Source organism: Pseudomonas citrullilanati, assembly GCF_030580855.1.
Lineage (GTDB): Bacteria > Pseudomonadota > Gammaproteobacteria > Pseudomonadales > Pseudomonadaceae > Aquipseudomonas > Aquipseudomonas citrulli.
Map to the genome: position 1 here is coordinate 1 of NZ_JAUQOP010000004.1, position 115343 is coordinate 115343.

Below are 115343 nucleotides of genomic sequence, written 5' to 3' on the forward strand. Positions count from 1 at the left end.
TGGTGCGCGACGGCACGCCGTGGCGGGATCAAACCGCTTGAGGCCCCGGAGGGGGCCATTTGAGCCCGCAATAGCACCCAAAAGACGACCGCGGGTCGGGTGGGGGTGAAAGACAGTTGGCTCCCACGGTTGATTTGAGGGTGCTTGAGAATTGTGTTTGATCCGCATGGCCGTTCTGGGGTTTGATTGGGCCTTTCCCATGGATGAAAGGATCTTGTCATGAGCTACCGCACGCTAGGCCAATCCGGGTTGCAGGTCTCCACGCTGACCCTGGGCACCATGATGTTCGGCGAACAGACCAGCACCGAGGACTCGCTGCGGATCATCGACAAGGCCTGGGACCAGGGCATCAACTTCATCGACACCGCGGACGTCTACACCAACGGCCGCTCGGAAGAGATCGTCGGCGAAGCGATCGCCCGCCACCGCCACGAATGGGTGCTCGCCACCAAGGTCGGCTTCGGCCCGGCGGACGGCGTGCCCAACCGCAGCGGCCTGAGCCGCAAGCACCTGTTCAACGGCATCGAGGCCAGCCTGACCCGCCTGGGCACCGATTACCTGGACATCTATTACCTGCACCGCGAGGACCACAACACCCCGCTGCACATCACCGTGTCGGCCATCGGCGACCTGATCCGCCAAGGCAAGATTCGTTACTGGGGCCTGTCGAACTACCGTGGCTGGCGCATCGCCGAGGTGATCCGGATTGCCGACAGCCTGGGCATCGACCGGCCGGTGATCAGCCAGCCGCTGTACAACATCGTCAACCGCCAGGCGGAAACCGAGCAGATTACCGCCGCGCAGAACTATGGCCTCGGCGTGGTGCCCTTCAGCCCCCTCGCCCGGGGGGTGCTCAGCGGCAAGTACGCGCCGGATGCCGCCCCGGACGCCAACAGCCGCGCCGGTCGCCAGGACAAGCGCATCCTGGAGACCGAATGGCGGGTCGAATCCTTGCGCATCGCCCAGCAGATCCAGCAGTACACCCAGGGCCGGGGCATGGGCATCGTCGAGTTCGCCATCGCCTGGGTGCTGAACAACCGCGCGGTCACCTCGGCGATCGTCGGGCCGCGTACCGAGGAACAATGGGATGGATACACCAAGGCGCAAGCGGTGACGATCACCGCCGAAGATGAAGCCTTCATCGACTCGCTGGTGACCCCGGGCCATGCGTCGACGCCGGGATTCAACGACGTGGGCCATTTCGTGCCGGGGCGCGTGCCGCGTACGTCATGACTTTCTAGACTCTACCTTTCCCCTGTGGCGAGGGGATTTATCCCCGTGGGCTGCGAAGCTGCCCTCTGAGTCCGGCGCCATAGTGTGCCAAGCCAGGGGCTGCGCCCCGACGGGGATAAATCCCCTCGCCACAGGTTGCATGTCGACTGATCGCCCTCAAGAGAATCACTGTGTCCAAAGGCATCACCCTATCGGTCTCGGCCTCCGCGCTGTTCGCCGTCATGTATTACTACACCTCGCTGCTCACGCCGCTGACCGGCGTGGAGATCTTTGGCTGGCGCATGTTGCTGACGATGCCCTGCATGACCGTGTTCATGCTGGTGGCGCGGGAGTGGAAACTGGTCACGGCGCTGCTGCGGCGCCTGGTGGCCAACCCACGGTTGTTGATCGGGGCGATCGCGTCGTCGGCGCTGATGGGGGCGCAGCTGTGGCTGTTCATGTGGGCGCCGCTCAACGGCTACAGCCTGGATGTGTCGCTGGGGTATTTCCTGTTGCCGCTGTCGATGGTCCTGACCGGACGTATCGTCTATGGCGAACGGCTGTCGTATCTTCAGAAAATCGCCGTGTTCTTCGCCACCCTCGGGGTGTTCAACGAGTTGTACCAGGCCGGGGGTTTTTCCTGGGCAACCTTGCTGGTGGTGATCGGCTATCCGATCTATTTCATCCTGCGCAAGCGCATCCAGACCGACAACCTGGGCGGCCTCTGGCTGGACATGACGCTGATGCTGCCCGTGGCACTCTGGTTCGTGCAAAGCGGCGAGCAAGGCTTCAACGTGTTCGACCAGCACCCGTGGTTGTCCCTGCTGATCCCGGTGCTGGGGGTGATCAGCGCCTCGGCGCTGGTGTCCTACATCGTGGCCAGCCGATTGCTGCCGTTCAGCCTGTTCGGCTTGTTGAGCTACGTCGAGCCGGTGCTGTTGCTGGGCGTCGCGCTGTTGCTGGGCGAAAGCATCAAGGCCGGCGAGTGGCTGACCTACCTGTCGATCTGGCTGGCGGTGGCGGTGCTGGTGTTCGAAGGGTTCAAGCACCTGATGCGGCAGCGACGCCGAACGTAAGGTCGCCGCCTACCCCCTGTGGGAGCGAGCTTGCTCGCGATGACGGCGGCACATTCAACATGGATGCAAGCCGAACCACCGCTATCGCGAGCAAGCTCGCTCCCACAGGGGTTGTCTGTTGGCAATAAAAAGCCCGCCCGGCATCACTGCCGGGCGGGCTTTTTCATGGGGCAGGCCTTATTCGGTGGTCAACACCCCACGCCGCACCTGGTCACGCTCGATGGACTCGAACAGCGCCTTGAAGTTGCCTTCGCCGAAGCCATCGTCGCCCTTGCGCTGGATGAATTCGAAGAACACCGGCCCCATCAGGGTTTCCGAGAAAATCTGCAGCAACAGGCGCTTGTCGCCCTGCTCGGACGCACCGTCCAGCAGGATGCCCCGCGATTGCAGCGCCTCGACCGGTTCGCCATGGTTGGGCAGGCGCCCTTCGAGCATCTCGTAATAGGTGTCCGGCGGCGCGGTCATGAAGCGCATGCCGATGCTCTTGAGCCGGTCCCAGGTCTTGACCAGGTCGTCGGTCAGGAACGCCACGTGCTGGATGCCTTCGCCGTTGAATTGCATCAGGAACTCTTCGATCTGCCCGGCGCCCTTGGACGATTCTTCGTTCAGCGGGATGCGGATCATGCCATCCGGGGCCGTCATCGCCTTGGAGGTCAGGCCGGTGTACTCGCCCTTGATGTCGAAGTAGCGAATCTCGCGGAAGTTGAACAACTTCTCGTAGAAGCCGGCCCAGTAAGCCATGCGCCCGCGGTACACGTTATGGGTCAGGTGGTCGATGATCTTCAGGCCGGCGCCCACCGGGTTGCGGTCGACGCCCTCGAGGAACACGAAGTCGATGTCATAGATCGAGCTGCCTTCGCCAAAACGGTCGATCAGGTACAGCGGCGCCCCGCCAATGCCCTTGATCGCCGGCAGGTTCAGCTCCATCGGGCCGGTCTCGATGTGGATCGGCTGGGCGCCGAGTTCCAGGGCGCGCTTGTAGGCCTTTTGCGAGTCCTTGACCCGGAACGCCATGCCGCACACCGACGGGCCGTGCTCGGCGGCGAAATACGACGCCACGCTGTGGGGTTCGTTGTTGAGGATCAGGTTGATCGCACCCTGGCGATACAGGTGCACGTCCTTGGAACGGTGGGTCGCCACCTTGGTGAAACCCATGATCTCGAAGATCGGCTCCAGGGTGTTGGGGGTCGGGGCTGCGAACTCGATGAATTCAAAGCCCATCAGGCCCATCGGGTTTTCGTATAGATCTGCCATGTCGGCGCCTCATCATGCTTATCAATTAACAAACGTCAGTTGCCAGTGATGCTGAGGGCACGGGGCGGCGCGCAGGAAATACCGCGAACGCTGCGGGCGAGGAAATCGCCGTAGATCAGTTGAAACCCAAGTATCTTCATGGTCGACCCAAGGCTTTTGCGGGCGAGGCTTCTGCTGCCAGAAGACGTTATTCTTATATGCGTAAATCGATTCTACACAGCGTAACCAGATTTGTCCGCCTTCCGTATCAAATCGCCTTTTTCCTCGACCACGCAAGGGGTTTGTTGCACAGGAAGATGCCAGCCAGGATCAACCCGCCGCCCAGGCCCATCAAGGCGGTGAACCGTTCGTCCAGCAGCAGCGCGCCAAGCAGCACCGCCGTCAGCGGATTGAGGGCGATGAACACCCCGGAACGGGTCGCCCCTATCCGCCGGATACCGTCGTACCAGGCGATGTAGGCCAGGGCCGAGCCCAACACACCGAGGTACAGCAGGCTCAGCCATTGTTTCACGTCCAGCCCGCGCAGGGCTTCGGGGCGAACCTCACCGCCGATGGCGCAGGCCAGCCACAACATCAGCGTGCCCAGCAGGATCGACCAGGTGACGGTTTGCAACGGACCCAGGCGCTCATTCAGGCCCCTGGAAAACAGCGAATAGACCCCCCACCCCAGCACGCAACCGAAGATCAGCCCGTCGCCGAGCCAGCTTTGCCTCGCCCCGTGCAGTAACGAGGGGTCACGGCTGACGATCACCAACCCCGCCCCACCGATGCACAGCACGATGCCCGCGACTTTCAGCGCGCCCAGGCGCTCCTTGAACAAGCCCCAGGACGCCAGCCCGATCACCGCCGGGTTGAGGGCCACGATCAACGAGGCTCGCGATGCGCTGATGGACTGCAAGCCATAGAAGAAGCACAGGTTGTAGAAAAAGATGCCGAAGAAGCCCAGCGCGGCCAGTTGCAGCCCTTGCCTGACGCTGGGCCTGACCAGGGGAATGCGCGCCAGGGCGAGGAACGACAGCAGTGCGAGACTGGCGAGCAGGAAGCGCAGGCTGGCGGCGAACAGCGGCACCAGGGCATCGGCAAGGATCCGGCCAGCGACGAACGTGCCGCCCCAGATCATGGTGACCAGGCCAAGCTTGAGGTACACCGGCAGGTCGGAGGGCGTGGCGAGGGCGTGTTCGAAGGTTTTCATAGGGTGCCGCGATCGGTTGGGATGCCGTATTGTTGGCCTCATACCCTATCATCGTAAAATGAGCATTCACTCATGACCCTCACCCAGTTGGAAATCTTCTCCGTGGTCGCCGAACTGAGGGGCTTCACCGCAGCGGCGACGCGCCTGGGCATCAGCCAGTCGGCAGTGTCCCATGCCATCAAGGCGCTGGAGCAGGAATTGGGGGTGGAGTTGTTCAGGCGTCACCAGGCCCAGGTGGAGCTCAGCGACATCGGTCAGCAATTGCTGGGGCGGGCCCGGGCCATGCTCGGGTTGGCCAACACGTTGCGCCAGGAAGCCGCCGATGCCCGGGGAATGCGCCGTGGCACGTTGCGCATCGGCTCGTTCGGGCCGACCGCGTCGATGAAACTGCTGCCTGCGCTTGTGCAGCGCTACCGCGCCCTGCACCCGGGGATCGAAGTGCACATCGACGAAGGGCCGGACAGGCAGGTCATCCAATGGCTGGATGAACGGCGGATCGACGTCGGCTTCGTGGTGCTGCCCGAGGACCGTTTCGATACCTTCGCGTTGATGGAAGACCAGATGGTCGCGCTGCTGCCCATGCACCATCCCCTCGCCGCCCAGGCCAGCCTGAACCTCAAGGATTTGTGCGACGATCCGTTCGTGCTCACCGAGGCCGGATCATCGGAACTGGTCACGCGCCTGTTCAACGCCGCCCGGCTCACGCCGAACGTGCGCTTCCGTTGCTCGCAGCTGCTCAGCACCCTGGATGTCGTGCGCCGGGGCGAGGCGGTGAGCGTGGTGTCCGAAGGCTCGTTGCCGGCCAGCGAAAACCCGGGCTTCGTCAGCCGGCCCCCTGGCACCGCCGATACCCCGCCAGGTGGGCCTGGCGGTGCTGGACAGTCGCCAGGCATCGCCCGCCACCCTGGCGTTCATCGAACTGGCAAGGCAGTCGATCCGCGGTCCACGGGGCTAACTTCCACAACCTGGTTACTTGCAACTGATTAACCTGCAAGACGTTAGATGCACCCGGTATAAAGCCAACTGCCGCCACCGCCGAGACATTGACGCCAGCGTTCCATTCATAAAAGAACCGGCACTGTTGTTACATGGCGAAAAAGTTACGATTTACACTTTGCGGTTTAACTACTACAATTTTTTTACCTGTGCTAGATAGCAGGAGAGTCGTTTATCACCCCGTCGCTTCATGGCGCTAGGCGTGTGGCTTTGTTTGCGGTTGATATCAGCCAAACATTTTGATTGGAGTAATGATTTTGTCCAGACTCGCTGAATTTCGTGCAGCCGAAAAGGCCCTTCAAGAACAGCTCAAGCAGCTGGAATCCCTGAAGAACGACGCCGGGCTCAAGAAAGAAATCGAATTCGAAGAAAAGCTCCAGGGACTGATGCAGACCTACGGCAAGAGCCTGCGCGACATCGTCGCGATCCTCGACCCGAACCCGTCCAAGGCCAGCCTGCAATCGAACAAACCCACCAAGACTCGCCGTGCGCGCGTGGTGAAGGTCTACCAGAACCCGCACACCGGTGAGCTGATCGAGACCAAGGGTGGCAACCACCGCGGCCTGAAGGCCTGGAAAGAACAGTATGGCGCGGCCACTGTGGATTCCTGGCTGCGCGGCTGACAGCCCATTACCCGCATGAAAAAGCCCCGAGCCTACTCACTCGGGGCTTTTTTTATGCGCTGAACTTTGGGATTAATCCTGAAGTACTAGGCTCTGTATGAAAAGTTTTGAGACGAAGGTCAGGGCTTGTCAGAAGGCGCCATGACGAGAGGGCCAAGCCCTACAGTTTCAGGCTGTTGCGCACCGATTGTATTTCGTCCTGACTATCAATAAATACCTGCGCCTGGCCTGCATAGGACAACACATAAGCCCTGCCCGCGTTTAGTGCCGCAACGAGAGTCTGGGACAATACGTGCCGCCCGTTTTGCGTGATGGTGCAAGTGGTTTCCAGTGCTGTTACGCCACCCAACATGGCGGCATGGATCTTATTGCAGACACTTTGGTAGCCGCCCTGGAAAAAATCCTTCTGGATAGACTTGCGCATCTCCAGCAACACGCCTTGCAAGTTGACCTGATGATCAGGCTCGATGGGGGTCGTGGTCAGTTCCATGACCATCAGTGCATTGCCGGCCGAATCACTTTTCGATGCCCGCTGGCGCACGGTGCCCTCCGCCGTCGGCGCAGCCGTCGTCGTGGCGGGCAGCGGCTCGACGACCCAGCCCTGGGGCCAGGCTACTTGCGGCTCATCCGCCTGGACGCCGGCGCTCGCAACGGCGACAAAGAACAGGACAAACAGCGAAAGGCACGGTCGAATCATTGCGTTGGCATCCAGGGACGAAGCCTGAAGTCTGAAGCCCACCGCAGGAGCAGGCAATAGCCACGCGCGGTTTGGCGATGCCGCGGCCCTTGCGTATCATGGGCGCACCTGCAAGGAAGCTGTTTCACGCAAGCCCAGGAACCGTCGCGACAAGCCGCGACGGCGTTTGCCCCACTTATTTTCCGGAGGGCCCATGAGCCTGCACGAACTCGATACTTTCCCTGGCGTCACCGCACAACCGGACGCCGCCACGGCCCGATTCGTCTTCAACCACACCATGTTGCGGGTCAAGGACATCACCAAGTCCCTGGACTTCTACACCCGCGTGCTGGGTTTTTCCCTGGTGGAAAAACGCGACTTCCCGGAAGCCGAATTCAGCCTGTACTTCCTCGCCCTGGTGGACAAGCGGCAGATCCCGGCGGACGCCGCGGCGCGCACCGAATGGATGAAGTCGATCCCCGGCATCCTTGAACTGACCCACAACCATGGCACCGAAAACGACCCGGCGTTCGCCTACCACAATGGCAACACCGACCCTCGCGGGTTTGGCCACATCTGCATCTCGGTACCGGACGTCGTCGCCGCGTGCGAGCGTTTCGAAGCGCTGGGCTGTGACTTCCAGAAGCGCCTGAGCGACGGCCGCATGAAAAGCCTCGCGTTCATCAAGGACCCGGATGGCTACTGGGTCGAGATCATCCAGCCGGCGCCGCTCTAACACTCACCACGGCCTTCTGTGGGAGCGAGCTTGCTCGCGATGACGGTCTGTCTGGCACATCAATATTGAATGTGCTGCAGCGATCGCGAGCAAGCTCGCTCCCACAGGGTGATGCGTGACCCAAAACAAAACCCCATGAGCCATTGGCCCATGGGGTTTTGTTTTTGCTGCTATCGGTCAATCAAGCCGGCGCGGAGGCACGGATCAAGTGGTCGAAGGCGCTCAGCGAAGCCTTGGCCCCCTCGCCCACGGCGATCACGATCTGCTTGTACGGCACGGTGGTCACGTCTCCGGCGGCGAACACGCCCGGGATCGAGGTTTCCCCCCGGGCATCGACAATGATCTCGCCGCGCGCAGACAGCTCGACGGTGCCTTTGAGCCAGTCGGTATTGGGCAACAGGCCGATCTGCACGAAGATCCCTTCCAGCGCCACATCCCGCACTTCACCGCTCGGACGGTCCTTGTAGCGCAGGCCATTGACCTTCTGGCCATCGCCCGTCACTTCAGTGGTCTGGGCGTTGGTGATCACGGTCACGTTGGGCAGGCTGTGGAGCTTGCGCTGCAATACGGCGTCGGCACGCAATTGCACATCGAACTCCAGCAAGGTGACGTGGGAGACGATACCGGCCAGGTCAATGGCCGCCTCGACACCGGAGTTGCCGCCACCGATCACCGCCACGCGCTTGCCCTTGAACAGCGGGCCGTCGCAGTGCGGGCAGTACGCCACGCCCTTGTTGCGGTATTGCTGTTCGCCCGGCACGTTCATTTCGCGCCAGCGGGCCCCGGTCGCCAGGATCACGGTCTTGGCCTTGAGGCTCGCACCGCTGGCGAACCTGATTTCATGCAGGTTGCCGTCCTTGCCAGGCAGCAAGGCGTCGGCACGTTGCAGGTTCATGATGTCCACGTCGTACTGCTTGACGTGTTCTTCCAGGGTGACGGCCAGTTTCGGCCCTTCGGTTTCCTGGACCGAGATGAAGTTCTCGATCGCCATGGTGTCGAGCACCTGGCCGCCGAAACGCTCGGCCGCCACACCCGTGCGGATGCCTTTGCGGGCCGCGTAGATCGCCGCCGAAGCGCCAGCCGGGCCACCGCCGACCACCAGCACATCGAAAGCTTCCTTGGCGCTGATTTTCTCGGCCTGGCGCTCGATGCCGCTGGTGTCGATCTTGGCCAGGATTTCTTCCAGGCCCATGCGGCCCTGGCCGAAGTTCACGCCGTTGAGGTACACGCTCGGCACGGCCATGATCTGGCGTTCATCGACCTCGGCCTGGAACAGCGCACCGTCGATGGCCACGTGGCGGACGTTGGGGTTGAGCACCGCCATCAGGTTCAGCGCCTGGACCACGTCCGGGCAGTTCTGGCACGACAGCGAGAAATACGTCTCGAAGTTGAATTCGCCCTTGAGTGCGCGAATCTGCTCGATGACTTCGACGCTGGCCTTGGACGGGTGACCGCCGACTTGCAGCAAGGCCAGCACCAGCGAAGTGAATTCGTGGCCCATGGGGATGCCGGCGAAGCGCAGGCTGATCTCGGCTCCCGGGCGGTTCAACGAAAACGATGGCTTGCGCGCATCGGTGCCGTTGTCGAGCAGGGTGATCTTGTCGGAAAGACTGGTAACGTCTTTGAGTAACGCAAGCATTTCCTGGGATTTCGCACCGTCGTCGAGGGATGCGACGATCTCGATCGGCTGGGTGACCCGTTCCAGGTATGACTTCAACTGAGCTTTAAGATTGGCGTCCAACATACGGGCGATTTCCATGTTTTGAATTCAGAAAAAACAACGCCCGAGCGAATCTCGCCCGGGCGTTTTGTGGGGGCGAAGCGGCTTACTTAGATCAAGAGCTGGTTCGCCCTCGGATGACGCATGGACTTAGATCTTGCCGACCAGGTCCAGGGACGGAGCCAGGGTGGCCTCGCCTTCTTTCCACTTGGCTGGGCAGACTTCGCCCGGGTGAGCGGCAACGTACTGGGCAGCCTTGATCTTGCGCAGCAGCTCGGAAGCGTCACGGCCTACACCGCCATCGTTGATTTCAACGATCTTGATCTGGCCTTCCGGGTTGATCACGAAGGTACCGCGGTCAGCCAGGCCGGCCTCTTCGATGAGCACGTCGAAGTTGCGGGAGATGGCCAGGGTCGGGTCGCCGATCATGGTGTACTGGATCTTGCCGATGGCTGGCGAAGTGTTGTGCCAGGCCGCGTGGGCGAAGTGAGTGTCGGTGGACACGCTGTAGATCTCGACGCCCAGTTTCTGGAACTCGGCGTAGTTGTCGGCCAGGTCTTCCAATTCGGTTGGGCAGACGAAGGTGAAGTCGGCTGGGTAGAAGAATACGACAGACCACTTGCCTTTCAGGTCGGCGTCCGATACTTCGACGAAGGCGCCGTTTTTGAAGGCGGTTGCTTTGAACGGTTTGACTTGGCTGTTGATGATAGGCATCGATGTTTCTCCGTCAGGGTTGAAAAGTTGATGGAGAGAATCTTAACCACTCATGCCCGGCCTGGCTCATTGGCAAAGCTCATGCGAATGATTGGTTTTGGCTATCAGGGAACTCTATAGATAGAAGAAATCTGTCGCCGCTGCGAAGCCCGCGATTCTTCGATGTCTTCGAAAATCGCGGGCTAGGCCCTGCCTGAAATGTGTCTGCGCGAAGGCCAGACAAGGCGAAACGGGGCGAGGAAGCGCAGTGTACTGGAGTACATGAGCATTCCGAGCCCCGTTTCAACGCAGTATGGGCGAGTGCAGACCATTTCAGGCAGAGCTAGCGGGCTCGTGGATCAGGCCGTGGGGGTACGCATGGTAACGAACTCTTCGGCGGCCGTCGGGTGCACGCCGATGGTTTCGTCGAAATCACGCTTGGTGGCGCCGGCCTTGAGGGCGATGGCCAGGCCCTGGACGATCTCACCGGCATCCGGGCCGACCATATGGCAACCCAGCACCTTGTCGGTCTGCCCATCGACCACCAGTTTCATCAGGGTACGCTCCTGGCAATCGGTCAGGGTCAGCTTCATCGGCCGGAAACGGCTTTCGAAGATCTGCACCTGGTAACCCTCCTCCCGGGCCTGTTCCTCGGTCAGGCCCACCGTGCCAATATTCGGCAAGCTGAACACGGCCGTGGGGATCATCCGGTAATCCACCAGGCGATACTGCTCCGGCTTGAACAGGCGTCGCGCCACAGCCATGCCCTCGGCCAGGGCGACCGGCGTGAGCTGGACGCGGCCGATCACATCGCCAATGGCCAGGATCGACGGCTCGGCGGTTTCGTACTGCTCGTTGACCTGGACAAAGCCCTTGTCGTCCAGGGTCACCCGGGTGTTCTCCAGGCCGAGGTTGTCGAGCATCGGGCGGCGACCGGTGGCGTAGAATACGCAGTCGGTAAGCACGCTGCGACCGTCCTTGAGCGTGACCTTGAGGCTGCCGTCGTCCAACTTGTCGATGCGTTCGATGTCGGCGTTGAATTGCAGGTCCAGGCCACGGCGCGCCAGCTCTTCGGCCAGGTGCTTGCGCACCGCGCCGTCAAAACCACGCAGGAACAGGTCGCCTCGATAGAGCAAGGATGCCTGGGCGCCCATGCCATGGAAGATCCCGGCGAATTCCACCGCAATGTAGCCACCGCCGACCACGATGACCCGCTTGGGCAGTTCCTTGAGGAAGAACGCCTCGTTGGAACTGATGGCGTGCTCGCGTCCCGGAATGTCCGGGATCATCGGCCAGCCGCCGGTGGCGACCAGGATGTGCCGGGCGGTGTAGCGCTGGCCATTGATCTCGACTTCGTTGGGCCCGGTCAGACGCGCATGGCCTTCGTGCAACACCACGCCGCTGTTGACCAGCAGGTTGCGGTAGATCCCGTTGAGGCGATTGATTTCCCGGTCCTTGTTGGCGATCAGCGTGGCCCAGTCGAAGCTTGCTTCGCCGGCCGTCCAGCCGTAGGCCGGCGCCTGTTCGAAGTCTTCGGCGAAGTGCGCGCCATAGACCAGCAACTTCTTCGGCACACACCCGACGTTCACGCAGGTCCCGCCCAGGTAGCGGCTTTCCGCCACGGCCACTTTCGCCCCGAAGCCGGCGGCGAAGCGCGCCGCCCGTACCCCACCGGAACCGGCGCCAATCACATACAAGTCAAAATCGTAGGCCATTTTCTATCTCCTTCGGCAGGCCATCAGCATACCTGCTGTTTTCACCTGAGGCAGCGTTGCAATGGTTATGGGGGCGGAAAATGGAAAAGCCAGAGGCAGGATATAAAGTTGCAGAACACACCCTTGTGGCGAGGGGATTTATCCCCGCTGGGCTTCGAAGCGGCCCCAATACTCCTCCTTGAATAACGAGGTAACCAACTTGGGGTCGCTTCGCGACCCAGCGGGGATAAATCCCCTCGCCACAGGATCATCATGGCCTTGGTAAACAATTCCCGACAGGCATAAAAAATCCCCGAACCAGTCGGGGATTTTTTCAAGGCGCAGTGCCGGCTATCAGTAAGCCTTGCCCGTCTTGTAGAAGTTCTCGAAGCAGAAGTTGGTCGCGTCGATGTAGCCTTCGGCACCACCGCAGTCGAAACGCTTGCCCTTGAACTTGTAGGCCATGACGCAGCCGTTCTGGGCCTGCTTCATCAAAGCGTCGGTGATCTGGATTTCGCCGCCCTTGCCTGGCTCGGTCTGTTCGATCAGGTCGAAGATGTCCGGGGTCAGGATGTAGCGGCCGATGATCGCCAGGTTCGACGGCGCGTCTTCAGGCTTTGGTTTTTCAACCATGCTGTGGACGCGGTAGATGTCGTCGCGGATCATTTCGCCGGCGATGACGCCGTACTTGTTGGTTTCCTGCGGGTCGACTTCCTGGATCGCGACGATGGAGCAGCGGAACTGCTTGTACAGCTTGACCATCTGGGTCAGCACGCCGTCGCCTTCGAGGTTGACGCACAGGTCGTCCGCCAGGACCACGGCGAACGGTTCGTCACCGATCAGCGGGCGGCCGGTCAGGATCGCGTGGCCCAGGCCTTTCATTTCGGTCTGGCGGGTGTAGGAGAACGAGCACTCGTCCAGCAGTTTGCGGATGCCGACCAGGTACTTTTCCTTGTCGGTGCCCTTGATCTGGTTTTCCAACTCGTAGCTGATGTCGAAATGGTCTTCCAGTGCGCGCTTGCCACGGCCAGTCACGATGGAGATTTCCGTCAGGCCCGCATCGAGGGCCTCTTCGACGCCGTACTGGATCAGTGGCTTGTTCACCACCGGCAGCATTTCTTTGGGCATGGCTTTAGTCGCTGGCAGGAAGCGAGTACCGTAACCGGCTGCTGGGAACAAGCATTTCTTGATCATATAAGTCCTTGAAAAGGCGGTGTGTACGAGTTTCGGCGCAGTCTAATCAGGCAACGGGAACCTTACAATGCCCACGCTGGCCAACCGATGCCATCATAGAGAAATAAAAAACGGCGGATAGTTCAATCGTCTTTCGTTTCGAGAATTGCGGGCTCTCACTCTACGCCCATGGGCGCTGTTTGCGAGCATTTGGCGTATCATGGCGGCCTTGATCCCGCCAATGAGGCAGCTAGATGTCGGCAACAAGAAACGCAAACGGTTATTCGGTCAGCCAGGGCAAGGACGGCCAATGGTGGATTATCAACTACCACGGCGAACAGGTCGCCGGCCCCTTGCCGACCAAGACCATGGCCGTGGAAGTGGCCGCGGTGTTCCAGGACGACCGCTCGGCGCCCGCCAAGGAGCGCGACACGCCCCCGCCGCGCAGCCCGCGCCGCAAGAAATAGCCAGCCCTGCCTCCAGTAGATGCCCGCCGGGCATCGAACGAGGCGGTTTAGCTGTACCGGAATGGCCATTCGCTATAACCTCGCGGTTGCCCTTCCCTTCTCGATGACGATCCCGATGAAAACACTTCTGGCGCTGTTTACAGTCCTGGCCCTGGCGGGCTGTGCCTCAGCAGAAAAAACCTACCTGACCAACGGCGAACAAGGCCTCGCCATCGACTGCTCGGGCGAAGCCAATTCCTGGGCCACCTGCTATGAAAAAGCCGATGCCTCGTGCGCCGGCACCGGTTACCGCATCGTCGGCACCGACGGCACGCCACAGGCGAAGGAAAGCGAAAAGACCCTGGGGGTCGACGTCGGCAACTACACCAGCCGCAGCGTCGTGGTGGTCTGCAAGTAACTCAGCCGGAAATACAGGCGTTGGCCGCGTCCTGCACATCGCCGGGACGCACCGGCACGTTGGACATGCTCTCGTGCAACTTGATGCTGCTGCCGCTGGAACGCTCGTCAATGTCGAACACCGCGGCCGGCAGGGACGACAGCTTGCCCGGGACGATCAGGCGCATGCCGTTCTTGTGCGGCTCCATCTGCAGCGGGCCACGGCTGCTGGCCAGGTGGTCGGCCACGCACTTGGCATACTCGTGGGGTTTCTTGCCGGAGATGACGCTCATGGTGGGCGGCGTCTGGTTGATGTCCGATACGGACGCACATCCACCCAAGGCCAATGCCAACACCCACACGCTGCGCTTCATATGATTCCTCCGATAAAGACCCTCGGACAGTGCGAACGCTGTTTTTCTCCAGCGCCCACCGTCTTTTTTTTGCGCTTGCGGCGATAAATGACCAAAGCCCCGGACGCCGGCCGGATATTACCCCCTGGGGCTGATAAACTGCACACCATTGTCCTTGCTATCGTTTGATTTTGTAGAAAAAGCCCTTCTGGAGGCGCCCATGAAATTCATCCACCAGCGCGAGCACCTGAACGAAGATGACATCGTCGTCATCGAATGCTCGCAAATGTGCAACATCCGCCTGATGAACGACGCCAACTTCCGCAGCTTCAAGAACGGCGGCCGGCACACCTATCATGGCGGCGCGTTCGACACGTTCCCGGCCCGGATCACCGCCCCGAGCACCGGCTTCTGGAACATCACCATCGACACCGTCAGCCGCCGGGCCATCAGCGTCACGCGCAAGCCGACCCTGACCCACAAGATCAAGATCATCCGGCGCTCCAGCTCCAAGCTGAGCTGAAGCATCACTCCCTTTTCATGACAGGCAAAACCGTGGCCCAGACGACCAAATACGTCATCAAGTACAAGCTCAACGACGAACGCCGTTTCGAATTCGCGCAGCTGGAAACCGGCACCGAAGAAGAAGCCCTGGCCGCCCTGCAGGCACTGCATGGGCAGACCGACGACGTGATCACCGACGTCAAGGTCAGCAAGGCGTTGTAGCGCTCGCCCCCCGGTTCGGCGGCGCGAGACCGCAAGATCCGGGGTGTTCGCCCGCGGACCCTTCGCCAGACTGGCCAATCCGACGTATCCAGGATTGTGATCATGCCGCCGACCCCGCCTTCGTTGTCCCACCGCCTCGACACCCTCGACTGGCCCGCCATGGAACAGGCGCTCGACCAGGACGGCTGCGCCGTGCTGCGCAACCTGTTATCGACGCCGCAATGCCAGCGGCTCGGCGCCTTGTACGCCGAGCCCGGGCTGTTCCGCTCCCGGGTCATCATGGCCCGCCATGGGTTCGGCCGCGGCGAATACCAGTATTTCCGCTACCCGCTGCCCGACCTCGTCCAGTCACTGCGGGAAGCCTTGTATCCGCGGCTGGTGCCCCTGGCGAATCGCTGGAGTGAACGCATGGACCTCAACGTGCGCTACCCCGGCGCCCACCTGGATTTCATCCAGCGTTGCCATGCCGCCGGGCAACAACGTCCCACGCCCCTGTTGTTGCAATACGGCCCGCAGGACTACAACTGCCTGCACCAGGACCTGTACGGCGAACAGGTGTTTCCGTTGCAGGTGGCGATCCTGCTGTCGGAGCCTTGTCGCGACTTCACCGGCGGCGAGTTCGTCCTGACCGAACAGCGCCCGCGCATGCAGTCGCGGCCCCAGGTCATCGATCTGAAACAGGGCGATGCACTGGTGTTTGCCGTGCACCAGCGACCGGTCAAGGGCGTTCGCGGTTATTATCGGGTGAACATGCGCCATGGCGTCAGCCGCGTGCACAGCGGTCGCCGGCACACCTTGGGAATCATCTTTCATGATGCGCAGTAATGACACGCCGCTCACCCCGGACCTGTTCGCCGACCAGGCCCCCACCCCGCCCGGCCAGACCGAGCGCATCGGCCAGCAGGCGTTCGTCTTGCGCGGGTTCGCCCTGGCGTGGCTGGAGCGCCTGCTGCCCGCGCTGGACACGGTCTTGCAGGCCGCGCCGTTCCGGCAAATGGTCACCCCTGGCGGCTTCACCATGTCGGTCGCCTTGACCAGTTGCGGCGCCTTGGGCTGGACCACCGACCGCCGCGGCTACCGCTATACCACCAACGATCCACAGACCGGCCAGCCCTGGCCCGGGATGCCGGCCGTGTTCCGCGAACTGGCCCAGGCTGCCGCCCGGCAGGCCGGTTTCGACGGCTTCGAGCCGGACGCCTGCCTGATCAACCGCTACGTGCCCGGCGCGCGGATGTCGCTGCACCAGGACAAGGACGAACGGGCCCTCGACGCGCCCATCGTCTCGATATCCCTGGGCTTGCCGGCCGTGTTCCAGTTCGGCGGGTTCGAGCGCAGCGACAAGAGCCAGCGCATCCCGCTGTTCCATGGCGACGCCGTGGTCTGGGGCGGCGTCGACCGGTTGCGCTATCACGGCGTGCTGCCGCTCAAGGACGGCCAGCACCCGCGCCTGGGGAGCCAGCGGATCAACCTGACGTTCCGCACCGCCGGTTGAGGCTCCGCGATTCGACCGCAAGACCCGGAGTGTCGTCGCCTTGCAGGCTCGCTACGGTAGGCAAAACGGGCCAATGGACATAACGACCATGAACAGCACTTCGAAACACCTCGCCGCCGACCAGGACCCACGCTGGGCCGCCGTGCTCGCCCGCGACCCGCGCGCCGACGGGCAATTCGTCTACGGCGTGAAGACCACCGGCATCTATTGCCACCCCAGCAGCCTCTCGCGCCTGCCCAACCCGCGCAACGTCGAGTTCTTCGACACCGCGCAACAGGCCGAGGCCGCGGGCTATCGTCCGAGCAAGCGCGCCGCCCGCGACCAGACCCAGATCGCCGCCCAGCAAGCCGCGCGGATCGCCAGTGCATGCCGGCAGATCGAGGCGGCCGACACCCTGCCCGGCCTGACCGAGCTGGCGCAGCACGCAGGCCTAAGCCCGTTTCATTTTCATCGGGTGTTCAAGGCGGTCACGGGACTGACGCCCAAGGGCTACGCCGCTGCCCACCGCTCACGCAAGGTGCGCGAACGCCTGGCCGATGGCGGCAGCATCACCGACGCGCTGTACGATGCCGGGTTCAATTCCAACAGCCGTTTCTATGCAGCCGCCGACCAGGTGCTGGGCATGAAACCCACCGACTACCGCGCCGCCGGGCAGAACACCGACATTCGCTTTGCCGTCGGCCAATGCTCCCTCGGGGCGATCCTGGTGGCCCAGAGCGAGCGTGGCGTGTGCGCGATCCTGCTGGGCGACGACCCGGACGCCCTGGTGCGGGACCTGCAGGACAAGTTCCGCCGCGCCAACCTCATCGGCGCCGACCGGGAGTTCGAGCAATTGATCGCCCAGGTGGTGGGCTTCGTCGAAGCGCCGGCACTGGGCCTGGACCTGCCTCTGGACGTGCGCGGCACGGCGTTCCAGGAACGAGTCTGGCAAGCCCTGCGGGACATTCCCGCCGGCAGCACCGCCAGCTACGCCGAGATCGCCCAGCGCATCGGCCTGCCCAAGGCCGTGCGCGCGGTGGCCCAGGCCTGCGGTGCCAACAGCCTGGCGGTGGCGATCCCTTGCCACCGGGTGGTGCGCAGCGACGGCAACCTGTCGGGCTACCGCTGGGGCGTGGAGCGCAAGCGTCAGTTGCTGGCGCTGGAGCGCTCGTCGGGGGACTGAACGCCGATGTAGATCGCCACCGATTCAGGGCCGCTGTAGACCTCGAAATCGGTGGTGAAACGGCGCACGGCTTGCGGGTTGTCGGCGAAGTACGCCCAGATCAGGCCCCAGGCCTGGATCACGCAGTCGGGCATCGGCCCCTTGGCCGAGAACACCAGGTAATCCCCGCCCTCGATGTCCACGGCGGGGTAGCCCGGGCTCGTCGCATCGACCTGCACGCCCGCCGTCACATCGAAGTGGCCGGTGGCATCGGACTCGTAATTGGAATACACCCCGTAGACGAACGATTCCGACTGCCTGGCAGGGATGGTATCGAACAGGCCCTCGGTGAAGAATCGCTGCCACATCGGGCCGATCCTGGCCGTGTCCGGCTGCTGCTCGTCGACGTTGCGGGTGCGCACTTGCAAACCGGCAACGCGGAAAGGTTCGACGGTCTTGAGTTTTACGTCCATGCGTCAGGCTCCTTGTGAGTGAACCGGCATGGTAACCCGCTCGCTGTCGGGATCAAGCACCCCGGCGGATCGAAAAACTCGACTGGCCCTGGCCCTGTCACACCTGTTAAAAACACTGTTTCCTTCTGCCGTCGGAGACCCGCACATGAGCCAGTGGCCAGACACCCGCATCCTTGACCTGCTCGGTATCGAGTTGCCCATCATCCAGGGGCCGCTGGCCGGGGTCACCGGGCCGTCCATGGTGGTCGCCACCTGCAATGCCGGTGGCCTGGGCTCGATGCCCGCGGCGATGCTGGACGTCGAACAACTGCGCCAGGCCCTGACGACCATCAACGAACAGACCGACAAGCCGTTCAACGTGAATTTCTTCTGCCACCAGCCACCGGCGTTCGATGCCCAACGCGCCGACGCCTGGAAGCAACGGCTCAAACCCTACTACCAGGAACTGGGCGCCGATTTCGACGCGCCGACACCCGTGTCCAATCGCACGCCATTCGACGATGCGGCCTGCCGCGTGCTGGAGCAGATGCGGCCCAAGGTGGTCAGCTTCCACTTCGGCTTGCCGGAAAAAGCCTTGCTGGAGCGGGTCAAGGCCACCGGCGCGAAGATCCTCTCGTCGGCCACCACCGTCGAAGAGGCGGTCTGGCTGGAACAGCAAGGTTGCGACGCGATCATCGCCATGGGCTATGAGGCCGGCGGCCATCGCGGGATGTTCCTCAGCGATGACCTCAATACCCAGGTGGGCCTGTTCGCCTTGCTGCCGCAGGTGGTGGACGCGGTCAAGGTGCCGGTGATCGCCACCGGCGGCATCGGCGATGCGCGAGGCATCGTCGCGGCGTTTGCCCTGGGCGCATCGGCGGTGCAATTGGGCAGCGCCTACCTGTTCACCCCCGAGGCCAGGGTCAGCGCCTCCCATCACCGCGCACTGCGCACGGCCAAGGAAAGCCAGACCGCCGTGACCAACCTGTTCACCGGCCGCCCGGCGCGGGGCATCGTCAACCGGGTCATGCGCGAAGTGGGCCCGATGAGCCCCCTGGCGCCGGCCTTTCCTCTGGCCGGCGGCGCGCTGATGCCGCTGCGCGCCAAGGACGAGGCCGATTTCAGCAACCTCTGGGCCGGCCAGGCGTTTCCCATGGGCCGCGAGTTGCCGGCGGGCGAGCTGACCCGCCGGTTGGCTGATGAGACGTTGGCGCGGCTCAGCGGGTTTGGCCGGGGCTGAAGGCAAGCGCCCACAAGGTCTCGCTTCCACCGGATGATGGCACGCGGTCCAATGTGGGCGAGCCCGCTCGCGATGGCGGTGGGTCAGCTTGCCTGGATGTCGCCTGGGCCGACGCCTTCGCGGGCAAGCCCGCTCCCACAGGGGATTGGCGGTGGGCCGCAGGTTTGTGAGCAACCGGGAATCACTGTGGGAGCGGGTTTGCTCGCGAAAGCGGTGGGTCAGCTTGCCTGGATGTCGCCTGGGCCGACGCCTTCGCGGGCAAGCCCGCTCCCACAGGGGATTTGTGCTGGGCCGCGGGTTTGTGAGCCACCGAGAACCAGTGTGGGAGCGGGCTTGCTCGCGATGGCGGTGGGTCAGTTTGCATGGATATCGCCTGTGCCGGCGCCTTCGCGGGCAGGCCCGCTCCCACAGGGATTTTGGCTGGACCGCAGGTTTGTGAGCAACCGGGAACCACTGTGGGAGCGAGCTTGCTCGCGATGGCGGTGGGTCAGCTTGCCTCGATATCGTCTGTGCCGACGCCTTCGCGGGCAGGCCCGCTCCCACAGGGATTTGTGCTGGGCTGCGGGTTTGTGAGCAACCGAGATCCAGTGTGGGAGCGAGCCTGCTCGCGAAAGCAGTGCATCAGCTTGCCTCGATGTCGCCTGTGCAGACGCCTTCGCGGGCAAGCCCGCTCCCACAGGGGATTTGTGCTGGGCCGGGGTTTGCAGGACAACCGACATCCAATGTGGGAGCGAGCTTGCTCGCGATAGCGGTGGGTCAGCTTGCATGGATGTCGTCTGTGCCGGCGCCTTCGCGGGCAGGCCCGCTCCCACAGGGGATTTGTGCTGGGCCGCGGGTTTGTGAGCAACCGAGATCCAGTGTGGGAGCGAGCTTGCTCGCGATGGCGGTGGATCAGCTTGCATCGATGTCGCCTGTGCCGACGCCTTCGCGGGCAAGCCCGCTCCCACAGGGGATTTGTGCTGGGCCGCGGGTTTGTGAGCAACCGAGATCCAGTGTGGGAGCGAGCTTGCTCGCGATGGCGGTGGGTCAGCTTGCATCGATATCGTCTGTGCCGACGCCTTCGCGGGCAGGCCCGCTCCCACAGGGGATTTGTGTTGGGCCGCGGGTTTGTGAGCAACCGAGGTCCCCTGTGGGAGCGAGCTTGCTCGCGATGGCGGTGGGTCAGCTTGCCTCGATATCGTCTGTGTCGGCGCCTTCGCGGGCAGGCCCGCTCCCACGGGGGATTTGTGCTGGGCCGCGGGTTTGTGAGCCACCGAGAACCACTGTGGGAGCGGGCTTGCTCGCGAAAGCGGTGGGTCAGCTTACATTGATATCGCCTGTGCCGACGCCTTCGCGGGCAGGCCCGCTCCCACGGGGGATTTGTGCTGGGCCGCGGGTTTGTGAGCCACCGAGAACCACTGTGGGAGCGGGCTTGCTCGCGAAAGCGGTGGGTCAGCTTGCCTCGATATCGTCTGTGCCGACGCCTTCGCGGGCAGGCCCGCTCCCACAGGGGATTTATGCTGGGCCGCGGGTTTGTGAGCAACCGAGATCCCGTGTGGGAGCGAGCTTGCTCGCGATGGCGGTGGGTCAGCTTGCCTTGATGTCGCCTGTGCCGCCGCCTTCGCGGGCAGGCCCGCTCCCACAGGGATTTGGGCTGGACCGCCGATTTGTGAGCAGCCGAGATCCAGTGTGGGAGCGAGCCTGCTCGCGATGGCGGTGGGTCAGCTTGCATGGATGTCGCTAGTGCCGGCGCCTTCGCGGGCAAGCCCGCTCCCACAGGGATTTGGGCTGGGCCGCGGGTTTGTGAGCAACCGAGATCCCGTGTGGGAGCGAGCCTGCTCGCGAAGAAGCCGGCACTGTCTCTTCTCGCGGCGCCTGACGCAAAAAGTCGCATTCCGTTTGTCGGGCATTCGCTATATATTTCCGTATACAGCGAGCCCATCCACGCCGGAGTCTTCCAATGCGCCCCACCCGTTTCCTGCCGTTGTTGCTGACCACCTTCCTGGCCGTCGGCACGGTCCAGGCCGATGAAGTACAAGTGGCGGTCGCCGCCAATTTCACCGCGCCGATCCAGGCCATTGCCGCCGACTTCGAAAAAGACACCGGCCACAAGCTGGTGGCGGCCTATGGCGCCACCGGGCAGTTCTACACGCAGATCAAGAACGGCGCGCCCTTCGAAGTCTTCCTCGCTGCCGATGACACCACCCCGGCCAAGCTCGACAGCGAAGGCGACACCATCAAGGGCTCGCGCTTCACCTACGCCATCGGCACGCTGGCGCTGTGGTCGGCCAAGGACGGCTACGTCGATGCCAAGGGCCAGGTGCTCAAGGACAACACGTTCCAACACCTGTCGATCGCCAATCCGAAAGCCGCGCCCTATGGCCTGGCCGCTACCCAGGTGCTGGACAAGCTGGGGCTGGCCGCCCAGGTCAAGGGCAAGCTCGTCGAAGGCCAGAACATCACCCAGGCCTATCAGTTCGTCTCTACCGGCAACGCCGAACTCGGCTTCGTGGCCTTGTCGCAGATCTACAAGGATGGCAAGGTGACCAGCGGCTCGGCGTGGATCGTCCCGGCCAACCTGCACGACCCGATCAAACAGGACGCGGTGATCCTCAGCAAGGGCCGGGACAACCCCGCCGCCGCCGCGCTGGTGGAGTACCTCAAGGGCCCGAAAGCCGCCGCCATTATCCAAGCCTACGGTTACCAACGCTAAATGCCCCTGACCACCGCCGACTTCGCCGCCATCTGGTTGACCCTGAAACTGGCGTCGTTGACCACGGTGATCCTGCTGCTCGTCGGCACCCCCATCGCCCTGTGGCTGTCACGGACTCGGTCCTGGCTGCGCGGGCCGGTGGGCGCGGTGGTGGCACTGCCATTGGTGCTGCCCCCCACGGTCATCGGTTTCTACCTGCTGCTGGCGTTGGGGCCGCACGGCTGGATCGGCCAGTTCACCCAGGCCCTCGGGCTGGGCACCCTCACCTTCAGCTTCACCGGGCTGGTCATCGGCTCGGTGATCTATTCCATGCCATTCGTGGTGCAGCCGTTGCAAAACGCCTTCGCCGCCATCGGCAGCCGTCCGCTGGAAGTCGCCGCCACGTTGCGGGCCGGCCCTTGGGACACGTTTTTCAGCGTCATCCTGCCCCTGGCCCGGCCGGGGTTCGTGACCGCCGCGATCCTCGGTTTCGCCCATACCGTCGGCGAGTTCGGCGTGGTGCTGATGATTGGCGGCAACATCCCTGAAAAGACCCGGGTGGTCTCGGTGCAGATCTACGACCATGTCGAAGCCCTGGAATATGCCCAGGCCCACTGGCTGGCCGCGGCCATGCTGGTGTTCTCTTTCGTGGTGCTGCTGGCGCTGTACTCCAGTCGCCGCAGCCGCGCCGGTTGGAGCTGATCGATGATTCAGGCGCGTTTCCAGCTCGACCGCGGAGCGTTTTCCCTCGACCTCGATGTGCAACTGCCGGGCCGTGGCGTGACGGCGCTGTACGGCCAGTCCGGCTCCGGCAAGACCACGTGCCTGCGTTGCATCGCCGGCCTGGAGCGACCGGCGCAAGGCTTCATCGAGGTCAACGGCCAGGTCTGGCAGGACAGCGAACGTGGCGTGTTCGTACCGCCCCATCGACGGCCCCTGGGTTATGTGTTCCAGGAAGCGAGCCTGTTCACCCACCTGTCGGTGCGGCACAACCTGGCGTTCGGCCTCAAGCGCATCGCCCCCGGCCTGCGGCGTGTGGGAATGGACCAGGCGACCGAGCTACTGGGCATCGGCCACCTGCTCGATCGCCAGCCGCACAACCTGTCCGGCGGCGAACGCCAGCGTGTGGGGATCGCCCGCGCCTTGCTGACCAGCCCGCAACTGCTGCTGATGGACGAGCCGCTGGCATCCCTCGACACCCGGCGCAAGAACGAGATCCTGCCTTACCTGCAACGGCTACACGATGAACTGGACATCCCGGTGCTGTATGTCAGTCACTCCCAGGACGAAGTGGCGCGCCTGGCCGACCACATCGTCCTGCTCGAGGACGGTCGCGCCCTGGCGAGCGGCCCGATCGGCGAAACCCTGGCCCGGCTCGACCTGCCGCTGGCCCTGGGGGATGACGCGGGTGTGATGATCCAGGGCAAGGTCAGCGGCTATGACCCGACCTATCAGCTGCTGACGCTGAACCTGCCCGGCAGTCAGTTGAACATCCGTGTGACCCACACGCCGCTGGGCCTTGGGCAGCCGCTGCGCTTCAAGGTCCAGGCGCGGGATGTCAGCCTCAGTCTGGCGAGCGATGCCCAGACCAGCATTCTCAATCGCTTGCCGGTCACGGTGGTCAGCGAGTTGGCCGCTGACAATACCGCCCATGTGTTGATCCGCCTGGATGCGGGGGGGACGCCGTTGTTGGCGCGTATCACGCGGTATTCCCGGGATCAGTTGGGGTTGCATTCGGGGCAGGTGCTTTGGGCGCAGATCAAGGCGGTGGCGGTGTTGGCTTAGGGCATATCCGTTGCTGCGCGGGTGCTGCTTGAGATTGGGGGGATATCCGTTGCTGCGCAGGTGTTGCTTGAGATTGGGGGGATATCCGTTGCTGCGGTGACGGCTGATGGCGGTTCCGCCCTTACGGCGGGTCACTTTTGGAGGAGCGCCAAAAGTAACCAAAAGCGCTTTGCCCCACCACTCGGCACCTCGCCTACGGCTCGGTGTGCCCGAACGCAGGCCTTGCTCCGCGGGCCGCCGCGAAGGGCCATCCATGGCCCAGCGCGGCTAACCCGGCATCCATGCCGGGTTACCCACTGCGCAAGACCTGCGTTCGGCCAGCGTGGTTAATGGGGCGTCAAGATCAAGATCAAGATCAAGATCAAGATCAAGGTCAAGGTCAAAAGCGAGGCGGTCCTATAGCTGACTTGGCTCTTGCGGTGTGCCCCAATTCCTTTGTGGGAGCGAGCTTGCTCGCGAAGGCGGCCCATCAGCCAACATAGCGCTTGCGGCCGCCCCCCCTGTGGGAGCGAGCCTGCTCGCGATAGCGGCCTGCCGGCCATCCAAGAAACTTGGCACGCCCCCTTCAGCCCGTGGTCAATCAGTCCATAGGCCACCGGATTCGCTGCCAAGGATTTTTTTCATGCCCGACACTTTCTCACCGGATGCCCTGCCGCCCGATCTGCATTATGTGGACGATACGGCGCCTGGTATCACCCGCAAGAAGTTGCGGGGCAAGTTCTGTTATTTCGATCCCCAGGGCCAGCGCATTACCGATGCGCAGGAGGTTCAGCGGATCAATGCCCTGGCGGTGCCGCCGGCTTACACCGATGTGTGGATCTGCGCCGACCCGCGCGGTCATCTCCAGGCCACCGGCCTGGACGCCCGTGGTCGCAAGCAGTACCGCTACCATCCGCGCTGGCGCGAGGTGCGGGATGCGGACAAGTATTCGCGGATGCTGGAGTTCGGCCGGGCCCTGCCCCGTTTGCGCAAGCGCCTGGAGCAGGTCCTGGCCCAGCCCGGTTTCAGCCGCGACAAGGTCCTGGCGACCGTGATCACCCTGCTGGACGTGACCCTGATCCGGGTTGGTAATCCGCAATACGCCCGTGAAAACCACTCCTACGGTCTGACCACCCTGCGCAACAAGCATGTCGAGATCAACGGCAGCGCCATCGCCTTCCAGTTCCGGGGCAAGAGCGGGGTCGAGCACCAGATCACCGTGAAAGACCGGCGCCTGGCGCGGATCATCAAGCGCTGCCAGGAAATCCCCGGGCAGAACCTCTTCCAATACCTGGACGAGGACGGCGAACGTCATACCGTCAGTTCGTCAGACATCAACGCCTACCTCAAGTCCCTCACCGGCGCCGACTTCACCGCCAAGGACTACCGGACGTGGGCCGGCAGCGCGGCGGCCCTGGCCGGGCTGCGGGCGTTGCGCTGGGAAACCGAGACCGAAGCGAAGAAACACGTCGCCGAGATGGTCAAGCAGGTCGCCCGGCAATTGGGCAACACGCCAAGTGTCTGTCGTAAATGCTACATTCACCCTGCGGTGCTGGAAGGCTTCCTGCTCGGCACGTTGAAGGAATTGCCCAAGCCCCGGGTGCGCAAGGGCCTCAGCGAGGAGGAAGCCGGGCTGACGATGTTCCTGCAGCGGGTGGCGCAAGCCACACAGGCCTGCGAGTCGAAGTTCGGGTACTGACGGTCACCCGCGACGGTTCGCTCTCCGGAACATCCCGCCCGCGCTGAAATCCCAACTGTACGATCCCGCAACACTCACGCGTGAAATCGACAGGAGTCCCCGATGTCCGAACACATTGTCCATTTTCATTGCCAGATCGATCAGGGAACCACCGAGCGCTTTCGCGACAATTGCCTGGAAGCCATCGAGAAAGGCGCGGACTCGCTGATGCTCAACCTGTCCACGGTGGGCGGCAGCACCAACTTCGGCTTTACCCTCTACACCTTCATCAAGTCCCTCCCGGTGCCGGTACGTGCGGTGAATGCCGGTAATATCGAGTCGATGGGCATCGTCATGTACCTGGCGGCCAGCGACCGTACCACCACGCCTCATTCACGCTTCCTGATCCATCCCATGAATTGGTATTTCGGCCAGAAATCGGTGGACCACTCGCGCCTGCGCGAGTATCTGTCCAGCCTGGACAACGACGTGGCGCGCTACGTGGAGATCTACGTCAAGGAAACCGCCGGGGCCGCCACCCAACTGGATATCTTCAAGTGCCTGTGCAACGAGGAGCGGGTCATCCCGGCGGAAAACTCCCTGGCCTTCGGCATCGCCCACCGGGTCGAGCAGGTGGTGTTCCCCGCCGATGCCAGGCACTGGAAAGTCAGTGGCGGCGAAGATTAGATGAACAGCATCGCTAAACAATGTTGAGCCCAGTGTTTATAAAAACTCCGACTTTGTCTGCAACTACGAAGCGAAGCGGCAAACACTTTCTTAGTTATGAACGAATGACCATTCGTCGCCAGTACAACGCATTTTTTAAACTTACCTCGCCGCTTGCCTTTCACAGTTAATGCGAGGCACGTTGCTCGCTTTAAACCACCATGAGGATTCTCGAAATGGCTAACAGCGGAAACAAAAACCCAGGCAACTTCGCAAACGATCGTGAGAAAGCATCTGAAGCCGGTAAGAAAGGCGGACAGGCGTCGGGCGGCAACAACACCAACGACCGTCAGAAAGGCTCTGGCGCCGGCAGCAAAGGCAGCGAACGCGGCCAAGGCGGCGGTGGCAGAAAGTCGTAATCCCTGAAGACCCGCTGGGGCGCAGCCTGGCTGCGCCCTGGTGCCGGGATTGTTTCAATTAAACATCACGCCGCACATCTGAATAGCCAACTTAGTTTAATCAAACCAAATAACCGGCTCTTATGACCTTCCGTCATGTTGCCGTTGTTATTCATGCCCGTGTACCCCCGCCGGTTCTTTCACCTGCCATACCTGCCCCTTCTGCCAGGCATCCGCCCCGCTATCGATCGCCGGGGACTTGATAGAGGCGCGAGCACGTTTCCTGGCTTCACTGTCCACGTTCATCCGGCTGTCGCGCTCACGCACAAGCTGGGGGTCGATCTGGCCATCGGCGGTAAAACCCATCATCAACTGCGGCACGCCATACGGCAGGGCCTGGCCCGATTCGGTGTGCCAGGTGTGCCAGGTCTTTCCGTAGGTGCCGATCAGGTTTTCCATCAAACGGGTTTCCGCGACCTCGGGGATGCCGGGGGCAATCAACTGCCCGGACTTCACCTCGTGCACATGACTGTGCCAGAGCTGCTTTTCACCGGCCGGCAAACCTTCGAACAAGCGCTTGCTGATGATGTACTCCACCCCCATCAATTTGGCGGCGGACGTATTGCCATCGAAAATGGCGCACTGGAACACTTCTTCGTTCAAGGCCGAGCAATAGTGATGCGCTTCCATTTGCCCGGACATCCGGCCGTTATAGAAGTGGAAGCCATCGAGGTAGGTATCGAGCGCCCGCAGCGGCGGTTTGTCCTGCATCAGCCCCGCACCCGCTTCCAGGGTCGCGGTGGTCGGCGTTTTCGTCGCCCCCGGCGCGCTCACCGGCGAATCGGAGTTGCCACCGGCGCAACCGGTCAAGCCGAAAGCCGCCGCGCAAAGCACGGCCCACGTTCCATAAACGCTTTTACCTGGCATGTCGTTTCTCCTGTCCATGACAGGACATGAGAAAGACGCTCGGTCACGCGGGTTTGATTTTTCCTGACCGCCAACCGACGAGCGGAGCCCCTCGGCACGGTAGCTGCCGCCGGGTCGATCAGGGTGCGACCTGCCGGCGTTTCACCGCCTCGATCCAGGCCGGGTCCAGGCGCGACTGTTCGCCGGCCAGCCCTAGCGCCTGCATCCTCGCCAGATGCTCATCGGCTTCACGCGCCAGCGAGCCCTGGTCGCTGGAGTTGGCGTCCAGCTCATGCATCTGGACCAGGCCCAAGTGGTAGAACCGCAACAGTTTCATGGCCGCCGGTTCACCGGCCTGCACGCCAGCCTTCACCTGGTGCATGACGTTGGTGACGCTCATCAGGCTGCGCTTGAGCTGCCAGCCGTACACCGCCGCGGCCATCCACGGCTGGGACCAGAAATACCCGCGCATCAGCGCGGCCATCGCCAATACCGCGACGATCACGCCACCGAGATTGAAGCGAAAGTTATCGCCGCCGGGCGTGCCGAACAGCAGCACGGCCAGGCTGGAGAGCAGCATCGCCAGTGCCAGGAACGTCACGGCGAGGATGAACGTACTGCGGCGGGTCTGTTGCCGGTAGGACCCGGCGTCCCACGGTTTGATCTCGAACATCGCGGCGCAATTTCCTTGTACGGCATGAAAAGAGTCGCGCATTATCGCCTGCCCGGTCGATTTAGCTATGCTGGGGCGCATTTTGTGTTGCAACCGACCCGAGGGATCCGGATCAAAGTCCATGGCGATACCGCAAGGATCGTGCGATCTTTCTGTGTGGACGTATTTTTCAAGATGCCGTCGCCGTGTGTACGGCATCGTTTTCAAGGAAAGCTGAATGACTCAAAGACATGTAATCAATGCCTCGGTGAGCCCGAAGGGCAGCCTGGAGACCTTGTCCCAGCGCGAAGTCCAGCAACTGAGCGAAGCCGGTTCCGGCAGCATCTACACCCTCTTCCGCCAGTGCGCCCTGGCTATCCTCAATACCGGCGCCCATGTCGACAACGCCAAGACCATCCTCGAAGCCTACAAGGACTTCGAGATCCGCATTCACCAGCAGGACCGCGGCGTGCGCCTGGAACTGCTGAACGCACCGGCCGATGCCTTCGTCGACGGTGAGATGATCGCCAGCACCCGGGAAATGCTCTTCAGCGCCCTGCGCGACATCGTCTACACCGAAAACGAACTGGACAGCCAGCGCATCGACCTCAGCTCGTCCCAGGGCATCAGCGACTACGTCTTCCACCTGCTGCGCAACGCCCGCACCCTGCGTCCGGGCGTGGAGCCGAAGATCGTCGTGTGCTGGGGCGGACATTCGATCAACACCGAGGAATACAAGTACACCAAGAAAGTCGGCCACGAACTGGGCCTGCGCAGCCTGGACATCTGCACCGGCTGCGGTCCGGGGGTGATGAAGGGGCCGATGAAGGGCGCCACCATTGCCCACGCCAAGCAGCGCATCCACGGTGGGCGCTACCTGGGCCTGACCGAGCCGGGCATTATCGCCGCCGAAGCGCCGAACCCGATCGTCAACGAGCTGGTGATCCTGCCGGACATCGAGAAGCGCCTGGAGGCCTTCGTCCGCGTCGGCCACGGCATCATCATCTTCCCGGGCGGTGCCGGCACGGCGGAAGAGTTCCTCTACCTGCTGGGCATCCTGATGCACCCGTCCAACCAGGACCTGCCCTTCCCGGTGGTCCTCACCGGGCCGAAAAGCGCGGCGCCGTACCTCGACCAGTTGCACGCGTTTGTCGGCGCGACCCTGGGCGAGGCGGCACAGAAGCATTACCAGATCATCATCGACGATCCGGCCGAAGTGGCCCGGCAGATGACCCAGGGCCTCAAGGAGGTCAAGCAGTTCCGCCGCGAGCGCAACGACGCGTTCCACTTCAACTGGCTGCTGAAGATCGACGAAGGCTTCCAGCGCCCCTTCGACCCGACCCACGCCAACATGGCCAGCCTGGGCCTGAGCCGCGACCTGCCTCCCCACGAACTGGCCGCCAACTTGCGCCGGGCGTTCTCGGGCATCGTGGCGGGCAACGTCAAGGACAAGGGCATCCGCCTGATCGAGGAGCACGGGCCGTACGAGATCCACGGCGACCCCGCCATCATGGAACCTCTGGACCGCCTGCTCCAGGCCTTCGTCGCCCAGCACCGCATGAAACTGCCCGGCGGCGCGGCGTATGTCCCGTGCTATCGCGTGGTGACCTGACGGGTTTTTCCTGGCCGGCGAAGGCGTCGGGCCAGCGGCGTCATTGTCGCTGGTCCTCCGCTATCGCGAGCAGGCTCGCTCCCACAGTGGGTTCGAGTGTTGTCGAAGCATCACACCCACCCCCCATCCCATGTGGGAGCGAGCCTGCTCGCGATGGCGTCGGTCCTGCCAACCTCTTCCTTGAGCGGGCGTCAGCGGCCTCGCCCATCGGTGACGAACCGTTGGACAATCCGTGCCACACCGTGAGGGTCTTCGGCAAGCAGCAAGTGCCCGCATGGCAATGAAAACAGCTGGCCGCGGGGCAGTTGGCGATACACGGAAACGCTCACCGAGGGCGGGATCAACCGGTCGTCCAGGCCAACGATGACGGCCGTCGGGCATTCGAGCCGCGCCAATCGCGGCGAGACGTCCAACGCCAGGTTGAGCACCATCTGGGCGGCAACGGCCGGCCAATGGACCCGTTGATGGAAATCCTCGATGCGGGTGGCGACCTGGGCGGCCGACATCGCCCTCAGGCACGGGACGGAAAAACCGCGGGTCACGAGCTCGGCCGCCAGTTTCCTCGGATGGTCCTCCAACAGCCGTTGCCAATAGCCAAAGTTGCGCCGCACCTGCGGATCACGGGCGTTGTCGAAGGGCGCGAGCAGGCTCAGCGACAGCACCTGCGGCCCAAGCACGCTCGCCACTTCGATCGCCACCGCAGCCCCCAGCGAATAGCCCACCAGGTGGACCCCTGCGCTGACACGGTCGCGAACCCCTGCGGCAATCAACTGGCCGAGCCCATCGAGGGTCTGTTCCGCGCCACGCCCTTGCTCCAGCCGCGACAAGTCGACGGCCAGGACCCGATGACCGTCCAGGTGACTGGCGAATGACGCCCAGGTGGAGCGCGGATTTCCTGCCGTGCCGTGTATCAGTACCAGGCAGGCCTGCCCTTCTGCCTCCAGCTCAATCAACTCCACCATCGGCGCACCTTCCAAGGATCGATCCCGACCCGAGCTTAAGCGCTGCGCCGGCATCCTCAGGTCATTTTTTCTAAATCCTGGGTTCAGCTTTTGTGCGTTGTATCTGCTTTGTGATCGCCCTAAAAAGACCCAAAAGGAGGGACACATGCAGACAGACAACCCGCTATTCAATACCCAATCGTTCCATGTCGACTGGAGCTACCCCACGCCGATCTGGTTCGGTGTCGAACGGATCGATGACCTGGTCAACGGCTGCGCACTCCTCGGCCGGCACCGGCCGCTGGTGGTCATTGACGCGATGCTGGTGGAACACCCATCGATCGTGCGAGCCCTGGAACGCTGCACGCAATCGGGCATCGACCTGAAGATTTTCTCCAGTTTCCGCCCCGACCCGGACACCGACATGCTCGCCCAGGGCGTCGGCACCTTCAATGAATATGCCCGGGACATGGTGGTCGGGATCGGCGGCGGGAGCGCCCTGGACCTGGCCAAGGCGATCGCCTTCATGGCCGTGCAGACCCAGCCGATCTGGACCTTCGAAAGCCTGCCCAACCGGTGGCAGGCGGCCAATGCCGACGTGCCGCCGATCATCAGCGTGCCGACCACCGCAGGCACCGGCGCCGAAGTGGGCCGGGCCGCCGTGTTGCTGGACAGCCAGGAAAACCGCAAGCGGCTGATCTTCCACCCCAAGATGCTGTCCTCCCTGGTGATCGTCGATCCGGCCCTGACCCTGACGGTACCGGCGGCGGTCACCGCCGCGGTGGGGATCGACGCCTTTTCCCATGCCTTCGAAGCGTACTGCGCCAACAGTTTCCATCCCATGGGCGACGGCATCGCGCTCCAGGCCATGCACCTGATCAAGCAGTGGTTGCCCATCGCGGTCCAGGACGGCAGCCATCTCCAGGCCCGCTGCCACCTGAGCGCCGCGGCCCTGATGGGGGCCGTGGCCTTTCACAAGGGGCTGGGGGCCGTGCATGCCATCAGCCACTCCATCGGCGGCGCGTATGGCACCCACCATGGACTGACCAATGGCGTGCTGTTGCCCTATGTGGTCGCCCACAACCGGCCGGTGATCGAAGCCAAGCTGGAGCGACTCTGCCAGAGCCTGGGCCTGGCACAGCCAGGCTACGCATCCTTTGTCGCCTGGCTCGAGGATTTCCTGGCCAGCGTGGGCATTCCCCGGCGGCTGCGCGACATCATCCAAGGCCCTTTCGATGCCGACCTCATGGCGCGCCTGGCCGTCGCGGACCCGACCGCCCGGACGAACCCGCAACCCCTGTCGGTACACGACTACAAAACCATCATCGACAACGCCTGGTCCGGACATTGACCGGGCACTTTCAAGGAGGCCCCATGTACAAGGACATCGGTTTGTTCATCAATGGCCAGTGGCGCTACCCCGAAGGGGACCGCCCCGGCATCGACATCATCAACCCCAGCGACCACCAGCGGATCGGACGCGTGGCCTGCGCCGACCACGACGACCTGGACCACGCCCTGCAAGCCGCGCAGCAGGCGTTCACGCACTGGAAGGTCAGCAGCGCCGAAACGCGGAGCAAAGTGCTCTATGAGGCCTACCGGATCATCCTGGACGAAGCCGAATCGATCGCGGCGCTGATCACCCTGGACCAGGGCAAGCCCCTGGCCGAAGCCCTGGCGGAGGTGCGTTTCTGCGCCGAACATGCCAAATGGCACGCCGAAGAATGCAAGCGACTGTATGGACGACTGGTTCCCGCCCGCAATCCCAAGGTACGGCAATCGGTGGTCAAGCGGCCGGTGGGCGTGTGTTGTGCGTTCACGCCCTGGAACTTCCCTTTCAACCAGGCGATTCGCAAGATCTGCGCCGCCCTGGGCGCCGGTTGCACGTTGATCCTCAAGGGCCCGGAGGAAGCGCCGTCGGCCGTCGCGGCACTCGCCGATATCTTCCAGCGGGCCGGGTTGCCTGACGGTTGCCTGAACCTGGTCTGGGGCGACCCCGAACGGATTTCCAGCTACCTGATCGACTCCGACGTGATCGCCAAGGTGTCCTTCACCGGCTCCATCGCCGTGGGCAAGAAACTCGCGGCCCAGGCCGGGGCGAAGATGAAAAGGGTCAGCATGGAGCTGGGCGGCCACGCTGCGGTGATCGTCTGCCCCAGCAGCAACATCGACAAAGTGAGCAGCGTGCTGGTGGATGCGAAATTCCGTAACGCCGGGCAGATCTGCATCTCGCCTTCACGCTTCTTCGTCCACGCATCCGTGATCGATGACTTCATGACGGCGCTGGTCGAGAAAACCCGACGGGTCCAGGTGGGTGACGGCATGGCCCCCGAGACCCGGATGGGGCCCTTGTGCAACGCTCGCCAGATTCCACGCCTGCAAGCCCTCGTCGACGACAGCCTGGCCCAAGGCGCAAGCCTGGTGATGGGCGGCCGCCGGCTCGACCGGCCCGGAAACTACTTCCCGCCGACGATCCTCGCCAACGTGCCCCTGACCGCCCGGCTGATGCAGGAAGAACCCTTCGGCCCGGTCGTGCCCGTGGTTGCCTTCAGCGACCTGGACAGCGTGATCGACGTGGCCAACGGGCTGCCCTATGGCTTGGCCGCGTACGGCTTCAGCGAGGACCGCACGGAATGCGCCCAGCTCGCCGACGGCCTGGAAGCCGGCATGATCTCGATCAACCACTATGGCCTGGGCATGCCGGAGACGCCGTTCGGCGGCATCAAGGACAGTGGCTACGGCAGCGAGGGCGGCAGCGAGACCTACGACAGCTACCTGTCGACCGTCCTGATCAGCGAACTGACCCGGCCCTGACGCGTGCTGCAATGGAGGCATCACCATGAACTTTACCCTCAGACCCTTCCAGGCAAGCGACTTCGACACGCTCATGTCCTGGATCGATGGACCGCAGACCTTGTCGCTCTGGGCCGGCGCGACCTTCACCTACCCGTTGGACAAGGAACAGCTGCAGCGCTACCTGGACAAAGCCGGCGAGCGCTACCCGTGGCGCAGCCTGTACGGGGTGCTCGACCAGACTGGAAAGCTGATCGGCCATATCGAGTTCTCGGACATCTGGCCGCACTTGTCCCTGCGCTTTGCGCGAATCCTCATCGGCGACCCCGACGCGCGCGGCAAGGGTCATGGCCAGGCCATCCTGCGCCAGGCCCTGACCCTGGCCTACGACCGCTTCAACGTCGCCCGGGTCGACCTCGGCGTGAAGAAGGAAAACCTGCTGGCGATCAATTGCTATCGCAAAGCCGGCTTCAAGGACATCGGGCTCTGGCCCCAGGCGATCGATACGCCGATCGGCTGGATCGACGTCCACTGGATGACCCATACCCGCGAGGAGCAGACACCATGACGGCGATTACCCTGTACGGCCACCCGGAGTCCGGACACAGCTACAAGGTCAAGTTGATGCTGGATGTGGCCAAGGTGGCCTACACCTATCGGCAAGTGGATATTCTCGTCGAGCGAGATGCCCGGCCCGAGCCTTTCAGGACGTTGAGCCTGGCGCGTTTCGGCGAGGTGCCGCTGGTGACCATCGGCGATGCGCACTACGTGCAGTCCAACGCCATCCTGATCGAGCTCGCCGATACCCTGGGGCTGTTCGGTGGCAGCGGGCGCCGGGGCACCGTCACCTGCAAGGAATGGCTGATGTGGGAGGCCAACAAGATCGGGCTGTCGTTGCCCCATCTGCGCCTGGCCCGCAACTACTTCCCGGATGACTACCCGCCAGGCGCGGTGCAATGGCTGGCCAGTCGTTTCAAGGAAGACGTCGGCCGGCTCGACAGGGAACTGCGCGACGGTCGTCGCTACATCCTCGATGATGAACTGTCGATCGCCGACTTCTCCCTGGCGGGCTACCTGTTCTGGAGCAACCAGGCCCAGGTCGAGTTGCCCGAGACCGTCGTCGCCTGGCTGGGCCGGATCGCCCGCCTGCCAGGGTGGCAAAGCCCCTATGCGTGCCTGTCGGAGCACCCGGGGTATGAAACCTTCGGCCTGATCAAGGACGAGTTCGATCCCCGCATCGCTCCCTGAACCCAGGGAATCCAGGTCAAGTCCCCTCGGCGAGAAGCCCTCCTTCTCGCCTTTTTTTGTCTGCGTACAAGCCATTAGCTCACTGACTGATCCATCTCCTGGGCCGGCCGCTCATGCCGGGGCTGCCCGACCCCGGCGGCTGGCACGCCCACCACCGTGGTCCTGGGCGGCACCGCCTTGACCACTACGCTGTTGGCGCCCACCTTGGAGCCGGCGCCTATCTCGATATTGCCGAGGATCTTCGCGCCGGCCCCGATCATCACGCCGGTCCTGACCTTGGGGTGACGATCGCCGCTGTCCTTGCCGGTGCCCCCCAGGGTGACGCCCTGCAGGATGGACACGTGGTCCTCCACGACCGCGGTTTCGCCAATGACGATGCCGGTACCGTGGTCCAGCAGCACCCCACGGCCAATCCGGCAGGCCGGGTTGATGTCGATCCCCAGCACCACGTTGCAGCGCGCTTGCAGGTACAAGGCTTCCATCCGGCGGCCCTGTCGCAGCAACAGGTGCGCAAAACGGTAGGCCTGCAACGCCGCGTAGCCCTTGGCGAACAGAAAGACTTCGAGCTCGTTCTGAAACGCCGGGTCGCGCTGGACCACGGCCTCGAGATCGGCCGCCATGCAGTCCTCCAGGTCCCGCTGGGTGCTGAGCTCAAGGAGCATCGCGAGCATCGACCCGCGCTCCCGGGCATCGTGCGGCACCAACAGGTGCGCGATGCGCGTGGCCATGCCCGGGCCCAGGCCCGAGCACTCCAGCACCGGCTCGCCAACCAGGCAGCCAAGCCCTGGACGCTGCAGCACGACTGTCATCGCCTGTACGCGAAGGGCCTCCCACATCAACGCGGCAGCACGGGTGTTTTCTCCCGGATGGCCCTGGAACCCTTCATCGTTGACCAGAAACATTGGCATGACCTCCCAGGTCGTTGGTTGCACTCAGGGCGGCGAAACAGGTCGCCGCGAAGGACGCGAACCAGGCCGCCCCCGAATACAGGATCGCGTCGTTGAAATCGTAGTGGGCCGAATGCAAGGGCGGCTCGTCCGGATGCCTGGCCGAGCCGATGAAGGCAAAGACACTGGGTATGCGTTCGCTGTAGAACGCGAAATCCTCGGCGGCCATGGTGGGCTCGGCCAGGGCGCTGACCTGCTGCGGCGCGAACACCTGCCGGGCCGCCTCCAGGGCCAGTCCGACCATGAACGAATGGTTGATCAACGCCGGGTAGCTGCGCCGAAAATCCACAGTCGCCTGGCACCCGAAAGCCCGGCCAATGCCCTCGCTCAGCCGCTCGATCGCCCCGGCCAGGCGCTCCACGGCCAAGCTGTCGAAGGCTCGCACCGTGCCGCGGATGGCTACGCGATCGGGGATGACATTGAAGCCGTTGCCCGCCTGCAACTCGGTCACCGTCAATACCGCGCCCTCGCAGGCATTGACCTCGCTGGCCACCAGCGCCTGCAAGCCGAGGCACAGCTGGGCGGCAGCGGTGATCGGGTTCGTCGCGATATGCGGCTGTGCCGCGTGGCCGCCACGACCCTCCAGGTGGATCTCGAACTTGTTGCTCGATGCCATCAACGCACCGGGGCGGGTGGCGAAACTGTGGGCGGGCAATGAGGGCCAATTGTGCAGGCCGGCAATGGCCTGGATCGGGAAACGTTCGAGCAGCCCATCGTCGAGCATGGCCCTGGCGCCGGCATGGCCTTCCTCGGCCGGCTGGAATACCAGGCACACCGTGCCATTGAAATCCAACTGGCGGCTGATCAATTCGGCACCGCCCAGCAGCATCGCCATGTGCCCATCGTGGCCGCAGGCATGCATGCAGCCGGCGTGCCGCGACACATGCTCGAAGCGATTGTGTTCGGTGATGGGCAAGGCATCCATGTCCGCGCGCAGGGCGATGCAGGGGCCGCCGCTGCCCTTGGTGATAACGCCCACGACGCCGGTCTTGGCCAGCCCGCAGATGAACGGGATGCCCAGCGCCTCCAGGCGCTGGCAGACCAGGTCGCTGGTGCGCAGCTCCTGGTAGGCCAGCTCGGGAATGCGGTGCAGGCTCCGCCTCAGCTCGATCAGCCTGTGTTCAAGGTCCTGCTGTTGGCTTTCGGTCAGCATCATGATGTCGCCCTCCATGACCTATGATGACTGCCGTCCCCTTGATGAAAACCGATTTGCGTTAAACCCAGGCGTTAAAAAAACTAAAGCCAGGACGACATCCATGCTTCGACGCGCCTCGAAGTGAACCCGCCGCTGCAAGCATAATCTTTGCGCCCACATGGAGGAGATGGCGATGACACACACCCGTTTTTTTGGAAAAACCGTACTGACCTGCACGTTCATCCTGGCAATCATCGGATGGGGGATCGGTTTCTATGGGCCACCGATCTACATGCAAGCAGTCATCGAGCGCACGGGCTGGCCCATCGCCCTGGTGTCGACGGCGGTCACCCTGCACTTTCTCAGCGGCACGATCGTGATCGCCAACCTGCCCAGGCTTTACGCTCGCTTCGGCATTCCCGCCATCACCCTGCTGGGCAGCCTCGTCCTGGGCATCGGCGTGAATATCTGGGCCCAGGCCAACCAGCCCTGGGTGCTGTACGCAGGTGCCGTATGCTCGGGAATCGGCTGGGTGACCCTGGGCGCCGCGGCGGTCAACACCCTGATCGCGCCGTGGTACGTCAAGGACCGGCCCAAGGCCCTGGGCAAGGCCTACAACGGCGCCAGCATGGGAGGCGTGATCTTTTCGCCGCTGTGGGTCTTGCTGATCGAACGCTTCGGCTTCGCCATCGCGGCATTGGTGACCACCGTCGCGGCTGTGTCGCTCATCGCTGTCTTCGCCCTGCGGGTCTTCAACAAGAGCCCGCAAAGCCTCGGCCAGCATCCCGACAATGCCGACCAGCCGGAACCCGTGGCGACCGGCGCCAGCGCCACGCCCTGGACCGCCGTGCAGACCCTCAAGGCGGCGAATTTCCGGACCCTGGCCGCCGGCATGTCCCTGGGGCTGTTCGCCCAGATCGGCCTGATCGCGCACCTGTACTCGATCCTGGTGGAGCGCATGAGCGCTCATGAGGCCTCGTGGGCCATGGGCCTGGCCACCGCCAGTGCCATGGGCGGGCGCTACATCGCCGCGCGCCTGATGACCCAGGGCATGAACCGCAGGCTGCTGGCCTGCCTCGGCTATGCCATCCAGATGCTCGGCACCTTGATGCTCCTCGGCCTCGACCTGCACCCGAGCGTGGCCTGGGTGGCGGTGGTGCTGATCGGCTCGGGCATCGGCAACGCCACGTCCCTGCCGCCGCTGATCGCACAGACCGAGTTCAGCCGCGAACAAACCGCCAGGGTCATCGCGCTGATGGTCGCCATCAGCCAAGCCACCTACGCCTTCGCCCCGGCCTTTTTCGGCCTGGTGCGCAGCGCTTTCACCCCACCCGGCCAGGCCATCGTCGCGGTCGTGATCGCTGCCGTCGTCGTTCAGGCGCTCGCCATCCTGTCGTTCTACCAGGGGGTATCCGCCCGCCCCTTCGAGAAAACCGCGTTCTGACCCTTCCCCCGCCATTCGTCCCCCTGGCCAGGCAGCGCATTGCCTGGCCAGCGCCGCTTGGATTTAGCCCTCCTTAACCCAGCGTTGAATAAATCTGCGTTGTCAATTATTCCCCCGGCAAACACCATCGAGTGACTTCTCCACTCGCAGGGTAAGCCGATGGATTTTGAAATCTTCAGGAAAATGGATTGGTCCGCCTTGGTGCATGAATATGACCTGGACGGAAAACGGCTGTTGCCGTGGGACGGCTATCCCATGCCGTTTGCCGCCGGATGGTGCGTGGTCAGGCCGCACACCCGCAGCGAACCCCACGTGCAGATCGACCAGGAAATCTTCATCGCCCTCAAGGGCAAGGGCCGGCTGGTCATCGGCGATACGCATTACCTGTTCGAAACCGGTGATATCGCCGCCATTCCCAAGCACACCAATCACTACGTCATCAATGACAGCGACGAAGACTTTCACTTCTACGTGATCTGGTGGGACAAGTTCATCGCCAATGACTACATGAAGGCCGATATCGCTCACCTGGAGACCGGGAATGTCTAAATTCATCGTCACGATCACGCCGCCAACCCCCAACGGCGACCTGCACATCGGCCACTTGGCCGGCCCGTTCCTCAGCGCCGATATCTTCACCCGAACCCAACGGCAAAAAGGCCATGACTGCGTGCTGGTGTCCTACTCCGACGACTACCAGTCCTACATGCTGCGCCGCGGACGCGAGCAAGGGCGCGAGCCGGCGCAGATCGGCGAGGAGAACACCCGCAAGATCAATATCAGCCTGAAGATGGCGGGCATCGAAGTCGATCACTGGATGACGTCCCTGGACAACGGCTGCTTTCGCGACGCGGTGCTGGAGCTTTATCACCAGGGCGTCAACGATCGCAACATCTACCAGAAGACGGTGCTGGCGCCCTTCTGCCGGGCCTGCAACGTGTGGGGCTACGAAGCGTTCGGTCGCGGCCAGTGCAGCAGCTGCGGCCAGGACTCCGACGCCAGCCAGTGCGAGGAATGTGCTTGCGCGCCGAACTACCTGTACATGAAGAACTTCCGCTGCAAGCTCTGCGGCGGCGAGCATGAGTGGGTGGAAAAAGACCATGCCTACCTGAACATCGGCAAGAACGTGCACAAGCTGCGGACCTGGCTGGGCGAAAGTGCCGTGCGCCTCAATTCCCGGGCCTTCGTGGAACGTGAACTGGCCCCCACGCCCCAGGACTGGCAAATCACCCGCCATGGCGATGCCGGCCTGGATATCGGCCAGCCGAGCCTGGGCAAGGTGCACACCTGGTTCATGGGCATGGCCGGGTACATCGCGGCGACGCGGGAGCACTTCACGGTCAACCAGCAGGCCCCGGAACTGTTCGACCGTTTCTGGCGCAGCGACGACACGACGCTGGTGGGTTTCCTCGGGTACGACTGCCTCTACAGCCACGGTATCGCCTACCCGATCCTGTTGGCCGGCAGCCAGTACGCGAAGAAGAAACAGCGCCTCTACACCAACATGTTCCTCAAGCTCAACGGCCTGAACCTCTCCACCAGCCGCAACCACGCCATCTGGATCCGCGACCTGGTCAGCGACTACGACACCGACTCGGTCAGGCTGTACATGGCCTTGCTGGCGCCCGAAGAACAGGAGAGCGACTTCGTCGAAACGCAGTTCGTGGAATGGCACCAGACCTTCTACCAACAGAAACTCGAAAGCCTCACCGTGGCGGCGACGCAAGAGTCGCCGAAGTTCTGGCTCGATGGCATGCAACGCAACGAACACAAGCTGTTGTGCGAGGTGTACAACCGCTGGTCCGCAGTGACCAGTGCCGACAGTTTCTCCAGCCGCAACCTGGCCTCGCTGGCGGTCGAGCTCTACGAATTGGCCTTCGATCGCCTGCAGGCGGAGCAACCCCTGTACTACCTGGTGGCGCTGGCGTCGTGCATCTGCGCGCCGATCACGCCGACCTTGTCCCGGCAGATCCAGAAGCGCTGTTCGATCAACGAGCCGTTGGTCCTGGACAACCTGATAAACGCCAACTTCCTCGATTACTCCATCTAGGACGCCCGCCATGAACAGCGACTTCGAAGTGGCCGTCATCGGTGGCGGCATCATCGGGTTGACCATCGCCGCGCTGTTGTCGGAACGCGGCATCGAAACCTTGCTGGTGGAACGGACCCGCTGCGGTTATGCCGGTGCCACCGCCCACACCGGGGGGATCTGCCGCGCATTCGAACCCAACCCGGCCCTGGCACGGCTGGCGGAGATCGTCGGGCTCAGGCCCGGGGAAACCGACGTGGAGGCGATCCTGCGCCGTCACGAGACGGTCACCGGCGCGCTTTATCGCTTGCCCACCGACAGCCCGCCGCCCAACGGCAAGGTGCCGTTGCGGCGGATCTCGACCGGCGAGGCACGGGAACTCGTGGGGCGCCCTGTCGCCGACAACGGGGCGTATTACCACGAGGCCAGCGCCGCGGTCAGCGATGTGCACTCGACCATGAACGGGTTGCGCACGGCGTTGCGCCAGCACGGTTGCCTGATCGAGCGCTGCGATGTCCAGCGCCTGATGGAGCGCAACACCCACGTCGAGATCCACAGCCTCGACACCCGCTATCGGGCACGCCACGTGATCAACGCGGCCGGCGCCGGCAGCCCGACCCTCAGCCTCATCGACGGCAGCCAGGTGCGCACCATCCCCTATTTCAAGTTCCGGGGGCCGTCGACCCCCACGCTGCCCTGTATCGACTTTGTCGCCGGAACCTACGCCCTGCCCTTGTCCGACACGCTGCTGCAAAGCACCACGGCCATCCGGCCCAGCCTTGAGGAGATAGAGGGCGACCGCAGGCACTTGCGCCTGATGGTCGAAGACTGCCGACAGCGCCTGCAGGGCCTGCTGGGCGACACCGAGGAGTACTCGTTGCTGTCGACGGACCTGGCGACCGACCTGTACACCCCGGACGGCCTGCCGCGGTTGGGGCCGCAGTACCCGGGGTCGCGCATCTGGCTGGCGACCGGCCTCAATGGGGTGGGCTACAAGTACGCCTACCCGATCGCCTCGCGCCTCTACGAGCAGATCGCCCGATCACGATAGCCACCCCCGTCGCACACCTTGAATCCACGTCCAGGGAGGGACAGCCATGCCCTTTTGCATCGGTCTATCGGCCATTTTCGAGAGCGACAGGACCGTGCATGCACGCACCTTCCTGGCGGCCATCAACCATTTCATCAACAGCCACGACACCCGCGGGTTGACGTTCATTTTCGAGGATGACGACGCCAGCCCGGAAGGTGGCCGGGGCGCTGCGCGGCGATTGATTGCCCGGGGCGCCGACGTGGTGGTCGGGCATTTTTCTTCGGACGCCGCCAGCGCGGCCCTGCCCCTCTATGCATCCTCGGGCATCCCGGTGCTGCTCCCGGCAGCGACCAAGCAGGACCTGGTCAACGAAGTGACCCATGCCTTTCGCCTGTGCCCGTCGGACAACGACCTGATGACACTGCTGGCCAGGCAACTGCTCACCCATGCCTCGATCGACAGCGTGCTGCTCACCCACGATTCCACCGAGCACGGCGAGTCCCTGGCCCGCAGCCTGGCAGCCCTTCTGGAGCCCAGCCGCCTGCGTATCACCTCGTCCCTCGACCACGCCGCAGCGCTGGTCTATTGCGGGCGCCTGAACAACAGCATCCGCTACGTCAACGAGCTGCCGGAGCGGCTGCGCGACCGGCCCCTCTACCTCACCGACGACGCGCTTTCCAGCTGGTTCATCGAACAGACCGCGCCCCGGGACACCCTGGGCATCGTGGGCCTGGCCACCGCCGGGCCGGGGTTGGCCGCTGGCGAAACCTATTACCAGGAAAGCCTGGCGGCCTTGCAGATCGCCCGCGCCCTGAGCCACTGCGAGTCGCTGCTCGACGCACTGCAAACCACCACCTTCGACACTGTCATGGGCGATGTGCAATTCCGTGACGGCGAGAACCGCTTTACCCGAGCCGCCCTCTGGACAGTACGCAACCGACGTTTCATCCCATTCACTTCCGCTTGATCACAGGTGCCTCATGCAGGGAACTCCCGACTATCACGAAATGATCAACATCGGCTTCGGCCCCGCCGGCATCGCCCTGGCGTGCGCGCTCGAAGAAGCCCCCCATCGGCCACTGGAAACGGGCCAGTGCCTGTTCCTGGAAAAACATTCCGATTGCGCCTGGCACCCGGAATTCCTGCTGGACGGCACCGATATCAACCACCACCTGTTGCGTGACCTGGTGACGCCGCGCAATCCACAAAGCCGGCACTCCTTCGCCATGTACCTGAAGGAGCACGGCCGCCTTTATCAGTTCGGCCTGCTGGGGCGTCCCGCCAGTCGCAACGAATGGTCCGACTACGTCGCCTGGGTCGGCAAGGCGTTCGCCTCGCACGTGCGTTACGGCGAGGAAGTCCGGGAGATCCGCCCGGTGCTGGAAGAGGGCGAGATCAAGCTGCTGCGGGTGATGACTTCCAAGGGGCAGTACCTGACGCGCAACCTGGTGCTGTCCAGTGGCAGCACCCCGAACATTCCCCCGCAGTTCGCCCCACTGGACAGCCCCCGGGTCATCCACACCTCACGCTACCTCAGCAGCCTGGCGCATCTCGATCGCCAGGGCGCCTGGTCCTTCGCCGTCATTGGTTCCGGGCAGAGCGCGGGAGAATCCATCGTCGATCTGTTGAACCGTTTCCCCAACGCCCGGGTCACCTCGATCCACCGCAGCAGCGGCTTCAAGATCGCCCAGTTGGGGCAGTTCCCGAACCAGGCGTTCCATCCGGAGCGAGTGGCCTACTTCCACAGGTTGGGCCAGGCCGAAAAAGCCATGATCCTGGAGGAGGTTAAATCCACCAATTACTCCGGTATCGATGTCGACGAAAGCCAGGCGCTGTATTCGCTGTTCTATGAAGGCCTGGTCAGCAACAAGCCACGGCTGGCCTTGAAGATCTTCACCCAGGTCGAATCCGCCGCGCACACCGAGACCGGGGTCACCCTGCAACTGTGCGATCCCTATACCCAGGAACGCGACAGCCTGGACGCCGACTTCGTCATCCTGGGGACGGGCTACCAGCAGGACTACATCCCCTCGCTCCTCTCCCAGCTGCAACCCTGGCTGAGCCTGGGCAGCGATAACGGCGTACGGGTGGAGCAGAACTACAAGCTGACGACCAGCCCGTCGTTCCTGCCCTCGATTTTCGTCAACGGCCTGTCCGAACGCTCCCACGGCATCGGCGAGGGGCAGTCGTTTTCCCTGCTGGCCATGCGCGCCGGCATCCTGACCCACTCCCTGTTCTGAACGCCCAAAGGTGTCGACATGTATAACGCTTCCTCCGATATCGTGTTTGACAACGTATTCCTGACCATCAAGGGCCTGGGTATCCGTTGCGCCTTGAAGCTCGATTATTTCAACGCCGCCGGCTCGATCAAGATGAAGACCGCCCTCGGGCTGGTCCTGAGCCTGGAACAGCAAGGGCTGATCAACCGCAACACCACGTTGATCGAGTCGTCGTCCGGCAACCTGGGCGTCGCCTTGAGCATGATCTGCGCCGAGCGCAAGTACCGCTTCACCTGTGTCTGCGACCCGAATATCTCCCAGTCCAACCTGAAGCTGATGATGGCCCTCGGCACGCGCATCGTCCAAGTGGACACCAAGGATTCCAACGGTGGCTACCTGGGGACCCGCATCGCCTATGTCCGCCAGAAGATCGCCGCCGACCCCGATTGCCTCTGGCTCAACCAGTACTCGAACCCGGCGAACCCGCAGACCCACGCCCGCACCACCGCCAGCTCGATCTTCAATAGTTTCACCCGGGTCAACTACCTGTTCGTCGGCGCCGGCACCACGGGGACGCTGATGGGCTGCATCGACTTCTTCAAGAAGTACAGCCCCTACACCAAGATCATCGCGGTGGACAGCCTGGGCTCCGTGACCTTTGGCGGGCCGGCGGGGAAACGCCACATCCCGGGCCTGGGGTCCAGCCAGATGCCGCCCCTGTTCCGCGCCGACGACCTGCACGCCATGGAGAGCATCAAGGAGGTCGACACGATCCAGATGTGTCGCTACATGGCCAGGGAAAACGGCCTGTTGTTCGGCGGTTCCACCGGTACTGTCCTGGCCGGCGTCATGGCCTGGAAAGACCGCATCCACCCCGACGCCACCGTGGTCGCCATCTCCCCCGATGCCGGCGAGCGCTACCTGGACACCATCTACAACGACGACTGGGTCCGCGCCCGCTTCCCGGACTACGACTTCAACCGCATCCGTCCCGACATCCTTGCCAGCGAAAAGGAATACGCCCATGCCTGACGCCACCCACGACCGCGACCTGCATATCGTGAAGGGAAACACCGTTCGCGATGTCCTCACGCGGTTTCCCGCCCTTGCCCAGGACACCGTGCGGGACACCTACCTGCAGCACCATCGCGGCGCGACCGAGAACCCGGACAGCTATTTCCTGCGCTTCAAGGACCGCCCCGCGGACCGCATCATCGCCCTGCCCGCCGCCTGTGTGGACGGTGCGGACAAGGTCGCCGGGATCAAGTGGATCGCCAGCTTCCCTGGCAATACCCGGCACAATCTGCAGCGGGCGTCGGCGACGCTGATTCTCAATGACCTCGCCACGGGGTACCCCATCGCATTGCTCGAAGCGTCGATCATCAGCGCCGTGCGCACGGCCGCCTCGGCCGTCCTGGCCACCCATTGCCTGTTGGGACAACGCACCGAGATCCCGCGGTTGTCGTTCGTCGGTGCCGGGGTCATTTCACGGACCGTCCTGGACCAGTTCCGGGTCTCGCGGTGGAGCATCGGTGAGGTCCTGATCCACGACACCGACGCCGATTCCGCCCAGGCATTCAAGGCTCATGCCCTGGCCCAGGGGTTCACCTGCCGCGTGGTCGACACGCTGGAGCAGGCCCTGGAGAACGACGTGGTGGTGCTCGCCACCAATGCCGCGCAGCCCTATATCGACGAGCGATATGCCTTCAAGGCCGGGACCGTGCTGCTCAATATCTCCCTGCGCGACCTGGCCCCCAGCCAGGTCCTCGGAGCGTTCAACGTGACCGATGACATCGAGCATTGCCTCAAGGCCAACACCTCCCTGCACCTGACGGAACAACAGGTCGGCCACCGTGAGTTCATCGATTGCACCCTCGCGCAGCTGTTGCTCGGCGAGCGCAACCCCGACCCTTCCCGGCCGATGATCTTTTCCCCGTTCGGCCTGGGCGTGCTCGACGTGGCACTGGGCAAGAAAATCTTCGACATCGCACGCACGCAACGGCAAAGCGTAGCGGTGACCGATTTTTTTGAATCCACTCTCCGCTGGAGTTGAAACCATGCGCATCGCAATCATCGGCCTGGGCGCCACCGGCCTGCTGGCCCTGGCCAAGACCTTCTCCATGGCCAAGCGTCACCCCAACATGTCCGTGATCGTCCACGCCTTCGACGCCCAGGCGCCGGGCCAGGGGGTGCACCGCTGCGACCAGGCGGACTACCTGCGCCTCAACACCGTGGCCGGCCAGCTTTCGCTGTTCGAGGACGACGATTTCACCCTGTTCCCCCGGCACTCCTTCCGCCCCTCGCTCTATGAGTGGATCGCCCATTTGCATCCGGAGGCCATCAGCGGGGAACAGGATCGCTTCGCCTTCCTGCCACGCCGGTACCTGGGCCTGTACCTGCAGTGGTACTTCACCCGATTGCTTGAACACATTCCCATCAACGTGCGTTTCGAGACGTCCTGTCGCCTGATCCGCACCATTGAAGAAGAGCCGGACGGACGTTTCAAGCTGCTCGCTTCGCCCCCCGTGAACGGAGCCTACGACACGCTGCTCCTGTGCACCGGACACGGGGTGCTGCCTGCCACGCGCCGCGCCACCCCTTTCATCGCGCCCTATCCGCTCCCCGCCAGCCTGGAAGACATCGCCAGCGATTCGGCGGTGGCGATCCAGGGCGTCGGGTTGACCGCGATGGATGTGGTGGCTGCGCTGACCACGGGCCGTGGCGGCGTCTTCGAGCAAACCGCCAACGGCCTGAGCTACCGGCCCTCCGGCCAGGAACCGCGCATCAGCCTGTACAGCAACTCCGGCATGCCCTACCGCGCCAGGCCAGAAGTGGACGACGCGGTCATTCGCTACCAGCCGCTGGTCATGACCCACACGGCCATCGATCGGATCAGGGACGAGACGCCGGGGCGCCGGATCGATTTCGAGAAGGATCTGCTTCCGCTGCTTTACCAGGAAATGACCGCTGCCTATTACTGTGCCTGCGCCGGCCAGGATGAGCGCAACGCGTCTCGCTACCAGGCGTGCTACCAACAGGTCTGGGAGCAATTGCAAACCGCCCAGGCCCAGGGAACCCTGGCGGCCACGTTCGATCGCCTGGCCCAGGCATACGGGCCCTACGCCCCCTTGGAGGCGCTGGCCTGCGAGCCGCCGGCCCACCTGACGGCCGACACTTACCCGCAGTGGTTCCTCGCCCAGCTCGAGGACGATGTGCGAGCCAGTGCCTTGGGTTGCCGACGCAGCCCGCTGAAGAAGTCGCTGGAGGTCTGGCGCGACTTGCGCAATCAGTTATGCCATGCCATCGATCATCGGGGCCTGACCGCGGCGTCCCACCAGACGTTCTTCACGCGGTACTGCCCACTGATCAACCGGCTGGTGGCCGGGCCGCAAAAAGAACGACACGCGGAATTGATCGCGCTGATTCGAAGCGGGGTTGTCGTCCTGTTGCCGGGTTATGCAGCCGCCGATCATTACAACCCCGATACACGGACATTCACGATCACCCTGGAAAAACCGGAATACCGGCAGTTCATGTTCGAGCACCTGATAAAGGCCAATGTCAATGCCCAGGACACCCGGCGTGAGCTGCACACCTTGCTCGGTGCTATAACCGAGCAACCGACCCGGTATTCTCCCCTGGCTTATGGCGACTTCTCTTGCGCTCACCATCCCGAATTCGTACACGCGCATTTGCGTGAGCGAATTTATATATTCGGGCCGGTCCTGGAAGGCTCCAGTTATTACAACCATTACGTGCCCTCCAATACGCCGTCGCGAATATCGGCGGCACTTGAGAAGAGCCTGAGCAAAGCCGTCAGCCATTTCAACCACCGTTTCAGCGAAATATTCTAAAAATATTCAGTTGCCGGCATCGCCTAACTGGAGGTTTTCTGCGCGCTTGCAACAGGCCTTCCTTTGAGATTAGCGTACGGAAACTTCGCCACTCTCGATCTGGCAAACCAGGCCTTGATGCCGACATTCAAGCACCGCTACCGGGGGACCCGGCGCACCACAACAGGGCAACGACACGCGATTAAAAAGGGACTCTCAATGCGCCATTCATTCAATACTTCCTGAACTCAACGACGTTCCTTTTCGAGCCATACATCATCTCCCCGTTCACCCCTCTTGGAAGGTGGAGGGAGAAGTCATGCCTCGACATGACGGTACTTCTGATTAGCAGCACGGAATACGCCCCGGCTAAATTAAAACAAGGACTGAACGATGAGCCGATCAATGCCATTATCATCGCTCCATATATTTGTCGAGGTATGCAAACACCACAGCATGAAAAAGACCGCGGACATACTCTGCGTTACTCCAGGCGCTATCAGTCAACAAATAAAAAGCCTCGAAGACCGGATGTCCGTCAAGCTGTTCGAGCGTTCTCACCGGGAGATTAGCCTGACCACCGCCGGAAAGAACTTGATGGACCAACTCGCCGTGTCATTCAACAATATCGAAGCGGTCTGGGAAGACTTCGAATCGTTCCGAACCCGCTCCGCCCGATTGTCGGTCAATACCACCCTGTCATTTGCCAGCGCCTGGTTGATCCCGCGGTTGACCCGCTTTCAACAACGCTGGCCCGACATCGAAATCAATCTGTCGACGTCCCATTGCGCGGACTTGCGCCGCGATGGGATCGACGTTGCCATCCGTCACGGCCAGGGTGTCCATCCGGGCCATCACAGCGAAAAACTGTGGACGCCCAACACCCTGCCGATCGGCCATCCCGCCTTGCTCAAAACCGGTCGACGAATCGAACAGCCCGCCGATTGCCTCAACTACCCGTTGCTCCAGGACGCCAGCCGCTCGAACTGGAAACTCTGGCTCAAAGCCCATGGCATCGAAGACACTCGCTCGCGACGCGGGTGCAGTTTCACCGACGAGCAATTGCTGATTGACGCGGCGATCGCGGGCCAGGGGTTGGCCTTGGTCAGCGACGTCTATGCCCGGCCTGCGATAAAGGCCGGGCACGTGGTGCCTGTCTTCGCGCCCTCCACCCATGCCGAGATGGCCTACTACCTGATCAGCCCGCTGGAACAGGCGGACGATTGGAAGATCAACATATTCGCCAACTGGATAAAGGCCGAAGTCAGCCTGTTCCTGAAAGTCAACGAGTCATCGGCACAAACCCGACAACCCGATTACGCGTGCGACTGACGCATCGCGCACGGGTCGATCATTCCGTGGTGGTGAGCTGTCAGGACGACGGCTTCTCGAACGCAGGGACCCGGGGTCAGACCAATCGAGCACCGCCATCGACATTGAGCACGGCACCGTTCATGAACGTGTTGCCCATCAAGAACACCACCGCCCCACCCGCCTCTCCCGCCGACCCCATGCGACGCAGCGGTAGCGCCTGCTCCAAGGCCGCCACGTAGGCGTCACGACCTTCACCCAGGGCCTTGTCGAAGATCGGTGTGTCGATCGGGCCAGGCGACAGGGTGTTGACCCGAATCGGCGCCAATTCCAGGGCCAGGCCACGCGCCAGCGCCTCCATGGCGGCCGATGCCGCTGCAATGACCGCCGTGCCATGGGCATTGGGCCGATCAGCCAGTGCACCCGAGATGAAAGTGATCGATCCGGCCTTGGACAGTCGCTCGCCCAGGGCACGAATAGCGCCGATGGACGCCCAGATGCGCTCATCGAACGCCCGGCGCAAATGCCCGACGTCGGCGCTCATGATGGTTCCGGTGACGAACGTCCCGGCAAGCAACACCAGATGATCCACCACCGGGATATCCGCCAGCGCCGCTTCGACCGCCTCAGGCCGGGTCACGTCGGCCGCACGCCATCCGTCCAGCCCATGTGCGTTCGCTGCCTGCTCGGCACGGGCTGCGTTCGAGCCGATGACGATGACTTGGGCGCCGGCGGCCTTGGCCTCGATCGCTGCGGCCAGGCCGATACCCGATGTACCGCCGAAGATGACGACCGTGCGGCCGAGAAGAGTGGATGCAAATGCAGGGGCAGTGTTCATGGAATCCTCCAATGGAACGCCTGGATGGCGTTCGATGGAGAGAGCATAAGACCGTGATCGCGGATTGATAATCGGGGCCAAAGTCGCTTTACTAGTGCCATGAAGGCACAAATTGGACTGGACCGTCTCACCGGACTCATCGCATTCGCGCGGGCCGCCTCCCTCGGCAGCTATACCGCGGCGGCGCGGGAGCTCTCGGTATCCCCCTCAGCCGTCAGCAAGAGCGTGCAGCGGCTTGAAGCGCATTTCGGGTTGATGCTCTTCACCCGCACGACGCGTTCCCTGACCCTCACGCCCGAAGGCCGGGACCTTTATGAACGGGCGCTGCGGATCCTGCGCGAGGTCGAAGAGATCGACCAGGCGGCGGTCGCCTCCCGCGCCGAGCCTTCGGGTGTCCTGAAAGTCACGGCCCCGCTGCCCATCGGCGTGAACATCCTGGCGCCGGCCTTGCCCAGTTTCCGCGATCAATACCCCCGCCTGGCCATCGACCTGCGGCTCGGCGATCCGTATGCCGACATCATCGAGCAAGGCATCGACGTGGCCATTCGCGTCGGCAACCTCAGCGATTCGCGCCTGGTGTCGCGGCCCCTGGGGCCTCATCGGATCGGTGCGTTTGCGTCGCCTGGCTATCTGCAACGCAAAGGCATGCCGACGACCGTGGAGCAACTGGCCCAACATGAGTGCGTGAATTTTCGCTACCAGAGTACCGGGCAGCCGTTGCGCTGGCCGTATCAGGCCGGCGACAAAGCAATGGAATGGAACCCCGACGCCGCCTTCACCGTGGACGTCAGCGACGCGGTGGCGGCCATCATGGCGGCAGGCGGTGGCATCGGCATCACGCCACATTACGTGGCGGCGCCCTATGTTCGCCGAGGTGAATTGTTCCCGGTGCTCCCCGCGCTCACCGCGGAGCGCTTCTCCATCACCGCCCTGTGGCCGGAAAGCCGACGCGGGAGCCCCAACGTGAAAGCCTTCATCGCCTTTTTGCTGGAACTGTTTCCTGCAACGCCGGCGTGGGATGAAGCGGTGAACGAGGCGGCCGCGGCGTGGCGGGATTGATCGGTGCGCGCACCGGGCTCGCTTGAATCCGGCTTGCGCAGCCGCCGATCAAGCCGCTGCCTTTACAGCGCCGTTACCCCAGGCGCATCGACACTTCGATGTCATCGGCAAACGGCACGGATAGGTAGCCACTCTGCGGTGAACGCACGTAAGCCAGGTAGTCGGGGCAATAGTCGGTGTTGTCCGCCACCACCCATGCACCCGGGCGCAGGTGTTTTTCCACCAGGCCCAGCACGTCGCCATACAGCGCCTTGGCGCCATCGAGCAGGAGCAGGTCGACCGCCTTTGGCAAGTCGCTGGCCAGGGTGACGAGCGCGTCGCCTTCGCGGATCTGCACCAGGTCGTCGACCCCGCCTTCAGCGAGGTGCCGACGCGCCACGGCGACCTTCGACGGTTCGAATTCACTGCCGATCAACACACCGCCGCCGTTGTCCCGCAGCGCCGCGGCCAGGTGCAAGGTGGACAGGCCGAACGAGGTGCCGAATTCGACGATGGCCCGGGCCTGGGCACTGCGTGCCAGCATGTACAGCAGCTTGCCGGTGTCGCGGGAAACCGGCAGCCACAAGTCCTTGAGCATGCCGTACAGTTCGAGGTAGTCGGTCTTGCTGCGCATCAGGCGCTCACGCTCTTGCCCCGGCACCGTGTCCAGCACCGGGCTGGTGGCCTCGCCGGCTTGGGTGTAGAGGCGTTCGATCAGGGTTGCCAGGGGTTCTGTGTTCAAGGTGCTCATCATTGCTTTCCATCGATAGGGGATTAAGATGCGAGTGATTCGTCGCATTTAAATGATGCGAGCGATTCGCCTTATTCGCTATTCGCGTTCCCCACGCCGCCCGAGCCGCCCATGACCCAGCGCCAGACCGCCCGTATTTCCTCACGCAAGCAGCCGCAGCAAGCACGTTCCACCGAACTGGTAGGGGCCATCCTGGAGGCCGCTGTTCAGGTTTTGGCCAAGGAAGGCGCCGCTCGCTTCACCACCGCCCGCGTCGCGGAAAAGGCCGGCGTGAGCATCGGCTCGTTGTACCAGTACTTCCCCAACAAGGTCGCCATCCTGTTCCGGCTGCAGAGCGACGAGTGGCAGCAGACCACACAGATGCTCTGCCGGATCCTGGAAAACCTCGACCAACCGCCCCTGGATCGCTTGCGCAACCTGGTGCATGCGTTCATTCGTTCCGAGTGCGAAGAGGCGCCGATGCGCGGCGCGCTGAATGACGCCGCACCACTCTATCGCGACGCGCCGCAAGCCAGTGAAGTGCGCGCGACCGGCAAGCGGATCTTCGCCCGGTTCATGCTCGAACTGCTTCCCGAGGCCAGCGAATGCGCCCGCTCGGCAGCCTGCGACCTGATCCTGGCCACGCTCAGTTCGGTGGGCAAGGATTTCTCCATGAGCCCCCGCACCGACGCGCAAATCGCCGCCTACGCCGATGGCATGGCCGACATGTTCAGCGCCTACGTGGTTGCGCTCGACCGACGGCGCGTCCAGCTCATGGGCGTGTGACAGCCAGAGACGGCGCGGGTCGCACTCCCGTCCGACACTGGATCGAGTGGGTCGAAGCCGCCTTGCCTTGATCAGCCCTAGGACGGTCACCCAGCGGTGACCGTCATGCCGCCGTCGGCCATGACCACCGAGCCGACGATGAAGCTCGCACGATCCGAGGCTAGAAAAGCGACGATTTCAGCGATTTCCTCCGGTTGCGCGGCCCGTCCGATGGGCGCTCCCTGGCCGTGCCGGGCCAGGAAGCCCGGGCCGTCGTCCACCACGTCGTCAAGGATGTGGGTGACCACATCGCCAACGCCAATGGCGTTGACGCGAATGCCGTGCCCGATCACTTCGAGCGCCAGCGTTCGGGTCAGTTGGGCCAATGCGCCTTTCGACGCGGTGTAGGCGGCGATGGTTGGGAAGGCAAAATAGGCGGCATAGGACGCGATGTTGACGATGGCCCCGGACTGGTTGGGCATCATCGCCTTGGCCGCTTCGCGACAATGCAGGAAAGCTGCGGTGGCATTGACCGCCTGGATACGCTCCCAGTCGTCACGGGTCATGTCGATGACGAGCTTGTTGAGGATGATGCCGGCGTTGTTGACCAGGATGTCCAACTGGCCGAACTGCTCGACAGCCAGGCCGACCGCACGCTCGGCGGCGCCGTCTTCGGTGATGTCGGCCACCAGGGGGATCAGTCCGGGGCGGGCGAGGTCTTCTACAGCGCGATTGCGATCCTCGGCCACGACCTTGGCGCCGCGCGCATGAAGCAGCAGTGCGATCGCCTTGCCGATGCCACTGGCGGCGCCGGTGACCAGCGCGACTTTGCCTTCGACTTCGTTAGGTAGACCGTGCTTGATATTCGTCATGATGTTCTCCTGCGTTGCGAGCCGGTGAGGCATTCGCCGGCTTGGCGCCCGTGGGGCGCTGTTGTGATCGACGGCTTCACTGTCTCGCAACCGAACGCCCCGGGCTTTCGCATGCTTGCGCGGGCTGTCGGGGTTTTGCGCTGGCGTGGACTGCCGGGTCCGCGCCTTCTGCGCTACCCTACCGACACTCGTCTGTTTCTGAAGCGTTTGTCGAAGGAGCCCACCGTGCCCTTACCTGGACATGATCACCGGGTACCTCGTGATTTTGCCCGCATCCCGGCCGAATCGATGCCGCACCATCTACCGGGGACACCGCAGGTACTGCCCTCGCTCCCGCCGCTGCAGGATGTGGTGGTGCAGTTATTCAGTCATCACAGCATTGCCGAGCCGATACGGGTGCCCGCCGTGGTGGAGCCGCTGCTGGTGCTGGTACTGGCTGGCAAGGCCAGGGTCGAGGAGCGCGGCCCCGATGAGGCCTGGCAAGCGACCTTGGTCGAGGCCGGCGACTTCTTTCTCACCCACGCCAGCGAGCCCTACGAGATGCGCTGGCAAACCATCGGCTGTGACGCCTTCGAGGTGATGCACCTGTACCTTGGCCTGCCGCTGATCGACCAGGCTTCCTATGACCTGCTGGGGGAGCATTGCGGGCCGGTAAGGTTCGCGGACATCTCCGGTGCCCGGGATGAGCGCGTCAGCTTCATCGTCGAACAATTGCGCATCGAGCTGATCGAAGAGCGCCAGCCCAGCCCGCTCTTCGTCCACGGCCTGGCCCAGGCGCTGGCCGTGCACCTGATCCGCCGCTACCCTGCGCCCCACGGCAGCCGCCGGCGCCACAATGGGTTGCAGGCCTACAAGTTGCGCCGCGTCCTCTCGGCGATGGACGCTGGCCTGGCCGATGACTTCAACCTGGCGAACCTGGCCAGGATCGCCGACTTGAGCGAGTACCACTTCAGCCGGGTATTCAAGCGCGCCACGGGACTATCGCCATCGCAGTATTTCATCCGATTGCGGATGAGCCGTGCGCGGCACCTGCTGCTCGAGACCGACCGCAGCATCATCGACATCGCAATGGAGGTGGGCTACTGCAGTCCCAGCCATTTCTCGCAGGTGTTTCGCCGGGAAGTGGGGCTCACGCCCAGCGCCTACCGGTTGGCGTGACGTAAACCCGGGGGCGCACTCTACAGGCCTGCGCGCACCCGACGGGACAAACCTTACTCCCGTGCTGTGCTCGCCACCGCCCGGAGCCCTCCGAGTGCATAGCTGACCATGTGCTCGATCAGCCCCTGTGGCTCAATGCTCAGCCCTTGCAGCACATGCCGGGTCAACGGCTGGTAGGCGATCAGCAGGAACAGGCAGGGAGCGAAGACGCTGATCGCGCTGCGCAAGGTGGTGGGGTGATCGGCCGGCAGGTCCATGATCTGCCCGAGCAGGCTGCGCAGTATGTGCGCCTTGGGAAAGGACTGCTCCTTGAGCACCGCCTCGAACTCCGGCGAAGGCGACAGCAGCTCGCGCGTCAGCACTTTCAACGCCCAGCCGTCCGGATGATCGTGGATGCGTTCGACGAGCAAGGTGATGAGCCCACGCAGCTTGTCTTCTGGCGAGCCCGGTTGCTCGCTGAGGGAGACCAGCGTGTGCAGTTGCAGGAATCGAGCATGGGCCTCGAGCAATACGGCCCGGTACAGGCCTTCCTTGTTGACGAAGTGATAGTTCACGGCGGCGCTGTTGGCCCGCGAATGCTCGCAAATCTGTTTGCTGGTGGTGTTTGCCAGGCCCTGCTCGGCGAACAACTCGCCGGCCTTTTCCAGAATCTGCAGCCGCGTCGCCCGCCCATCGAGTCGCGAAGCGCGGGTGGGGGAAGGCTTGCCAAAAGCGTTGTCCATGAGCTCATCTCTCGATAGTTCTAATTCAAATTTGACTTTTTATTTCAGCGTACCTATTTTGGTCTCGTCACTGCCCCTTTACAACCCCGCGTGAAGGCTCTGCACCGATGTTCGCAGGCTTTCCCGCCCATCAAGGAATCACCGTCATGGAAGCGCGCGTAATGACACCTTTCACCTACTTCTCATTGCCCATGCAGAAGCAGTTCCTGGTCAATCAGAAAGCCGTTCAGGGGAAGCCCTACGCCGACTTTTTCCGTTCGCAGATCAGCGTACCGCTCAGTGCCGTCGAGAAAATCCAGCGAGGCCCGATGCCCCTGGCCGATACGTTGACCCCCAGCATCGAAGACCTCAATCGCATGCTGGCGGCGGACTTTGTCAGCGAGGAAGCAGGCTACGCCGTGCTGCCCGGCCCGATGGCCTATGTGCAAAGCCGCAAGTTCTTCCCCAACTGCACGGCGCAGATGCTCAAGTGGTGGTTCATGTGGCACCCGCTGGAAGCCGAGCGCTACACCTTGTGGTTTCCCTATGCCCATGTCGAGAATCCCTGCGTGCATCACGAGCGCCTGGTCGATGACACCTTGAGCTTTGAGGACAGCCTGTATGGCAACACCTTCTGTGCATCCGAGTATGTCGGCGATCGCCTCATGCACCTGCACATCCATTTCAGGGACCCGTGCGAACTGGGTTTCTGCCCGGACCTGTACCGCGAATCAAAAATCGATGGCAGCGTCAGCGCGCTGATGAGCCTGGCGGACCAACCGCAGGTGCCTGTTTCGCTGATGGTCCACCTGTTCAAGGAATGCCCCGAAGGCTTGTACCTGACCAGCCGCTACTGGGTGGGCAGCCACCCCGCCATGCAGCGTTTTCCAGGTGCCGACCAGGCCGCGCAGTTGCTGGAAAAAAACGGCTTTGGCGAAGCCGAGCTGGAAACGCTGGCGTATGAATTCGCTGTGCATGACTTGTGTGAGTTCAACCACCTGGCCAGCATCCTGCCGGGCCTTCATGCACAGTTCAGTGGCGCCGCGTAGAAACATTCCCTCCCTCGATCAGGCTTCGGCGGTGCCCTGGACCGCCGCCGAAGTCGTACGCAACACACCGTTCATCAGCAATGTCGTGAACTCGTTGATATCCCCCTCCACCTCCAACTGCTCAGTCAACAACCGGTACCAGCAAAACCCGAAGATCATGTCCAGCAGCAATTCACGCGACGTGTCCTTGGGCAGCTCACCTTGCTGAATAGCGTTTTCCACCAGCTTGCGCGGCAGCTCTCGACGACGCTCCATGAATTCATCTTTCAGCTTTGGCAACGTCGTGGGATCGAGTTGGGCTTCAGCGATGACGCACCGGAATGCCTCCCCGCAGATCGTTTCCCGCCAGACCTTCCAGAGATTGAGCAGCAGGAAATTGAGGTTTTCCTTGAAGGAACCCTTATCCGGCTCCTTGCGAATCTGCTCGCTTTCACTCTCGTAGACTTCGGCTATCAAGGCCGCCTTGTTGCCCCACCATCGATAGATCGTCGGTTTGCTCGCTCCGGCGCGCCGGGCCACGGCCTCGATGCTCAACCCTGAGTAACCGCACTCCTTGAGCGTTTCTATGGCAGAAATGATGATCGCTTTGTGCGTGTGTGGGCTCCTCAATGAGCCAATGGAGCTCCGAGACGGTTTACGGGCCATAATTCAAAATCTCCAATATGGCGCTTGACAAAAGAGAAGCAGGGTATAGGATTCTCTCGAAAAGCAATGAAACGGATCGTTTCGTTTTGTAGGTTTATCTGATCTCGAATTCTGCTTATTCCCGCACCTCGGTAGCGGAATAGGCCGCTTTATTTGGAAATTGAGAAAGGATATTCATGAAATTTTAACGCAACCTTAATGATACGGCACGTTTCGTATCATACCTAATAAGTAGGAGATAATAAACCCATTGCTCACTTGCGGAATGCTGGTTTTTTTCCGCTGAAGCTCCCGATTTACGGGCATAGGACTGCCAGTGACACTTTGCGGGCACCATTAGATAGTTTCTAAATATTTCATGCATCGGTCACGGCCATCGCCGTTGGCAGGTGGGGAAAGGAATCTGGAGGAAGTACACGTGAATAAAGTAGGAATTGTGAGCTATGGCGCGGGCATTCCGGTGTGCCGCCTCAAAGTGGAAGATGTGATCCACGTATGGAAGAACACTGACCTGAGCCTGGTCACGAACCAGCTCGGCGTCATGGAACGAGCCGTCCTTCAACCCGACGAAGATGTCATCACCCTAGGCGTATTGGCCGCCCAGCGCGCGCTGGATAAAGCGCCCCCCTCCACCCTGGATGCCCTTTACCTCGGTACGTGCACCAACCCCTATGACTCCCGCGCGTCGGCCTCGGTCATCCTGGAAATGCTCGGCTGCGGTTATGACGCCTTCTGTGCTGACGTGCAGTTCGCCGGGAAATCCGGCACCAGCGCCCTCCAGATCGCCTACGCCCTGGTGGCTTCAGGCATGAGCGGCAATGCCTTGGCCATTGGCGCCGATACGATCAACCGCAACACCGCGCCCGGCGACCTGACGGAATCCTATGCGGGAGCAGGTGCGGCCGCCGTGTTGCTGGGCACTGAAAAGGTGATCGCGCAATTCGACGCCAGCTTCTCCTGCGCGGCGGATGTCGCGGACAACATTCGTCCCCAGGGTGATCGCTACATCCGCTCCGGGATGGGATTGGGCTCCGACAAGAACAGCATCGGCCTTGAGGAGCAGACGCATCGCGCCGCTTCAGGATTGATGGCCAAGATGAAGGTGCAGGCCAGCGATTTCGACTACGTCGTCTTCCAGCAGAACCTGGTGTCGACGCCCTTCTCCCTCGGCAAAGGCCTGGGCTTCACCCAAGCGCAGATCGAACCGGGCATCTATGCCCAGAGTGTCGGCGATACCGGCGCTGCGAGCCCGTTGCTGGGCCTGGTGAACGTACTGGACCGAGCGCGTCCCGGCGAAAAAATCCTCATGGTGTCCTACGGGTTTGGCGCGGGCAGCGACGCGATCGCCCTGACGGTAACCCCTGCCATCGAGGCCTATCAGAAGACCAACGTCCCGCTACGCACGCTGCTGGAGGATAAGTACTACGTGGATTACGGGACGTCGATCAAGTACGAGTTCAAGTACTTGCGGCCCGACTACGCCCTGACTGCCTATCTCTGATTTCCATCTATCCAGCAAGGAGCACCTCCCATGTGCGCACGACGCGTTGCTATCGTTTCGGCTGCCTATACCCCCAAGCCTGGCAGCTCCCGAGTTCGCCAGACCTTTAAAGAGATGATCGTCGAGTCCGCCTACCAGGCCCTCAACGCCATCAAGATGCATCCCCGCGAAATCCAGGCGGTCGCCTATGGCTACCATGGCGAAGGCATTTCCGAATACGGCGGCCTGGGCCCCACCATCTCCGATGCACTGGGCATCAGCCCTGCCCCTACGTTCATGAGCACCGCCAACTGCACCAGCAGCTCGGTGTCCTTCCAGATGGCTCACCAGATGGTGGCCTCGGGCGAATACGACATCGTCCTGTGCGGCGGCTTTGAAAAAATGACCGACCACTTCAACTACGCCGAATACATCGGCTCCAGCACGGAATGCGAGTACGACTATTTCCTGGGAATTTCCCACACCGACGCCTTCGCCCTGGCGACGGCCGAATACTTTGAAAAATTCGGCTATGCGGGACGCGAAGCGGATGTGCTGGCGACGTTCGGCCGGCAGATGCGCATCTATGCCCACAACACGCCAGGCGCGACCCGCTTTGGCGTGCCGATCCCATCGTTGGAGACCCTCAAGAACAGCGAGGCCTGCGGCTCGATGCTGGCCTGGGGCGAAGCCAGCGGCTGCGCGATCCTGGTGGCCGAGCACCTGGCGCACCATTACACGACCCAACCGGTGTTCATCCGTGGCTGCGCCTACACCGGCGTGTCGCACTACTTCGGCACGCGTTATCACAACCCGACCTTGAAACACGCGGGGCTGCCGAAAGACGTGGGCATGGCGGTGTCGGCCAACTCGATCGCCTGCGCCGAAATCGCCTACAAGAAAGCCGGCATCACGTCCAAGGACATCGATGTGGCGCAGGTCTACGACCTGTTGGGCGCCGGCCTGATCCAGATGGAGTCCATGGGCGTCTGTGGCCCGGGCCAGGCAGGTGACTTTGTCCTGGAAGGCGGCATCGCCCTCGATGGGCAACTGCCGTTGAACACCGATGGCGGCAACATCGGACGCGGTCACGCTTCCGGTTGCGACGGCATCCTGCACATCACCGAACTGTTCCGACAGCTACGTGGCGAGTCCAAGAACCAAGTCAAGAACGCCCGCATCGGCGTCTCGCAAAACTTGGGCGGTTACGCCGCGCATAACAGCATCATTGTGCTTTCCAACGATTAAGGAGCCGACCATGTCCCTTTACCCAGAACAGATCCACCGCATGACCACCGCCAGCATGTTGCGCGAATGGCGTGAACATGGCGGCAAATACCGTCTCGAAGGCAGCCGCTGCCAGGATTGCGAAGAGATCTTCTTTCCCCGGCGTACCGTTTGCGGTGCCTGCAACTCGCTGAAGCTGGAACCGTACCGTTGTGCGCGCACCGGCACCATCCAGGTGAGTGCCCACGCTGAAAACCCGATCCTCGCCGCCATGGGCTACGGGGAAACCGTACCGCGCTTCATGGCGATGGTGCGCCTGGACGACGGCCTGGTGATTGCGTCGGAGATCGTTGACGTGGTCGACCCACGGCAAGTGGTCAGCGGCGCCCCGGTACGCATGGTGGTGCGCAAGCATGTCCGGGAAAGCAACCTGGCTTGGCAATACGCCTATAAATTCGTCCTGGTGAAATAACCGGCGAGTGAGCCGTCCTGCCCGCGCGATCAATAACAAAAGTCGTTATTCCGGCCTACCAGCCCGTTACTTAGATTCTGCTTTTCAGAGTCCTGCTTCGCCATTGCCTTAAACGTGTTATCCAACTCTTTATTGGCTATCAGCCGAGGACTTGTCATGTCTACACTTTGCAAACCCAGCTTGCTGTTCCCGCAACACAAGATTACCCAGCAACAAATGATCGAGCATCTGGAACAGTTGCACGATGACCATCCTCGAATGGCCCTGGCAAAACGGATGATCCAGAACACCCAGGTCAATGAGCGCCACCTGGTGCTGCCGATCGATGAACTGGCGGTGCACACCGGCTTCACCCATCGCAGCATCATCTATGAGCGCGAGGCCCGCCGCATGTCGTCCCTCGCGGCCCGCCAGGCGATCGAGAACGCCGGGCTGACCACCGATGACATCCGGATGGTCGCCGTGACTTCGTGCACCGGCTTCATGATGCCCTCGCTGACGGCCCACTTGATCAACGACCTGGGGCTGCGCACATCGACGGTGCAACTGCCGATTGCCCAACTGGGCTGCGTGGCGGGCGCCGCGGCGATCAACCGGGCGAATGACTTCGCCAGCCTGTCGCCGGACAACCATGTGCTGATCGTCTCCCTGGAGTTCTCGTCGCTTTGCTATCAACCCGACGACACCAAGTTGCATGCGTTCATCTCCGCGGCACTGTTCGGCGATGCGGTATCGGCCTGTGTCATGCGAGCCGACGATAAGGCGCCTGGATTCAAGATTGCCAAGACCGGCTCTTATTTCCTGCCCAACAGCGAGCATTACATCAAATACGACGTCAAGGACAGTGGCTTCCACTTCACCCTGGACAAGGCCGTCATGAACTCCATCAAAGACGTGGCGCCGATGATGGAAGAGTTGAACTACGAAACCTTCAACCAGCACTGCGCGCAAAACGATTTTTTCATCTTCCATACCGGCGGACGAAAAATCCTCGATGAACTGGTGCTGCAACTGGACCTTGAACCTGGCCGGGTCGCGCAGTCGCGGGACAGCTTGAGCGAAGCCGGGAATATTGCCAGCGTGGTGGTGTTCGACGTGCTCAAGCGCCAGTTCGACAGCGGGCCCGACGCCGGCGCGACGGGCATGCTGGCCGCCTTCGGCCCCGGTTTCACCGCCGAAATGGCCGTGGGCAAGTGGGTCGCCTGACCGACCATGGCAAAAGCACGGAGCCGGGGGCACACCTGCCCCCGGCTCAGGTGTTTGGCCGCCGGCATCCACCTCGTTCGAGAGGGCTTCCAAAGGCTAAGGATAGAAGGGGAAAAACATGGAGAGGAAGTACCTGGCCGCCCGACCTTGGGGTGGCTATGAACGGCGCATGGTCGTTCTTTTGTCGTTGAGCTTCGGGCTGGTAGGACTGGACCGGTTCATCATCATGCCGCTGTTCCCGGTGATCATGCGCGACCTGGCCCTGGATTATCAGGACTTGAGCCTGCTGTCGGCGATCCTGGCCTTCGCGTGGGGCGGTTCGGCCCTGTTCATGGGCGCCGCCATTCGGCTGCTGGGCACCCGGCAACTGCTGGTGTTGTCGATTACCCTGTTGTCGCTCCTGGCCGGGGCGTCCGCCTTGATCACCAGCCTGGTGGGCCTGGTGCTCCTGCGGGCCTTGATGGGCGTGTGTGAAGGCGCCTTCACGCCGGTCAGCATCATTGTCACCGATGAAGTGTCACAGCCCTGCCGACGGGGCCTCAACCTGGGGATCCAACAGGCGCTGTTTCCCATCATCGGATTGTGCCTGGGCCCCCTGCTGGCGGGTGTCCTGCTGGAATTCTTCGGATCGTGGCGCGTGGTATTCGCCATCATCTCGTTACCGGGACTGCTCGTGGCCTGGTACCTGTACAGAAGCTATCGACCGACCCAGGTGGTTCACGCCCAGCCCATCGGCCAGGCCGCCAACAGCCAGTGGCGAACCGCCCTGGCCAGCGGCAATGTGCGGCTCAATATCGCGTTGATGCTGTGCATCCTGACGTGTCAGTTCGTCCTGTGTGCCCTGCTGCCCAGCTACCTCACCGACATCCTGCACCTGAGCGATTTCTCCATGGCGATGATCATTTCCGCGATCGGCCTGGGTGGATTCTTTGGTCAACTGGTCATTCCCGGGCTGTCCGACCAACTGGGTCGCAAGCCCGTCGTGTCCGTCTGCTTCATGATCAGCGCGTTGCTGGTGGGCCTGCTCATCGTCAGCCCGCCGTTGCCCTGGTTGCTGTTCCTCCAGCTGTTCTTTTTATCGTTCATCAACTTCAGCCTGATCTGCATCACCGTCGGGCCGCTGACCAGCGAATCGGTGCCGCCCAGCTTGTTGGCCACCGCGACGGGGTTGGTGGTGGGGTGCGGGGAGATCCTGGGCGGTGGTGTCGCGCCCGTGGTCGCCGGCTACATCGCCATGAACTGGGGACTGACCGCCATCCTGTTCCTGGCGCTGGCCGGCAGCCTCACGGGCGGCGTGCTGTCCTTGCGACTCAAGGAGGCCAACCCCGCCTTCAACGGCCTCGACGACTTCATTCCCCTACCCGCCCACCTGACCTTGGAGGACAAGTCATGACGCAGTACGTGATGTTATTGGACACTCCGGAACCGCAACGCGGCCTCGGCGTGTTCGACTTCAAATCCGGACAGAGCCTGGAAGTGCGCCCTTCCCAGGGCAACCTGTACGAAGCGCTGACCCATTGCGCCCAGGGCAACCTCGACTGGGAAACCTACCTCAAGGGGTTGCCCTCGACCCCCTACCCGCTCACGTCCGCCGCCGTGAAATACCGGCCACCGCTCAAGCCCGATAACAACCTGTCGGTGCAGATCAGCGAAGTCACACTCTGTACCGCCAGGACCGAACAGGCCTGGTACTACAAGGGCAACGGCCGACTGCTGAAGACGGATGGCGACCCGCTGCAGGTGCCTTACCATTCACAGAGCATCAGCAGCGAACCGTGCATCGTCTGTCTCTATTGGGTCGACCATTTTGGCGCGCTGCGCTTCATCGGCTTCACCCTCGGCAACGACCTTCACGATCACGTGCTGCACGGCCGTGATGCCCTTTCTTCCGCACAGGCGCGCTTGCGGAGCTGCGCCGTGGCGCCGGCGTTGATCCTGGGCGAAATGCAGGGCGACCTGGCCATCAATGTGCAAGTGGAACGCGAGGGCCAGCCATTGGCTGCCAGTCATCATCGGATGAGCCTGCATGCCTGGCAGAGCCTGCGGCGATATTCGCAGGAATTCCTGGAGAAACATGAGCAGTTCCTCGAGCCGGGGCTGGTTCATTACGTCTTCCACAGCTTGAGTCACCGCACCACCCAGGTGCCGCTTCAACACGGTGACTGGCTCAGCATCGATTGCCCGGAACTGGAGTTGACCATGAGCAACCAGATCGTCGAAGAGGAGCTCGTGGCGCTGTTTCCCTTGCCCCCACGCCGCGCACCGCAGAGCCCGTGCATCGACCTCCCGTTGTCGGCCCCCAGGAAATCCTGAGGGCAGCATGGGACTTGTGCTGTGCGCCGCAATTGTCAGGGCCGCCCTGGAAGTCCGGCCCTAACGGTTCTTGCGCCAGATGGAAAAATTCAATGCGGTCGCCACGCACAGCCATGCCAGGTAAGGGAACAGGATCAACCCGGTGATCACGTCCAGGCGCAAGGTCAGGACCACCATGGCCGCCACCACCAGCCAGAGCACCGTGATCACCACCAGGGCGGTGACCATCTGGTGGGCGCCGAAAAACACCGGCGTCCACAACGTGTTGAGGGCGATCTGCGCCGCCCACAGTGCAATCACCGTCTGGCTCCCAGGAATCAGTGCCAGGCGATAGCCCGCCCACGCCAGCAACAGATAGATCACGGCCCAGGCCACCGGGAACAGCCAGTTGGGCGGCGTGAAGCCCGGCTTCACCAGGGACTCGTACCAAGGGCCTGGCTTGAAGATGATCCCGGTGCTCGCCGCAGCCGCACAAGCCAACAGAAAGATGAAAAAGGTCATTGTTTGTCCTCAGGGCAGGTCCGTTGCCTGGATGAACAGCCAGGCCGTCTATTTCAAGTGCGGGGCACGAAGACGCTTCGTCCCCTTCTCAAGGACTCGATCATTGGCGGATAAATTCAATGAAGCGTCGTATGACGGGCCGATCTGGTCCGGTCGCTCGCCAGCCATGGGAGATGCTCTATCATGAGTTGACGCTCATAATGCGCGTTCCTGATGACTTGCCGGGGCCCCACCTGTATGAGAGACCTGCCGCCCACCGCCACCCTGCGTGCCTTCGAAGTCGCCACCCGACACGCGACCTTCACCGCCGCCGCCCAGGAATTGCACGTGACGCAAAGCGCGGTCAGCCACCAGCTCAAGCACCTCGAAGCGCTGTGGGGCCTGCAACTGTTCGAGCGGGGCAAATCCCTGAGCCTGACGGCCGCCGGGGCCACGCTGGCCCCTATTGTGCGAGAGTTCTTCATGAGCCTGGAGGCCACCCTCAGTGATCTGCGCGAGCAGAAAGACAGGGTCCGACTCGAAGTCAGCACCACCTATTCCTTCGCCCTGAAATGGCTGTTGCCGCGCCTGCCCAACCTCTCTCGCCTGCACCCCGAACTGCTGGTCTCGCTGGACACCACGGACAAGATCATCCAATTCTCCAGCGCCCAGGCCGACGTCGCGATCCGCCTAGGCAAGGGCATTTACCCGGGACTGCATTCGGAGTTCCTGTTCGGCGAGCAAGTGTTTCCGGTGGCCAGTCCCGAGCTGCTGCAGCGCTTCGGGATGCCGCGCAACCCCGCCGAATTGTTGCATTACCCGCTGCTGACCCGCGATGGCGCCGAGCTGGTGCCGAAATGGGAGGTCTGGTTCCAGAAGGTCGGGCTGGAATTCCTGCCCCTGAAGGAGAGCGTCCGGTTCGGCGACACCAACATGACGGTCGAGGCAGCCCTGCTCGGCCAGGGAGTGGCCCTGGTGCGCAGCGGGCATGTTGAAAGCGAAATCAGCGATGGGCGCCTGGTGCGTCTGTTCGATGTGCCGTTTCCCTCACCGCTGGCCTACTATTTTGTCTGTCCGAAAGGCATCGAATCGCAGCCGCACATCGTCAGCTTTCGCCAATGGCTGTCGAGCGAGGCGTTGAAAGTCCAACGCGCCTACGAGTGATGCATGAGGTTTTCCTCATGCTGCAATGAGGAGACTTCTCTGTCGTCCGGACACCGGGTTGCATAAACTGCCGCCCATGCCTATCCATATCACCCTTCTGGTTCTGTTCGCCGCCCTCCTGCATGCCGGCTGGAATGCGCTATTGCGCGGTGGCGCCGATCGACTCTGGTCAATGACCATGATGTGCGTCGCCGTTGCCGTCGCCAGTGCCGTGTCGGCGGCGTTCATGGCACCGCCGGCGGCGGCCAGTTGGGGCTACGCGGTGCTGTCGGCCCTGCTGCATGTGGGCTACAACCTGTTCCTGGTGCGCAGTTACCGGCTCGGCGACCTGGGGCAGGTCTATCCGATTTCCCGTGGCTCGTCACCGGTGCTGATCACCCTGGGGGCCGCCGCCTTTGCCGGGGAAAGCATCCTCCCTGGCGCGCTGCTCGGCATCGCGCTGGTGTCGGGCGGAATCATTTCCCTGGCCTTCCGTGGCCGTCAGCTGTCGGTTCCCAGCCTGCCCTATGCGCTGGGCACCGGCTGCTTCATCGCGGCCTACAGCGTCACCGACGGCATCGGCGCCAGGCTCTCCGGCGCGCCGCTCGCCTACACCCTGTGGATGTGCGCCTTGTGGGGCGTATTGATGCCGCTGGTGTACATCGGCCTGCGCGACGCCCGCAGCCTGTTCCGCCGCCGACCCGGAACCTTGACCGCCCTGGCCGGTGGGCTGGTCTCCTTGCTGGCCTACGGCATCGTCATCTACGCCATGAGCGAAGCGCCCATGGGCGCGGTATCCGCCTTGCGCGAAACCAGCGTGCTGTTCGCGGCATTGATTGGCTACCTGTTCCTCGGCGAGGCACTCACCGTCCGCCGAATCCTGGCCTGCGTCGTGATCGCCTGCGGCATCCTCATCATCGGCTGACAGGACCCTTTTTTCTCACCGTCGCAGGAGGTCATTCCCATGGAAAACGTCTCACAGGCACCATTGATCCTGATCACCGGCGGCAGTCGCGGAGTGGGGGCTGCCACCGCACGGCTGGCCGCCGCGCAAGGCTACGACGTCGCGATCAGCTACGTGACCAACGAGCCCGCGGCGCGGGCGGTGGTGGCAGATGTAAAAGCGTCGGGACGACGGGCGCTGGCCATGCGCGCCGACAGCGCGGACCCCGAGCAGGTCGCCGGGCTGTTCGCCGCCATCGACCGTTCGTTCGGGCGCATCGATGTCCTGGTCAATAACGCCGGGATCATCCAGACCCAATCGCGCCTGGAAGACCTCGGCTTCGAGCGCATGCAGCGCATCTTCGCGGTCAACGCCATCGGCCCGATCCTCTGCGCCCAGCAGGCAGTGAAGCGCATGGCCTACCGGCACAACGGCCCGGGCGGCGTGGTGATCAATGTTTCCTCGGCCTCGGCACGCCTGGGCAGCCCCAACGAATACGTCGATTACGCGGCGTCGAAAGGCGCCCTGGAAACCTTCACCACTGGCTTGGCCAAGGAAGTGGCCCGGGAAGGCATACGCGTCAACTGCATTCGCCCCGGCCACATCTACACCGAGATGCACGCCAGCGGCGGCGAGCCAGGACGGGTCGATCGGGTCAAGGACTCGATCCCCATGGGCCGCGGTGGCCAGCCGGAGGAAGTGGCCCGGGCCATTTTGTGGCTGGCCAGCGAGCAGGCATCCTTCGTGACGGGTACATTCCTCGACGTCACCGGCGGCAAATGAGCCCGGCGCCCTTCACGCAGGGCGCTGGACGGCGATAAAACCCCTGGACTGCGGCGGCCCTCACTGGGCTGGCGTGGCGGAAGCGGTCTGGCCGCCGAACATCGCTTCGAAGCGGGGCTTATTGGCGGCGTAATACGCTGCAACCACCTTGTCCGCCGAACTGTCCCGGGCGCTCGACATCAGCTGCTCGAGGTCGGCCTTGGGAATCTTGAAGTTGGCGAAGAAGCGGGCGACATCGGGGTGCTCGGCACTGAAGCCTCTGCGGGCGACCGCGTGGATCTGTTCGGCGCCACCGAAAATCTGCTTCGGATCGTCCAGGTAGCGCAACGGCCACTTGGCGAACATCCAGTGCGGGCTCCAGGCGTTGACCAACGACCACTTGTCACGCTTGAGGTTGCGATCCAGCTCGCTCAACATGCCCGACTCTGAAGAAGCGACCATCTTGTAGCCATCGAGCTTGTATTCCTTGATGGCCTGCTCCGTCAGTTTGTACTGACCATTGCCCACCTCCGACGTCAGGATCTTGCCACCCAGTTTTTCCCGGACTTCAGGCTTGTTGAGGTCTTCGACAGAGGCAACCTCACTGGTGGGAATGAACGTCGGCACGGCCATGCCGATTCGCCCTTCATACAACACGCCGAGGTCTTCGAGCTTGTCCTTGTATTTGTCGTAGAACGCCTTGTGGGTGCTCGGCAACCAGACCATCGGGATCAGGTCGATATTGCCGTTGGCCAAGGCCTGGAACTGAATACCGATATCGGCGAGCACCAACTTGACCGGTTGCTTCAAGTGGTCGCGCAATGCCGTGTCCGCCAGCTTCACAGCGATTTCCGTATCCGACCAGTTCACCCAGCCGATGCGAATGGGCGTGGGTTCCTCGGCATGGGCTACCAGGCCAGCGGCAATCATCGCCAGGCCGGCGAGCCAACCGCCACGGGTCTTGCTGAATAACGTCGTCATGGTGCATCTCCGCTTACTGTGGTTATTGCCCCCAAGTCTCGGCCGGATGTTAATCCTGGTCATTTTGCCGCGCAAGCAAAATGTACACCTGTGTCACAGAGATTGACACGCATGAACACGGAACATACCGTGGTGTCGAAACCCAGCCTGATGCTTTGCCTCGGAGCACGACACCATGTCCAGCGATCCACTGCTGCAGCCTTACAAGATCAAACACCTGACCCTCAAGAATCGGATCATGACCACCGCCCATGAGCCGGCTTATCCGGTCGACGGCATGCCGAAGGACTTGTACCGGGCCTATCACGTCGAACGCGCGAAGGCTGGCGTGGCGCTGACCATGACAGCAGGCTCCGCCGCGGTGTCCCGGGACAGCCCGCCGGTGTTCAACAACGTGCTGGCGTACAAGGACGAGGTGGTCAAGTGGATGAAGGACCTGACCGATGAGTGCCACGAACACGGCGCGGCAGTGATGATCCAACTGACTCACCTCGGCCGGCGAACGCGCTGGGACAAGGCCGACTGGCTGCCGGTGGTCTCGCCGTCCCATCGCCGCGAGGCGGCCCACCGGGCCTTTCCGAAAAAACTCGAAGACTGGGACATCGACCGGATCATCAAGGACTACGTGGACGCCGCCGAACGCATGAAGGCCGCCGGCCTGGATGGCCTGGAACTGCAAGCCTACGGACACCTCATGGATCAGTTCTGGTCGCCCCTGACCAACGACCTCGACGGCCCTTACGGCGGCTCGCTGGACAACCGCTTGCGCTTCACCTTCGACATCCTGCGCGGGATCCGCCAGCGTTGCGGCGAAGACTTCCTGCTCGGGGTGCGCTACACCGGCGACGAAGACCTGCCCGGCGGCTTCGGTGCCCGCGACGGCCTGCAGATCTCCCACCTGCTCAAGGACAGCGGGCTGGTGGATTTCCTCAACGTCGTGCGTGGGCACATCGATACCGATGCCGGCCTCACCGACGTGATTCCCATCCAGGGCATGCGCAATTCACCGCACCTGGATTTTGCCGGCGAGATTCGCTCGGCCACCGGTTTCCCGACGTTCCATGCGGCCAAGATCCCGGACGTCGCCACGGCGCGCCATGCCATCGCCTCCGGCAAGGTGGACATGATCGGCATGACCCGCGCGCACATGACCGACCCGCACATCGTGCGCAAGATCATCGAGAAGCGTGAAGAAGAGATCCGCCCCTGCGTCGGCGCCAACTATTGCCTGGACCGTATCTACCAGGGCGGTGCCGCGTACTGCATCCACAACGCGGCCACCGGGCGCGAAACCAGCATGCCCCACGAGATCCCCAGGGCGGCGCTCAAACGCAGGGTCGTGGTGATCGGCACCGGCCCGGCGGGCCTGGAGGCAGCGCGGGTGGCGGGCGAACGCGGCCACGACGTCACCGTGTTCGAAGTGGCGGACCAGCCCGGCGGGCAAATCCGCTTGACCGCCCTGAGCGAGCGGCGGCGCGAGATGATCAGCATCATCGATTGGCGCATGGCGCAGTGCGAACGGCTGGGCGTGAAGTTCCGCTTCAACACCTGGGCCGAAGCCGTGACCGTCATGGCCGAGGAACCGGACGTAGTGATCGTCGCCACGGGCGGCTTGCCCCACACAGAAGTGCTCAAGCACGGCAATGAATGGGTGGTGTCGACCTGGGACATCATTTCCGGCGACGTCAAGCCAGGCAAGAACGTGCTGATCTTCGACGACGCTGGCGACCACGCAGCGCTGCAGGCGGCCGAAGTCATCGCCAACAGCGGCGCGAGACTGGAGATCGTCACCCCGGACCGGTCGTTCTCGCCAGAGGTCATGGCGATGAACCTGGTCCCCTACATGCGCAGCCTGCAAGACCTTGACGTCACCTTCACGGTCACCTATCGAGTCGACGCCGTCGAACGGCGCGACGGGCAATTGGTTGCCCATTTCGGCAGCGATTATGGCCAGGTACACAAACAGCGCGTGGTCGACCAGGTGGTGATCAACCACGGCACCCTGCCCCTGGACGACCTGTACTTCGAACTGCGCCCGCATTCGAGCAACAACGGCGCGGTCGAACAGCATCGCCTGATCGCCGGGCAAAGCCAGAACATCGTGACCCACCCCGAGGGCCGTTTCCAACTGTTCCGCATCGGCGACGCGGTGTCGGCGCGCAACACCCACGCGGCCATCTACGATGCGCTGCGCCTGGTCAAGGACATCTGAAGCCATGCCCATCACTCGAAGCCATGTAGACGTGAATACAAGGCGCGTTGACGCGCCTACCCCCGCCTTTTCAAGCGGGCCCTGTCGCCAGGTCAGCCTTCCGCTTGGACGGCCCCCACCCCAATCATGACCAGCCGAGGCCCCTGTTCCTTATCAGACCCTGCCGGGCGACTATTGATGGGTGTCCGCTTCCTCAGCCGGATAAAATTCGCCCGCCTTCCCCAACTTGTTCAGCTGTTCGCGCGCGATCAGCTCAACACGGGCTACCGCGGCCTGGTCGTCAGGGTTGACCAACTGCAAGCACAGGCGTTGTACATTCTGATCGTGGGTGCCCTCGCTGAGCATTTCGTGGGTGAAAACCTGGGCACCACGCCATAGGCATAGCTGGGTATGCGTCCCACCGAGCCATATCTCGTTGAAGGGCCCCAGGTCGGTGCTAGCCAGCTGATCCACAGTGATGGTCTTATCCATTGCGCTGTACCTTACCGATGAGTAGAGACCGGTAGACTGACAGGCGCAGCGGGTCGTTCCCGGCCCCTGATGACCCTCATTCCCTGCGGATACAGATCGCGCACGAGCCCCAAGGCAGCACCACTGCCGAGATCGAAACCACAATACAAAACGCCAACGGTCAGTAGCGGCCTCGCTTCAGCTGTCATCGTGACGTTCCCTTTTTCGGTCTACACGATATCCCCATCATCCTGGGCAGGCGGACGCGCGGGCGCTGAAGACGAAGCTTGTACCTGCGAACCTGCGAGCGGCTGCATGGGCAGGCTCTGACCCTGAGCGACTTGGCTTTGAGCGGTGGCCGCGGTGCGTTGCCTCAGCGCCCCGACGCCTTTGTCCCAGGCCGATTGGGAGGTGGAGCCAATGGCGCTGGCAACGCTCATGACGCCATCCCCTGCCGCTTGAGCTGCATTTTTTGTATGGTGGGTCGCTGAAACAGCCGTCTGTTTGGCGAATCTGGCGCCAGTGAGCGATGTCTTGAGTGCAAGCTCACCGCCCTTGACCGCCGCCCTGCCGGCTGCGTCTGCGCCCCCTTCTACTGCTTTTGGTACATGGGCATCGACGGCCGCGATGGCTTTTTTCGGCACAGAGCCGCCTAGCGAAGCGCCAGCGGCCCACAGGCCGAAAGCCAGGGTACCCAATACGTTTTTTACCCCCTCCGAGGCAGCGGTAGCCGCCATTTTTCCCAGCTCAGTGGACTTCGCCAGGTTGGCTGTGGCGGTGGTCGCCGCGCCCATTGCAGAAAAACCGCCAATCAGCAGGCCATTCCCTACAACACTGACCGGGTCCAGTATCTCCTTCAGGGCATCGCCGCTGATGACCGCATTCAGGGCCGTAGCCGCCCCCTCACCCAGCCGTGCGGAGACCATCTTGACCAAGGCAGTGGCATCGAGATCCTTTAAAGTCTCGAAGTCATCCAGCCATTCGGTGTCTTGATCGATCGGTTTATGAGGCTGCCCTTGCGGTACGGCATCTCGACGACCATAGAGCATGGCAGGGTCAGCTAAATGGTGAGTGCGATCGCGGCTCACGTTGTAATGCTCGATGGCGATACCCACGATGATAGCCGTGACCGGTCGTAGGGCCGGTTGCAGGATTGCATCCAGCTCCTCTTTGCCAGCCGCCGTCATGGCAAGCGTTGATGCGTACATGGCCGTGTTACGTACAGCGAACCCGGTCAGCCACTTATTGGCTTCGTCGAAAGCATTACGCAATGGGCCTTTGTCCAAAGCCAGCAACTTTTCCGCCACCGACGCTTGAAGCGCCGGGTGCAATGTGTCGCTCTCGGGCTTGAGGTAATAACCTGGCTTGAAGCCCGCGATCGTCTTGTTACCTGCAGCATCCGCCATACCGGCATACAAGCATGACATAGCGTTCTCGATAGCCGCCTCGCGCACGGTATTGGCCTGCTTGCCCGCCACCTGGAGGATCGACGGCTTGAAATTACCGGCCTCGGTAAGCGCCGCAAAGGGCGTCCCCCCCATTCCTGACTTTATTGAGGCAAACAATCTGTCCGCTCTGGCGGCGTTTTTTTCCGCCTTCTCCATGTCATGGGCGTTATAGCCCCTTGCCTCAAGCCGTTGAGCACGATCATCGCAAATGGCGTTCAGCTCCGCGTTGCGGGCGCTTGAAGCAGGGGAAGCAGCTTGATCGGAGCCGGCCTCCGTTTCCAGATGAGCCTCGAAATGGTTTTGAAGCCGCACTCTCATCGCTGCCCCTGTGGAGCCGAGGCTATGGGATTGAGAGACCTGTGGCGTTGCTTCCTGCTGTATCTCATCAGGTACATGAGTCAGCTCGCGGCTTGCACCTACGTTAATCGTATCCACGGCATTCCCCTCTTGGTGTTGACACAGAAAAATGCGCATGACTCCCGTAGGAGCGGCGCATTCCTACACCTGAGTGACCGTGCCGGAAAAAGCGTTCCAAAAGATGTAATAGAAATGAAAACAAGCGGCCACGTGATACACCCACACTCGCCGGGCATGCCGGTAGACAGGCGATACCCGGCCCTGCCATGGCGGTGTTGAAAAGCCTGTCGATGGTGTTGCAAACCAGTGCGGTCTTCAGGTCCTCGTTCGAGCGGCGTCTTCGACACCCGAAGAATCATCCTCTATTTCGCCGTTATCACCGACAACTTGTTGATCCCCGCCCGCTCGATGGACGCCATGGCCCGGGCCACCTCGCCATAATTCACGCCGTTGTCCGCCTGCAGTTGCACGCGCACATCAGGGTTCTTCGCCTTGGCGGCTTGCAGGTTCGATTCCAGCAGTTCCGCTTGGATCTCGTCCTTGTTGATGAACACCTTGCCCTTGTCATCAATGCTCACCACCAGCGGGTCCTTCTGCTCCACCGGCGCCACCGACTCGGTCTTTGGCAGGTTGATGGGGATGGCGTTGGTCAGCAGTGGCGCGGTGACGATGAACACCACGAGCAACACCAACATGACATCCACCAGTGGCGTGACGTTGATCTCGCTGAGTACTTCGTCGCTGTCTTGTGTGGAGAAGGCCATGTCAGGAGGCCTCCTTGACGGGCTGTCCGGCGACATTCGCGCCGGGCTTGTTCAGCACCGGATGCAACAGCACGCGGAAGGCATTTTTCTGCGCCAGGCTGTAGAAGTCATGGGCGAAATCATCCAGGTCGGCGGCAGTCAGTTTCAGTCGACGCAGGAAGTAGTTGTAGACCAGTACGGCTGGCACCGCGACGGCGATGCCGACACCCGTGGCGACCAGCGCGGCACCGATCGGCCCGGCCACGGTTTCCAGGCTGGCCGAGCCCGCCACACTGATGCCTTTCAGGGCCGACATGATGCCCCAGACGGTGCCGAACAAACCGATGAAGGGCGAGGTACTGCCAATGCTCGCCAGAATGGCCAGGCCACTTTCCAACGAACGACGTTCACGCACGATCTGCTGGCGCAAGGCGCGTTCGAGTCGGTCCTGGTGATTGATCGACTGGCTCAGGTCCGTGGCCTGCTGGCCTTCCGGCACCTGGATCGCGGCATAGCCGGCCAGTGCCACGCGGGCCGCAGCACCCGGTTGGCCCAGGGCCAGGTCGGCGGCGGAATCAAGACTGGAGGCGGCCCAGAAGCGTTTATGGAATTTGCGGTCCTGGGTCTTGAGGCGAGCGAACTGCACGCCCTTGAGCAAGGCCAGGCCCCAGGTGGCGACGGAAAAAAGAATCAACAGCCAGATGACGGCGTGTTCGATGGATTCGAAAGGCGATGCAATCAGGTTCATGGTCGAGCTCTCCAACAAGGCGCTAAGTCGGTTGTAGCGATGCGCCTTTTGTCAGGTGGCTCGCGGTCTGTCGGTTACGTTGAGTTATTTGATCTTGAAGTCGATGGGCACGCTGACCCAGCCCTCCACGGCGACATCGCCCTGCTTGGCCGGCACGAAACTCCAGCGCTTGACCGCCGCCAGCGCGGCCTCATCGAGTTGATCGCGGCCGCTGCTTTTCTGCAGCTGGATCTCGCCGGGCTTGCCGCTGGCCAGGACCTGCACCCGCAACAACACCGTGCCTTCCCAGCCCCGACGCATGGCCAGCGACGGGTATTGCGGCGCCGGATTCTTCAGGTAGCCGGCGCTGGCCGACGGTGGCGTCAGCGGTTTCGGCGCAGGGGGTGCGGGCTGAGCCGGGGCCGCGACTGGTTGCGGCGGCGCTGGTGGTGCCGGAGGCTGCGCCACTGGCTTGGCCACGGGTTTTGGCACCGGCTTGGCCACCGGTTTGGGCTTGGGAATCGGCTTGGGCGGTGGCGGCTTGACGGCCATCTCGTCCTCCACCGGCGGCGGGGGTTCGGCCACCGGCGGCGGGGCCGGCGCGGGCGGTGGAGGCTCCACCAGCGGCGGCGCGGGCTGGGAAAATTCGAGGGTCATCGGGGGAATCTCCGGCGGCACCACGGGTAAGACGGGCGCGGGCGCCTGGTTGACCCAGACAATCACCGCGCCATGCAGCACCAGGACGAATATCCCCAGCAACAGCCCTTCGCGGCGACTCGCAACGCGCCTGGGCGTGGTGTGCAACCGCGACGAAGCCAGGGGTTCGCGAAACACGCGCCCCAGGTCCAGCAACTCGCCTCCCGGTCGCGGGCCTTGGAATACCTCCAGGGCACGGGTGGCGCTCCGAACATTGCCCATTGATCGACTCCTGTAAATGTCCAAATCGCCTACGCGCCAGAACCTGGGCTAACGCGTTGGTGCCGATTGCGTCAGTGCCAAAGGCGTCGGGGTGAACACCTGCTCATCCGTCAGCGCCTTCACGTCGACGCGATGGGGAAAGACCTTCTTGTCCACGAACAAATCGTCGACTTGCTGCAAAGCCTGGACATCTCGTGCCTCGACCGGGACGAGCGACTCGTCGCCCCAACTGCGCAGCGTCTGCGAGACCTCCAGGGGAATGTCGTTGACCCTGGCGAAGACCCGGGCGTACTCGTCGCGATTGTCCTGCGCCCACTCGAAGGCCGTGGCGAAACGCCCGAGGACATCGCTCAAGGCCCTGCGCTTGAGCGGGTCGTTCAAAACCTCATCGGAGGCGGTGATAAACGTCAGGCCCGAGTTGATCCCCTCCCCGCTGAGCAACACCCGGGCGCCTTTCTGCTCGGCGAACGCCTGGTAGACACCGAACGTCGCCCAGGCTTCGATTTTTCCGGCATTGAAGGCTGGCAAGGCATCGGTCGGCAGGACAAACCCCACGTTGACGTCTTTCTCATCGACCCCGGCGTTGGCCAGTGCACGAATCAGCAGGTACTGGGCAATGCTGCCGCGGGCGGATGAGACCACGACGTTGCGGCCTTTCAGATCGGCAACGCCGCGAATCGGCGAATCCGGCGGCACCAGGATCGCGATCCCTCGCGCTTGGCCGCGCCGCACCGCGACAATCCGCAATGGCGTGCCCCCCGTTGCTGCCGCAAGTACCGGCGTATCCCCCGCCGGCGCCAGGTCGACAGCGCCGGCACGCAAGGCCTCGAACAACGGCGCGGCGCCCTGGAAGTTCGCCCACTGCACCTTGTATTCGATACCTGCCAAGGCATTCGATGCCTCCACCACCGTGCGCAGGCCCTTGGCCTGGTCGCCGAGCACCAAGGTCACGCTGGACAAGTCGGGGGCCTTGGCGGTGGGCGACTTCGTGTCGCCGCTTCCTCCGCAGCCCGCCAGCAATAATGCGGTGCCGGCCAACAGTGCGGTCGTGGCTTTCCAGGTGCGCCTGGGCATGGCAAGCGCCTTCATCGACAGGTCATCCATGGGCAAACCGCCGCACGCTGCCATGGATCGCCTGGCGGGCAGCGCCACTCGCCTGGACGGCAGGTTCCAGGGTTTCGACCCCCAACAGTTTCAGCAGGCGTGCACGGATTTGCTGGAAGCCTGGTTGGCCGGTGTCCCGTGCCCTGGGTAGATCAATCGCCAGTTGCTCGGCGATCTTGCCGTTCGCCAGCACGATGACCCGATCGGCCAGGAGGATCGCTTCGTCCACATCGTGGGTCACCAGCAGGACGGCAGGCGTGTGCTTGCGCCACAGGTCGATGATCAGCCGATGCATGCGGATCCGCGTCAACGCATCGAGGGCGGCGAACGGCTCATCCAGCAGCAACAGCTTGGGCTCGCGCACCAAGCCACGGGCCAGCGCCACTCGCTGGGCTTCGCCGCCGGACAGCGTCGCCGGGTAGGCCTCCAGCCGATGGGCCAGGCCCACCTCGGTCAGCGCTTCCATCGCCCGGTCCTTGGCATTGGCGATGCGCAAGCCAAGCACCACGTTCTTCCACGCCCGTTTCCAGGGCATCAGCCGGGGCTCCTGGAACACCGCAGCCCGCGCCTTGGGCACCCGCAGTTGACCGCTGTCGATACTGTCGAGCCCGGCCAGGCTGCGCAGCAAGGTGGTCTTGCCCGAGCCACTGGCGCCCAGCAGCGCGACGAACTCACCCGGGGCGATGTCCAGGTCCAGGCCATCGATGACCCGTTGCTGGCCAAATTGACGCACCACATTGCGCAGTTGCACGGGCGCTACGGTTTCCGTGGTTCTGGACGCATCCACACGATCAATGCTCGACATATCAATTCCTCACAAAAGTTGGGCGCCAGGCCAGGGCAAATCGCTCCAGCGTGCGGATCAAGCCATCGATCAACAGGCCAAGGACGCTGTAGATCAGCAGGCAGATCACGATGACGTCAGTGCGCATGAAATCTCGCGCATCGCTGGCCAGGTAGCCGATACCGGCGGTGGTGTTGATTTGCTCGACGAAAACCAGGGCCAGCCAGGAAATGCCCAGGGAGTAGCGCAGGCCGACGAAGAACGAAGGTAAGGAGCCCGGCAGGATCACGTGCCAGATCAGCTCTCGACGGCTCAGGCCCAGGGTGTTGGCCGCCTCGATCAGCTTGGGGTCGATATTGCGGATGCCGGCGAACAGGTTCAGGTACACCGGGAAGGTGGTGCCGATGACGATCAGGGCGATCTTGGTGAACTCGCCAATGCCGAACCAGAGGATGAACAGCGGCACCAGGGCCAGCGAAGGGATGGTGCGCAGCATCTGCATCGGCGAGTCGAGAACCACCTCGCCACGTTTCGTCAGGCCGCTGATCAATGCCGCGATCACGCCGAGGGTGACGCCGATGCTCAACCCCACGAGTGCCCGCTGCAACGAAACCAGCAGGTGCCTGCCCAGCTCGCCCGAGACGATCATGGTCCATAGCGTCCCGCCGATCTGCGACGGCGCGGCAATGACCCGCTGCGGAATCAGGCCCCAGCGCGATGCCAACTCCCATAACAGCAACAACACGATCGGACTGATCAGGCGCAACAGCGCCTCTGGCGCGTGCCACTGACGCAACCGCTCGGGGCCCCATCTCGACGCGTCTCGCCCCGCGCCGTCGGACCGCAAGGCTTTATCGATGTACAACGAATGGCTGGTGCCCTGTGTCTCGGCAGTCTTGTCGTTCATCAGGCTTCCTTCCTCAAAAAGAACATGGCAACAGGCGCCATGCATCCGCTTCGTTTTCATGCTATTCACATAAAAACTCTCAGTGAAATTCTTTTTAGGAATAACCTAATATGATTAGTAATCAGATAAAAATCTCTATAAATAAATTATTTGCATAATAATCCGCCACAGCCAGCACGGTACAAAGGCGACTGGGCCAACCTGATTAAAATGCATAGATCTGATAACAACGCATTATCTTGATTAATATTTTTGATACTTAACATAGAACGAATCGGCATTTCACAGGCCAACCCCACAACGCCTACCGTTGTTCGTCACGGACCGACCCCTTGCCCGGTGGAGGTGCAATCACACCCCGTTCAATAAAAAAGGAACCCATCATGAGTGTTGAATTTATCGGTTTCATCGGCGGCCACCACGCCTCGGAAATCCACCCTCGCAGCGGTCCGTCCCTGCAACCCGACTACGTCGAGAAGGTGGCCCGGGCCCATGAGGAAGCGGGTTTTGACCGGGCGCTGGTCGCGTTTCATTCCAACAGCCCCGACAGCACGTTGATCGCTTCCCACGCGGCCAGCGTGACGAAAAGACTCAAGTTCCTTATCGCCCACCGACCGGGGTTCGTCGCGCCGACGCTGGCTGCGCGCCAGTTCGCCACACTGGATGTGTTCAACGGCGGGCGCACCGCCGTGCACATCATCACCGGAGGCGACGATCGCGAGCTGCGTGCCGACGGGAGCTACATCGGCAAGGACGAGCGCTACGCTCGCACCGATGAATACCTGGACGTGCTGCGCCAGGAATGGACCCATGAACAGCCCTTCGATCATCAGGGCCAGTACTACCGGGTCGAAGGCGCGCATTCGGATGTCAAGTCACCGCAGCAGCCACAAATCCCGCTGTACTTCGGCGGGTCGTCGGCAGCCGCCATCGCCGTGGCGGGCAAGCACGCGGACGTCTATGCGTTGTGGGGGGAAACCTATGAACAAGTGCGCGAGGTGGTGAACCAGGTCCGTGCCGAAGCGGCCAAACACGGTCGCAGCATCCGCTTCAGCCTGTCGTTGCGACCGATCCTGGCGGACACCGAGGCACAGGCCTGGGAACGCGCCGAACGCATCCTGCAGCAGGCCCGCGCACTGGCCGAACGCAATGGTTTCGTGCGCCGGGAACCACCGAACGAAGGCTCGCGACGCCTGCTGGCGGCGGCAGCCCAGGGCTCGCGCCTGGACAAGCGACTGTGGACCGGTATTGCCGGCCTGCTGGGCGCCCAGGGCAACTCGACCTCCCTGGTAGGCACTGCGGAACAAGTGGCAGAGGCGCTGCTCGACTACTACGACCTGGGCATCACTACCTTCCTGATTCGCGGCTTCGATCCACTCGAAGACGCCATCGACTATGGCAAGCGCCTGATCCCACTGACCCGCCAACTGATCGCCGAACGCGAACGCCAGGCGGCGGAAAAAGTCGCTTGATCGCATTGGCAGGCACTGTGGACTTCCTGTGAGAGCGGGCTCGCTCGCGAAAGCGGTGGGTCAGCTGCATCGATGCCGCCTGTGCCGCCGCCTTCGCGGGCAGGCCCGCTCCCACCGGGGATTTGTGCTGGGCCGGGGGTTAGTGCCCCCTTCCAGCTTCCACAGCTTCTAGGTGGACTTGGCTCTGTGACCAACCGAGATCCAGTGTGGGAGCGAGCCTGCTCGCGAAAGCGGTGGGTCGGCTGCATCGATGTCGCCTGTGCCGCCGCCTTCCGCGGGCAGGCCCGCTCCCACCGGGGATTTGTGCTGGGCCGAGGTCTGGTGACCCCCTTCCAGCTTCCACAGTTTTCTAGGTGGACCTAGTTCTGTGACCAACCGAGATCCAGTGTGGGAGCGAGCCTGCTCGCGAAAGCGGTGGGTCAGTTGCATCAATGCCGCCTGTGCCGCCGCCTTCGCGGGCAGGCCCGCTCCCACCGGGGATTTGTGCTGGGCCGGGGGTTAGTGCCCCCTTCCAGCTTCCACAGCTTCTAGGTGGACCTGGTTCTGTGACCAACCGAGATCCAGTGTGGGAGCGAGCCTGCTCGCGAAAGCGGTGGGTCGGCTGCATCGATGTCGCCTGTGCCGCCGCCTTCGCGGGCAGGCCCGCTCCCACCGGGGATTTGTGCTAGCCGAGGTCTGGTGACCCCCTTCCAGCTTCCACAGTTTTCTAGGTGGACCTGGTTCTGTGACCAACCGAGAACCAATGTGGGAGCGGGCTCGCTCGCGAAAGCGGTGGGTCAGTTGCATCAATGCCGCCTGTGCCGCCGCCTTCGCGGGCAGGCCCGCTCCCACCGGGGATTGGTGCTGGGCCGAGGTCTGGTGACCCCCTTCCAGCTTCCACAGTTTTCTAGGTGGACCTGGTTCTGTGACCAACCGAGAACCAATGTGGGAGCGAGCCTGCTCGCGAAAGCGGTGGGTCAGTTGCATCAATGCCGCCTGTGCCGCCGCCTTCGCGGGCAGGCCCGCTCCCACCGGGGATTGGTGCTGGGCCGAGGTCTGGTGCCCCCCTTCCAGCTTCCACAGTTTTCTAGGTGGACCTGGTTCTGTGACCAACCGAGAACCAATGTGGGAGCGGGCTCGCTCGCGAAAGCGATGGGTCAGCTGCATCGATGCCGCCTGTGCCGCCGCCTTCGCGGGCAGGCCCGCTCCCACCGGGGATTTGTGCTGGGCCGGGGGTTAGTGCCCCTTCCAGCTTCCACAGTTTTCTAGGTGGACCTGGTTCTGTGACCAACCGAGATCCAGTGTGGGAGCGAGCCTGCTCGCGAAAGCGGTGGGTCAGTTGCATCGATGTCGCCTGTGCCACCGCCTTCGCGGGCAAGCCCGCTCCCACCGGGGATTTGTGCTGGGCCGGGGGTTAGTGCCCCCTTCCAGCTTCCACAGTTTTCTAGGTGGACCTGGTTCTGTGACCAACCGAGAACCAATGTGGGAGCGAGCCTGCTCGCGAAAGCGGTGGGTCGGCTGCATCGATGCCGCCTGCGCCAACGCCTTCGCGGGCAGGCCCGTTCCCACAACAGGGCTCAGTTCTTATAGTCGAGGTCAGTCCTCTCCAACTGCCGGATCAGCGCATTCCAATGCCGCGCGACCCCCGGTCCATCGCCACGCTTGAGCGTCTCGGCCTGGGTTTCGACCTTGGCGACGACGTCGGCCGGAGGGAAGATCAGTTCAGCGTTGCCAGCGGCCTGCGCTGCGATCTGGATGTTGCAGGCGCGCTCCAGTCCTTGCAGTTGCTGGAACGCATGTTCGACACTGACGCCCGCGGTCAGCAGCCCATGGTTACGCAGGATCAGCACACTCTTGTCCCCCAGGTCCGCCACCAACCGTTCGCGCTCGTCGAGGTCCAGCGCAATGCCTTCATAGCCGTGGTAGGCCACCCGGCCGGAAAAAGCGATGGAATGCTGGGAGATGGGTAGCAAGCCGTCCCGCTGCGCGGACACCGCAATGCCGTCGCGGGTATGGGTATGCAGCACGGCCTGCAGATCGGGCCGCGCACCGTGGATGGCGCTGTGGATCACGTAACCGGCGTGGTTGATGCCCAGCCCTGTAGGGTCGTCGACGATCGTGCCGTCGACGTCGACTTTGACCAGGTTGGACGCGGTGATTTCATCGAACAGCAGCCCGAACGCGTTGATCAGGAAATGCTCGTCAGGCCCTGGCACTCGTGCGGAGAAATGCGTGTAGATGTGATCGGTCCATTTGAACAGGGCCGCCAACCGGTAGGCGGCGGCCAGCTTGACGCGCACTTCCCATTCCTCGGGCGTGACGCGTTGACGGACATTCTTTGAAACGCTGGATAGCGGGCTGACGCTGCTCATGGCAAGACTTCCTGGATGGCCTGATGGGTCTCCAGCAAGCCTAGGGGAAGGCAAAAAATAATAAAAAGCACATTTTAATCTAAGCTAATTATTATTATTTTTTATTATAAATCACCCTCCCTACACCTTACGCGGCGCTCTTGACCTTCTGCAGCGAACCGGCCACCCGTTTCCCAAACGCATCCACCGGCCCTTGCAGGTTGCCGAGGAAGTGCGGGTAGATCAGCCACAGGTCCATCACTGGCTTGAAGTCCTTGAGCGGCATGGCCGCCAGTTGCTCACGATGGGCGCTGCGTTCCAGCAACGGACGCGGCACCAAGCCAAGGCCCAGACCATCGGCGACCAGGCCCAGTTGCAGTTCAGTGCCAAAGGTCTCCAGGTTGACCCGCAGGGCCAAGCCCTGGTCCGACAAGGTTCGCTGCAAGCCGGCACGGAAACCGCAACCATCGGGATTGAGCACCCAGCCATCCTGGTAGACATCGGCCAGCTTGCAGGGACGCTTGGGCAATTGCGCCTTGGCGCAGACGACGACCAACTCCATCTTGCCGATCGACTCGCCGACGATGTTATCGGGGAAAATCTTGCCAGCCGGAAACAATGCCGCCGCCGCATCCAACTCGCCGCGCTCGATCTTGCCCACCAATTGACTGCCCCAGCCCGTGGCCACCTGGGCGCGCAACTCGGGGTACTCGATGCGCAAGTGCTTGAGGGCATCGAGCAGCACCACGTCACCGATCGTCTGTGGAACGCCCAGGCGTAACAACCCGGTAGGCGGCGCGTCGGTGGCCACCAGCTCGCGCAGGGCATCCATCTCCCGCAGGATCAAACGGCACTGCTCGTAGACCCGCGTGCCGATCAAGGTCGGCTTGAGCGGCTTGGTGTTGCGGTCGAACAATTCCACGCCCAAGGCCTGCTCGAAGTTCTGCACGCGCCGCGTGATCGCCGGCTGCGTCAGTTGCAACGTCTCGGCGGCATGGCTGATGGACTGGCAACGAATCACTTCGACAAAGGCGTCAATATCGTCAATTTTCATTTGGGCCGCACATAGAGAACCGTCAATAAGATGTGTGAAAAGCATAGTGCCAATGCCGGTGGCTGGATAGCCCAGCCCATCGACACATAACCTATGGCGCTATAACCATCCACTCCAAATGCATTACAGCTATAAGCTAATCATAAAAAAATAGCATATTAGTTTCGATCATTATGCTTACATAAGTCACAACACAGGTCACCCACGACAACGGAATCGCCATGACCCAGGCCCGACACCCAGAGAGATTAAGAGCATTCATTGGCGCCCTGGCGGAGTTGATCGACAGCAATCCTCGCGAGGGCGACCTGCTCCATCGCGGGGGCAAGCTGCTCGGTCAACTCGTCAGCCACGACGATTGGCTACCGGAGGAGTTTGCCCGGCCAGACACCGAGCGCTATCAGCAATACCTGCTGCACGCCGATTCGCGCCAACGCTTCAGTGTCGTCAGCTTTGTCTGGGGACCGGGGCAAAGCACGCCGATCCACGATCATCGGATATGGGGGCTGATCGGCATGTTGCGCGGGGCGGAATATTCCCAGGGTTTTGAGCGTCATCCGGATGGGCATCTGGTCGCCGAGGGCGTACGCCTCCAGCTTCGTCCGGGCCAGGTCGAAGCCGTCTCCCCCAAGGTGGGCGACATCCACCAGGTCAGCAATGCCTTCGATGACCAGGTGTCCATCAGCATCCACGTCTACGGCGCCAACATCGGTGCCGTCCGCCGCGCGGTGTACCAGCCCGACGGCAGCGAGAAGTTGTTCATTTCCGGTTATTCCAACGCCTTCCTCCCCAACATCTGGGACTTGTCCAAAGAGAGCCAAGCCTTATGAGCACTGTACGTACCCGCTCCTACTTGCAGATCCGCCACGCGTTGCTGAACCGTGAGGAGTTGGCCCTCGTCGATGTGCGCGAAGAGGCGCCCTTCGCCCAGGGGCATCCTTTGTTTGCCGCCAACATTGCACTGTCGAAGCTGGAGCTGGAGGTCTACTCGCGCATCCCCAGGCGCGACACGCAGGTGACGGTCTATGACAACGGTGAAGGCCTGGCCGAGATTGCGGTGCAGCGCCTGCAAGACCTGGGTTACGTCAATGCCAGCGTGCTCGAAGGTGGCCTGGAAGGCTGGCGCAAGGCAGGTGGCGAGCTGTTCATCGACGTCAATGTGCCGAGCAAGGCCTTCGGTGAGCTGGTGGAAAGCCAGCGCCATACGCCGTCGCTGGCGGCCGAAGACGTCAAGGCGCTGCTCGACAACGAGGCCGACGTGGTGGTGCTCGATGCGCGACGTTTCGACGAATACCAGACCATGAGCATTCCCGGCGGCATCAGTGTGCCGGGGGCGGAGTTGGTGTTGCGGGCACGGGAACTGGCGCCGGACCCGTCGACCCGGATCATCGTCAACTGCGCCGGGCGTACCCGCAGCATCATCGGCACCCAGTCACTGATCAACGCCGGCATCGCCAACCCGGTGTCCGCCCTGCGCAACGGCACCATCGGTTGGACCCTCGCCGGCCAGACCCTGGAGCACGGCCAGTCGCGCCGCTTCCCCAGCGTCGCCCAAGAGCATCGAACCATCGCCGCCCGCGATGCCCGTCGCGTCGCCGACAAGGCGCTGGTCGGTCGCGCCACCCTCGCCGACCTGCAACGCTGGCAGCAGGAGGCGGCACGCAGCACTTACCTGTTCGACGTGCGCACGCCGGAGGAATTCGAGGCCGGCCACCTGCCCGCGTCCCGCTCGACCCCCGGTGGCCAACTGGTGCAGGAAACCGATCACTTCGCCAGCGTTCGCGGCGCGCGCCTGGTGCTGGTCGATGATGATGGCGTGCGCGCCAACATGACCGGTTCCTGGCTCGCGCAACTGGGCTGGGAGGTGCACGTGCTGGACGATGTGCAGCCTGGGCATTTCAGTGAGCAAGGCCCGTGGAAAACCGCCGTTCCAGCAGCGCCACAGGCCGAGGAAATCAGCCCCGACACCCTTGAGCAGTGGCTGGCCGAAGGGGACACGGCAGTCCTGGATTTCACCACCAGCGCCAACTACGTCAAGCGGCATATCCCGGGAGCCTGGTGGGTGTTGCGCGCGCAACTGGACGAGGCCCTGGGCAAGGTGCCGCCCGCCCAACGCTACGTCCTGACCTGCGGCAGCAGCCAGTTGGCACGGCTGGCGGTGGCCGAGGTTGAAGCCCTGACCGGCAAGGCCGTGTTCCTGCTGCGCGACGGCACCGCTGCCTGGATTGCCGCGCAACTGCCGCTGGAACACGGCGAAACGCGCCTCGCCTCGCCGCGCATCGACCGTTATCGGCGGCCCTACGAGGGGACCGACAGCCCCCGGGAGGCCATGCAGGCGTACCTGGATTGGGAGTATGGCCTCGTGGACCAGTTGGCCCGCGACGGCACCCACGGCTTTTTCGTCATCTGAACGCACGGAGGGACGATGATCGTCCCTCTCTTTTCCAGCCGACCCCTTCTCCAGGCGGAGGCGACTGAACGCAACACCGTCAGCCTGGAGCCCCGCAATGCGCCTGACCCTCCCCCTGCTGTTGATCACCCTTGCCTTTGGCTCGGCCCACGCCGCCGATTTGCAACCGCTGCGCGTCGCCAACCAGAAGTCCACCATCAAGGCCCTGCTGGAAGTGTCCGGCGAGCTCAAGGACGTGCCTTATGACATTCAATTTTCCGAGTTCCCCGCCGCCGCGCCGCTAGGCGAGGCATTGAATGCCGGGGCCGTGGATATCGGCGCCCTCGGTGATGCGCCCTACGTGTTCGCCCTGGGCGCCGGAGCGTCGCTGAAAGTGGTGAGCATCATCCACGCCGAAGGCCGCAATACCACGGCGATGCTTGTCCCCAAGGATTCGCCTATCAAGGCGGTCGCCGATCTCAAGGGCAAGCGCATCGTCACCACGCGCGGCTCCATCGGGCACTACCTGGCGATCAAGGCCCTGCGCAGCGCGGGCCTGAGCACCGCAGACGTGCAGTTCCTGTTCCTGCTGCCCAGCGAATCCAGGCTGGTGCTGGATAACGGCACTGCGGACGCGTGGTCCACCTGGGACCCCTTCACCACCGTGGTCACGGCGCAAAGCCAGGCCAGGGTCCTGGTCAGCGGCAGCAACTTGTTGAGCAATCACCTGTATCTCGCCGCCACCAGCCAGGCCATCGCCGATAAACGCCAGCAACTGGACGATTTCGTCGCCCGGGTCGACCGGGCCTACCGCTGGAGCAATGCCCACCCCAATGAGTACGCCGCCGCACAAGCCAAGATCACCGGCCTGCCCCTGGAGGTGCACCTGGCCGTGGCCAACGCCACGCACATGCAGCCGGTCGCGATCGACGACGCGGTGGTCAGCGGCCTGCAAGCCACGGCTGACATTTATCAGGAAGAAGGCTTGTTGACGCGTCACATCGATGTCTCCCAAGGCTTCGACAAGAGCTTCAACCCCCTGCGTGCCCCACTCACCCAGGCTTCGCGCTAAAGGAGCAGCCACATGAGCACACAACGCCCACTCAAACTCGGTGCAATGGTCCACGGCGTCGGCCACGGCTGGGGCGAATGGCGCCACCCGCAAGCGCTGCCCAACGCCAGTACCGACTTCGGTTTCTACAAGCACCAGACGCTCCTGGCCGAAGGCGCCAAGTTCGATTTCGTGTTCATCGCCGACAGCTTGCACATCCATGAAAAATCCAGCCCGCACTACCTCAACCGCTTCGAGCCGCTGACCATCCTCTCGGCCCTCGCGGCATTGACGTCCAACATCGGCCTGGTGGCCACCGTGACCGTCAGCTACACCGAGCCCTACCAGGTGGCGCGCCAGTTCGCTTCCCTGGACCACATCAGCGGCGGTCGCGCCGGCTGGAACGTGGTGACGTCGTGGCTCAGCGGCACCGCCGATAATTTCGGCAAGAGCGAGCACCCACCCCACGCCCAACGCTACCGGATCGCCAAGGAGCACGTGGCGGTGGTCAAGGGTCTGTGGGATTCCTGGGAAGACGACGCCTTCACCTACGACAAGCGGACAGGCGAATTCTTCGCCCCCGGCAAGCTGCACACGCTGGCGCACAAGGGTGAATTCTTCTCGGTGAAGGGCCCGCTCAATATCGCCCGCTCTCGTCAAGGCCAACCGGCGATCTTCCAGGCCGGCACCTCCGAGGACGGACGTAACTTCGCCGCCGAGAACGCCGATGCGATCTTCGTCAGCCCTGAAAATTTCGAAGAAGCGCGCGCCTACTACCAAGACCTGAAACGTCGCGCCAACGGCTTCGGTCGCGATGCGGCACACCTGTCGATACTGCCCGGGATCCGTCCGATCGTCGGTCGCGATGAAGCTGAAGTCGAAGACCGCTACCAGCAAGCAGTGTCACTGGTGAGCATCGAAGACGCCATCGTCGCCCTCGGCCGTCCCTTCAACGATCACGACTTCAGCCAATACCCACTGGACGCCCCTTTTCCCGAGCTGGGCGACCTGGGGGCCAACAGCCAGAAAGGTGGCTCGGACCGGATCAAGCAACTGGCCCGTGACGAAGGCCTGACCTTGCGCGAAGTCGCCCTGCGCTTCTCCCGGCCGCGGCGCGACTTTGTCGGCACACCCGAGCAGGTGGCCGATGCCCTTCAAGCTTGGTTCGAGAATGGCGCGGCCGACGGCTTCATCATCAATTCGTTGCTGCCGGACGGCCTGCAGTATTTCACTGAACTGGTGGTGCCCGTCCTGCAACGACGCGGTCTGTTCCGCAGCGCATACAGCGGTCATACGCTACGGGACAACCTGGGCCTGCCCGTGCCGACCAACCGTTACGCCCAGGCGCCCCTGGCAACTGAAACCACACGCGAGGCCGTGGCATGAAGCAGATCCATCGTCGCGACTTCCTCGCGGCCAGCTCCTTCGCCCTGGGTGCGCTGGGGCTGTCCTCACTGGGCCTTACCCCGCGGGTTTTCGCCCAAGGCGGGCGACTGGCGGACCTGACCCTGGGGGTCGCCACCTATCGCGGGCAGGATGCTTACTTCGTCGAAGACGCCGGGACCGGCGACACGCCCTACAAGGTCGAATATTCCGAGTTCGCCGGCGGCAACCTGATCGTCGAAGCACTGGCCTCCGGCAGCCTGGACGTGGGGGGCATGAGCGAAATCCCGCCGATCTTTTCCATCCAGAGCCATCGCCAACCGCGCCTGGTCGCCGTCCTGCAAGGTGACGTGAACAACCAGGTGTTCCTGATCCCCAAGGATTCCCCCGTCGAGTCGATCGGACAATTGCGCGGCAAGCGGGTCGGCTACGTGCGCTCGACCACGTCCCATTATTTCCTGATCAAGGCCCTGAAGGAACAAGGCCTGACCATGAACGACATCACCGCGGTGGCGCTCACGCCCCAGGACGGCTTCAGTGCATTCCAGAGCGGCCAACTGGATGCCTGGGTGATCTATGGCGTGTTCATCCAGCTGGCAAAGTTTCGCAGCGGCGCCCGGGTCCTCAAGACGGCCTTGGGCTATCTGTCCGGCAACTACCTGATCGCCGCCCGCCCGGCAGCCCTGGAAGACCCGCTGCGCAAACAGGCGATCCAGGATTACATCCAGCGCCAGGCGCGCACCTGGGAATGGATCAACAACCATCCCGAACCTTGGGCGGCCAAGTCGGCGCAGCTGCTGGGCGTCGACAAAGCGGTGTTTCTCGACATGTACAACAACCGCAGCCAGCCGACGAAAATCATTGAAGTGAACGACCAGGCCATCGCCTCGCAACAGGCAGTCGCCGATCTGTTCTTCGCTGCCGGCGTGTTGAACGAACGGCTCGACGTGAGTCCGCTGTGGGACCGCGACTTCCGCCTGCTGCCGTTGTGAACCCTCCCACCGCAGGCCTTCTGATTGAGTGAACCGACCATGAGTCTTTCTTCCCTACGCCCTCCCGTGTTGCAGTCGGTCGATCGCGCCGACTTCGACACCTTGCTCGAACACCTCGGCCAACAGTTGGCAGCCACCGCCCACCTCTACGACGAGAGCGGCGACTTCCCCCAGGACAACTTCAAGCGCTTGCACGAACACGGCCTGCTGGCCCTGACGGTGCCCAAGGCCCTCGGCGGTGGAGGCGCCAGCCTCGCGCAGGCCCGCAAGGTCATCGCGGCGGTCGCCAAGGGCGAGCCCTCCACGGCGTTGATCCTGGTGATGCAATACCTGCAACACTCGCGCCTGCAAGACAGCCGGACCTGGCCCGAAGCATTGCGCTTGCGCGTGGCCCAGGATGCCGTGCGCCACGGCGCGCTGATCAATGCCCTGCGGGTCGAGCCCGACCTGGGCACCCCGGCCCGTGGCGGCCTGCCGGCGACCGTGGCCAGGCGCACCAGCGAAGGCTGGCGAATCAGCGGGCGCAAGATCTACTCCACCGGCAGCCACGGCCTGACCTGGTTCAGCGTCTGGGCCCGCAGCACCGACGAAGATCCGCTGGTGGGCGCCTGGCTGGTCCACAAGGACACGCCAGGGATCAGCATCATCGAGGACTGGGACCACCTGGGCATGCGCGCCACTTGCAGCCACGAAGTGCTGTTCGACAACGTCCTGGTGCCGCTGGATCACGCGGTCAGTGTCAGTCGCTGGAGCGCGCCCCAAGCGGAACTCGACGGCGAGGGCTTGCTGTGGATGGCGGTGTTGCTGGCGGCGGTCTATGACGGCGTCGCCCAAGCCGCGCGGGATTGGTTCGTCAGTTGGCTGGAGCAACGCAAGCCGTCCAACCTCGGCGCCGCGCTGGCAACCTTGCCGCGCTTGCAGGAAACCGTCGGGCACATCGACACCCTGCTGTTCGCCAACCGCAGCCTGCTGGATGCCGCCGTCGAAGGACTCACCCCCGCCCATCACGCCGCACAGTTGAAGTACTTGGTGACCGACAACGCGATCCGCGCCGTCGAGCTGGCCATCGAGGCCTCCGGCAATCCCGGCCTGTCACGGCATAACCCGCTGCAACGGCATTACCGGGATGTGCTGTGCAGCCGCGTCCACACCCCGCAAAACGATGCCGTGCTGCAGGGCGTCGGCAAAGCGGTGTTCGCCCAACGCCAGAAAAAGGACCTTCCATGAGCGCCCTCGTGATCGCCAGCCAACTGGATGAAGACTTCAATGATGTGATTCGCCAGCGCCTCGCGCTGACGCACCCTGGCGCCGAGGTCCTCGCCGTACCGGCCGGCGTGCCCAGTGATCTGCCGAACGCCGCCCGCGTGTTGCTGGCGCGACCGATCAATGTGCGCGGCTACCTGGCACCGGATACGCCGCCTCCGGGTTGGCCGTACGGCCTGGAATGGGTCCAGGTGGTCTCTTCGGGAATCGACTTCTACCCCGGGTGGTTTTTCGACGGTCCGCCGGTGAGCACCTCCCGGGGCAGCGCCGCCGACAATATCGCCGAATTCGCCCTGGCCGCGATCTTCGCCGCCGCCAAGCGATTGCCGGACATCTGGGTGCACGACGCGCAATGGAATTTCACCGCCCTGACGCCCCTCAAGGGCAGCACATTGGGCATCCTGGGTTTCGGCGCGATAGGCCGCAGCCTCGCGACCAAGGCCCGTGCGCTGGGCATCGAGGTGCTGGCGCTGCGTCAGAGCCAGGCCCCGTTCGACGTCGAGGGCGTCGAGGCCGCGCGGGATATCCATGAGCTGTTTTCCCGGTCCGATCACTTGGTGCTGGCCGCGCCACTGACCGAGGCGACACGGCATGTCGTCAACCGCAGCGTACTCGCCAGCGCCAAGCCGGGCCTGCACCTGATCAACATCGCCCGTGGCGGCTTGCTGGACCAGGACGCGTTGCTCGAAGCCCTGGACCGCGGCCCCATCGGCCTGGCGTCCCTGGACGTCACCGAACCCGAACCCCTGCCCGACGGCCACCCGCTCTACACCCATCCCGGGGTGCGCCTGTCACCCCACACCTCGGCGATCTCCAGCAACAGCCGCCATGAGATTGCCGACAGCTTCCTCGCCAACCTGGAGCGTTTCCTCTGCGGATCGGCACTGGAGAACCTGGCGAACGTACAGCGCGGGTACTGACCCGGCGCGGTGTCGCACAAAGTAATCCTTGTGGGAGCGAGCTTGCTCGCGATAGCGCTGTGTCCGTCAACATCATTATTGACTGACACGCCGCCATCGCGAGCAAGCTCGCTCCCACAGGATTCGTGTCGACTTCAAGTCACGGAAAAAATCAATATCTCGCATTTTATGAGTGATTTTAATGTCTATTTTTTATAATTAACTTATAACAAATCGGACTTTTACAGCACCCTTTTATACAAATACTGTTACAACCATCACCGACCCCTGACCAGGTGGAGGCCCTCGGAACTGTACGTTTTTCCGGCCGACACCACCCCACGGTCACTGCCTCACCCAAACCTGAAACCGGCCCGAGCCAACGCTGCCATGACTGCCAAGCCATGACCGTGGCAGCGCTTTGCCCGGAAAAAATCAACGCCAACGCAGCCTCTGCACACCTGGGGTCCACCATGCACGACACCTTCACTTCCAACCGCCTGACGCTGGCCGTTTCGCTGGCCCTGTTCGGCTTGACGGCCCACGCCGAAGAAGATGCCCGGGAGGGTGCGCTTCCCGTTGTCACCGTCACCGCTGAACACCGCAGCGAGGACTTGCAGAAAGCCCCCCTGGCGATCTCCGCGTTCGACGAAGCCGCCCTGGAAGAAAAGCAGATCAAGAGCATTCGCGATCTCTCCGGACAAGTGCCGAACCTGACGCTCAGCCGCCAATCGATTTCCTACAGCGCCCAGACCTACGGGATTCGCGGCATCGGCGAAACCGATCCGATCCAGGAAGCGGCCGTGGCGGTCTACGCCGACGACCTGTACATCCCCCGGGCGATTTCCTCGATGCTCGACTTCAACGATGTCGAGCGCGTCGAAGTCCTGCGCGGCCCGCAAGGCACGCTGTACGGGCGCAACAGCAGCGCCGGCGCGATCCGCGTGATCACGCGCGACCCCACCCAGGAAACCCGTGGTTTCTTCGAACTCGGCGCCGGCAACTACAACGCCCAGAACGGGCGCCTGCTGATCAGCGGTCCACTGGTGGACAACACCTTGTTCGGTAGTTTCTCGGCGATTCGCCTGACCCGCGACGGCACCGTCTCCAACCCCACCCGTGGCGAGCATGTGAACAACGTCGACCTGCAGTCCTACCGTGGCAAGCTGCGCTTCAATCCCATCGATTCGCCCTGGGATGTACAGCTGACCCTCGCCGGTACTTTCGACCGCGGCGACACCACCAGCTATACCCCCTTCGACGCTGACGGCCACTTCGACAAATTCAAGACCTACAGCAGCCTCAATCCGAAAAATCGTCTCGACCAAGGCAGCTCCGTGTTGCGGGCGATCTACACCATCGATGACCACCTTAGGTTCAAGTCGGTCACCGCCTACTCCGCGTTCGACCAGCCGGTGGACTATGACAACTCCGGCCAGGCAGCGCTGATCCAGAACAACCTGATCACCTACAAGCAGGACTACGCCACCCAGGAATTCCAGCTCAACGGCGACTACGACAGGTTCAGCTTCAGCACCGGCCTGTACGCGTACCGCGAGCAATTCGACGCCGATCGGGACAACCTCACCTATTCCATCGCCCGGAACCGGGTCATCGGCCAAGGCCAGTACAGCACCACCAGGACCGAGAGTTACGCCCTGTATGGCCAAGGCAGCTACAAGCTGACCTCGCAACTGTCGCTGATCGCCGGACTGCGCTTTACCCGCGAACACAAGAACTTCGACTACACCAATTACGGCCTCACCCCTGATCGACAGATCACCGGCACCAACTTCAGCGCCGACTCGAGCAAGTCCTGGCAATCCACCAGCCCGAAACTGGGTTTCGAATACGCCTGGACGCCGCACTTGAACCAATACGCCTACGTCGCCAAGGGCTTCAAGGCCGGCGGCTACGACAACCGCGCGCCCACCCGGGCCGCTGCCGAGCAGGCGTTCTCTCCGGAAGACGTGACCACCTGGGAGACCGGCTTCAAGGGCGACTTCTTCGACCGTCGCCTGCGCGCCAACCTTGCGCTGTTCTACAACGACTACAAGGACCTGCAAACCAACGCCTACGACCCGGCGCTGGGCGTCAGCCTGCGTACCAACGTCGGCCAGGCCCACACCTACGGCGTCGAGCTGGAAACCCTCAGCGCACTGACGCCCGACCTGCAACTGACGCTCAACCTGGGCTATCTGCAAAGCCAATACGACGACTTCGAGAACGCCAGTGGCGCCGGGGTCGATGCCAACGGCAAGCAACTGGTGTATTCGCCGCGCTGGAACACCAGCGTCGGCCTCAACTACACCGTCCCGGCCGGCTTGCCCGGCACCTGGCTGGCCGGCACCGACGCTCAGTTCCAGACCAAGTCCTATGCCAACGCGTTGAACGACGACGTCCAGGAAATCCCCCGGCAGACCTTCTGGAACGCCAACACCCGCTACATCTCCGGCGACGGCCACTGGACCACCACGCTGTCGGTGAAAAACCTGCTCGACCGCGCCTACCCGCAAGCCGTCGGCTACGTGCCCTCCAGCGGCGCCCGCTACTACGCCGTCAACGACCCGCGAACCCTCTTGCTGTCCGTGCGCTACGACCTCTGACCCCTTGATCGGCAAACATGCCAAGGAGCACTTCATGGCTTTCACCCGCAGGCAAATGATTTCTCGTATCGCCGCCGTCGGAGGTTATTCCGCCGCCGTCGGCGCCCTCGGTGCGCTAGGCCTGACGCCCCAGGCCGTGGCGGCGGGCTTCACCCCGTTGCAACTGGGCAGCAGTGGCCAGGGCAAGCAGGTGGTGGTGGTTGGCGCCGGCATTTCCGGACTGGTCAGCGCCTATGAGCTGCGCAAGGCCGGCTTCACCGTGACGATCCTCGAAGCCCGCGAGCGGGTGGGTGGTCGCAACTGGACCTTGCGGCGCGGCACCCGCGTCGAGTTCGACGACGGCATCAGCCAGACCGTGGATTTCGACGAGGGGCAGTTTTTCAATGCCGGCCCGGCGCGCATTCCCAGCCATCACCAGACGATCCTCGGCTACTGCCGCGAACTGGGCGTGGAGCTGCAAGTGCTGGTCAACAGCAGCCGCAACGCACTGGCCTTGCCGGATTCCCGCCAGCCGGCTTTCCAACTGCGCCAGGCGGTCAACGACACCCGCGGACAATTGTCCGAATTGCTGGCGCGCACCGTCAGTCGCAAGGCCCTGGACCAGGACCTGAGCGCCGACGACCGCCAGGCGCTGCTGAATTTCCTCAAGGTCTATGGCGACCTCAACGCCGACCTCAAGTACCAGGGTTCGGTGCGCTCGGGCTACACCCGGATCCCCGGCGCCGGCGACCAGACCGGGATCACCCGGGCACCGCTGGCGTTGCAGACACTGCTCAACCCCAAACTCTGGGGCGCGCTGGTGTTCGATGAAATCCCCGAGTTCTCCTCGACCATGTTCCAACCGGTCGGCGGCATGGATCGGATTCCACTGGCGTTCTATGAACGACTCAAGGATTCGGTGCGGTTGCACGCCGAGGTCAGCGACATCCAGACGTCCGAGCAAGGCAGCCGCGTGACCTATCGCGACCGGCAGACCGGCAAGACCCAGACCCTGAGCGCCGACTACGCCATCCTCACCGTGCCCCTGCCACTGCTGGCCAGGCTGCCAAGCAACTTCAGCACGCCATTCAAGCAAGCGATCCTCAGCGCGCAGAGCGACCAGGCGAACAAAGTGGCCTGGCAGTCACCACGCTTCTGGGAAACCGATTTCAACATCTTCGGCGGGCTGTCTTACCTGGACCATGAGGTCAAAGGCCTGTGGTACCCCAGCGATCGGTTCAACAGTGCCCAGGGCATCCTGGTGGCTGCCTACAACACCAGCGAAGCCGCCCAGTCCTTCAGCAGCAAATCCCTCGCCGAGCAGTTCGCCTCTTCGAGGCAGGCCGTCGAATTGCTGCACCCCGGCCATGGCGCCAAGTTGCAAAGACCGGTAGCGATCAACTGGTCCAAGGTGCCTTTCAGCAAAGGCCCGTGGATCGTCAATGACGAGGTTGGCGAACAGGCCTACCAGATCCTCAACCAACCCCAAGGCCGCACCTACCTGGCCAGCGACGCCCTCGCCCATGGCGGCGTCGGCATCTGGCAGAACACCGCCGCCGATTCGGCGCGACGCATCGTTTCCCTGATCGGCCGCCATGCCGAGCGCCAGCAGGCGGGCGTTGCCGCCTGATTGTCTTCGCCAAAGGACCTCCCCCATGAAAACCACGACGTTACTCACAGGACTTCTCATGAGCGCCACTGCCCTCGCCAGCCAGGCCGACGAAATCAAGCGCATCGGCCTGCCCAATTCCAATTTCCCGATTTCCCTGGCGGTGTCGGTGCCGGCGCAAACCGACCTGCTGTTTGTCAGTGGCTTGCTCGCCGACCCGCACGACCCGAGCGCGCCGAAGGGTTCCTTTGCCGCCTACGGCAACACCGCCACCCAGACCACCTCGATCCTGAACAAACTCAAGGGCGTGCTCCAGGACCAAGGCCTGGATCTGGCTGACGTGGTGCAACTGCGGGTGTTCCTGGTGGGCGATCCGGCCAAGGGCGGCCAGCTGGATTTCGCTGGGTTGCAGGAAGGCTATACGCCGTTCTTCGGCAGTGCCGAACAACCGAACAAGCCGGCACGTACCGCTGTGCAAGTCGTCGCGCTGCCATTGCCCGGCGGCCTGGTGGAAATCGAAGCCGTCGCTGCGCGCAAGAAGTGACGCGGACCCCAGCCGACAATCAGGAGCTTCACGCTTATGCCGAACTGCCAAAGACACCTCACCGCGCCCGCTTATCGCCCACTGTTGCTGCCGCTGTCATTCGCCTGTGGCCTGGCCTCTTTCAACCTAGAGGCCGCCGAGAACGGCTCGCCCACCCTCGACACGGTGGTGGTCACCGGCAACAGGGGCACCGTCGAACGCACCGTGACCAGCAGCCCGACCCCCATCGACGTGGTGACTGGCGAGCAATTGCGTGCAGTGGGCAAACCCAGCCTGCTGGAGGCACTGAGCAAGTTCATCCCATCCTTCAACCTGCCCGACCGCGCCGGCTGGGATGCCAGCGGCGTGGTCCGCTCGGCCACCCTGCGCGGCCTGACGGCTTCCCACGTGCTGGTGCTGGTCAACGGCAAGCGCCGACACACCAGCGCCACGCTGAACATCAATGGCATCAACAGCGGCGCGGCGCCCAGCGACCTCGACCTGATCCCGGTGGCCTCCATCGATCATATCGAGGTCCTGCGTGACGGCGCCGCGGCGCAATACGGCTCGGACGCCATCTCCGGGGTGATCAATATCATCCTCAAGCAGACCACCGGCGGCAGTTCCGATACCACCCTGGGCCAGGGCTACGATGGCAAGCGCGGGACCGCCCAGCAAGCGCTTGACTATGGTTTCCAGCTAGGTGAAGCCGGCGTGCTCAACGTCTCGTTCGACACACGCTATCAGGAGCGCGACAACAAGGCCGGCAGCAACGGCTACAGCGCCCATTACTATCCGCAGGCCGACGGCTCGCCCGACCCGCGCGAGGCCGGTGCCAGCCACCACACCTACAAAGGCTACGGGTTGCCCCGCAGCCAGTTGGCGGATGTCGGCTACAACCTCGACCTGCCGTTGAACGACGACGTGACGCTCTATTCGTTTTCCACCCTGGCCACCCGGGAAAACAACGACGGGCAGAACTTTCGCCTGCCCAGTGGCCGCAACACCATTACCACCGGCCCCAATGGCTACCCCGATGGCTACAGCCCCTATTGGCTGGTGAACGAGACCGACTTCCAGTCCGCGTTCGGCGCCAAGGGTGAAAGGCTTGGCGGCTGGGCCTGGGACCTGAGCAGCACCTACGGGCGCAACTACGCCAAGCAACGCACCTACGACAACCAGAACCCGTCGCTGGGGGAAAACACGCCGAACAAGTTCACCTCCGGCATCTACATCGCCGATCAATTGACCAGCAACCTGGACCTGAAGAACAGCTACGAAATCGGTCTGGCAAAGCCGTTGGATGTCGCCTTCGGCTTCGAGCACCGGCGCGAAAGCTATGAGACCCGCGCCGGCTCCGAAGCTTCGTACATCGACGGTGGCTACGTGTTTCCCGTCGGCCATCCACGTGCCGGGGAGCGCCCCGACCCAGGGGCGCAGGTCACCAATGGCATCACCCCCGAAGACGCGCAGAAAGTCAGCCGCAACAGCGTCGCCAGTTACATCGACCTGGGCTTCTACCCGGTCGAACAGTGGTACCTGGGCGTGGCGGCACGCTATGAACACTACAACGAAGGAATCGGCGCGACCCGCAGCGGCAAGCTGAGCACCCGCTATGAATTCAACCCGGTGTTCGCGGTTCGCGGCACCCTCAGCAACGGCTTTCGCGCACCTTCGCTGGCCAACCAGATCTTCACCGCCCGCTCCACCGGTTTCGACACCATCAATGGCGTCTACCAACCCTACAACTACGTGATCCTGCCCGTGGATTCGGCGGGCGCACAGGCGCTGGGTGCCGAAGCGTTGAAACCCGAGCGCTCGACCAACTTCAGCCTCGGCTTCGCCCTGACACCCAGCGAGGACCTGAGCCTGACGGTGGACGGCTACGTGATCAACCTGCGCGATCGCCTGGTGCTGAGCGAACGCTTCCAGGGCCCGGGAATCGCCGCCCTGCTCGATGGCATTGGCGTGCCGGCGACCGCTGGCGCGCAATACTTCACCAACGGCGCCAATACCCGGACGTCGGGCGTCGATGTGGTCGGCAATTACCGACAGGACCTGGAGCGCTACGGTTCGGTGCGCTGGACCGCGGCGCTGAACTACAACCACACGAAGATCCTCAGCGTAGCCGACACACCGTCGCAACTGGGCGCCCTGGGTGACTACGAATTAATGGGCCGCCAGTCGCGGGCGCTGATCACCAAGACCTCCCCCAGCAGCAAGATGATCTTCTCCGCCGATTGGGCGATCAACGACTTCGATGTCAATCTGCGGCTGACCCGCTATGGCACCTACACCGAGGTCAATAGCTCAAGCGACCCCAGCCTGGATCGCCGGTACTCGGCCAAATGGATCACCGACCTCGATGTGGCCTATGCGATCGACAAGCAACTGACCGTCGCCCTCGGCGCACAGAACCTGTTCGATAAATACCCCGATCACATCGGCGTCAGCAACGCCTCGTTCGGCGACAACTGGGGCAGCTATTCGCCGTTTGGTTTCACCGGCGGCTACTACTACACCCGTCTGCAATACACGTTCTGATACTTGCAAAGCCGCCTAAGCTAATGCTGAAAAAATATTTATAAACTGTTTTTTAGAACAATAAGATTCTTAGACGCTTATTCCATCCCTAGTCAATGTCGAGAATGCCATGTCCAGATTCAACAAGTCCCCCGGGGCGCGATTACGGCGTCCCGCCTTGGCCGGCGCGGTCGTCGTGCTGCTCCTGTCGTGCCTTGCACTCCCCGCTCAGGCCCGCGAAACCCTGCGTATCGGCTACCAGAAGTCCTCGACCCTGATCACACTGCTGAAAAGCCAAGGCAAGCTGGACAAGGCACTCGCCGACGCCAACATCGACGTGACCTGGCACGAGTTCCCCAGCGGCTTGCCACTGCTGGAGGCCCTGAACGTCGGCAATGTCGACGTCAGCGCCGATGTGGCCGATACCGTGCCGATCTTTGCCCAGGCCGCCCAGGCCAAGTTGACTTACTTTGCCCAGGAGGCGCCCTCGCCTTCGGCCCAGGCCATCGTCGTGCGCAAGGATTCGCCGTTGCAGCAACTGGCGGACTTGAAGGGCAGGACAGTCGCGGTCACCAAGGCCGCCGGTGCCCACTATCTATTGATTGCGGCCCTGGAAAAGGCTGGCCTGACGTTCTCCGACATCCAACCGGCGTACCTGACGCCCGCCGACGGCCGGGCGGCGTTCGAGAACGGCAAAGTCGATGCCTGGGTGACCTGGGAGCCCTTCCTCAGCGGCGTGCAACGTCAACTGCCGACACGCACGCTGACCGATGGAACCGGGCTGGCGAGCTACAAACGTTACTACCTGACCGGCAATGCCTACGCCAAGGCCCATCCTGAGGTGCTCAAGCTGGTCTACGAGCAGCTTGAAGAGACCGGGCGCTGGGTCAAGAATCATCCTCGCGACGCGGCACAGGTGCTGGGCCCTCTGTGGGGCAATCTGGATGTGGAAACAGTCGAGGCCGCCAACGCCCATCGCAGCTACCAGGTCCAGCCGGTAAACGCCGCTCAGCTGGATGAACAGCAGAAAATCGCCGATGCGTTCTTTGCGGCAGGGCTGTTGCCCAAGACGGTAGATGCCCACGATGCCCAGGTATGGACGCCATGACATGAAACCGTTTGCCGACATCATCGACTTCCCGACTGATAAAGCATCGGTGGACGCCTGACCAACGCATGGTTTGTTCCCATACCCATACCTTCATTCGGGTGAGTCAAACCTCTGGGTTGGGGGCTGTTTGCAAGGTTGAGGCGATGAGGTCGCGTAGCCACATATGGGCAGGATCCCGGTGCAGTCGTTCGGGCCACAGCATGAGCATTTCAAAACCCGGAATGGCGAGTGGAGGTGCTTGGACGTGAAGTGACGGCTCATCTCGCACCAGCCTTTGCGGCACTACCGCAACCAGGTCGCTGTGCGCCAACGCGCAGATGAGCGAGTTGAAATTGGACACTGATAATACGACTCGTCGTTCCAGACCTTTAGCTGCCAGTGCCTGGTCAGTACTTCCAACGAACCCGGCGCCATCGGGTGACATGACGGCATGCTCGAGGCCGCAGAATGCTTTGAGCGATAGCTTCGTGGCCAAGGCGGGATGACCGCGCCGCCCTGCCAGCACATAGCGCTCGTGAATCAACGAACGCTGGCGCAGTTTTGGCGGCGCGTCATCGCGAGTGTGCAGCGCCAGATCGAGCTGGCCGTTTTCCAGATCATTGGCAAGGCTGGCGGGATGTTTGTTCAACAGTGCCAAGCGGGTATTCGGGGCCAGGCGCCTGAGCAGTGCCAGCGACGGCCAGACTAAAGCAGTCGCTGCGTAATCACTGGCAGCAACCCTCCACGTCTGGTCAGACAGCGCGGGCTCGAAAGTGGCCCCCGGACTCAGCGCACCTTCCAAAGCCACCAGCGCTTCACGCAGTGGCACGCGCAATTCACGGGCACGCTCGGTGGGCGTCATCCCTCGGGGGCCGGGCAGCAACAAGGGGTCGTCCAGAATGTCTCGCAGCCGGCCCAGCTGCAGGCTGACGGTCGGTTGAGCGAGATTGAGCAATCGCGCCGCCCGTGTAACGTTTTGCTCAGACAGCAGCGCATCCAACGTGACCAACAAATTGAGATCCAGGCGGCGCAAGGTATTGTGCATATAAATACCATATGTTTCGGAAATTCATTTCTATCATACCTGGCCAATCGTTACGGTGAGGACTTCATTCACTCGGAGCCCCTCATGAAGATACTGCTGATCTACGCCCATCCTGAACCTCGTTCGCTCAATGGCTCGCTCAGGGATTTTGCGATCGCTCACCTGAAAACCGCGGGTCATGAGGTCAAGGTCTCGGACCTGTACGAAATGCGTTGGAAAGCGCCTATCGATAAGGATGACGCCCCAGGCTATGACGACGAAAAGCCGTTCAACCCGGCGATGGAATCGCAGCGGGTATTTGCCGCCGGCACCCAACCGGCCGAGGTCGAGGAGGAGCAGGCCAAACTGCTGTGGGCGGATGCCGTGATCTTTCAATTCCCACTGTGGTGGTTCTCGATGCCAGCGATCCTCAAGGGCTGGGTCGAACGCGTCTACGCCTACGGATTTGCCTACGGTGTCGGCGAACACAGCGAAAGCCACTGGGGCGATCGCTACGGCGAAGGCAGCATGGCAGGAAAGCGGGCGATGCTGGTGGTCACTATGGGCGGGTGGGAGTCCCATTACAGTGGTCGAGGGGTAAACGGTGCACTGGATGAGCTGCTATTCCCCATCCAGCATGGGGTGCTTTTCTATCCCGGGTTCACGGTCATGCCGCCCTTCCCCATCTATAAAACCAGCAAAATGGACACCGCTCGATTCAAGCAACTATGCACGGCATATGCGGCTCGGCTGGATAACCTGTTCGATGATCAGCCTGTGCCATTTCGCCGCCAGAATGCCGGGGACTATGAAATTCCGGCATTGACACTCAAGCCGCACCTTGCACCCGACCGTCACGACTTGGGCATCCATATCCGTGAGGGGCATGACGGCTGAAGCGAACAAGGTGCGCTCGTTGACGTTCTTGTCAGCTCACGCCTGCGCTTCGACGACTTGGAGGTGATCGCGGACGCTGCCGTCGAGGGCATGGGCCTGGCCTGGCTTGGCGTTCTTACTGGCTGATCCGGTATCGGATGCAACAGGGCTCACTCGTAGAGACATGGGGAGATCGGCCTGGAGCAGCTTCAGCTGCCGATCTCACATCCGTTGAGATATAACGCCAACACCATGTTTTTAAAGTTATTTTTAAAAACATATAAAAACACAGGATAAAAAACTGGTTCGACCAGCCCAACAACAGATAGACAGCAAAGCGCGCCAGACCAATGATGCAAGTCGGCTGTACCAGAACAGACCGCTAATAAAAACAACCGAGTCTCGCGCTACGACCATGAACATTCTCTACGATGAACACGTCGACGGCGTCCTGCCTGACGTCGACAGGGACGCGCTGCTGCGAGCCCTGCAAACCCAGCTGCCCGACCTGGAAATCCTGCATCGGCGCGAAGAACTCAAGCCGTACGAATGCGATGGACTCTCCGCCTATCGCACCACCCCCATGCTGGTGGTGCTGCCGCGCAAGATCGACCAGGTTCAAGGAGTGCTTCGGCTCTGCCATGAACGCAGGGTGCCCGTCGTCGCCCGTGGCGCGGGCACCGGTTTGTCCGGCGGTGCCCTGCCGCTGGAAAAAGGCGTCTTGCTGGTGATGGCGCGTTTTAACAACATTTTGCACATCGACCCGGCCGCCCGGACCGCGCGCGTCCAGCCCGGGGTACGCAACCTGGCGATATCCCAGGCTGCCGCACCGTTTGGCCTGTACTACGCGCCAGACCCATCCTCCCAGATCGCCTGTTCCATCGGCGGCAACGTGGCGGAAAACGCCGGTGGCGTGCACTGTCTGAAGTATGGCCTGACCGTCCACAACCTGCTCAAGGTCGATATCCTCACCGTCGACGGTGAACACTTGAGCCTGGGATCCGATGCGCTCGACTCACCGGGCTTTGACTTGCTGGCGCTGTTCACCGGTTCCGAAGGCATGCTCGGCGTGATCACCGAGGTCACGGTCAAGCTGCTGCCCAAACCACAAACCGCCAGGGTGCTGCTGGCGGCATTCGACTCGGTGGAAAAAGCCGGTCGCGCAGTGGGCGACATCATCGCCGCCGGCATCATTCCCGGCGGCCTGGAAATGATGGACAACCTGGCGATCCGCGCCGCCGAAGACTTCATCCACGCCGGTTACCCGGTGGAGGCCGAAGCCATCCTGTTGTGCGAGCTCGATGGGGTCGAAGCCGACGTCCATGACGACTGCGACCGCGTGCGCCAGGTGCTGGAACACGCCGGGGCCACCGAAGTGCGCCAGGCCCGCGACGAGGCCGAACGCGTGCGGTTCTGGGCCGGGCGCAAGAACGCGTTTCCAGCCGTCGGCCGCCTTTCGCCGGATTACTACTGCATGGACGGGACGATCCCGCGCCGGGAATTGCCCGGGGTATTGCAGGCGATCGCCGCGCTGTCGACGGAATATGGCCTGCGGGTGGCCAACGTGTTCCATGCCGGTGACGGCAACATGCACCCATTGATCCTGTTCGATGCCAACCAGCCGGGAGAGCTGGATCGTGCCGAGGCCCTGGGCGGCAAGATCCTCGAACTGTGCGTGAAAGTCGGTGGCAGCATCACCGGCGAGCACGGGGTGGGACGCGAGAAAATCAACCAGATGTGCGCGCAGTTCAACAGCGATGAGCTGACCCTGTTCCATGCCGTCAAAGCGGCGTTCGATCCGAGCGGCTTGCTCAATCCCGGCAAGAACATTCCTACCCTGCACCGCTGCGCCGAGTTTGGCGCCATGCACGTTCACCTGGGGCAGGTGCCCTTCCCCGAGCTGGAGCGCTTCTGATGGGCAGCGAACTCGATATCGACAACAGTGGCGCGCTGCTGGAGCAGGTCAACCACGCGTTGCACAGCGCCACTGCGTTGCGCATCCAGGGTTCCAACAGCAAGGTGTTTCTTGGACGAATCACAGCGGGTGAAGTGCTCGACACGCGCTCCCACCGTGGCATCGTCAGCTATGACCCGACGGAGTTGGTGATCACTGCCCGTTGCGGTACGCCACTGTCGGAGCTGGCAAGCGTACTGGACGATGCGCAACAGATGCTGCCCTGCGAACCACCCGCCTTCAACGACGAAGCCACGGTCGGCGGGATGATCGCCTGCGGGTTATCGGGGCCACGGCGGCCCTGGTCGGGATCGGTGCGCGATTTTGTCCTCGGCACGCGGGTCATCACCGGGCACGGCAAACATTTGCGTTTCGGTGGCGAGGTGATGAAAAACGTCGCGGGCTATGACCTTTCGCGGTTGATGGCCGGCAGTTTCGGCGCCCTGGGGGTGATCACCGAGGTTTCACTCAAAGTCCTTCCGAAACCACGTCAGTGCCTGAGCATCAGCCTGGAAATGGACGCCGAGCGAGCCTTGATGCGCCTCGCGGAATGGGGCCAGCAGCCACTGCCGATCAGCGCAGCCTGCCACGACGGCGCACTTCTGCACCTGCGCCTGGAAGGCGGCGAAGGCTCGGTGGCGGCGGCCCACGACCGTCTGGGCGGCGAGCGGCTGGGTGCCTCCTACTGGCAAGACCTGAACGAACAGCGGCTGAGTTTCTTCGATGAGGACCTGCCCCTCTGGCGCCTGTCCTTGCCCCATGACACGCCATGTCTGTCCCTGCCGGGCACTCAATTGATCGATTGGGGCGGCGCCCAGCGATGGCTCAAGTCCGACGCCGAAGCGAGCTTGATTCGCTCGGTCGTGAAAGCGGCCGGCGGGCACGCGACCTGCTACAGCCAGGGCCTGGTCGACAGCCCCTTCCAACCGCTGCCCGACGCACTGATGCGCTACCACCGCAACGTGAAACAACAACTCGATCCTCGGGGCATCTTCAACCCCGGGCGCTTGTACGCGGAGCTTTGAATCATGCAGACAACCTTGAGCGAAGACGCCCGCCAACTGCCTCGCGCCGAAGAAGCCGAACGGATCCTGCGCAGCTGCGTGCACTGCGGGTTCTGCAATGCCACCTGCCCGACCTATCAACTGCTGGGCGACGAACTGGATGGCCCGAGGGGGCGCATCTACCTGATCAAGCAGGTACTTGAAGGCAGCGAGGTGACCCGCAAGACCCAGGAACACCTGGATCGCTGCCTGTCTTGCCGCAACTGCGAAACCACCTGCCCCTCCGGTGTCGACTATCACAACCTGCTGGACATCGGCCGGGCGGTGGTCGATGCAGCAGTGCCGCGACCTCTCGGCCAACGCCTGCTGCGCCAGGGATTGCGCGGTGTGTTGCCCAATCCGGCGCTGTTCAGGGGGCTGCTCGGCAGTGGCCAGGTTTTCCGCGCATTGCTGCCCAACACGCTGCAAGTCAAATTGCCTGGCAAGGTGTATCCGGCGAAGCCACGACCGACCACACGCCATGCCCGGCAAATGCTCATGCTCGAAGGCTGCGTGCAACCGAGCCTGTCACCCAATACCAACGCGGCCGCGGCACGCGTGCTGGATCGACTGGGGATCAGCGTCACGACCACCCGCGAGGCCGGATGTTGCGGTGCAGTGGATTATCACCTCGACGCCCAGGCCGCCGGCCTTGAGCGGGCTCGCCGCAACATCGATGCGTGGTGGCCTAGCATAGAAAGCGGTGCCGAGGCCATCGTGCAAACGGCCAGCGGCTGCGGCGCCTTCATCAAGGACTATGGCCACCTGCTGCGCACCGACCCGGCGTATGCCGACAAGGCCAACAGGGTCAGTGCCCTCGCCAAGGACCTGGTGGAAGTCTTGCGCGACGAGCCGTTGGACAAGCTCGGCGTCAACAGCGACCAACGCCTGGCGTTCCACTGCCCCTGCACCTTGCAGCACGCGCAGAAACTCGGGGGTGCGGTCGAAGCAATCCTGACGAACCTGGGCTTCAACCTGACCGCCGTGCCCGACAGCCACCTGTGTTGCGGCTCGGCGGGCACTTATTCGCTGACCCAACCCGAACTGTCCAGGCAACTGCGCGACAACAAACTCAATGCGCTGGAAAGCGAGCACCCCGACGTCATTGTCACCGCCAATATCGGCTGTCAGTCCCACCTCAACGGTGCGGGTCGTACCCCTGTCCGGCACTGGATCGAACTGATCGAAGCCGCGCTGCCTTGAACGAACACTGGAGAATTCGAAACGACTTACCGTACCTGGTACAGCACAGCAGCCCCTGGCTTGGCTTCGAACGCCGGCGCAGTGCGCTGTGGCATCCCAAACCAAGGTGTCCGAAGGATATTCGTCCTTGCGCGTCATGGCGTCGATCTGCTTGACGATCACCGCCGAGCTTGCGGGCACCGCCTTCACCGTCGGCGTGGTGCGTTCGGTGCTGTGGCCTGGGCAGACATTGGCGAGTGGCTGGGAAAGATTTTCCCTGTGCGACGCAGATCCCAAATTCCAGGCAAAAAAAAGCCACTCATCTGAGTGGCTTTTTTCTGGATCTTGGAGCGGGAAACGAGACTCGTATCTGGTGTCCGACTCGTTGAAATCTAAGGGGTTTCTTTTATTGACGAAGCAGGAAAAGACTTAATTCTGGACTTGTTTTTGAGAACTATCAAGGGTCAAGAGACCGGGATTTCGGGCTCTGCCATTTCCTCCGACCCATAGCCAACCGGACGGGAGGCGTCCCGTCTGGAAAGTTACTCAATGCTTCTTGGATGCCAGATGGGTCGTGAAGCTGCTCCCGCTGTAGCGCCTCTATGGGCTCAAAGAGCCTTGATCTTGGAACTGTATCAACCAAAGCCGCACACCATCATCAATTCGCTGACGTTGCCACCCGCCGTCTGGGTGAGCGCTCAGTGGGCTGCTTTCGGCCGATTGTGTTGAAAAAGTCGACCCGGTTTGGCTAGCCATGCATCGAGTGGTGAAAATGCCTTTTCTGCACGCCGCTGCGTCAAATTTGAGTCCTAAACCTTCTGCGAAAAAATACAGATTTCAATCTCAGGCGCGTACTTTTCTGTCACGGAAATCGAAACCGACTTTTTTAACAGTATCGGCCGATTGCTGCCACTGAGTCTCAGCAAGTACTCTCTCGGCCTATCGCCCTTTGGTTTCCGTCCCTTCCGCTGCTACGCTCATGAGTCCTCGATTGGAGTCGAAACAATGCCCACCGAATATTCACTTTCTGATGTTCTCGAGCGGCTGTACCAAAATCAGCTCGCCTTGGAGGCCGCGGTGATGGAGCTGACCTTGAAGGTAAAAGATCAAGGTGCAGCAGAGATTGGTGCCAACATCCGAGGTGCACTTCACACCATCGGAGAAATGCCGGACACATCAAGCAGGGCTTGGCTAAGCTGAGAACCCAGGGTCACTGATTTAACGGCCCATGCGATGGCGAGCTTGGCGGTTATCCTGCGCAGCATAAAGGCTGGACTCGCCGAAGCGTCAGAACTCCCGCGCGCTGCGCGGCGACATCGTGAAGATACGGGCGCCCTCAATTTTTCGTTATGAAAGGCGACGCACCTTGATAATCATGTCCGAAGCTACCTTATGCTTGGGCTTGGCCGCTCGAATAACCTTGTGCTGATCATCGGCCATTGTTTCAACGAGCATGCCATTACTGATTTCCATCACACTGAGTCCGGCCGCCAGCGTATTGATATAGGCCGCCTTAATCGCGCCTTTCGCCATGGCTGGAATTTTCTCTTCCAGCCGGCTCACCAGTTCATCATTTAACATCTGCTTGACGTCCATAACGAACTCCGCATTTTAGGCCAGCAGCCAGCCATCATGTTATTGCTGCGTGATCCGGGACAAGCACCGTCCGCCCCTAAAACGCACAGAAGACCTATTTGTTGACCGTCGATGCGTCTCCTTGGACGAAGTCCGTCGGGAGTAAAGGTCTTCTGTGCTGACTCGCATAGCCCATGGCAGTGAGGCACAAACGAAAATACAGAGGGTTTTTCTGCGCCAATATTCCCGAAAGGTACCGATCTGTCTCGATAGAGTGCCCAAGAGATCCCAATTCAACAATCCAGTGTTGCGGCGGCCGCTTGAATCCGCCGACGTCCAGCCACTTGTGATAGGCGCATGCGGCTACGACGCAGCGCCACTACCTGACCGGCCTCATGGTGCACTGGCTGTTCCCAGATAGCTCTACGTTCGGCACTTATTACGCCTGAGCATGGCCACCTGTTCGCAGGCTGCGGGATAGTCAATGAATCGTTTCCGGCAATGAATATAAGGAATCAGTTAAGCGCGCTCGCTGGGAGAATGCATCGCGCCCCTCACCTCGCTAAAAACTTTTTTAAATTTTAAATCTTTTGACTAAATGGTTAAGATTTACTGCCAACTCAGACAACTCGCCGCTGGCAACTGAAGTTTGGTGCGAGCCCGCTGCGGACTGGATAGATAAATCGCGAATACTTACCAAACTACTATCAATCTGTCTTGCAACTTGAGACTGCTGTTCGGCGGCAGTCGCTATTTGCACGTTGCGCTCATTAATGTGCTCGATTGACTCGGTAATTTCGGCCAGAGCCAACCCGGCGGAACGAGCCAAAGCGAGCGTGTTGGTAGCTTGCAGACTAGTCTGCTCCATTGCCATTACGGCTTCATTTGAGCCTGTCTGGATTGTCGAAATCATTTGCTCGATCTCACTGGTGGACTCTTGAGTCCGGTGAGCTAGTGCGCGCACTTCATCAGCAACGACTGCAAATCCACGACCCGCCTCACCCGCACGAGCCGCTTCGATTGCAGCATTAAGCGCGAGAAGATTTGTCTGCTGGGCTACGGCACGGATCACGTCGAGCACCTTACTTATATCTGTGGCCTTTATAGCCAAGCCTTTCACACTAGCGGATGTAGACTCTACACTGCCGACCATCATGTTAATGGCATCGACTGTGTCATCTACTTTGACCCTTCCATCCATAGCGGTTCTGCTGGTTTGCGATGCAGCAGTTGAGGCCCCTGCTGCATTGCCAGCAACTTCATCGACAGCTGAACTCATTTCTGTAATAGCGGTCGCAGCCATTTCAATTTCATTATTCTGACGCATCAACCCTCTGGAAGCTTCTTCCGTCACAGCATGCATTTCCTCAGACGTCGCGGCTAACTGGCTGGATGAATCGCTGATCTGAATAATCGTATCACGCAAGTTCCCTTGCATGGTCGATAAAGCTGCAACAAGACGCCCCATCTCATCACGTGCTTGAACTTTTATCTCGTTACTGAAATCGTTAGCCGCAATACGCTCGGCAATCAACAATGATTCTCGCATAGGCAGTGTCAAGCTTCGAGTGTACATCCAGGCAAGCAAAACAGTTGCCAACAGCGACAACGTGATAAAAACAAACACCATTGTCACGGTTTGATTGTAAGCAGCGTCTGCCGCTTCCCCGGCAGCCTTCGCTTTGGCATCATTACTATCTCTAAGCGCCTCGACACTTGAAGCAACTTTAAGAGCGGCGTTTCGAACTTCCTCATCCCCGTATTTTATGGCGCTCGCATAATCGCCAGCAGCAATAAAACTGAGATATTGCTTTTGCAAAAGCTCAAATTCGGCAACAGACTTTCCCAAAGAAGCAAGGACGACCTGACCTTGTGGAGTAACAACCAACCCGGCCAGCTCCGAAAGATACTTCCTAATAAGCCCCTGTGACTCTACAACCTCCTTCAAGCTAATAGACCTCACCAACTCCGACTCTGCGGCGTTGCGCAATTTACTATTACTGTTACGTACGCTCATAAACTCACGATCCAGCAAGCCCAACACCTTAAAACTAGGGACGATGTTTTCCTCAACTTTTTTCTCCGCTTCGCTCAGCGTGGAAGTCTGCCTTAAGGCAAACATTCCAAAGCAAAAAATCAATGCGCAAAAAATACCAAAACAAAGAGCGGAACGTGATGCAAGATTGAGCATTCGCAAGTTCATGGTGGATGTCTCGCTAGGGGTAGCAATGGGTAAAATAGGCAAAACAGCAAACTTTCAGTGATATCCGGCAATTTCTTAAACTCGAAGTACAATGAATCCGAGAGCCCATCAGAACTTAGCCAACTCCACCGACTACCTATTATTAATTTAGCAACAAAATTTCACGCAATACCGCTTACAAAAGTGTCATGGCAGATTTGTCATTTCAGCTCACCACCCAGTTGAACATAATTAGCCAACGTTCAGAAATCCTGCATACGTAAATAACTAGCCCCTGCTACCCTTCGTCCTTTCTCTGCAACTGGGATAAACAGAACAATCTATACAATTTTAGAGCTCCCAGATTCAGATCATTATCATGTAAACATTTTTGTAGCAAAGATGAGGGTGGCGGGAGCTCATCTGCATGGCAAACCGCATCGCAGATATCCTCGATATAAATTCCCGGAACAAATTGCCTGATTCTAGCGTTCAATTTACACAATGAAACCCGCAACTCCCTCGTCAAACATTCGGCGTCTGAAGGATTCAAGCTGCTCACTCTCAGCCCAAAGGACTCTGAATCTTTGGCTTTATTTAGGTCACCAGAATGAGCGGGAGCCTTTAAAAACAACCCAACAACCATGCGCACAGAAAACTGCAAGGAATAACACTCGCTAATTAATATTTCAGAGAGCTCATACTCACTTGAATAATTCATTTTAGAAGAATCATTTGACATAACCACATATCACCTGCTTGAGCACTGACACCCCAGTTAATACCTATGTTCGCTTTCTCGCGCTGTCAATAATCTTTAACAGACCGACTTCGATACCGCAGTAACATATTAATCGATGGTAAACAGCTTCAATATCTTGCTGACAATTGACTAGTATGGAATTTAACGAAGTGCATGAAGCCATTTTAGAATCTCTTGCTAAAATATCGCATAGCCTCTTATTCACTGATCGAAGCTCATCCAGGTCCGACCCAAGCCGGCCAGTAGTAGTAAGCATCGCAAGTTCTATCTTATTGGTCAGCTGGATCACGGAGAGCTCTAACAAATTTAATTGAGCAAGCAGGCAAACAATGCCGTTGACATCATCGGGCGCGTTCGCTATAGCAGCCCTTATGTTAGCTATTTCAGCTCTATTCGAGCGAAGCTGTACAGCAATAGACCTGTGATTAAATATATGCTTATCGGCCTCAGCAAGATACCGGTCAATTTTTCTCTTGTAATTGCAAACCAAGCTGCTTAGTAGTAAATCATTCATACTAGAAACTTCGATGACTGAGCGGAAGCACAGGATTTACTATTTACTCATATTTCCTTATAGCTGCATAGGCCAGGACATCAACTCTTCGTTTTTCTCAATAAAATTTCGTTTTTTTAGGGTCTTGTGGAAATGAATTAAAAATAAATAGACATCACGACTTATCGATAACCAAGTCTCCTTTATTCATGTACTGAGTCTGAAAAGGGGTATTACCATATTTGTCCTTATAGTACCTAGCAAACAAATCAAGATCAGAAAAGCCCCACCGAAGCCCTATCTGCTGCCATCCCGTACGCTCGTCCTCGCTGATAAGATCGTTGTGAGCGCAAGCTAGGCGTAGGTCCCTGAGATAGTGCATTGGCGAAACATTCTTATGCAATCTGAAACCTAGCTGCAAGTTCCTCACGCTCGTATGCGCATAGGTAGCAACATCACTAATCAAGATATCTTCGCACGCATGAGCGTGCATATATTCAATCGCCCTACCGATATGCCTAGGTATAAGTGGCTCAGATTTTCTCGTCCTATTTTCGTGGTAATTATTAGGAATCAGCTCTAACAATGTAGAGACGAGCGCTTGCTTTAGATAGCTCATAGCTAAAGGCGATCGTTGAGCCTGACGTAAGTCCATTCCATTCTTTATACACGATAAAAGGGAGTTGATCATTGACCAAATTTTTTTATCGTTTTGCAGCAGAGACTGAAACTCTAACCGATCATTACGTTGTATGCCTCGTGAAGATCGCAGTTCACGATCGAAGACTTTAGCATCAATCATTATTGTATCGGTAGACGTACCCCGTGCGAACTGACCCTGCACAAGCATCGAACTGTCTACAACGCACAACTGCTGAGAAGATTTAATAACACCGTGCTTGTTCATCTCCCAAGTCGATTCACCTCTGTGCGTATAACAAACAAAATATACGTCTGTGTTATTTTGCTTTTCAAATCCCCAGCCGGAAGCGCTGGCGGTGGAGCATATGAAACATTCGCCAAGACTGTAAGTTATTTTCTTATAGTCCAATGCTCCACCACCCAAAAACCTAAGCGCGGGTGAAAGCCCACAGTTATTATAATAATGCCAAAGCGAGCTCTCGTCCTTAAGATGCACTTTCGAAATGGATAAATCATTCATTATGGCACCTGATATTAAGCCAGCAGTATCACCTGCGCGGTTAAAATTCGTATTAGTCACCGTCCCTCTCCGAGAGTTTACTTTCAGCCATTCCAATGGTCTGTACAATTTTGCGCCATGCGAACAGCCGGCGAAGTTAGTATCTATTGAAACAAACAAGCACGGCGCATTGGTCTAACAGCCTGAAGCGAATACAACCTCTTCGATGATATAAGTCAGGTTCACACCGTTATCATTCAAATATCGAATGCGTTCGCTGCAAAGGCATGCTTTCCCCTGCAGATTTCTCACCGATGATGCGGGTTGCCGGTATTATCGGCGACTGACTTCATTGACCGTTTTTAACTCGACTCCAGATACGCGTGCGCAACCGGTCAGCCTCCAGCGGCATCGCTTCAAGCACGAAGAGCTTTTTCATAACGCTTTCAGGCGGATAAACCATCGGGTCGTTGAAGACAGCACTGTCGACTATGTCGTTAGCAGCTACGTTGCCATTGGCATAGTGCACGTGGTTACTAATGTCGGCTATGACGTTGGGCTCTAATAGGTAATTCAAAAACGCGTAACCGGCCGTTTCATTTGGAGCATCGGCAGGCATCGCGACCATGTCGAACCACATAGGTGAGCCTTCCTTGGGGATGGCGTAAGCAATCTGCTGGCCGTTCCCGGCCTCATTAGCCCGCGCTGCGGCCTGCATCACATCGCCGGAAAAGCCCACCACCAGACACACGTCACCCGTTGCAAGGTCGCTGGTGTACTTGGAGTTGTGGAAGTAGCTTACATAGGGGCGCACCTTGAGTAGCAGCTCCTGTGCCTTCTTGTAGTCGGCCTTGACATTGCTGTGATGCGGCAAACCAAGGTAGTTCAAGGCGATGGGAAGGATCTCGGGACCATTGTCGAGCATCGCCACGCCGCACTGGGCGAGTTTCTTCATGTTTTCCGGCTTGAACACGATGTCCCACGAGTCTATCGGTACATCACCCAGGACCGCTTTGACCTTGGCCACGTTGTAGCCGATGCCGGTGCTGCCCCACAGGTAGGGAAAACCGTAGCGGTTACCGGGGTCATTGGCCTCCAGAACCTTCATCAGCGTCGGGTTGAGGTTGTGCCAGTTCGGGAGTTTGCTGCGGTCCAACGGTTTGAGTGCGCCGGGCGTGATCTGCCGGGCCATGAAGTGGTTGGATGGAAACACCACGTCATACCCTGAATGGCCGGCCATCAGTTTGACGTCGAGCACCTCGTTGCTGTCGTACAGGTCATATTGAGTCGGGTGCCCGGTCTGGGCGGTAAAGTTTTGCAGGGTATCTGGAGCGATGTAGCTGCTCCAGTTGTAGATCCTGACGGTGTCTGCTGCCTGAGCGGTAGACGCGATCAACAGTAACGGAAAGATCGACTTCAACATGCGAGACCTCAACCTTTGTTCTAGGCGTTATGGATGAAGGCAGTTCAGAAAATCAGTACGTAGCTCTTGCGAACGGTTTCTTGTACATCCCAGATTCCCGTCGTGTTCGCAGGGAACATCAACTCGTCGCCGGCCTGGATATGAAGGGTCTCGCCACCGTCCGGGGTAAAGGTGCAACGCCCCTGAATGAAGTGGCAGAACTCCTGTTGCACGATCTGGCGCCGCCAGCGGCCGGGGGTGCATTCCCACACGCCGGCCTCAACGCCGTCGTCGCGTTCGACGCATGCCGTGGCAACCTGTGAAAGCGGCTCGCCCAGCGGTACACCAACAGCGCCAGGCTCACCGAGAGGCAAACGGGCGGTGTCGCGAAAATGATCGATCTTCATGCAAACGGCTCCTTGGACTTCATCAGACGTTCCATGCAACCGGCCAAGCCTTCAGCCATCCGGCGACGCCAGCGTGGCGCATGGAGGTTGGCCAATACCTGATCCTCGTGAACGAAGCTCTGGATAATGGCGTTGTAACCCAGCCAACGCAGAGGCTCGGGCTCCCATCGTGGCAACGAGTCCAGGGGACGATCACCCAACACCCAGGGTTGGCGAGTCAGTTCGTTGTCTTGGCCCAGAATCAACGCCGCCACGGTTCGGCCGCCCAGGTTGCTGGCGCCTACCCCTTCGCCTCCGTAGCCACCCGCCAGTGCGATCCGCTGGCGACGGTCGGCGAGCATGTGCGGGTGAAAGGACCGGGCGACCCCCAGATTTCCGCCCCAGGCATGGGTCAGGCGCACATTGCGCAGGATCGGAAAGAGTTCACTAAACAGGTGTTGCCGCAATGCTCGTTCGGCCTGAGTGAGGTTGAAGTCACTGCGCAGGCGACCGCCAAAGCGATAGCCACCGCGGGCGCCAAACACCAGGCGATCATCTCGGCTGCGCTGACCGTAGGTGACTTGGCGGCTGTTTTCGCTGAACGCCTGGCCACGGGTCAGGCCGATTTCGGCCCACACATCGGCCGGGAGTGGCTCAGTCGCGACGATCAGGCTTTGCGCGGCCAGTTGATGTTTGTTCAACGGGGGCAGGGTGCTGGCATAACCTTCGACCGCCGGCACCACCCAATCGGCGCTTACCCGACCGTGCTCGGTTCGAACCTGGCCTGGCTTCCAGTCGAGCACCGCGCTTTGCTCGAAAATGCGTACACCCATCCGTTCGACGGCGTCGGCCAGCCCCCGCACCAACCGTGCCGGCTGGATGGTCGCGCAGTGAGGTGAATACAGGGCGCCGCACGCCTGGGCCACATTGAGTTGTTCACGCATGGCCTGAGGACTCAACCAGCGGTAGTCGTCTTCACCCAGGCCTTGCGCACGGGCGACGTCGAGTTGTTCGCGCAGGCGCCGTTCTTGCTCGGGATAACGCGCCGCACAGTACAGCACGCCGCCTTTGCGCAGTTCGCAATCAATGCCTTCGAGGTGGCACACCCGCGCTACCTCGTCGGGGATTCCACGCAGCAGTCGGTAGCCCGCGTGGCGTTGCGCGGCAGGTAATGGCCCCAGGAGCCGGTCTTCGCCCAGCAGGTTGCCCATCAACCAGCCGCCATTGCGACCGGAGGCGCCGTAGCCGGCAATCTGTGCTTCAACGATGACGATGTTCAGGTGCGGTGCTTGCTGTTTTAGGTAATAGGCCGTCCAGAGGCCGCTGTAACCGGCGCCGATAATCACAACGTCTGCTTGCAGATCCTGATACAACGCCGGGCGCGGCGTCAGCGCCTCGCCGAGTTCCTCCATCCACAAACTCACACCACCCCAGCCAGACATCCCCATGCTCCATCGGTTGTTTGTCGACAGAGATTAATGCGCTGCGACAGGGGCTGTGTTATCTGCGGGCACGCACGCAATTGGCTTTCAACCACGCCTTGGGCGTGCAGCCGGTATGACTTCGGAAGGCCTTGTAGAACGCCGAGGTGGAGTTGAATCCGGCACTCACCGCAAGGGCCTCGATGGGCGCGTTTTCACCGTGATTGACGAGGCGCTCAAGCAGGTAGGCCAGCCGTGCTTGGGTCACGTAGCGATAGAAACTTTGTCCCAGCACTTGGTTCAGCAGGTAAGACAGCTGATTACGGCTGTACCCGGTAGCGCTGGCAATCCGTGCAAGATCCAGATCCGGGTCGAGGAAGGGCTGCTGGCGGGTAAAGTAATCGGCCAAGTCTCGCGCCATGAACGTCAGCTGGCGCGCCGAGAGACCCAGTTTACTGATGGCGGGGGCGTGGCGCCCAGTCTGGGGCTCGCTGTCGCGCACCAGCGAGGCATATTCGTTTATACGGAGGATCAGGCCATCACATACCGTGATGGCTTCACTGGTGCGAAAAACCACCCGCTCGCCACTGCCTTTCAGAGCCGTCTGGTACTGGATGAATGCGGTACAGCCATCTGCACGGATGCGGTCGTTGTGTTCAAGATACTCATCGGGATGACGCGGCAACGTGCTGGTGATGTAAGCGCGCAACTCGGTCAGACCCATGCTGCGGTTCTGGAAAAAATCGTTGTACTGCACTTGCGGGTGATAAATCGCGAGAATCGCCTCCAAGTCGCGGCGTTTCCACGCCATGTGGTAACGCAGCACCACTTCGAGGGTCAGCGCTGTCTGTTCGGCGGTATCTGGCGGAATGAGGAGCATGGTCTGACGGGCCTGATGACTGGACCGCACCAGTCTAGTGCTTGAACGGCTGAGTGAACAAATACAGGCAGGCCCGAGACTGTCAGATTTTTTGTGTGCGGGCCGGTAACGGCCTGCCGTTAGGCAGGCTGTGCTTTTACCGGGTCGGCCTGATAAATCGATCTCCGTACAGAATCGCAAATTGATTCATCGCACTCTTCCAGTTATGGGCTGCAGAGCCCCAGTTTGCAGTGATATTGCACAGCCCGAGCCAGATCAGTTTGGTTGCCGCATCGCCGGTCGGGAAGTGGCCGCGAGTCTTGATGAATTTTCGTAGCTGAGCATTGATGCTCTCGATAGCGTTGGTTGTGCAGACCACTTTTCGGATCGCTGGCGGGAAAAACGAAAAATGGAATCACTCGATCCCAGGCACGCCGCCAAGCCGCCACTACCGTCGGATATTGCTTGCCCCAGGCCCGGTTTCGAACGCATCCAGCGCTTGCTCAGCCGCTTCGGCGGTGACTGCTTGGTAGATCGGTTTAAGCGCCTTGGCCAGCCCAGGGCGCTTATCCCAAGCTGCGTACTCGAGGCTGTTGCGGATCAGGTGAACGATGCAAGTTTGCAGTGTTGTGGCTGGAAAGACCGCGCCAAGGGCTTCTGGCATGCCTTTAAGGCCATCTGTCACGGCAATCAGTACATCTTCAACACCGCGAGTTTTGAGGTCGTTGAAACCTTCATTCAGAACTTCGCGCCCTCGGTATTTTCGATCCATATGCCAAGAATCGCGCGCGTTCTGTCAGGCAAAACACCCAGCGCCAGATAAATCGCCTTGTTACGGACAAGGCCTTCTTCGCG

General features: G+C 61.8%; 106 protein-coding genes and 5 pseudogenes (1 of these 111 running past the window's edge). 69 read left to right on the forward strand and 42 right to left on the reverse strand.

From position 1 onward, the window contains the following. Positions 1-219 precede the first annotated feature (219 nt). Together Q6A48_RS04465 and rarD are read left to right on the forward strand one after the other, a co-directional pair. Positions 220-1233 carry an aldo/keto reductase gene (locus Q6A48_RS04465; RefSeq protein ID WP_304552340.1) on the forward strand — a complete coding sequence of 338 codons (1014 nt, stop codon included), beginning with the start codon at positions 220-222 and terminating at the stop codon, positions 1231-1233. 170 nt (positions 1234-1403) lie between these two features. Next, complete coding sequence (gene rarD, locus Q6A48_RS04470) at positions 1404-2288, forward strand: EamA family transporter RarD (protein ID WP_304552341.1); 885 nt, start codon at positions 1404-1406, stop codon at positions 2286-2288. A gap of 177 nt (positions 2289-2465) precedes the next feature. On the opposite strand, the gene hppD is transcribed toward rarD, so the two are convergent. After that, positions 2466-3542, reverse strand: coding sequence for a 4-hydroxyphenylpyruvate dioxygenase (gene hppD / locus Q6A48_RS04475; RefSeq protein WP_304552343.1), 1077 nt, complete (start codon positions 3540-3542; stop codon positions 2466-2468). A 247-nt stretch (positions 3543-3789) separates the two neighbouring features. Further along, positions 3790-4734 (reverse strand): DMT family transporter, encoded by a 945-nt coding sequence (locus tag Q6A48_RS04480; protein ID WP_304552344.1) that lies wholly within the window; start codon positions 4732-4734, stop codon positions 3790-3792. Between the two features lie 72 nt (positions 4735-4806). On the opposite strand from Q6A48_RS04480, the pseudogene Q6A48_RS04485 reads away from it, so the two are divergent. After that, positions 4807-5689: pseudogene (locus Q6A48_RS04485) on the forward strand (LysR family transcriptional regulator). Between the two features lie 298 nt (positions 5690-5987). After that, complete coding sequence (locus Q6A48_RS04490) at positions 5988-6353, forward strand: histone-like nucleoid-structuring protein, MvaT/MvaU family (protein ID WP_304552346.1); 366 nt, start codon at positions 5988-5990, stop codon at positions 6351-6353. Between the two features lie 160 nt (positions 6354-6513). On the opposite strand, the gene Q6A48_RS04495 is transcribed toward Q6A48_RS04490, so the two are convergent. Beyond that, a complete protein-coding gene (locus Q6A48_RS04495; protein WP_304552348.1) occupies positions 6514-7050 on the reverse strand; it encodes a DUF4946 domain-containing protein in 537 nt (178 codons plus the stop codon). A 193-nt stretch (positions 7051-7243) separates the two neighbouring features. Between Q6A48_RS04495 and gloA the strand changes: the two genes are divergently transcribed. Then, positions 7244-7765 carry a lactoylglutathione lyase gene (gloA, locus tag Q6A48_RS04500; RefSeq protein WP_304552349.1) on the forward strand — a complete coding sequence of 174 codons (522 nt, stop codon included), beginning with the start codon at positions 7244-7246 and terminating at the stop codon, positions 7763-7765. Positions 7766-7946: 181 nt separating this feature from the next. Here gloA and ahpF read toward each other — a convergent pair whose 3' ends face one another. The 4 genes from ahpF to galU form a co-directional block, all read right to left on the reverse strand. Continuing rightward, the gene (gene ahpF, locus Q6A48_RS04505; protein ID WP_304552350.1) at positions 7947-9509 is read right to left on the reverse strand and encodes an alkyl hydroperoxide reductase subunit F; all 1563 of its coding nucleotides are present in this window, start codon (positions 9507-9509) and stop codon (positions 7947-7949) included. 126 nt (positions 9510-9635) lie between these two features. After that, positions 9636-10199, reverse strand: a complete 564-nt coding sequence (ahpC, locus tag Q6A48_RS04510; protein ID WP_011061677.1) for an alkyl hydroperoxide reductase subunit C — start codon at positions 10197-10199, stop codon at positions 9636-9638. Between the two features lie 338 nt (positions 10200-10537). Continuing rightward, entirely contained in the window at positions 10538-11893 is a 1356-nt protein-coding gene (gorA, locus tag Q6A48_RS04515) for a glutathione-disulfide reductase (RefSeq protein WP_304552369.1), read from the reverse strand. Between the two features lie 333 nt (positions 11894-12226). Next, positions 12227-13066 (reverse strand): UTP--glucose-1-phosphate uridylyltransferase GalU, encoded by an 840-nt coding sequence (gene galU, locus Q6A48_RS04520; RefSeq protein WP_003182953.1) that lies wholly within the window; start codon positions 13064-13066, stop codon positions 12227-12229. A 233-nt stretch (positions 13067-13299) separates the two neighbouring features. On the opposite strand from galU, the gene Q6A48_RS04525 reads away from it, so the two are divergent. Together Q6A48_RS04525 and Q6A48_RS04530 are read left to right on the forward strand one after the other, a co-directional pair. Continuing rightward, complete coding sequence (locus tag Q6A48_RS04525) at positions 13300-13512, forward strand: hypothetical protein (protein WP_304552376.1); 213 nt, start codon at positions 13300-13302, stop codon at positions 13510-13512. A gap of 115 nt (positions 13513-13627) precedes the next feature. Then, the gene (locus tag Q6A48_RS04530) at positions 13628-13909 is read left to right on the forward strand and encodes a hypothetical protein (RefSeq protein WP_304552377.1); all 282 of its coding nucleotides are present in this window, start codon (positions 13628-13630) and stop codon (positions 13907-13909) included. A 1-nt stretch (position 13910) separates the two neighbouring features. On the opposite strand, the gene Q6A48_RS04535 is transcribed toward Q6A48_RS04530, so the two are convergent. Further along, positions 13911-14261 (reverse strand): hypothetical protein, encoded by a 351-nt coding sequence (locus Q6A48_RS04535; protein ID WP_304552378.1) that lies wholly within the window; start codon positions 14259-14261, stop codon positions 13911-13913. A gap of 199 nt (positions 14262-14460) precedes the next feature. Between Q6A48_RS04535 and Q6A48_RS04540 the strand changes: the two genes are divergently transcribed. The 5 genes from Q6A48_RS04540 (at position 14461) to ada (ending at position 17620) form a co-directional block, all read left to right on the forward strand. Continuing rightward, the gene (locus Q6A48_RS04540) at positions 14461-14763 is read left to right on the forward strand and encodes a DUF1883 domain-containing protein (RefSeq protein WP_030142225.1); all 303 of its coding nucleotides are present in this window, start codon (positions 14461-14463) and stop codon (positions 14761-14763) included. Positions 14764-14780: 17 nt separating this feature from the next. After that, positions 14781-14966 (forward strand): hypothetical protein, encoded by a 186-nt coding sequence (locus tag Q6A48_RS04545; protein ID WP_304552380.1) that lies wholly within the window; start codon positions 14781-14783, stop codon positions 14964-14966. 102 nt (positions 14967-15068) lie between these two features. Further along, positions 15069-15791: a 2OG-Fe(II) oxygenase gene (locus Q6A48_RS04550; RefSeq protein ID WP_304552381.1), complete on the forward strand. Its 723-nt coding sequence runs from the start codon at positions 15069-15071 to the stop codon at positions 15789-15791. Then, positions 15778-16458, forward strand: a complete 681-nt coding sequence (alkB, locus tag Q6A48_RS04555; RefSeq protein WP_304552382.1) for a DNA oxidative demethylase AlkB — start codon at positions 15778-15780, stop codon at positions 16456-16458. The genes Q6A48_RS04550 and alkB overlap by 14 nt, the downstream gene beginning before the upstream one ends. An 88-nt stretch (positions 16459-16546) precedes the next feature. Beyond that, the gene (gene ada, locus Q6A48_RS04560; protein WP_304552384.1) at positions 16547-17620 is read left to right on the forward strand and encodes a bifunctional DNA-binding transcriptional regulator/O6-methylguanine-DNA methyltransferase Ada; all 1074 of its coding nucleotides are present in this window, start codon (positions 16547-16549) and stop codon (positions 17618-17620) included. Here the strand turns inward: ada and Q6A48_RS04565 are convergent. After that, positions 17584-18072 (reverse strand): GyrI-like domain-containing protein, encoded by a 489-nt coding sequence (locus tag Q6A48_RS04565; RefSeq protein WP_304552386.1) that lies wholly within the window; start codon positions 18070-18072, stop codon positions 17584-17586. The two genes, ada and Q6A48_RS04565, sit on opposite strands and share 37 nt — an antisense overlap. A gap of 145 nt (positions 18073-18217) precedes the next feature. Here Q6A48_RS04565 and Q6A48_RS04570 point away from each other — a divergent pair, with 145 nt between their 5' ends. The 7 genes from Q6A48_RS04570 to Q6A48_RS04600 all read left to right on the forward strand — a co-directional run bounded on the left by Q6A48_RS04570 (position 18218) and on the right by Q6A48_RS04600 (position 26489). After that, on the forward strand, positions 18218-19291 hold the full coding sequence (locus tag Q6A48_RS04570) for an NAD(P)H-dependent flavin oxidoreductase (protein ID WP_304552387.1): 1074 nt from the start codon (positions 18218-18220) through the stop codon (positions 19289-19291). A 1939-nt stretch (positions 19292-21230) separates the two neighbouring features. Next, on the forward strand, positions 21231-21983 hold the full coding sequence (gene modA / locus Q6A48_RS04575; protein ID WP_304552388.1) for a molybdate ABC transporter substrate-binding protein: 753 nt from the start codon (positions 21231-21233) through the stop codon (positions 21981-21983). Continuing rightward, a complete protein-coding gene (gene modB / locus Q6A48_RS04580; protein ID WP_304552390.1) occupies positions 21984-22664 on the forward strand; it encodes a molybdate ABC transporter permease subunit in 681 nt (226 codons plus the stop codon). A 3-nt stretch (positions 22665-22667) separates the two neighbouring features. Beyond that, on the forward strand, positions 22668-23747 hold the full coding sequence (gene modC, locus Q6A48_RS04585; protein WP_304552393.1) for a molybdenum ABC transporter ATP-binding protein: 1080 nt from the start codon (positions 22668-22670) through the stop codon (positions 23745-23747). 622 nt (positions 23748-24369) lie between these two features. Further along, positions 24370-25425, forward strand: a complete 1056-nt coding sequence (locus tag Q6A48_RS04590; protein ID WP_304552394.1) for a DNA topoisomerase IB — start codon at positions 24370-24372, stop codon at positions 25423-25425. 102 nt (positions 25426-25527) lie between these two features. Next, complete coding sequence (locus Q6A48_RS04595) at positions 25528-26091, forward strand: ATP-dependent Clp protease proteolytic subunit (protein ID WP_042730354.1); 564 nt, start codon at positions 25528-25530, stop codon at positions 26089-26091. A 215-nt stretch (positions 26092-26306) separates the two neighbouring features. After that, positions 26307-26489, forward strand: coding sequence for a con-10 family general stress protein (locus Q6A48_RS04600; RefSeq protein WP_304552395.1), 183 nt, complete (start codon positions 26307-26309; stop codon positions 26487-26489). A 147-nt stretch (positions 26490-26636) separates the two neighbouring features. Here Q6A48_RS04600 and Q6A48_RS04605 read toward each other — a convergent pair whose 3' ends face one another. Together Q6A48_RS04605 and Q6A48_RS04610 are read right to left on the reverse strand one after the other, a co-directional pair. Continuing rightward, complete coding sequence (locus Q6A48_RS04605) at positions 26637-27395, reverse strand: OBAP family protein (protein ID WP_304552397.1); 759 nt, start codon at positions 27393-27395, stop codon at positions 26637-26639. A 118-nt stretch (positions 27396-27513) separates the two neighbouring features. Beyond that, entirely contained in the window at positions 27514-28047 is a 534-nt protein-coding gene (locus tag Q6A48_RS04610; protein ID WP_304552398.1) for a DUF3087 family protein, read from the reverse strand. Between the two features lie 217 nt (positions 28048-28264). Between Q6A48_RS04610 and ppnN the strand changes: the two genes are divergently transcribed. Next, positions 28265-29638 (forward strand): nucleotide 5'-monophosphate nucleosidase PpnN, encoded by a 1374-nt coding sequence (gene ppnN, locus Q6A48_RS04615; protein ID WP_053143706.1) that lies wholly within the window; start codon positions 28265-28267, stop codon positions 29636-29638. Positions 29639-29829: 191 nt separating this feature from the next. Here ppnN and Q6A48_RS04620 read toward each other — a convergent pair whose 3' ends face one another. Next, positions 29830-30600, reverse strand: a complete 771-nt coding sequence (locus Q6A48_RS04620) for an alpha/beta fold hydrolase (RefSeq protein WP_304552401.1) — start codon at positions 30598-30600, stop codon at positions 29830-29832. A 145-nt stretch (positions 30601-30745) separates the two neighbouring features. On the opposite strand from Q6A48_RS04620, the gene Q6A48_RS04625 reads away from it, so the two are divergent. The 4 genes from Q6A48_RS04625 to Q6A48_RS04640 are packed head-to-tail and all read left to right on the forward strand — an operon-like array spanning position 30746 to position 34620. After that, on the forward strand, positions 30746-31930 hold the full coding sequence (locus tag Q6A48_RS04625) for an iron-containing alcohol dehydrogenase (protein WP_304552402.1): 1185 nt from the start codon (positions 30746-30748) through the stop codon (positions 31928-31930). Between the two features lie 23 nt (positions 31931-31953). Next, the gene (locus Q6A48_RS04630; protein WP_304552403.1) at positions 31954-33393 is read left to right on the forward strand and encodes an NAD-dependent succinate-semialdehyde dehydrogenase; all 1440 of its coding nucleotides are present in this window, start codon (positions 31954-31956) and stop codon (positions 33391-33393) included. Between the two features lie 25 nt (positions 33394-33418). Next, entirely contained in the window at positions 33419-33940 is a 522-nt protein-coding gene (locus Q6A48_RS04635) for a GNAT family N-acetyltransferase (RefSeq protein WP_304552404.1), read from the forward strand. Beyond that, positions 33937-34620: a glutathione S-transferase family protein gene (locus Q6A48_RS04640; protein WP_304552405.1), complete on the forward strand. Its 684-nt coding sequence runs from the start codon at positions 33937-33939 to the stop codon at positions 34618-34620. Before Q6A48_RS04635 ends, Q6A48_RS04640 begins: the two co-directional genes overlap by 4 nt. Positions 34621-34694: 74 nt before the next feature. Here the strand turns inward: Q6A48_RS04640 and cysE are convergent, their stop codons facing one another. Both cysE and Q6A48_RS04650 read right to left on the reverse strand, forming a co-directional pair. Then, entirely contained in the window at positions 34695-35528 is an 834-nt protein-coding gene (gene cysE / locus Q6A48_RS04645; protein WP_304552406.1) for a serine O-acetyltransferase, read from the reverse strand. Next, positions 35503-36723, reverse strand: coding sequence for an amidohydrolase (locus tag Q6A48_RS04650; RefSeq protein ID WP_304552408.1), 1221 nt, complete (start codon positions 36721-36723; stop codon positions 35503-35505). Before Q6A48_RS04650 ends, cysE begins: the two co-directional genes overlap by 26 nt. A 172-nt stretch (positions 36724-36895) precedes the next feature. Between Q6A48_RS04650 and Q6A48_RS04655 the strand changes: the two genes are divergently transcribed. The 10 genes from Q6A48_RS04655 (at position 36896) to Q6A48_RS04695 (ending at position 48592) form a co-directional block, all read left to right on the forward strand. Continuing rightward, a complete protein-coding gene (locus Q6A48_RS04655; protein WP_304552409.1) occupies positions 36896-38146 on the forward strand; it encodes an MFS transporter in 1251 nt (416 codons plus the stop codon). Positions 38147-38305: 159 nt separating this feature from the next. Further along, a complete protein-coding gene (locus Q6A48_RS04660) occupies positions 38306-38695 on the forward strand; it encodes a cupin domain-containing protein (protein ID WP_304552410.1) in 390 nt (129 codons plus the stop codon). Then, on the forward strand, positions 38688-40196 hold the full coding sequence (locus Q6A48_RS04665) for a methionine--tRNA ligase (protein WP_304552411.1): 1509 nt from the start codon (positions 38688-38690) through the stop codon (positions 40194-40196). The genes Q6A48_RS04660 and Q6A48_RS04665 overlap by 8 nt, the downstream gene beginning before the upstream one ends. A 10-nt stretch (positions 40197-40206) precedes the next feature. Beyond that, positions 40207-41226, forward strand: coding sequence for an NAD(P)/FAD-dependent oxidoreductase (locus tag Q6A48_RS04670; protein ID WP_304552413.1), 1020 nt, complete (start codon positions 40207-40209; stop codon positions 41224-41226). Positions 41227-41272: 46 nt separating this feature from the next. Next, positions 41273-42175 (forward strand): ABC transporter substrate-binding protein, encoded by a 903-nt coding sequence (locus Q6A48_RS04675; protein ID WP_304552415.1) that lies wholly within the window; start codon positions 41273-41275, stop codon positions 42173-42175. Between the two features lie 13 nt (positions 42176-42188). Continuing rightward, positions 42189-43448 (forward strand): SidA/IucD/PvdA family monooxygenase, encoded by a 1260-nt coding sequence (locus Q6A48_RS04680; RefSeq protein WP_304552417.1) that lies wholly within the window; start codon positions 42189-42191, stop codon positions 43446-43448. An 18-nt stretch (positions 43449-43466) separates the two neighbouring features. Beyond that, positions 43467-44459, forward strand: coding sequence for a 2,3-diaminopropionate biosynthesis protein SbnA (gene sbnA, locus Q6A48_RS25965; RefSeq protein WP_369811660.1), 993 nt, complete (start codon positions 43467-43469; stop codon positions 44457-44459). After that, positions 44452-45480 carry a 2,3-diaminopropionate biosynthesis protein SbnB gene (gene sbnB, locus Q6A48_RS25970; protein ID WP_369811661.1) on the forward strand — a complete coding sequence of 343 codons (1029 nt, stop codon included), beginning with the start codon at positions 44452-44454 and terminating at the stop codon, positions 45478-45480. Before sbnA ends, sbnB begins: the two co-directional genes overlap by 8 nt. 4 nt (positions 45481-45484) lie before the next feature. Beyond that, positions 45485-47281 (forward strand): FAD/NAD(P)-binding protein, encoded by a 1797-nt coding sequence (locus tag Q6A48_RS04690; protein WP_304552419.1) that lies wholly within the window; start codon positions 45485-45487, stop codon positions 47279-47281. A 384-nt stretch (positions 47282-47665) separates the two neighbouring features. Then, entirely contained in the window at positions 47666-48592 is a 927-nt protein-coding gene (locus Q6A48_RS04695) for a LysR substrate-binding domain-containing protein (RefSeq protein ID WP_304552421.1), read from the forward strand. 76 nt (positions 48593-48668) lie between these two features. On the opposite strand, the gene Q6A48_RS04700 is transcribed toward Q6A48_RS04695, so the two are convergent. Beyond that, positions 48669-49409 (reverse strand): SDR family oxidoreductase, encoded by a 741-nt coding sequence (locus Q6A48_RS04700; RefSeq protein WP_304552423.1) that lies wholly within the window; start codon positions 49407-49409, stop codon positions 48669-48671. 99 nt (positions 49410-49508) lie between these two features. On the opposite strand from Q6A48_RS04700, the gene Q6A48_RS04705 reads away from it, so the two are divergent. Beyond that, on the forward strand, positions 49509-50468 hold the full coding sequence (locus tag Q6A48_RS04705) for a LysR family transcriptional regulator (protein ID WP_304552425.1): 960 nt from the start codon (positions 49509-49511) through the stop codon (positions 50466-50468). A 73-nt stretch (positions 50469-50541) separates the two neighbouring features. Here the strand turns inward: Q6A48_RS04705 and Q6A48_RS04710 are convergent, their stop codons facing one another. Continuing rightward, positions 50542-51198 (reverse strand): O-methyltransferase, encoded by a 657-nt coding sequence (locus Q6A48_RS04710; protein ID WP_304552427.1) that lies wholly within the window; start codon positions 51196-51198, stop codon positions 50542-50544. A 111-nt stretch (positions 51199-51309) separates the two neighbouring features. Here Q6A48_RS04710 and Q6A48_RS04715 point away from each other — a divergent pair, with 111 nt between their 5' ends. Then, complete coding sequence (locus tag Q6A48_RS04715; RefSeq protein WP_304552428.1) at positions 51310-51963, forward strand: TetR/AcrR family transcriptional regulator; 654 nt, start codon at positions 51310-51312, stop codon at positions 51961-51963. Between the two features lie 86 nt (positions 51964-52049). On the opposite strand, the gene Q6A48_RS04720 is transcribed toward Q6A48_RS04715, so the two are convergent. Beyond that, positions 52050-52814, reverse strand: coding sequence for an SDR family NAD(P)-dependent oxidoreductase (locus tag Q6A48_RS04720; protein ID WP_304552429.1), 765 nt, complete (start codon positions 52812-52814; stop codon positions 52050-52052). 288 nt (positions 52815-53102) lie between these two features. Between Q6A48_RS04720 and Q6A48_RS04725 the strand changes: the two genes are divergently transcribed. Next, on the forward strand, positions 53103-53972 hold the full coding sequence (locus tag Q6A48_RS04725) for a helix-turn-helix domain-containing protein (protein ID WP_304552561.1): 870 nt from the start codon (positions 53103-53105) through the stop codon (positions 53970-53972). 53 nt (positions 53973-54025) lie between these two features. Here Q6A48_RS04725 and Q6A48_RS04730 read toward each other — a convergent pair whose 3' ends face one another. Then, positions 54026-54694, reverse strand: coding sequence for a TetR/AcrR family transcriptional regulator (locus Q6A48_RS04730; protein WP_304552430.1), 669 nt, complete (start codon positions 54692-54694; stop codon positions 54026-54028). Between the two features lie 146 nt (positions 54695-54840). On the opposite strand from Q6A48_RS04730, the gene phlG reads away from it, so the two are divergent. Next, the gene (gene phlG / locus Q6A48_RS04735) at positions 54841-55722 is read left to right on the forward strand and encodes a 2,4-diacetylphloroglucinol hydrolase (RefSeq protein WP_304552432.1); all 882 of its coding nucleotides are present in this window, start codon (positions 54841-54843) and stop codon (positions 55720-55722) included. Positions 55723-55740: 18 nt separating this feature from the next. Here phlG and Q6A48_RS04740 read toward each other — a convergent pair whose 3' ends face one another. Beyond that, positions 55741-56367 (reverse strand): TetR/AcrR family transcriptional regulator, encoded by a 627-nt coding sequence (locus Q6A48_RS04740; protein WP_304552434.1) that lies wholly within the window; start codon positions 56365-56367, stop codon positions 55741-55743. 418 nt (positions 56368-56785) lie between these two features. Between Q6A48_RS04740 and Q6A48_RS04745 the strand changes: the two genes are divergently transcribed. The 6 genes from Q6A48_RS04745 to Q6A48_RS04770 all read left to right on the forward strand — a co-directional run bounded on the left by Q6A48_RS04745 (position 56786) and on the right by Q6A48_RS04770 (position 63065). Beyond that, entirely contained in the window at positions 56786-57868 is a 1083-nt protein-coding gene (locus tag Q6A48_RS04745) for a hydroxymethylglutaryl-CoA synthase (RefSeq protein ID WP_304552435.1), read from the forward strand. Positions 57869-57898: 30 nt separating this feature from the next. Further along, on the forward strand, positions 57899-59095 hold the full coding sequence (locus Q6A48_RS04750; protein WP_304552436.1) for a thiolase family protein: 1197 nt from the start codon (positions 57899-57901) through the stop codon (positions 59093-59095). A 10-nt stretch (positions 59096-59105) separates the two neighbouring features. Next, complete coding sequence (locus tag Q6A48_RS04755) at positions 59106-59546, forward strand: Zn-ribbon domain-containing OB-fold protein (protein WP_304552437.1); 441 nt, start codon at positions 59106-59108, stop codon at positions 59544-59546. 156 nt (positions 59547-59702) lie between these two features. Then, complete coding sequence (locus Q6A48_RS04760) at positions 59703-60752, forward strand: type III polyketide synthase (protein WP_304552438.1); 1050 nt, start codon at positions 59703-59705, stop codon at positions 60750-60752. Between the two features lie 118 nt (positions 60753-60870). After that, positions 60871-62145 (forward strand): MFS transporter, encoded by a 1275-nt coding sequence (locus Q6A48_RS04765; protein ID WP_304552439.1) that lies wholly within the window; start codon positions 60871-60873, stop codon positions 62143-62145. Continuing rightward, positions 62142-63065, forward strand: a complete 924-nt coding sequence (locus Q6A48_RS04770; protein WP_304552441.1) for a fumarylacetoacetate hydrolase — start codon at positions 62142-62144, stop codon at positions 63063-63065. Before Q6A48_RS04765 ends, Q6A48_RS04770 begins: the two co-directional genes overlap by 4 nt. A gap of 60 nt (positions 63066-63125) precedes the next feature. Here the strand turns inward: Q6A48_RS04770 and tspO are convergent, their stop codons facing one another. Further along, entirely contained in the window at positions 63126-63566 is a 441-nt protein-coding gene (gene tspO, locus Q6A48_RS04775; RefSeq protein WP_304552442.1) for a tryptophan-rich sensory protein TspO, read from the reverse strand. Positions 63567-63803: 237 nt separating this feature from the next. Between tspO and gcvA the strand changes: the two genes are divergently transcribed. From gcvA to Q6A48_RS04790, 3 genes are all read left to right on the forward strand, one after another. Next, positions 63804-64709 carry a transcriptional regulator GcvA gene (gcvA, locus tag Q6A48_RS04780; protein ID WP_304552444.1) on the forward strand — a complete coding sequence of 302 codons (906 nt, stop codon included), beginning with the start codon at positions 63804-63806 and terminating at the stop codon, positions 64707-64709. A 76-nt stretch (positions 64710-64785) separates the two neighbouring features. Further along, positions 64786-65613 carry an EamA family transporter gene (locus tag Q6A48_RS04785; protein WP_304552445.1) on the forward strand — a complete coding sequence of 276 codons (828 nt, stop codon included), beginning with the start codon at positions 64786-64788 and terminating at the stop codon, positions 65611-65613. Between the two features lie 39 nt (positions 65614-65652). After that, a complete protein-coding gene (locus Q6A48_RS04790; protein WP_304552447.1) occupies positions 65653-66414 on the forward strand; it encodes a glucose 1-dehydrogenase in 762 nt (253 codons plus the stop codon). 60 nt (positions 66415-66474) lie between these two features. Here Q6A48_RS04790 and Q6A48_RS04795 read toward each other — a convergent pair whose 3' ends face one another. Further along, a complete protein-coding gene (locus tag Q6A48_RS04795) occupies positions 66475-67374 on the reverse strand; it encodes a glycine betaine ABC transporter substrate-binding protein (protein WP_304552448.1) in 900 nt (299 codons plus the stop codon). A 175-nt stretch (positions 67375-67549) separates the two neighbouring features. Here Q6A48_RS04795 and Q6A48_RS04800 point away from each other — a divergent pair, with 175 nt between their 5' ends. Continuing rightward, positions 67550-69586, forward strand: a complete 2037-nt coding sequence (locus tag Q6A48_RS04800) for an NADH:flavin oxidoreductase (protein WP_304552449.1) — start codon at positions 67550-67552, stop codon at positions 69584-69586. Between the two features lie 171 nt (positions 69587-69757). Here the strand turns inward: Q6A48_RS04800 and Q6A48_RS04805 are convergent, their stop codons facing one another. The 8 genes from Q6A48_RS04805 to Q6A48_RS04840 form a co-directional block, all read right to left on the reverse strand. Then, positions 69758-70057 carry a hypothetical protein gene (locus tag Q6A48_RS04805; protein WP_304552450.1) on the reverse strand — a complete coding sequence of 100 codons (300 nt, stop codon included), beginning with the start codon at positions 70055-70057 and terminating at the stop codon, positions 69758-69760. A 209-nt stretch (positions 70058-70266) separates the two neighbouring features. Continuing rightward, complete coding sequence (locus Q6A48_RS04810) at positions 70267-71958, reverse strand: RopAA-2 (protein ID WP_304552452.1); 1692 nt, start codon at positions 71956-71958, stop codon at positions 70267-70269. 245 nt (positions 71959-72203) lie between these two features. Then, the gene (locus Q6A48_RS04815; RefSeq protein ID WP_304552454.1) at positions 72204-72605 is read right to left on the reverse strand and encodes an ExbD/TolR family protein; all 402 of its coding nucleotides are present in this window, start codon (positions 72603-72605) and stop codon (positions 72204-72206) included. 1 nt (position 72606) lies between these two features. After that, positions 72607-73332 (reverse strand): MotA/TolQ/ExbB proton channel family protein, encoded by a 726-nt coding sequence (locus Q6A48_RS04820; RefSeq protein ID WP_304552457.1) that lies wholly within the window; start codon positions 73330-73332, stop codon positions 72607-72609. Between the two features lie 84 nt (positions 73333-73416). Beyond that, complete coding sequence (locus Q6A48_RS04825) at positions 73417-74229, reverse strand: energy transducer TonB (protein WP_304552459.1); 813 nt, start codon at positions 74227-74229, stop codon at positions 73417-73419. A 48-nt stretch (positions 74230-74277) separates the two neighbouring features. Then, on the reverse strand, positions 74278-75303 hold the full coding sequence (locus Q6A48_RS04830) for an ABC transporter substrate-binding protein (protein ID WP_304552461.1): 1026 nt from the start codon (positions 75301-75303) through the stop codon (positions 74278-74280). A 22-nt stretch (positions 75304-75325) separates the two neighbouring features. Beyond that, positions 75326-76138 carry an ABC transporter ATP-binding protein gene (locus tag Q6A48_RS04835; RefSeq protein WP_304552463.1) on the reverse strand — a complete coding sequence of 271 codons (813 nt, stop codon included), beginning with the start codon at positions 76136-76138 and terminating at the stop codon, positions 75326-75328. A gap of 1 nt (position 76139) precedes the next feature. Next, positions 76140-77024, reverse strand: a complete 885-nt coding sequence (locus Q6A48_RS04840) for an ABC transporter permease (RefSeq protein WP_304552464.1) — start codon at positions 77022-77024, stop codon at positions 76140-76142. A gap of 383 nt (positions 77025-77407) precedes the next feature. On the opposite strand from Q6A48_RS04840, the gene Q6A48_RS04845 reads away from it, so the two are divergent. Next, a complete protein-coding gene (locus Q6A48_RS04845; protein WP_304552465.1) occupies positions 77408-78496 on the forward strand; it encodes an LLM class flavin-dependent oxidoreductase in 1089 nt (362 codons plus the stop codon). A gap of 1556 nt (positions 78497-80052) precedes the next feature. On the opposite strand, the gene Q6A48_RS04850 is transcribed toward Q6A48_RS04845, so the two are convergent. After that, entirely contained in the window at positions 80053-80847 is a 795-nt protein-coding gene (locus Q6A48_RS04850) for a class II aldolase/adducin family protein (RefSeq protein ID WP_304552466.1), read from the reverse strand. A gap of 127 nt (positions 80848-80974) precedes the next feature. Continuing rightward, the gene (locus tag Q6A48_RS04855) at positions 80975-81880 is read right to left on the reverse strand and encodes a LysR family transcriptional regulator (protein ID WP_304552468.1); all 906 of its coding nucleotides are present in this window, start codon (positions 81878-81880) and stop codon (positions 80975-80977) included. A gap of 221 nt (positions 81881-82101) precedes the next feature. Between Q6A48_RS04855 and Q6A48_RS04860 the strand changes: the two genes are divergently transcribed. The 12 genes from Q6A48_RS04860 (at position 82102) to Q6A48_RS04915 (ending at position 98205) form a co-directional block, all read left to right on the forward strand. Continuing rightward, positions 82102-82710, forward strand: coding sequence for a cysteine dioxygenase family protein (locus Q6A48_RS04860; protein WP_304552469.1), 609 nt, complete (start codon positions 82102-82104; stop codon positions 82708-82710). After that, positions 82707-84290 carry a rhodanese homology domain-containing protein gene (locus tag Q6A48_RS04865; RefSeq protein ID WP_304552470.1) on the forward strand — a complete coding sequence of 528 codons (1584 nt, stop codon included), beginning with the start codon at positions 82707-82709 and terminating at the stop codon, positions 84288-84290. The genes Q6A48_RS04860 and Q6A48_RS04865 overlap by 4 nt, the downstream gene beginning before the upstream one ends. A 97-nt stretch (positions 84291-84387) precedes the next feature. Next, the gene (locus Q6A48_RS04870) at positions 84388-85341 is read left to right on the forward strand and encodes an ABC transporter substrate-binding protein (protein ID WP_304552472.1); all 954 of its coding nucleotides are present in this window, start codon (positions 84388-84390) and stop codon (positions 85339-85341) included. Between the two features lie 12 nt (positions 85342-85353). Next, positions 85354-86706 (forward strand): LLM class flavin-dependent oxidoreductase, encoded by a 1353-nt coding sequence (locus Q6A48_RS04875; protein WP_304552474.1) that lies wholly within the window; start codon positions 85354-85356, stop codon positions 86704-86706. Then, positions 86703-87695 carry an ABC transporter substrate-binding protein gene (locus tag Q6A48_RS04880; protein ID WP_304552476.1) on the forward strand — a complete coding sequence of 331 codons (993 nt, stop codon included), beginning with the start codon at positions 86703-86705 and terminating at the stop codon, positions 87693-87695. Before Q6A48_RS04875 ends, Q6A48_RS04880 begins: the two co-directional genes overlap by 4 nt. Positions 87696-87734: 39 nt before the next feature. Next, a complete protein-coding gene (locus tag Q6A48_RS04885; protein ID WP_304552478.1) occupies positions 87735-88922 on the forward strand; it encodes an acyl-CoA dehydrogenase family protein in 1188 nt (395 codons plus the stop codon). Then, a complete protein-coding gene (locus Q6A48_RS04890) occupies positions 88919-89878 on the forward strand; it encodes a D-isomer specific 2-hydroxyacid dehydrogenase family protein (protein WP_304552479.1) in 960 nt (319 codons plus the stop codon). The genes Q6A48_RS04885 and Q6A48_RS04890 overlap by 4 nt, the downstream gene beginning before the upstream one ends. A 452-nt stretch (positions 89879-90330) precedes the next feature. After that, the gene (locus tag Q6A48_RS04895) at positions 90331-92463 is read left to right on the forward strand and encodes a TonB-dependent receptor (RefSeq protein ID WP_304552562.1); all 2133 of its coding nucleotides are present in this window, start codon (positions 90331-90333) and stop codon (positions 92461-92463) included. A gap of 34 nt (positions 92464-92497) precedes the next feature. Further along, positions 92498-94072, forward strand: coding sequence for a flavin monoamine oxidase family protein (locus tag Q6A48_RS04900; protein WP_304552480.1), 1575 nt, complete (start codon positions 92498-92500; stop codon positions 94070-94072). 25 nt (positions 94073-94097) lie between these two features. Next, positions 94098-94595: a RidA family protein gene (locus Q6A48_RS04905; protein ID WP_304552481.1), complete on the forward strand. Its 498-nt coding sequence runs from the start codon at positions 94098-94100 to the stop codon at positions 94593-94595. 36 nt (positions 94596-94631) lie between these two features. Continuing rightward, complete coding sequence (locus Q6A48_RS04910) at positions 94632-97118, forward strand: TonB-dependent receptor plug domain-containing protein (RefSeq protein ID WP_304552483.1); 2487 nt, start codon at positions 94632-94634, stop codon at positions 97116-97118. Between the two features lie 109 nt (positions 97119-97227). Next, positions 97228-98205 carry an aliphatic sulfonate ABC transporter substrate-binding protein gene (locus tag Q6A48_RS04915; RefSeq protein ID WP_304552484.1) on the forward strand — a complete coding sequence of 326 codons (978 nt, stop codon included), beginning with the start codon at positions 97228-97230 and terminating at the stop codon, positions 98203-98205. A 106-nt stretch (positions 98206-98311) separates the two neighbouring features. Here Q6A48_RS04915 and Q6A48_RS04920 read toward each other — a convergent pair whose 3' ends face one another. Next, a complete protein-coding gene (locus tag Q6A48_RS04920) occupies positions 98312-99232 on the reverse strand; it encodes a LysR family transcriptional regulator (protein WP_304552486.1) in 921 nt (306 codons plus the stop codon). 84 nt (positions 99233-99316) lie between these two features. Here Q6A48_RS04920 and Q6A48_RS04925 point away from each other — a divergent pair, with 84 nt between their 5' ends. The 6 genes and pseudogenes from Q6A48_RS04925 to Q6A48_RS04950 all read left to right on the forward strand — a co-directional run bounded on the left by Q6A48_RS04925 (position 99317) and on the right by Q6A48_RS04950 (position 105483). Continuing rightward, entirely contained in the window at positions 99317-100108 is a 792-nt protein-coding gene (locus Q6A48_RS04925) for an NAD(P)H-dependent oxidoreductase (RefSeq protein ID WP_304552488.1), read from the forward strand. 394 nt (positions 100109-100502) lie between these two features. Further along, positions 100503-102002, forward strand: coding sequence for a glycolate oxidase subunit GlcD (gene glcD / locus Q6A48_RS04930; RefSeq protein WP_304552491.1), 1500 nt, complete (start codon positions 100503-100505; stop codon positions 102000-102002). Beyond that, complete coding sequence (glcE, locus tag Q6A48_RS04935) at positions 102002-103066, forward strand: glycolate oxidase subunit GlcE (RefSeq protein ID WP_304552492.1); 1065 nt, start codon at positions 102002-102004, stop codon at positions 103064-103066. The genes glcD and glcE overlap by 1 nt, the downstream gene beginning before the upstream one ends. Before the next feature lie 3 nt (positions 103067-103069). Continuing rightward, positions 103070-104287, forward strand: coding sequence for a glycolate oxidase subunit GlcF (gene glcF, locus Q6A48_RS04940; protein ID WP_304552494.1), 1218 nt, complete (start codon positions 103070-103072; stop codon positions 104285-104287). A 127-nt stretch (positions 104288-104414) separates the two neighbouring features. After that, positions 104415-104699 carry a hypothetical protein gene (locus Q6A48_RS04945; RefSeq protein WP_304552495.1) on the forward strand — a complete coding sequence of 95 codons (285 nt, stop codon included), beginning with the start codon at positions 104415-104417 and terminating at the stop codon, positions 104697-104699. Between the two features lie 572 nt (positions 104700-105271). Beyond that, a pseudogene (locus tag Q6A48_RS04950) lies at positions 105272-105483 on the forward strand (hypothetical protein). A gap of 130 nt (positions 105484-105613) precedes the next feature. On the opposite strand, the gene Q6A48_RS04955 reads toward Q6A48_RS04950, so the two are convergent. Next, positions 105614-105862 (reverse strand): hypothetical protein, encoded by a 249-nt coding sequence (locus Q6A48_RS04955; RefSeq protein WP_047738982.1) that lies wholly within the window; start codon positions 105860-105862, stop codon positions 105614-105616. A gap of 135 nt (positions 105863-105997) precedes the next feature. On the opposite strand from Q6A48_RS04955, the pseudogene Q6A48_RS04960 reads away from it, so the two are divergent. Continuing rightward, positions 105998-106111 (forward strand): annotated as a pseudogene (locus tag Q6A48_RS04960) (IS30 family transposase); the annotation flags it as partial. Between the two features lie 147 nt (positions 106112-106258). Further along, positions 106259-106426, forward strand: coding sequence for a hypothetical protein (locus Q6A48_RS26225; protein WP_501991673.1), 168 nt, complete (start codon positions 106259-106261; stop codon positions 106424-106426). Here the strand turns inward: Q6A48_RS26225 and Q6A48_RS26195 are convergent. From Q6A48_RS26195 to Q6A48_RS05005, 9 genes and pseudogenes are all read right to left on the reverse strand, one after another. After that, on the reverse strand, positions 106416-108044 hold the full coding sequence (locus tag Q6A48_RS26195; protein WP_047738983.1) for a HAMP domain-containing methyl-accepting chemotaxis protein: 1629 nt from the start codon (positions 108042-108044) through the stop codon (positions 106416-106418). The genes Q6A48_RS26225 and Q6A48_RS26195 overlap by 11 nt on opposite strands. Before the next feature lie 1410 nt (positions 108045-109454). Then, positions 109455-110441: an AraC family transcriptional regulator gene (locus Q6A48_RS04970; protein WP_080964361.1), complete on the reverse strand. Its 987-nt coding sequence runs from the start codon at positions 110439-110441 to the stop codon at positions 109455-109457. Positions 110442-110769: 328 nt separating this feature from the next. Continuing rightward, positions 110770-111843, reverse strand: coding sequence for a polyamine ABC transporter substrate-binding protein (locus Q6A48_RS04975; protein WP_369811662.1), 1074 nt, complete (start codon positions 111841-111843; stop codon positions 110770-110772). Positions 111844-111887: 44 nt separating this feature from the next. After that, positions 111888-112229 (reverse strand): cupin domain-containing protein, encoded by a 342-nt coding sequence (locus tag Q6A48_RS04980; RefSeq protein ID WP_304552500.1) that lies wholly within the window; start codon positions 112227-112229, stop codon positions 111888-111890. Next, positions 112226-113650: an NAD(P)/FAD-dependent oxidoreductase gene (locus Q6A48_RS04985; RefSeq protein ID WP_047738986.1), complete on the reverse strand. Its 1425-nt coding sequence runs from the start codon at positions 113648-113650 to the stop codon at positions 112226-112228. The genes Q6A48_RS04980 and Q6A48_RS04985 overlap by 4 nt, the downstream gene beginning before the upstream one ends. A 58-nt stretch (positions 113651-113708) precedes the next feature. Beyond that, on the reverse strand, positions 113709-114509 hold the full coding sequence (locus Q6A48_RS04990; RefSeq protein WP_047738987.1) for a helix-turn-helix domain-containing protein: 801 nt from the start codon (positions 114507-114509) through the stop codon (positions 113709-113711). 136 nt (positions 114510-114645) lie between these two features. After that, positions 114646-115173: pseudogene (locus Q6A48_RS04995) on the reverse strand (transposase). A gap of 53 nt (positions 115174-115226) precedes the next feature. Next, positions 115227-115292: a hypothetical protein gene (locus Q6A48_RS05000; RefSeq protein ID WP_267886035.1), complete on the reverse strand. Its 66-nt coding sequence runs from the start codon at positions 115290-115292 to the stop codon at positions 115227-115229. Between the two features lie 28 nt (positions 115293-115320). Continuing rightward, a pseudogene (locus Q6A48_RS05005) lies at positions 115321-115343 on the reverse strand (transposase); it runs 426 nt beyond the window's last position.

Coding starts and splice junctions, on each gene's coding strand:
- Q6A48_RS04465 (WP_304552340.1), top strand. CDS start 220: ATGAGCTACCGCACGCTAGGCCAATCCGGGTTGCAGGTCTCCACGCTG.
- hppD (WP_304552343.1), bottom strand. CDS start 3,542: ATGGCAGATCTATACGAAAACCCGATGGGCCTGATGGGCTTTGAATTC.
- Q6A48_RS04480 (WP_304552344.1), bottom strand. CDS start 4,734: ATGAAAACCTTCGAACACGCCCTCGCCACGCCCTCCGACCTGCCGGTG.
- Q6A48_RS04495 (WP_304552348.1), bottom strand. CDS start 7,050: ATGATTCGACCGTGCCTTTCGCTGTTTGTCCTGTTCTTTGTCGCCGTT.
- gloA (WP_304552349.1), top strand. CDS start 7,244: ATGAGCCTGCACGAACTCGATACTTTCCCTGGCGTCACCGCACAACCG.
- ahpF (WP_304552350.1), bottom strand. CDS start 9,509: ATGTTGGACGCCAATCTTAAAGCTCAGTTGAAGTCATACCTGGAACGG.
- ahpC (WP_011061677.1), bottom strand. CDS start 10,199: ATGCCTATCATCAACAGCCAAGTCAAACCGTTCAAAGCAACCGCCTTC.
- gorA (WP_304552369.1), bottom strand. CDS start 11,893: ATGGCCTACGATTTTGACTTGTATGTGATTGGCGCCGGTTCCGGTGGG.
- galU (WP_003182953.1), bottom strand. CDS start 13,066: ATGATCAAGAAATGCTTGTTCCCAGCAGCCGGTTACGGTACTCGCTTC.
- Q6A48_RS04525 (WP_304552376.1), top strand. CDS start 13,300: ATGTCGGCAACAAGAAACGCAAACGGTTATTCGGTCAGCCAGGGCAAG.
- Q6A48_RS04530 (WP_304552377.1), top strand. CDS start 13,628: ATGAAAACACTTCTGGCGCTGTTTACAGTCCTGGCCCTGGCGGGCTGT.
- Q6A48_RS04535 (WP_304552378.1), bottom strand. CDS start 14,261: ATGAAGCGCAGCGTGTGGGTGTTGGCATTGGCCTTGGGTGGATGTGCG.
- Q6A48_RS04540 (WP_030142225.1), top strand. CDS start 14,461: ATGAAATTCATCCACCAGCGCGAGCACCTGAACGAAGATGACATCGTC.
- Q6A48_RS04545 (WP_304552380.1), top strand. CDS start 14,781: ATGACAGGCAAAACCGTGGCCCAGACGACCAAATACGTCATCAAGTAC.
- Q6A48_RS04550 (WP_304552381.1), top strand. CDS start 15,069: ATGCCGCCGACCCCGCCTTCGTTGTCCCACCGCCTCGACACCCTCGAC.
- alkB (WP_304552382.1), top strand. CDS start 15,778: ATGATGCGCAGTAATGACACGCCGCTCACCCCGGACCTGTTCGCCGAC.
- ada (WP_304552384.1), top strand. CDS start 16,547: ATGAACAGCACTTCGAAACACCTCGCCGCCGACCAGGACCCACGCTGG.
- Q6A48_RS04565 (WP_304552386.1), bottom strand. CDS start 18,072: ATGGACGTAAAACTCAAGACCGTCGAACCTTTCCGCGTTGCCGGTTTG.
- Q6A48_RS04570 (WP_304552387.1), top strand. CDS start 18,218: ATGAGCCAGTGGCCAGACACCCGCATCCTTGACCTGCTCGGTATCGAG.
- modA (WP_304552388.1), top strand. CDS start 21,231: ATGCGCCCCACCCGTTTCCTGCCGTTGTTGCTGACCACCTTCCTGGCC.
- modB (WP_304552390.1), top strand. CDS start 21,984: ATGCCCCTGACCACCGCCGACTTCGCCGCCATCTGGTTGACCCTGAAA.
- modC (WP_304552393.1), top strand. CDS start 22,668: ATGATTCAGGCGCGTTTCCAGCTCGACCGCGGAGCGTTTTCCCTCGAC.
- Q6A48_RS04590 (WP_304552394.1), top strand. CDS start 24,370: ATGCCCGACACTTTCTCACCGGATGCCCTGCCGCCCGATCTGCATTAT.
- Q6A48_RS04595 (WP_042730354.1), top strand. CDS start 25,528: ATGTCCGAACACATTGTCCATTTTCATTGCCAGATCGATCAGGGAACC.
- Q6A48_RS04600 (WP_304552395.1), top strand. CDS start 26,307: ATGGCTAACAGCGGAAACAAAAACCCAGGCAACTTCGCAAACGATCGT.
- Q6A48_RS04605 (WP_304552397.1), bottom strand. CDS start 27,395: ATGCCAGGTAAAAGCGTTTATGGAACGTGGGCCGTGCTTTGCGCGGCG.
- Q6A48_RS04610 (WP_304552398.1), bottom strand. CDS start 28,047: ATGTTCGAGATCAAACCGTGGGACGCCGGGTCCTACCGGCAACAGACC.
- ppnN (WP_053143706.1), top strand. CDS start 28,265: ATGACTCAAAGACATGTAATCAATGCCTCGGTGAGCCCGAAGGGCAGC.
- Q6A48_RS04620 (WP_304552401.1), bottom strand. CDS start 30,600: ATGGTGGAGTTGATTGAGCTGGAGGCAGAAGGGCAGGCCTGCCTGGTA.
- Q6A48_RS04625 (WP_304552402.1), top strand. CDS start 30,746: ATGCAGACAGACAACCCGCTATTCAATACCCAATCGTTCCATGTCGAC.
- Q6A48_RS04630 (WP_304552403.1), top strand. CDS start 31,954: ATGTACAAGGACATCGGTTTGTTCATCAATGGCCAGTGGCGCTACCCC.
- Q6A48_RS04635 (WP_304552404.1), top strand. CDS start 33,419: ATGAACTTTACCCTCAGACCCTTCCAGGCAAGCGACTTCGACACGCTC.
- Q6A48_RS04640 (WP_304552405.1), top strand. CDS start 33,937: ATGACGGCGATTACCCTGTACGGCCACCCGGAGTCCGGACACAGCTAC.
- cysE (WP_304552406.1), bottom strand. CDS start 35,528: ATGCCAATGTTTCTGGTCAACGATGAAGGGTTCCAGGGCCATCCGGGA.
- Q6A48_RS04650 (WP_304552408.1), bottom strand. CDS start 36,723: ATGATGCTGACCGAAAGCCAACAGCAGGACCTTGAACACAGGCTGATC.
- Q6A48_RS04655 (WP_304552409.1), top strand. CDS start 36,896: ATGACACACACCCGTTTTTTTGGAAAAACCGTACTGACCTGCACGTTC.
- Q6A48_RS04660 (WP_304552410.1), top strand. CDS start 38,306: ATGGATTTTGAAATCTTCAGGAAAATGGATTGGTCCGCCTTGGTGCAT.
- Q6A48_RS04665 (WP_304552411.1), top strand. CDS start 38,688: ATGTCTAAATTCATCGTCACGATCACGCCGCCAACCCCCAACGGCGAC.
- Q6A48_RS04670 (WP_304552413.1), top strand. CDS start 40,207: ATGAACAGCGACTTCGAAGTGGCCGTCATCGGTGGCGGCATCATCGGG.
- Q6A48_RS04675 (WP_304552415.1), top strand. CDS start 41,273: ATGCCCTTTTGCATCGGTCTATCGGCCATTTTCGAGAGCGACAGGACC.
- Q6A48_RS04680 (WP_304552417.1), top strand. CDS start 42,189: ATGCAGGGAACTCCCGACTATCACGAAATGATCAACATCGGCTTCGGC.
- sbnA (WP_369811660.1), top strand. CDS start 43,467: ATGTATAACGCTTCCTCCGATATCGTGTTTGACAACGTATTCCTGACC.
- sbnB (WP_369811661.1), top strand. CDS start 44,452: ATGCCTGACGCCACCCACGACCGCGACCTGCATATCGTGAAGGGAAAC.
- Q6A48_RS04690 (WP_304552419.1), top strand. CDS start 45,485: ATGCGCATCGCAATCATCGGCCTGGGCGCCACCGGCCTGCTGGCCCTG.
- Q6A48_RS04695 (WP_304552421.1), top strand. CDS start 47,666: ATGCCATTATCATCGCTCCATATATTTGTCGAGGTATGCAAACACCAC.
- Q6A48_RS04700 (WP_304552423.1), bottom strand. CDS start 49,409: ATGAACACTGCCCCTGCATTTGCATCCACTCTTCTCGGCCGCACGGTC.
- Q6A48_RS04705 (WP_304552425.1), top strand. CDS start 49,509: ATGAAGGCACAAATTGGACTGGACCGTCTCACCGGACTCATCGCATTC.
- Q6A48_RS04710 (WP_304552427.1), bottom strand. CDS start 51,198: ATGAGCACCTTGAACACAGAACCCCTGGCAACCCTGATCGAACGCCTC.
- Q6A48_RS04715 (WP_304552428.1), top strand. CDS start 51,310: ATGACCCAGCGCCAGACCGCCCGTATTTCCTCACGCAAGCAGCCGCAG.
- Q6A48_RS04720 (WP_304552429.1), bottom strand. CDS start 52,814: ATGACGAATATCAAGCACGGTCTACCTAACGAAGTCGAAGGCAAAGTC.
- Q6A48_RS04725 (WP_304552561.1), top strand. CDS start 53,103: ATGCCGCACCATCTACCGGGGACACCGCAGGTACTGCCCTCGCTCCCG.
- Q6A48_RS04730 (WP_304552430.1), bottom strand. CDS start 54,694: ATGGACAACGCTTTTGGCAAGCCTTCCCCCACCCGCGCTTCGCGACTC.
- phlG (WP_304552432.1), top strand. CDS start 54,841: ATGGAAGCGCGCGTAATGACACCTTTCACCTACTTCTCATTGCCCATG.
- Q6A48_RS04740 (WP_304552434.1), bottom strand. CDS start 56,367: ATGGCCCGTAAACCGTCTCGGAGCTCCATTGGCTCATTGAGGAGCCCA.
- Q6A48_RS04750 (WP_304552436.1), top strand. CDS start 57,899: ATGTGCGCACGACGCGTTGCTATCGTTTCGGCTGCCTATACCCCCAAG.
- Q6A48_RS04755 (WP_304552437.1), top strand. CDS start 59,106: ATGTCCCTTTACCCAGAACAGATCCACCGCATGACCACCGCCAGCATG.
- Q6A48_RS04760 (WP_304552438.1), top strand. CDS start 59,703: ATGTCTACACTTTGCAAACCCAGCTTGCTGTTCCCGCAACACAAGATT.
- Q6A48_RS04765 (WP_304552439.1), top strand. CDS start 60,871: ATGGAGAGGAAGTACCTGGCCGCCCGACCTTGGGGTGGCTATGAACGG.
- Q6A48_RS04770 (WP_304552441.1), top strand. CDS start 62,142: ATGACGCAGTACGTGATGTTATTGGACACTCCGGAACCGCAACGCGGC.
- tspO (WP_304552442.1), bottom strand. CDS start 63,566: ATGACCTTTTTCATCTTTCTGTTGGCTTGTGCGGCTGCGGCGAGCACC.
- gcvA (WP_304552444.1), top strand. CDS start 63,804: ATGAGAGACCTGCCGCCCACCGCCACCCTGCGTGCCTTCGAAGTCGCC.
- Q6A48_RS04785 (WP_304552445.1), top strand. CDS start 64,786: ATGCCTATCCATATCACCCTTCTGGTTCTGTTCGCCGCCCTCCTGCAT.
- Q6A48_RS04790 (WP_304552447.1), top strand. CDS start 65,653: ATGGAAAACGTCTCACAGGCACCATTGATCCTGATCACCGGCGGCAGT.
- Q6A48_RS04795 (WP_304552448.1), bottom strand. CDS start 67,374: ATGACGACGTTATTCAGCAAGACCCGTGGCGGTTGGCTCGCCGGCCTG.
- Q6A48_RS04800 (WP_304552449.1), top strand. CDS start 67,550: ATGTCCAGCGATCCACTGCTGCAGCCTTACAAGATCAAACACCTGACC.
- Q6A48_RS04805 (WP_304552450.1), bottom strand. CDS start 70,057: ATGGATAAGACCATCACTGTGGATCAGCTGGCTAGCACCGACCTGGGG.
- Q6A48_RS04810 (WP_304552452.1), bottom strand. CDS start 71,958: ATGCGCATTTTTCTGTGTCAACACCAAGAGGGGAATGCCGTGGATACG.
- Q6A48_RS04815 (WP_304552454.1), bottom strand. CDS start 72,605: ATGGCCTTCTCCACACAAGACAGCGACGAAGTACTCAGCGAGATCAAC.
- Q6A48_RS04820 (WP_304552457.1), bottom strand. CDS start 73,332: ATGAACCTGATTGCATCGCCTTTCGAATCCATCGAACACGCCGTCATC.
- Q6A48_RS04825 (WP_304552459.1), bottom strand. CDS start 74,229: ATGGGCAATGTTCGGAGCGCCACCCGTGCCCTGGAGGTATTCCAAGGC.
- Q6A48_RS04830 (WP_304552461.1), bottom strand. CDS start 75,303: ATGCCCAGGCGCACCTGGAAAGCCACGACCGCACTGTTGGCCGGCACC.
- Q6A48_RS04835 (WP_304552463.1), bottom strand. CDS start 76,138: ATGTCGAGCATTGATCGTGTGGATGCGTCCAGAACCACGGAAACCGTA.
- Q6A48_RS04840 (WP_304552464.1), bottom strand. CDS start 77,024: ATGAACGACAAGACTGCCGAGACACAGGGCACCAGCCATTCGTTGTAC.
- Q6A48_RS04845 (WP_304552465.1), top strand. CDS start 77,408: ATGAGTGTTGAATTTATCGGTTTCATCGGCGGCCACCACGCCTCGGAA.
- Q6A48_RS04850 (WP_304552466.1), bottom strand. CDS start 80,847: ATGAGCAGCGTCAGCCCGCTATCCAGCGTTTCAAAGAATGTCCGTCAA.
- Q6A48_RS04855 (WP_304552468.1), bottom strand. CDS start 81,880: ATGAAAATTGACGATATTGACGCCTTTGTCGAAGTGATTCGTTGCCAG.
- Q6A48_RS04860 (WP_304552469.1), top strand. CDS start 82,102: ATGACCCAGGCCCGACACCCAGAGAGATTAAGAGCATTCATTGGCGCC.
- Q6A48_RS04865 (WP_304552470.1), top strand. CDS start 82,707: ATGAGCACTGTACGTACCCGCTCCTACTTGCAGATCCGCCACGCGTTG.
- Q6A48_RS04870 (WP_304552472.1), top strand. CDS start 84,388: ATGCGCCTGACCCTCCCCCTGCTGTTGATCACCCTTGCCTTTGGCTCG.
- Q6A48_RS04875 (WP_304552474.1), top strand. CDS start 85,354: ATGAGCACACAACGCCCACTCAAACTCGGTGCAATGGTCCACGGCGTC.
- Q6A48_RS04880 (WP_304552476.1), top strand. CDS start 86,703: ATGAAGCAGATCCATCGTCGCGACTTCCTCGCGGCCAGCTCCTTCGCC.
- Q6A48_RS04885 (WP_304552478.1), top strand. CDS start 87,735: ATGAGTCTTTCTTCCCTACGCCCTCCCGTGTTGCAGTCGGTCGATCGC.
- Q6A48_RS04890 (WP_304552479.1), top strand. CDS start 88,919: ATGAGCGCCCTCGTGATCGCCAGCCAACTGGATGAAGACTTCAATGAT.
- Q6A48_RS04895 (WP_304552562.1), top strand. CDS start 90,331: ATGCACGACACCTTCACTTCCAACCGCCTGACGCTGGCCGTTTCGCTG.
- Q6A48_RS04900 (WP_304552480.1), top strand. CDS start 92,498: ATGGCTTTCACCCGCAGGCAAATGATTTCTCGTATCGCCGCCGTCGGA.
- Q6A48_RS04905 (WP_304552481.1), top strand. CDS start 94,098: ATGAAAACCACGACGTTACTCACAGGACTTCTCATGAGCGCCACTGCC.
- Q6A48_RS04910 (WP_304552483.1), top strand. CDS start 94,632: ATGCCGAACTGCCAAAGACACCTCACCGCGCCCGCTTATCGCCCACTG.
- Q6A48_RS04915 (WP_304552484.1), top strand. CDS start 97,228: ATGTCCAGATTCAACAAGTCCCCCGGGGCGCGATTACGGCGTCCCGCC.
- Q6A48_RS04920 (WP_304552486.1), bottom strand. CDS start 99,232: ATGCACAATACCTTGCGCCGCCTGGATCTCAATTTGTTGGTCACGTTG.
- Q6A48_RS04925 (WP_304552488.1), top strand. CDS start 99,317: ATGAAGATACTGCTGATCTACGCCCATCCTGAACCTCGTTCGCTCAAT.
- glcD (WP_304552491.1), top strand. CDS start 100,503: ATGAACATTCTCTACGATGAACACGTCGACGGCGTCCTGCCTGACGTC.
- glcE (WP_304552492.1), top strand. CDS start 102,002: ATGGGCAGCGAACTCGATATCGACAACAGTGGCGCGCTGCTGGAGCAG.
- glcF (WP_304552494.1), top strand. CDS start 103,070: ATGCAGACAACCTTGAGCGAAGACGCCCGCCAACTGCCTCGCGCCGAA.
- Q6A48_RS04955 (WP_047738982.1), bottom strand. CDS start 105,862: ATGGACGTCAAGCAGATGTTAAATGATGAACTGGTGAGCCGGCTGGAA.
- Q6A48_RS26195 (WP_047738983.1), bottom strand. CDS start 108,044: ATGAACTTGCGAATGCTCAATCTTGCATCACGTTCCGCTCTTTGTTTT.
- Q6A48_RS04970 (WP_080964361.1), bottom strand. CDS start 110,441: ATGAATGATTTATCCATTTCGAAAGTGCATCTTAAGGACGAGAGCTCG.
- Q6A48_RS04975 (WP_369811662.1), bottom strand. CDS start 111,843: ATGTTGAAGTCGATCTTTCCGTTACTGTTGATCGCGTCTACCGCTCAG.
- Q6A48_RS04980 (WP_304552500.1), bottom strand. CDS start 112,229: ATGAAGATCGATCATTTTCGCGACACCGCCCGTTTGCCTCTCGGTGAG.
- Q6A48_RS04985 (WP_047738986.1), bottom strand. CDS start 113,650: ATGTCTGGCTGGGGTGGTGTGAGTTTGTGGATGGAGGAACTCGGCGAG.
- Q6A48_RS04990 (WP_047738987.1), bottom strand. CDS start 114,509: ATGCTCCTCATTCCGCCAGATACCGCCGAACAGACAGCGCTGACCCTC.